Source organism: Opitutus sp. ER46 (genome assembly GCF_003054705.1).
GTDB lineage: Bacteria > Verrucomicrobiota > Verrucomicrobiia > Opitutales > Opitutaceae > ER46.
This window is the reverse complement of sequence record NZ_QAYX01000020.1, coordinates 115,344-230,686: the sequence shown is the minus strand read 5'-3', so window position 1 is coordinate 230,686 and position 115,343 is coordinate 115,344. Positions and strand designations below refer to the sequence as shown.

Below are 115,343 nucleotides of genomic sequence, written 5' to 3'. Positions count from 1 at the left end.
ACGTCGAACAGCAGCGAAAGGGCGCACGCCTCGCCGCCCAAGGTGATGACCTTGACCGACGCGCTCACGTGGCGGGCGGCGCCGGCGCGGGTGCGCACCGTGACTTCGACATCGCGAGCTTCGCCGGTGGCGTCGAGTTGGCGGCGCAGGAGGTCGATGGTGGCGCCGTCGAGCAGGCCAAGCTCGGCGAGCGTGTGGCCGATGATCTCGTCGTGGGTGCAGCCGAAGAGCCGGAGGAAGGAGTCGTTGACCTCCATGAGCGTTCGGTCACTCCGCCGACTGATCGCGATGGCGGCGGGGCTGGCGCGAAACGCGGTGGCGAAGCGCTGCTCGCTTTCCCGCAACGCAAGCTCCATCTGCTTCCGCTCGGTGATGTCCTGGAACGAGCCTCGCACGCAAACGACCTGGCCGTTTTCGGCCAGGGCGTGCCCTATGGTCCGGACCCATTTCTGCCGGTTCGCGGCCGTGGTGATCTGCAGTTCGAGATCGTAGGGCTTTCCTTCCTCGATGGCGGCCCGAATGGCGGCTTCGATACGCAGGCGGTCTTCGCCTGAGTAGTAGCTGAGCCCCTGAGCCATCGATATCGGTGCCCCGGGTGGCAGGTCATGGATGCGGGCAACTTCCTCGGTCCAATAACCCTCGCCAGTGCGGGCGTCGAAATGCCAACCGCCCACCTTGGCGATGTGGCCGGTCTCGCGCAGGATCGATTCCTGAAACCGCAACTGTTCCTCGGCGCGGATCTGGTCGGTGATGTCGTGGGTGATGTTGGCGGCGCCGACGAGCTGGCCCTGTCGGTTGCGGATCGGAGAGAGTGTGACCGAAACGTTGATGGTGCGCCCATCCTTGCAGCGGCGCTTGGTGCGCACGCGGCTGGCGGATTCGCCGCGCCGGATATGCGTGAACATGCTGGCCTCGTCGGCGAGTGACTCGAGGGGAATGATGAGCTGGATCGATTGGCCCACGGCCTCGGCCTCGGTGTAGCCGAACAGCCGCTCGGCCCCGCGATTCCAGCTTGTGATCACGCCATCGAGATCCTTGCCGATGATGGCGTCATTCGAACAGCCAACGATGGCGGCCAGTCGCTCGCGGTGCTCAGTGGCGCGTTCGAGGGCGGCGAGGCTTTCAGCCGTGCGGCGGCGTTCGAGGCGGAGGTTGGCGATGAGGAACGTGATCATCGCGCCGGCGCCGGCCAGGGTGGCGAGTTGCGCGATATCCGCCAGATGGCGGACGGCAAAGCTGCCGGTTGGCTCGAGCAGGTAGAAGCTGGCGGCCGTCGCGGCCATCACTGTGGCGAGGAGCCCGGGCCCACTTCCGCCGACCCAGGCGGCCAGGGTGATTGGGATGACAAAGAGAATCAGAATCGCCCGGTTTCCTACCCAAGGGATGATCGATAACCGAGCCGCGACGGTCGTGGCCGTGACCGCGAAGGCGAACACGTAACGTAGCGCGACGGATTGGACGAGCGGTCCGTGAGAAGAGAAGGCGCGGCTCATGCGGGGGGGCCGTTCGGGGGAATCGCACGCTGGCAACGCGCGCAGGCGACGCAACATTACTGGCGACAAAAGCTGGAGCGAAAACACGTACGCAATCCGACGGCCCGGGGGCGGTCTGCCGCAGGCGTGGGGAAGCGGAAGGCTCGGAAGAACGAGAGTGGAGCGTCCCGGAGTCTCGGATGCACACCAGGACGAGTCCGTGGTTGGTGTCCGGACAATTCCGGGGTCGATTCGCGCTAGTGCTTGGAGTCTGGAGCGATATGGATTCGTATGCTCAATCCCCGTCTCACTTTCCCTTTCACACGGTTCCCAAGTGGGTGTTGAGTGGGCAGAACTCTTTCTGACCATGATTGGAACTGACTTCCGATTTGGCACCGCAGGTTGGACGCAGCGGCTGACGCGCGTCCTATTGGGCGAGGCGCTGCTGGGCTTCCTCGCGCTGATGTCGGCCGCGCTGACGCTCTTTCCGATGCTGTTTGACGTGTCGCCGCCGGCTGAGCGCGGGATCGAACTGGCGCAGTGGGCGATCGTGGCGTGGTTTGCGGTGGAATACGTCGTGGCGCTGGCGAGTGCGCCGTCGAAGCGGGCCTTCTTGTGCGATGCCTGGCGCTGGATCGATCTTGCGACGATCGTAATCCCGCTCGCCTCGGCGCTGCCCTCGGTCTCGGACCTGGTGCGGTCGTCGCCGGTGTTGCGCCTGGCGCGGCTGGTGAGGCTCTTCACGCTGGGGGTGCGGGCGAGCGGAATCGTGGTTCGCCAACAGCGCGGCGGGGCGGAGGCGGTGGAGGCGGCGGGACCGGCCCGGATCACGCGCCGCACCGGTGGCGAACTGGGCGAGGCCGTGCCCGCGACGCGGCAGGGACTGCTGGACTGGTTGCGCGCGGGCGGCGCAGGGTGGTTTCACGTCAGCAACCCCGGTGGGGACGACGCGCGTGAGATCGGTGCGGTCGCCGGTTTGCCGGCGGGTTTCCTGGATACGCATTTGGCCGGGGCCACGCACCCGCACGTGGCGGGCGCGCGCGACTGCACTGCGATCTTCCTGTGGGTGCCGGAGGCGGAGAAGCGTGAAGGCACGATCGAGCGGCGACCGCTGTTGATCCTGCTCTGGGCGAACCGGGTGCTTTCCTTCTCGCGGGCACCCGTGGCCGCGGTGGAGACGATGAGCGCGCCGGCGGGCGAGGCGGGGATGGAAGGTGAGCCGCTCCCGCTGCGCGTGGCGGCGGCGCTGCTGCAACGCGTGGTGCAGGAGAACGAGGTCCTCGTGGGCGGCTTCGAGCAGCAATTGCGGGCGTTGGAGGACATTCCGTTGCGCGAGAGCCGGCCGGCATTCTTCGAGCAGACCTTCCGGCTGAAGAAGCAGCTGTCGGCGGCGCAATGGGACCTCTGGCGGCTGAAGGCCGTGCTGCAGCAGCTGGCCGACGAGCGTACGCCGCTGGTGGGCGCGGGTGAGGCGGTCCGGGCGGCCCTGGCGCGGCTGGCAGCGTCGGCGGACTACCTGTACGAAACGGTCGTGAACACGCGGGAGGACCTGCTCGCGGTCATCGATCTGCATCTGAACGTGGTGTCGTTCGACATGAACCGCGTGATGCGCGTGCTGGCGGTGGTGAGCGTGCTGGGGCTGATCCCGGCGGTGATCGGCGGTCTGCTGGGCATGAACCTGATGGATAACCCGTGGCACTTCACGCTCCCGCAGGTCTCCTTCGTCGTGGTGTTCGGGATGCTCGCCGGGCTATACTTCTTCATCGTGAAAGGCTGGCTGCGGTGAACTGTGGCGTGATGGGGTGGGCAGGTTGAGACCCCGCGCTTCCGGAGTGCGGAACGTGATTCGAACCCCGACGCGCTTTGCCGCGGAAGGACGCTCCGATGGGCGGCGAAAGTGCCCGAGTGTGCGTGAGGACGGCGCACGAAACGGGCGGTATGCTCGTCGCGCAGCCGGTCAGCGCGGCGGGGCGGACGCGGTGGAACTGGGGCCCGGATCCTGCACGCAGACCGGTTCGTTGACTTCGCCGAGTTCGCGATGATTCAGCAGTCGGGCGAGCATCATCTCGGTCAGGTGATTGCCGGCGCTGATCAGGGCGATGCCGTCATGTGTGGTAATGTCGGAAACGACGACCTGGCCGGCGATGAGTTGGTCGATGTTCAGCATCTTGACCGGTCGGTCTGCCGCGATCGGCTGCATGAGGTAGGCGTCGAAGCAGACGAAGCAGGCGTCGAGCAGGGCGGGATCGTAACGGCCGGGACGGGCGGCCATCGCCTCGTAGGCGGGCGCTTTCACCACGCCGTCGTTCTCGAGCACGAGGCGATCGGCGAGGATGCGGAGCATCCGGGAGGCGAGGGGAATCTCGTCCCCGTGGCAGTCGTCGAGGGGAAACCCGGTGCCGTCGTAATTCTTGTGCTGGTAAAGGACGGCGCGGGCGACGCCTTCGAGGCGCGGGATGCGATTGAGCAGGTCGTGGCCGATTTTCGGGGCGGAACGGAGGAGTTTCTCCTCGGGCAACGTGAGTTCCTGCCCGGCGCTGAGGTCGAGGAGCAGGCGGCTGGGAAACGCGGCGTAGCCGATCGACGACAGGAGTGCGGCCACCTCGAACTCCCAGAGCGGCGAGGCGTCGACGGCGGCGGCGAACCGGCGCATCGAGTCGCGCAGGCGCTGGCCGCGGCCGAGGGCTTCGGGCGCGGCCATGCCCAGCACTTCGGACAGCACGTTGATGACCCCGGTCAGCGTGCCTTCGAGGAGTTCGCGCTCGATGCGGAGCAGTTCGAATTGCTTGAGCCCGTGCTCGAGCGTCGGGACGAGCACCTCGGGCGGGCACGGCTTGTTGAGAAACCGGAACACCTGGCCGCGGTTCACGGCGTGGACGACGGTCTGCTGGTCGGCGTTGCCGGTGAGCATGATGCGCACGGCGTCGGGGGCGAGGACGCGGGCCCGCTCGAAGAACTCGACGCCATTCATCTCCGGCATGCGCATGTCGACGACGAGCAGGGCGTAGGGCCCCTGGGTCTTGAGCATCTGCAGCGCCTCCAGGGCACCGGTGGCGGTATCGAACGTGAACTGCTTCCTCAGGTTGCGCTGAAACGCGGCGAGAAGATTCGGGTCGTCGTCGACGAAGAGGATTTTGCCGGGTGCGGCCATGGCGGAATCAGGCGTGGAGGGTGACGGGCGTGACGGGCGCGGTGGCGCTGCCGGGCGCGGGGTTGGCGAGTGGGGCGTCGGCCCTGGGCGGGGCGACGAGCGGGATGCGCAGGGTGAACTTCGTGCCGACGCCGAGCTCGGTCTTTACGTCGATGGTGCCCTGATGGTGCTTCACGATAAACGTGTGCACAATTGCGAGGCCCTGACCGGTGCCCTTGCCGGCGGGCTTCGTGGTGACGAAAGGCTCGAAAATGTGGTCGCGGATCGATTCCGGGATGCCAGTGCCGGTGTCCTCGACCTCGATCACGGCAACGCCGTCCTCCCTGCGGCTGCGCACCGTGATCCGGCCCTTGGACTGCGGCCGCGTCTTGGCCATCTCCTCGACGGCGTGGGCCGCGTTGACGAGGAGATTGAGCATGGTCTGGTTGATCTCATCGACGACACACGGCACGGGGGGCAGATCCGGATCGAGTTCGGTCACCACTTCGGCGACGTATTTCCATTCGTGCCGACTGACGGCGATGGCGGTGTCGATCGTGCGGTTGAGATTGGCGGGCTCCAGGTGGGGCGAGTACGGGTGGGCGAACTCCTTGAGCGAGCGGACGATCTGGGCAACGCGGGCGAGGCCATCGAGGGACTGCTGCAGGCAATGCGGGATTTCGCCGAGAAGGTAATCGAGTTCGACGCGCGCCTCGGTGGCAGCGACTGCCGTGACGGACTCAGCGTACCTCGCGTCCGGAGCTGGCGCCGCGGTTGCGGCGGCGAGGGATTGCCGGAGGGCGCGATACGCGTCGATCACCTCGTGCAGCTTGGCGAATGCATCGATGGCGAAGCGGGTGTTGTCGGCGACGTATTGGGTGGGCGTGTTGATCTCGTGGGCGATGCCGGCGGCCAGTCGCCCGAGCGATTCCAGCTTATAGGCCTGCTGGAGCTGCGCCTCCATCTTCCAGCGCGCCTCCTCGGCGGCCTTGCGGGCGGTGATGTCGCGGGAGATGCCGAAGGTGCCGATGATCCTGTCGTCCTGGTCGCGCAACGGCAGCTTGGTGGTCGCGACCCAGGCGACGCGGCCGTCGTCCCAGGTTTCCTTCTCCTCCTTGTCGATAATGGGCTCGCCGGTCTGGAGGATGCGGTGTTCGTCGGCGAACGCGGCGCTGGCGTGCGGGGCTGCGAAGAAATCGAAGTCGGTTTTGCCGATGGCGGCGTTGGGATCGCGGAGGCCCAGCTTGGCGGCTTGGGCGCGGCTGATGCGGAGGAAGCGGCTGGAGGAGTCCTTGAAGTAGATCGAATCGGGCAGGTTGTTGAGCAGCGCGCGGAGGAGTTCGCGGTCGGTGAAGCTCGTCGTGACCTCGGCGTTGGGCGCAGGGTGGGCCAGGAGCGAGACGTAGCTTTTGCCTTCGACGCGGTATTTGGCGAAGAGGGCGGTCGCGCTGAACTCGCTGCCCCAGGCATCGCGAAACTCGCACTTGCCCGACCAGTGGCCGAGGACTTTGGCCTGGGGGAGAATCTCGGACTCGAGGCGCTGCAGCGTGGCCAGCCCGATCAGGTCGGACAGGTGCACCCGCTCGAGGTCGATGACGTCGGAATTGAGAAAGCGGGCGCGGGCCGAGCTGTTTGCGTACGTCAGCTCCAGGCCGGGGCTGGCAAAAACGGCGGCGAGGCAGGGCAAGGTCTCCATCATGCCGGCCAGGACCGACGGGGGTGGGGGCGCCGTCAGACTCTCGAAGGCGCTTCCGGGAGGGAACGGGGGTTGGGTGGAACGATCCGGCACGATGCTCTGAAAGGCTGATCGGCGCGTTTGGCGCGGGGGTGGCGACCGGATTTTACCTCTGGGCGTGGGGAAAGGTACGCCTGCGAGGCGAAGCCCGGGTACGTGTTCGCCGCAGGTCGAGGCGGGCTCCGGCCCGCTCCAGGGGCGGAGCGCCGGCCGAGTATCTGGACATTTTCCCCCGGAGTATCTGGACATTATGCGGCGAGTATCTGGACATTATCCCGTAAGTGACCTGTTAATGGTGAGATATAATTGTAGTCCTCGTTCGCTCGGTGTCCTGGTTTTGGCGGCGTCGGGATGCTGCCCTCCGGGGCGGACCAGGGGTTGGATGTTCGTTGTATCGTTTGGTGGCTGGTAGGTTGGGAGGAGGGGGGAAGCGCCGGCTTGCGCTCGGCGGAGATTCAGCGAGCGTTGCGGCTCTTCTGTGCCGCCCTGTGACGTACTCTGATAGTCATCATAAGAAACAAGCTGCAAAGCATCTCCGGATCCGCCGGTTGAAGCAGCTGTTGCGCTACGCGCCCCGGCGGGCGGTCTTTCATCGGTATCCGTTTGTGGGTCGTTTTGCAGGTCACGCGCGGCAGCGGGGTTACCTCTGGTCGATGAAGTCGCGACACGTGCGGCCGGCGATCTACCTGGGCTCAGTGATCACGCTGTGGCCGATCCTGGGCATGCAGCTGCTCGCGGCGCTGGTGGCCTCAATCGTCTTCCGGGCGAACTTCATGGTGGCGGGCCTGCTGCAGTTCGTTTCGAACCCGCTCACGGCGCCGCTGTACTACTTCACGTACCTGGTCGGAAAGCAGATCCTCGGCTGGATGGGGCGGGTGCCGGCGGAAATGGCCTTGCCCAACGAAACGCGGGATTCGGCGCTCGTGGACGCGGTGCTTTCGGCCGAGCCTGGCACCGGTTTCACGGGTGTGCTGCTGGCCCTGTTCATCGGCGGCACGGTGTGCGGCTTGGCCATGGGGCTGGTGATCGACGCGATCTATCTCTGGGGCCGCCATCGCTGGCGGCTGGTGCCGGCGACGGCCTGACGGCGCTCAGGGCCGGCTAATCTGTCCGGACTCGATCACGTGGCGCCCGGGGCGGGCCGCAAGCGCGGCTTCGAGCAGGGTGTGGGCGACCGCCTCCACCGCGATTGGCCGGGCGTTGGCCGGCAGCAGAAACGCGAAGGGAGTGCTGAGTGCGACCATCACGCGCTCGAGCGGGCGCGGCTCGGGACGGTGGGCCAGGAGCGAAGGGCGGACGTGGGTGGTGGAGGCAAACCCGAGGTCGTCGAGGTCCTGCTCGAGGCGGCCCTTGACGCGCAGGTAGAGCGTGGGGGCGGAGGCTTTGGCGCCGAAGGACGAGTTGTTGACGAAGCACGGCGTGCCGGCGGCCCGGGTACGGCGCGCGGCATCAACGACGAACGTGCGATCGATGCGTTCGAACGCCTCGGCGGAGCCGGCGAGCTCCCGGGTGGTACCGAGACAGTTGATACCGGCGTCTACCAGCCACCATTCGGCGGTGGGCAGGTCGGCGAAGTCGACGATCGGATTGAACAGCTTCGGCGCGGACGTCAGGGGGCGGCGGGTGGGTGCGACGATGCGGGCAACGCGAGCGTCGGTGAGGGCGAGCGTGAGGACCTTGGCTCCGACGGCGCCGGTGGCGCCGAAGAGCAGGAGGGTACGAGCAGGCATGGGCAGGGGTGGGAAGGCGGCACGTTAGCTGCGCGCCTTCCGTCCGTCCAGCCGCGGTCCGCACTGCCGCTAGCGGTCGACGAGAATGGCGGCGAGGACGCCGAACACCCCCGTGACCGCCACGCCGCCGGCAGCGAGCCAGTCGCGACGTGCGCCGGGTGAGCGTTCTCGGCGGAGGAAGCGCCACGCGAGCCACCCGACGAGGAGGACGCCGTTGAGCGCGAACGCCCAGGGGGAACCGAGGTGCAGGTGGAACCCGAGATAACCGGATGAGGCGTCGGTGAGCGTCCAGGAAAACGGGAACACGAGCCGGGCGAGCCGGCCGGCGGACGTGGCATCGCGCGGGGTGAGCCGTTCCTCGTGGCGATCGACCAGCGCGTAGTTGCGATCGAGCACGATGGCCTCCAGCCAATCGTCGGAGCGGACCACGACGAGCCGGTGGAGGAGGTTGCCGCGGATCGTGACCTCGGCAGCGGCCGGCACGTAGTGCTGGAGGGGGAGGGTGACGAGTCGGTGCGCGGGGCCGACGTCGAGCGTCACCGCGCCGTTTCTCTCGACGATCAGGGAATGAATTTCGCGCGAGTCGATCTCCTGGACGAGCAGGTGGCGGATGCGCAGGTCGGTCCAGCGGGCGCGCTGCTCGGGCGCGGCGAGGTCGACGACACGGTGCAGCTCGGGTTTGCCGCGGACCTGGCGGAGATGGAACACCGTTTGCGCTGCGTCGACGAGGTACGCGCCCTCGTCGTAGGGCTTGCGGTTGGTCGGATTGTTTGCGGCGAAATGCACGGGGAACTGAAAGCCCACGGTGGCGAAGGCGGCGGCGAACCGGGCGCTCTTGTCCGTGAGGACGGTGTTGGTCTTCGGGTCGAGGAACTCGACGGTCGCGCCGAGCCGGAGAAAGTCGGACGGCAGCTCGAGCCGCGCGCGGCCACTCTCGGCCTCGAGCAGGGGGAAGAGCCGGACCTGCGGCGTGTCGAGCGCGTCCGGCGTGAGTCGGAGGCTGAACTGTGCGCGGCGGACGGCCTCGAGCGTGACGGGGGTGCCCTGGATCACCTTGGGCATGCGACCGTCCTTGGTGAGCTGGGCCCAGTTGGTCAGCGGAAGCAGCCGCTCAAACTCGTCGCGATCATAGCTGCGGCCGGCGGCGTCGGCGTAGCGGACGCCGTCGAGCGTGGCGCGGGAGAACAGGAAGCGGTTCTCCACGCAGCTGTAGAAGACGACGGGCGCTCGGTCGCGACGGGCGGCGACAAGCCAGAATCCGGCGGGCAGGTAGTAGCCCAGGAGCAGGATGCTCGTGAGCAGGAGGAGGGCGCGGGCGGCGAGTTTCATCAGACGAGGCCTTTCCGAAAACGGTCGCTGGCGTGCAGCGGGAGCAGGACGACAGCGACGGCCCAGGCAGCGAACGCCGGGAGCACGCGCAGGTAGCTCTGGTAGAACGTCTCTTCAAAGAACAGCCGCAGCGCGGCGGCGCCGAGCAGGAGCAGAATGACGCGCCCGCGCCACGAGGCCTCGAGCAGCGCGGCGGTGCCGACGAGGTAACCGGCGTAGCCGGCGAGCACCCAGGGCAGGGCGGTGAGCCAGAGCGTGGTGAGCATTTCGGTCGGAAAATAGCGCGTGCTCACGGCGGCGAGCACCGCGACGGCCGGCAGCACCAGGATCGAGAGCAGGAGCAGGCCGGCGGCGAGGTGCAGCGCCACGGCGCGGATTTCGCCGAGCGGCAGGTGCAGCACGAGCCGGATTCGGTGTTGCTGGACCTCCGGCAGGAACTGCAGGACGGCGAGCGTCACGCCGAGGCCGAGCGGAACGTACTTGAACGGCCCGAAGAACAGGTAGGCCTTGTAGATCCAGCTGCTCCATACCATCGGCGCGTCGTACACGGCGAAGACGTGGCGCAAGCGCAGCGCGAGAAACCCGGCGTAGACGAGGCTCGCCACCGCGAGGAGCGTCCACCAGAGGCGGAGCTTGATCCATTCCTTGAAGAAAAGGGCGCGAAACATGGTCAGTATTTGCCGGTGAGGGCGACAAAGGTGTCTTCGAGCGATAGCGGCTCGGGCCGGAGGTCGGCGGGGAGTGGAATGCCCAGGCGAGTGAGTTGCGCGCGCGCGGCGGCCTCATCGAGGAAGCCGAAGAGCGTGGAGCGCTTCTCGCCGCGCTCGAGGCGCAGGTGAGCGCGTTCGTCGTAGAACTCCGTGACGGCGGGGGTGGTCGGGAAGGAGAAGCCGCGGAACTCGGTGGCGATGCAGCGGGCCGGGGCGTCGAGGAGAACGCGACCGCGCTGGTAGATTACGATATCGTCCACCAGCCCTTCGAGGTCCTGGATGATGTGCGACGTCAGCAGGATGCTGCGTTGTCCGTCGGCGGCGTAGTCGCGGATGACGTCGATGAAGAGCCGCCGGTAGCCGGGATCGAGCCCCATGCTGTAGTCGTCGAAGATGATAAGGTCGGGCTGCTGGGCGAGGATGAGCCCGAGCGCGACTTGGGAGCGCTGGCCGCAGGACATCGTGGCGATCCGCTGGCGCGGTGTGATGTCGAGCTTGGCCATCAGGTGGTAGTAGATCGCAGGTTTCCAGCGCGGGTAGAAACGCGCGTAGAACGCCTCGATCTGCCGGGTGTTGAAGAATCCGTACTGCACGTGGCCCTCGATGAGGTAGCCGATGCGCGCCTTGGTGGCCGGCGAGAGCTGCTGGGCGTCCTCGCCGAGCAGCAGGCAGTCACCGGCGCGCGGCGTGAGGAACGAGTTGAGGATGTTGATCGTGGTCGTCTTGCCAGCGCCATTGCGGCCGAGCAGCCCGCAGATGCGGCCGGGCGCGACCTGCCACGAGACGTGCTGCAGTGCAGGCTTGTCGCCGTAGTAGTGGACGAGATCACGGCATTCGACAGCGGGAGTCATAGGAAGGAGAGGATGAGGACACCGGGAAGGAGGACGCCGAGGGCGGTGACGACACCGCCGCGCCGCCCGATGCCCTGGCGGCCGCGGAGGAGGACGAGGCCGGTAAGCGCGACGACGAGCAGCGCGCCGCAGAAGGCGTCGGAGTACCACGTCCACCAGCGGCCTGGATTGTAGTGCAGCTTGTTGAACAGGTGGAGCACGGGCCGGCGCTGCAGCGTCTCGGTGACGAGCTTGCCCGAGGTCCGGTCAAGCGTGGCGGTGCCGCCTTGGTAGAAGATCCGTACCTGGTCGGCGGTCGGTGTGTAGTGCTTGAGGTAGGTCTGGGGGAGGCCGGCGGTGCGCAGGAGCGCGGTGGCCGACTCCCGCGTGAACGTCGCCGGCAGATCGGCGGCGTTCACGGTGCGCTCCACGCGCACGATGCTGTAGCTGGGATCCCAGTCGTGGCGGTGGTTGATCGCCACGCCGGAGACGCCGTACACGACGGTCGCGCCGAAGAAGAAGTAGCCCAGGTCGCGGTGCAGCACGCGGGCGACGTGACGCCAGTGCGGCAGCCTCATCGGGCGTCGGGCTTCACTTCCCAACTGAGGCCGTCGACCCAGATGGAGGAAAGATAGCCGCGGTCGGCTTTGGCCAGCTGGGCGCGAAGAGCGGTGATGCGCTTGCGGGCGGTCGCGAGCGGCAGGCTGTCGTTGCACTCGCCGCTGCAGTTTTCGGTCTTGGTCTTCTCCTTGGCGGCGTGGGCGGCGACGGCGCGCGTCTCCCACGCGTCGAGGTACGCCTGGTCAATGCGCAGCTCGCGCACGATGCCGGTGACGCGCAGAGTGCGGCCCTTGAGGTCCTGGTCGAAGGCCTTCATCTCGCCTGTACGCTCGACGCGGAGCGTGATGGCGTAATCGGGATTGAGGTCGTGCAGGAAGGCCTTGCGGCCGCCGCTGTGGCAGACGCCGGTGACGAAGCCCTCGAGGACGATCTCCTGGCCGACGCGGGCGCCGCCTTGCGTGAGGACTTCGCGGACGCCGGCGGCGGGCGCCGTCGAGGGATCGGCCGCGCGGACGGAGCCAGCGAGGAAGAGGAGCGCGCTGAGGCGGAGGAGGGAGGTGAGTTTGGTTTTCATGCGGAAGCGGGAGTGAAATGCGGCCGGGGTTTAAAACGCGTAGCTGGTGCGCAGCCAAAAGGAGCGGCCCTCCTGGTACGGGGTGGTGGTCGAGGCGCCTTCGGAGTACGGCAGCCGGTTGAGGAGGTTGCCGACCTTGAGTTCGACGGTGAGCGTGCCGCGGTGAGTTTCGACGGCGCGCCAGCGCAGGCTCAGGTCGTTGATGATGCCGGCGGGCACGTGGACATTGTCGTACCGGTCGTAGCGCTGCCCGCCGACGACAATGGTGGAGCCGCTGTCATCGACGCGCTCGTACGCGGTGTTCCAACGGCCGAGAACGTCGACGGCGAGGCGGTCTTGGAACCAGGACGAACTCCAGGCGAGGTTGACGTAGGTCGGGCGCGCGAAATTGGCCCGGTCGAGGGTGGCTTGGCGGCGGGTTACGAGGGCACCGCGGTAATAGACGAGCTCGTTGAGCGCCTCGGAGTCGTAGTTTTCCGAGAAGTAGTTGGCCTCCGGCGTGGAGGTCTCGGTGTCGGAGAACGTGGCGCCCGCGCGAAACTCGTGGTGGCGCCAGTGCTTTTTCCACTCGAGCGAGGTGCTGCGGTAGTCGGTGAAGCCGGCGTTGGAAACGGTGTACTTCGTGTAGGTGCTGGTGGCGCCGGTCTTCTCGTTCACGTAGGTCAGCCGAGTGCCCTCGTCGCGGACAAACTCGTCGCGGTTTTGCCGACGGAGGAACGCCACGCGCAGGGTACCGAGCCGGGCAAGATCGAACGTGAGGCCGTACGAGAACTCATCGCTGTAGGGCGTGTTGAGACCGGCCTGCGCGTAGTTCGCGGGGCGCGAGTGCAGGGAGAGCGTCCACGCGTCGCCGTAAACCTTGCGACCGTTCACGAGCGTGTAGGTGCGCGTGTGGGCGTAGGTGTCGGGGTATTTCTCCTGCAGCTGGTACGCCAGCATGGCGTGCGTGTAATAGCGGTTGAAGCCGGCGTGGAGCTTCAGCCAGCGGAACGGCTCGATCTGGGCGGTGAAGCGCGGCGCGACGTCGTGATTGCGGAGGAAATCGTTGGTGTCGTAGCGCAGCCCGGCACGGTAGCTCCACGGCAGGCCGAAGACCCGGCCCTGGTCGGTCCACTGGGCCCAGGCGTCGGCGGCCTGAAGCTGAACGTTGGCGTCGAAAGCGAGGTAGGTGAGGCGATAATTGAGCGCCTGCTCGCCCTCGAGGACCGTCGGGTCGTCGCGGCCGAGGGCGGAGGTGACGGTGGCGTCCTTGACGACGCTGGAGGTGGATTGGTGGCGGTAGGCGTGGTTGGTGAGGGGGCGCTGTTTGCGGGCGCGGGTGAACGTATAGTCGGCGCCGACGCTGAGCCGGCCGGTGGCGGTGAGCGGGAGGGAGTACTCTGCGCCGATCGGGAGGTCGCGCTGCGTCGAGGTCATGTCGCCATTGCCGCCGCGTGCGCCGGTTGCCGCGGTGTCGGCGACCCAGTCGACCTGATCACCGGCGCCGAAATTCTTGTACGTGTAGAGATTGGGCGCCTGCTCGCGGCTGTTGTCGGCGAGTTGCAGGGCGGCATAGGCGAGAAACTCGGTGCCGCCCACCTGACGCGAGAGCTCGAGCTTGTTGAGCCAGCTGTCGTTGTGCTGAAGCTTGAGATCCTGCTCGGTGTTCTCCTGCCGGTACGGCGACCAGAGCGACGTGAACCTAAGCTTCGTCTCCGGGGCAAAGGTATAGACGAACTTGGCGGTGATGTTGTCGGTGGTGGTCTCGGCGCGCGTGGATCGACCGTAGGCGGCGAGCCGCTGGGTGTTCTCGAGGACGGCCCACTGGCGCGTCCAGCCGAGCAGCCCCGAGAGTCGAGTGGAGATCGGGACATCGAGGTAGAGGTCCAAAACCTCGCGCTCGAAGCGGGGCTTCTCGGGCATCGTGGCGCCCGTGTGTTCCGGGGCGGTGAGATACTGTATCCAGGAACTGCTGGCGCGGGCGTAGCCGGCGCCGCCGCCCCAGGCGCCGGTCGGATCGCGCAGGTCCGCCTTGACGACGCCGCCGGTAAATCCGCTGTAGCGCGCGGGAACGTCACTCTCGAAAACCGTGAGCGCGCCGAGGAGGGCGGGAGACACAAACGTGGTCTGCGGATGGCCCACGACGCTGTCGTAGGCGTGCACGTTGGTGTTGGTGGTGTCGGTGATGCTGGTCGTGCTGAGACCCTCGACCACGAAGTTGTTTTCGTAGGTGCGGCCGCCGGCGATGCTGAGGAGCGCGGGTCGGAGATTGAGGACGGTGTCCTCGGAGAGCGCGCCGCGCGTGGCGTCGAACTGGACGTTGTTCAACGTGCGGGCGAGCTCGTTGACATCGAGGCGGGCGGTGGTCTGGCGGGAAACGTCGGGCGCCGCGAAGACGGTCTTGCCCACGGCTTCGACGGGATCCGGGGCGTTGGCGGAGACGGTAACGTCGATGGCCGAGGGCGTGCTGGCGGCGGGAGGCGGGAGCGTGACCGGCGCGGAGGGTTGGGCGGCGCGGGCGGCCGCGGCGAACAACAGCAGCAGGAGCGCGGTGGGTGGGACGGAATGGGAGCGGAATCGCGGGAGCATGGAAGGAGTGAAGTCGGTCAACGGGCGGCGAGGACCACGAGGGCGTGGCGGTCTTGGAGGCTGAAGTGGACGGTGACGCGAAGCGGTGGCCGGGAGCTGGCGACCGCGGCGCGTGGGAAACGCCAGCGTTGCTGGACGACCTCGCGCGCGGCTGCGTCCAGATCGGCATAGCCGGAGGAGACGGCGACCTGCACCCGAGTCGGACGACCGTGAGGAGAGAGGTGGACCTGGAGCTGGACGGTGCCGCCGCGGCGCTCGAGTCGGGCGCGCTCAGGATAGGGCGGCAGTGGGGAGAACGTGGGCTCGGGGAATGCGATCGAGGCCCGGCCACCTGCACCCCGGAGTTCGTGGGCGGCGTAGGCGGTCAGGGCGGAGCCGGAGATGAAGGCCTCTGAGGATAGGAAATCTGCCGCGTTGCCCGGACGGTCGCCGGCGGACTGCGTTACGGCATCGCCGGCGAGGCCGAGGCAGGGTGGCAGCGTCGGCGTGATTGCAGGGGTGTCATTAGGCGCGTGGCCGGAGGGGCCAGCAGCGTGGAGCGAATTCTCAGGCTGAGATGCGTCTGTGGGGGGGCTGCTGTCACGGAGTGAGAGTGAGACAATGCGGAGGGCCGGGGCGGCACCGCGAACGGTTGCGTTCGGGGACGTGGCAGCCGGACGCGTCGGAACGATGGCCAACGCGACGTGGACCAGCACGGCGAGGATGGCTGGAATGACAAAGCGGCGCGATAGCGAGGGATGTGGGCGGGCGTACAACGGCATTTCACACCCAACGGAGGCTCCGGTGGCGGCGTGGCCCGGAGCGCGGCGCGATCGTGGGGCAGCCGCGAAGAAGTCCGGCGGCGGGCCGGCGCGGTGGACGATGCGCGTTGTACGATTTCACGCGGCCATCATCGCACGGCGAGGGTGGAAAATTCCACCCGCGCCCGGCCCATTTCCACCTGAGGAAGGCGCGACGATCAGCGGCGGACGGCCAGCTGGAAGGTCTTGGGGTTCACTCCAAATTGGCGGCGAAAGGCGGCGGCGAAGTTGGACGGATTGCTGTAGCCGACGAGGGCAGCGGCCTCGAGAACCGTGGCGGTGCCGCTCTGCAGTGCGGCGTGCGCCTTTTCCATGCGCTGGGTGCGCAGATACCCGAAGACGGTGGTGCGGTACACCTGATGGAACCCTCGTTTTAGGGTTGTTTCGCTCACGCCGACCCGCTGGGCGAGCTCGGCGAGGGAAGGAGGCGATTCAAGGTGTTGGACGAGCAGTTGGGCGGCAGAGCGCACCTGGTCTTCGAGCAACTGCGTCGCGGCGACCGGATGGGTCGGATGGTCGTCGGCCAGTCGGGTCAAGAACTCGATGAGCAGATCGTGCGCGCGAGCGGAGAGTGCCATGGAGCGGCAGGTGCCGCCAAACGGGCACCGGCGGATGGATTCGAGCGCGAGTCGCGCCGTCGGCGAGAGCGCCACCGTGACCAGATCGGAGTTGGCCTCACCGCCGAAGGCGCGCATGCGTGCGACACCCGGGGTTAGGTCGTCGCCGACGAGTTCGAGCCAGGCGCTGTCGTCGAGCGCCAGGGCGACAGCGAATAATCCCGCGGCGAGCGGACCGGCGGCTTGGGTTCGGAGCAGACGCGGAGAAGTCAACTGCATGACCTCCTGTGCGCGGTCGCCTGACTCCGGCAACGTGAACAGCAGGATGGCGGTTGCGCTGTCGACGGCCGCCGAGGCGACCAGATCGGGATGAGTTTGGATCGTTCCCCAGCAGATTGTCAGGCCGGGCCGAACGGGATATTCGTTGAGTTGTCCGGGCATGTCAGACCCCGAAGAACCTCCCGGCCGCCGCAACCGCCGCGGGCGGCGAAGCCGAGAAAAGTTGGGCATCGTTGGACATGGGCGGACTGCACGTGAGACTAGTTCGCAACGCAAGCTCTTATTATTCAACCGCGCGCGTGCGGGCCGCCTCACTTCATTAACCGGCATGCTCCCGCCTCAGGCACGCGACCGTGGGGGGCGCCGGGGTCTGGAACCGCCCCGCCGCAGCTAGAACGAGTACCGCACGGCGAGCCGGACGAACGGGGTGGCGCCGTCGCTGGAGAGTTCGTAGTTGCGGTCGAAATAATCGAATTTCTGGCCAACGACCACGCCGGTGGACGCCGTGAGCGTGACGGCGGGGTGCGGCTGGTACTCGACCGTGCCGCCGACCCGGACTTCCGAGTAGTCGAGGAGGGTGTCGCGAAGCGGAAAGCGCGGGCCGGCCAGACGGACGCCGACGGGCTCCTTCACGTAGAAGGTGCCGCCCTGGAAGGTCGCCTCGAGGGAGGTGCGGACACGGTCGTTCAAGGTGTAGGTCACGCCCGTGCGCGGGAAGCCGACGGAGACGGCCCACGTCTGGTTGGGACGCCAGTCGAAGCCGACCGCGGGGAGCCAGCGGTAGTCGTCCTCCGCCAGCGACCGGTACATGAGGCCGGCGGCCCAGGAGAACGTGTCGGTCTGCCGATACAGCCCGAGCAGGACGACGTTCACGCCGAGGCCATCGCTCTCGATGCCGGTGCCCGAGTTGGCGACCGAGGTCTTGAGATTGGCCAGAAGGCTCCAGCGCGGACCCAGCGGGTGGCGGAGCATGCCTTGCACGCTCACGGTCTGAAGCTGGTCGGGCAGCGGGACGACGGCGGGATCGGAGTCGAGGTCGAATCGCTCATAGCCGCCCTCGAGCGTCAGCGAACTGCGATCGGTGAGCGAAAATCGATGGGAGAGGCTGGCCGCCACGTGGGTGACCTGGGTGTCGCCGAAGCGGCCGCCGAAATCGTCGTTGAGGTCATCGGCGGAAGCGCCGCCCGCGGTGACGGTGACGCTGGAAGGTAGTCCGGCACCGGAGCGCCCAGGTTGGGCGATGATCGTAACCGGAAGGAGCACGAGCGCCAGGATGGCTGGAAAGCGCAGGGTGGTGAACATGGGTCGGAACGCTAAGTGGAGTCGCCGGATAAACAACAGCCGGAAACGCACGAGTGCGTTTCCGGCTGTATCGAACCGAAAGGCGCTGGGAAATCGCCTGCTCAGTTGACGAACTCGGCCGGGCGGGCGGCGCGGGCGCTGCGCCGGTTGCGGGAGAACGTCAAAGGGGCGGACTTGGGCGCAGGCGCGGACTCCCCGTCGGTTGCCGAAAGGGCGGCGGCTCCGTCCTTCTTTTTGGCGCCGACGAGGCGTAGCAGCGCGTCCACGTTTTCGAGCATGGTGGCGGACTGGGCTTTCATTTCGGCGGCGGCACTCGCGGTTTCCTCCGCACTGCCGGCGTTGGCCTGGGTCACTTTGTCCATCTGCGTCACCGCCTTTCCCACTTGAGCGAGGCCCTGGGCCTGCTCGTTGGAGGACGTGGCAATCTCGGTCACGAGCTGGTTCATCTTGGAGGCCTTGTCGGCGATTTCCGTGAGCCGTTCGGCGACCCGGGTGGAGAGTTCGGAGCCACGCGCACTCTTGGCGATGGAATCGTCGATTTTCTCGGCCGTCTCGCGGGCGGCGACGGCGGCGCGCTGGGCCAGGCCACGTACCTCGTCGGCGACAACCGCGAATCCGGCGCCGGCGTCGCCCGCGCGGGCGGCTTCCACGGCCGCATTGAGGGCGAGGATGTTGGTTTGGAAGGCGATCTCGTCGATGGTCTTGATGATCTTGGCGATGTTGTCGGACGAGGTCTTGATGTCGGCCATGGCGGCGACCATCTCGTGCATCTGCTGGGTGCCCTGCTCGGTGGACTGGCGGGTGTCGTCGGAGAGTGTGCGGGCGTTCCCGGCGTTCTCGGCGTTACGACGGGTCTGGCCGTCGATCTCCTCGAGCGACGCCGACGTCTCCTCCAGCGAAGCGGCCTGCGCGCTGGCGCCCTCGGCGAGGGACTGGCTGGCGCTGGCAACCTGGTCCGAAGCGCCGCCGACCTGATTGGCCGCTTCGTTCAGGGCGCTGGCAACGTTGCCCAACGCCTTGTTGGTCGTGCGGATCGTGAACACGGCCATCGCGGCTCCGAGGAGGATGCCAAGGACGCCGACGACGATGATCGTGACGGACGTGCGGCGCACGGCCGTGACCAGCGCGTTGCCGTTGGCTTCACCTTCCCGGGCGTTGCGGGCGACGATCGCGAGCGTCTGGTTCGAAAACTCGGTCAGGGCGCCGACCATGTCGATGGTGAGCACGCGCCTGGCTTGCTCGCGATCGGTCTCGACCAGCGACAAGTATTTCTGACGCAACTCGAGGTAATGCTCGTGGATGCGACCGAGCTTGTCGTATTCGGCTTTCTCTTCGGGCGTGGAGAGCGTCGCGGCGTAAACCTTGTCGGCTGCGCGGAATTTCTTCGTGTCCTCCAAGGTCGCTTCCTCGATGGCCGCGCGATCCGCGGCATTGGTCGAGTCCAGCAGCCGATAGAGCCGCACCATGTTGATCATGGGCAGGTAGTTCATCGTGCTGGTCTCGATGACGCCCGGCAGGCTCTTCTGGCTGACCGCCCGGCCCCGGTTCTCGATCAGGCGCATGCCGACGACGCTACCGAGGGTCACCAGCATGCTCACGACGCACAAAAAAGTTGCCATCACCACCACCCGCTTACCGATCGTCCATTGTTTCATTCGCGGTGCTATCGGCCGGCGCATCGCGGGATGTAGTGCGGTTTATGCGCCGCCCCTCCGCTCCTGCCGTGCGCGTGGCTCCGTCGTGCTGGACCCGAGGCGGAGCAAAGTTGCCCGGGCGCTTGGACTTAAGGGACTTGGAGAACCGCAGACGCAAAAACGGCGGGAAGGCGCTTTGCAGGCTGCGCTGACGACCGACGAACGATGTATTAGCTTTGGGAATGCGCGGCCGGTCTCGCGCGGCCTGTTAGCGTTTCTTTGCCCAGGCGAGCGTCGTGAGATCGAGGGCGTACCAGTAGCGGCGCTTGGGGGCGCCGAAGCGCTCGCTCGGGCCGGCGACCACCAGCATCGCCGGATCGGTGTAGAGCACGGCGTCCTGCCGCCACCATTCTCCGCGCGCCGTGGAGATGACGACGGCGCGGTCCTCCGGCTGCAGAATGTCATCGAGCTTCCAGCTCTTCACCTTGCGGCCCGTCCGGTCGTACACGACGACCACATCGCCCCGGCCCATGCCGAGGGTCGTGTCGAGGGTCACGATGAACTTCCCGTCGTCCGTCACCATCGCGCGCAGCGGAGCGTCGGACGCCGGCCAGAAGGACGCGGTCTGGCGGTAGGATTTCTCGCCGGCTTCGAGTTCATACACCTGAACCTTTTCGCCGAGCCGGACGATGAGATGGCCGTCGCTGGAATGGCCGATGGGCTCCGGAGTGGGGATGCGGTCCTCCGCCGCGCGCAGCACCGGCAGCGCGAGAAGGAGAAGGCCGAGAAAGACGGGGCGGGGAGACATCTTGAAAGTGAGAGTGAAAGTGAAAGTGAGAGTGGACGGAGGGAGAGCGGAAAGGACGGAAGTGGCGTGTAGGCGGGCGGGAGGGGAGAAGGGACGGAGCGGGCGGTGACGGCCCCTGGGGCGGGGAGCGTGGCGGGGGAAGGGGGCGAGGTGAATCCTGCTGTTGGGGGTGGGCAGCCGGGACAAGACAAATGGCGTCCGACCGAGATAACTAGCCAGATTTGGCGGGTTACGTGAGATAACACGCCAAATCTGGCGTGTTATCTCCTGAGGTGAGGCGCGACGCGAGGGGGCGAAACGCGCGGCGGCGGCAGGCTAACGCGTGATGTCGCGGAAGCCGTCGGCAGGCGGGACGGTGCTTCCGTTGCGACGCGACGTCGGCGGCGCCATCATAATGGCCGGCGCGTGTGGCTTGGCGCCGTTCGCACCGGCCGGTGACCTGGGTGCGGCCTTCTTGGCGACGGGAACGGGGGCGTCCGCCGCAGTCGTCTTGGTCGTGACGCGGCCGGCGAGGGCGAGGAGTTGGCGGACATTGTCCTCCATGGCCTTGGCCTGGGCGCTGAGTTCTTCGGCGGCGCTGGCGCTTTCCTCGGCGCTGGCGGCGTTGGACTGGGTGACGTGGTCCATCTGGGCGACGGCGCCGGTGACTTGGGTGATGCCTTGGTCCTGCTCGAGGGACGCGGTGGCGATTTCGACGACGAGTTCGTCGACTTGGCGGGAGCGGGTGGCGATCTCTTCGAGGCTGACGGCGACCTTGTTGCTGATCTCGACGCCCTGGGTGGTGCGGTGAATGGCGCCCTCGATCTTCTGGGCGGTTTCGCGGGCGGCGTGGGCGGAGCGCTGGGCGAGGTTGCGGACCTCTTCGGCGACGACGGCGAAGCCGGCGCCGGCCTCACCGGCGCGGGCGGCTTCGACGGCGGCGTTGAGCGCGAGGATGTTCGTCTGGAAGGCAATTTCGTCGATGGTCTTGATGATCTTCGCGATCTCGTCGCTGGAGGACTTGATGCCGTCCATCGCGGTCTTCATCGCGGACATGTCGGCAACGCCGGTGTCGGCGGCCTGGCGGGCGGTGCCGGCGAGGTCCTTGGCCTTCTGGGCGTTCTCGGCGTTCCGCTTGGTCATGCTGGAGATCTCTTCGAGCGAGGCGCTGGTCTCCTCGAGCGAGGCGGCCTGCTGGGTGGATCCGGTGGCCAGCGACTGGCTGGCGGTCGCAACCTCGCCGGCGGCGGAGGTGGTCTGCGCGGCGCCGGCGTGGAGTGAGTCGGACACTTCGCCGAGCACCTTGAGGATGGCCCGCATGGTGATCACCGACAGGGCAATGCCGGCTGCGAGCGAAATGACGGTGACGATCAGGATGAACGTGATCGTTTTGTCGACGTCCCGGGTAATCTGGACGCCGAATTGATTGGCGCGCGTTGTGTTGTAGTCGAGCAGTGCGTCCACGGCCTTCGCATAAGTGGTGTAGGAGGCGGTGAGGCTCGTGTTGAACACCTCCTCGGCGGCGGCGGGATCCGTCTCGATCAAGGCGAAGTACTTATCGCGCGACTGCCGGTTGGTTGTGCGCGCCGCCATGAAATTGGCGAAGAGCCGCTTGTCCTCCTCTGTCGACATGTTCTTCGCGTACGCTTCGGAGTCCTTGTTGTTGTCTGCGACCGATTGTTTGATGGCGGCGATCAGCTGCTGTCGGCTTGGTGCGTCCTTGAGGCTCAGCAGGCGACCATTGTGGCCTTGAATCTCATTGGCGCGGGCTTCAATCCGGCCCAGGAGCACAACTCCGGGAAGCGCTTCGTCCACGATCGTTTCGGCAATGCTCCTGAGTTGCAGAACCCGGGAGATGCCAAAGCCGCCAACGATGAGCAATGCGAGGCTCAGGGAGGCGAGGATGATGCCGATTCGTTTACCGATAGTGATGGTCTTCATTGAGCAGACGCGAAGTTGCCGCCAAGTGGCGGCGGCTCCGGATTATAGTGTGGCGAGGGCGCGTGCTTCGCAGATGCAAATGCAATTGCGCAACGCATTGTGGAGCAATGCCTCCTGCCACCGGTTGCATCGGCAGGAAGTCGGCATGCCTAAGCCGGCGGGCGATGAATCAGGGGACGCGAATGCCGACCATTAAAGGGTGTAACAAAACGTCGTGAGGGTTTTAGCGGCTCGCTTTTCCCATACCGTAGCGTTGGAGCGCCGTGAGGTGTTTCGCGGCGGGCACGCCGACGAAAAAGGCCGTGCGGTGAGGCACGGCCCAACGGGCAAAAGGAGGTGAGAACTCGGCCGGCCTAGTGCGTGATGTCGCTGAAGCTGTCGGCGGGCGGGACGGTGGTTCCGTTGCGGCGCGCGGCGGGTGGCGTCATCACGATGGCCGGGCCATGCGGTTTCGGGGCGGCGGCGCGCGCGGGAACCTTGGGCGCGGACTTCCGGGCGGGCGGCGGCGTGGACTCCGAGGTGATTTCAGCGGCAGTGGCGCGGCCGGCGAGGGCGAGGAGCTGGCGGACGTTGTCCTCCATGGCCTTGGCCTGGGCGCTGAGTTCCTCGGCGGCGCTGGCGCTTTCCTCGGCGCTGGCGGCGTTGGACTGGGTGACGTGGTCCATCTGGGCGACGGCGCTGGTCACTTGGGTGATGCCCTGGTTCTGTTCGAGGGAGGCGGTGGCGATCTCGACGACGAGTTCGTCGACCTGGCGGGAACGAGTGGCGATCTCTTCGAGGCTGACGGCGACCTTGTTGCTGATCTCGACGCCCTGGGTGGTGCGGTGGATGGCGCCCTCGATCTTCTGGGCGGTTTCGCGGGCGGCTTGAGCGGAGCGCTGGGCGAGGTTGCGGACCTCTTCAGCGACGACGGCGAAGCCGGCGCCGGCCTCACCAGCGCGGGCGGCTTCGACGGCGGCGTTGAGGGCGAGGATGTTGGTCTGGAAGGCGATTTCGTCGATGGTCTTGATGATCTTCGCGATCTCGTCGCTGGAGGACTTGATGCCGTCCATCGCGGTCTTCATCGCGGACATGTCGGCGACGCCGGTGTCGGCGGCCTGGCGGGCCGTGCCGGCGAGGTCCTTGGCCTTCTGGGCGTTCTCGGCGTTCCGCTTGGTCATGCTGGAGATCTCCTCGAGCGAGGCGCTGGTCTCCTCGAGCGAGGCGGCCTGCTGGGTGGAGCCGGTGGCCAGCGACTGGCTGGCGGTCGCAACCTCGCCGGCGGCGGACGTCGTCTGCGCGGCGCCGGCATTGAGGGAGTCGGACACCTCGCCGAGGACCTTGAGGATGGCCCGCATGCTGAAGAACGCGAGGGTACCACCGGCGGCGAGCGACAGAACGGTGACGATGAGGATGAAGGTGATCGTGTTGTCGACATCGGTGGTGATCTCGGCCCCAAACGTATTCGCGCGGTCCACGTTGTACTTCAGCGAGGCGTCGGTGGCGTCGGAGTACGCGTTGTAAGTCGTGGTGAGGCCTGTGTTGAAGACCTGCTCGGCGGCGGCGGCGTCCGTCTCAACCAGTTTGAAGAACTTGTCCCGTTGCTCGCGATTGGCGGCACGGGTGGCCAGCAGTTTCTCGTAGAGCCGCTGTTCTTCCGGCGTGGTAATCGATTTTGCGTAGGCGTCGTAGTCTTTCGTGTTCTGGGCCGCGGACTCGCGCAGCGTGGCGAGCAGTTTTTCGCGGTCTGCTGGATCCTTCAGGCTCAGCATGCGTGCCGCGTACCCCTGGTTTTCGGTCGCTCGCGTGTTGATGCGGCCGAGAACGACCACGCCCGGCATGGCGTCCTCGACGATCTCGCGCGTGAGCGTCCGCAGCTTCACGACGCGGTAGATGCCGTAGCTGCCCACGACGAGCAGGGCGAGGCTGAGCGCGGCGAGGATGAGCGCGATGCGTTTACCGATGGTGAGCGTGTTCATGTGAGCGACGAAGCTGGCCCCTGATTGGCGTCTTGGCCTCGCCGGGGTAGAGCGAAGCAGGTCAGGTCCGGCAGAGCGGCGCGTGCACGGCGCTGGAAGACACTGTCCCCAATGATCCTAGAAAATCGGTCACGGCGGCACGGCCCTTAATACAAATCCATGGTATGGGTACCTATGCCCAACCACCGGCGATCGCGATCGGAGTACGTAGCGACCGGCGTGATGACGGTAACATCCGCCGTCGATTCAAGCGGGAGGTTCGCTGAGACGTAAGGGTGTTCTCGCCGCGTGAATTGGCCTGCCCTGATTCTCCCTCTCCGTCTTCGCCGACCGCAGGTGGCGGTCACGCTGCGCGCGAATCGAGGCCGCCGCGCGGCGTCGACGGCGACGGAAATGCGACCATGATCCGGGCGGCGCATAGGTTTTCCAGCCGAACCGGTGTCGCTTTGGTCGTGACGCTGCTGGGAGGCTTCGCGCTGACCGCAATCGGGGTGGTGCACGAAATTCGTACCGAGCGTGCGGAGGCGTCATTCCGTTTCGTTCGCACGGCCGAGCGGTTGAGCGACGAAGTGGAGCGCCGGATGAACCAGGCGCTGTACGGGCTCAAAGGGACGCGGGGACTCTTTGCCTCGGCGCCGGTCGTCACGCGCGAGGCGTTTCGCGCGTATGTGGCGTCGCGCGAGGTGGAGCGGGACTTCCCCGGCATGATCGGTTTCGGCTTTGTCGAACGCGTGCGGCACGCCGACCTCGACGCGTTTGTCGCGCGTGAACGGGCGGACGGGGCGCCGACGTTCGCGGTGCATCCGGTGACGGACTCGCCCGTGCACTACGTGATCAAGTTCATCGAACCGCTGGAGCCGAATCTCCGGGCGTTCGGCTATGATCTGGGTTCCGAGCCGTTGCGGCGGCGCACGATCGAGCATGCCATCGGCACGGGCGAGGCGGCGCTGACGCCCCGCATCACGCTGGTGCAGGCCGACCGCGGGGGGCCGGGCTTTCTGTATCTGCTTCCGGTGTACGCTCACGGCGCGAATCCGCGCACGCCGCAGGAGCGCGCGGCGGCACTGGTGGGTCTGGTTTACGCTCCGATTGTGATCCGGGAAGTATTCGCCGGCATCACGACCGGCACGGAGGACTTGATCGACGTCGAGGTTTATGAAGGGGCCGAGCGCACGGGCGAGCATCTGCTGCTCGATGCCGATGGCGTGATCGTGACCGCCAAGGACGTCGGGGTGGCCGAGCCCTTTGGCGGGCGCGCATTTCACCGCGAGCGCACCGTGCAAATCGGCGGACAGGACTGGACGGTCGCAATGACTTCGACGGCCAAATTTGAAGCCAGTCTCGATCACAAGGTGCCCATCGCAACGGGCGTGGGCGGGCTGCTCGTGACCGCCTTGTTGATGAGCATCATGTGGTCGCTCGGCCAGGGGCGGTCGCGGGCCGTGGCGCTGGCCGAGCAGATGACGGCTGCGCTCCGGGAGCGCGCAGCCGAAGCGCGGCGGCTCGCGATGATTGCGGCGCACACCAGCAACGGGGCGGTGATCACGGATCCGGATGGGCGCATCGAGTGGATCAACGAGGGGTTCACCCGCCTGACCGGATATGCGCTGCCGGAGGTCAAGGGGCGCAAGCCGGGCGCCTTCCTGCACGGTCCACGCACGGATCCAGGCACCTGTACGCTCATGCGTGAGGCGATCGCTGCCCAAACCGGGTTTCGGACGGAAGTGCTCAATTACCACAAGTCCGGTCGCCCCTACTGGGTGGCGGTCGAGGTGCAGCCACTCCACGACGAGGCTGGCAAGCTGGTCGGATTCATGGGTCTGGAGGCCGACATCGACGAGCGGAAGCGCGCGGAGCAGAAGATCAAGGCCAACGAACAGCGATTGGCTGCCCTTACGGCGCAGGCGCCTGGGGTGATCTTCCAGTATGATGTGCATGGGGAAGGCGCGGGCGAGTTTTCCTTCGTCAGCGAAGGCACGCGGGAGTTGTTGGGTCATGGGCTCGCGGGCGGGGCGCGGCGCCGGCCCCCCAATGCGCTGCGCTGCGTCGTGCGAGAGGATCGCCGCCGCGTGCTTCGCCGGTTCGAAAAGGCGGTCCGGGAGGGGGCCGATTGGGATGACACTTTCCGGCTGCGGGCCCCGAGTGGAGGCACGCGCTGGGTGCATGCGCGCGCCACCATCCACCGTCAGGACGACGGCACGCGGAGCTGGTTTGGCATTGTGGCGGACGTGACCGAGCAGCAGCAGGCGCGGTTTGAGGCCGAGCGGCTGAACACGAAGCTCGCGGCGGCGGTCGACGAAGCCCACGACGCCGTCGCGCGGGCGGAACAGGCGAATCGCGCCAAGGGACAATTCCTCGCGTCCATGAGCCACGAGATCCGCACGCCCATGAATGGCGTGATCGGGATGACCTCGCTGCTGCTGGACACCCAGCTTGACGAGCAGCAGCGCGAGTACACCCAGATCATCCGGTCGAGCGGCGAGACGCTCTTGTCGCTCATCAACGACATTCTCGATTTCTCCAAGATCGAGTCCGGCCGCATGGACCTCGAGGCGGAGCCCTTCAGCCTCGCCGAGTGCATCGAGAGCACGCTCGACCTGTTTGCCACGCGGGCGGCGGAGAAGCGGATCGAGCTGCTCTATCAGCTCGCGCCGGGCGTGCCCCCGGCGATCCGCGGCGACGTCACCCGCGTCCGGCAGATCCTGGTCAACCTGGTGGGGAACGCGCTGAAATTTACCGAGCGCGGCGAGATCGAGGTGTCGGTGCGCCCGCAAAAGGGCGTCGGCCAGCGCTCGCAGCTCATCTTTGCCGTGCGCGACACCGGGATCGGTATCGCCCCGGAGGCGCAGGGGAAGCTCTTCCATGCGTTCTTGCAGGTCGACGCCTCGACCAGCCGCAAGTACGGCGGCACCGGGCTCGGCCTCGCGATCAGCCGCCGGTTGGCGGAGATCATGGGCGGACGCATGTGGGTCGAGAGCCAGGCGGGCCAGGGGGCGACGTTCCGGTTTACGCTGCTGGCGGATTGGCTGCCGGAGGCGCCGCCGACTGCGAACCCCGTGCCGCCGGAGGCGCTGCGCGGGCGCCGCATCCTGGTCGCGGACGCCAACCCGACCGGACGCCGTATTCTCGTCGCGCTTGCGGAAAAGTGGGGCCTGACGGCGACCGTGGCCGAGACGAGCGCCGCGGCGCTGGAGCGCCTCCGGGCGGGAGAGGTGTTCGATGTCGCCGTGGTCGATCTGCTCATGCCGGACATGGACGGCCTGGTGCTCGCCCGGGTGATCCGTTCGCTGCCCTTGTCACGCCCGCTGCCGCTCGTGCTCCTGTCCTCGATCGGGCGCCGGCTGGAGCCGGCCGAGGCCGAGCTTTTCGACGCGGTGACCAGCAAGCCGGTGAAGCCGGCCACGCTGTTCCTGATGCTGGCGCGGGCGGTCGGGATCGCGGCGCCGGCGGCGGTGCCCAGCCCGCGGCTGCCAACGGCCCCGGCGGCGGGCAACGTGCCGGCGCTCCGTATCCTGCTGGCGGAGGACAATCCGGTGAACCTGAAGGTCGCGCTGCATCTGCTCCGGCGCTTCGGCCACCGTGCCGACACCGTGGGCAACGGGATGGAGGCGGTCGAGGCGTGCCGGCGGCAGGACTACGACGTCGTCCTGATGGACATGCAGATGCCGGAGATCGACGGACTTGAGGCCACGCGGCAGATCCGCCGGGAGCAGCACGGCACGCGGCCGGTGCCGCGGATCATCGCGCTCACCGCGAATGCCATGGAGGAAGATCGCGAGCGGTGCGTCGACGCGGGCATGGACGATTTTCTCAGCAAACCGCTGACGGCGGAGCAGCTCGCGGAGGCGCTGGCCCGGGCCCGGGCTCAACCGGCAGCCCAGCGGTGACGGCCGACCGAGTGCGGTGCGGCGCCTACGCGACGAGGCCGCAGAGTTCGCGGGCGACCTGCACGAAACCGAGCCCGGAGGTCGGTTTCTGGATGTAGCGCCGGACGCCGAGGGCGGTGGCGCGATCGCGATCGTCGGTGCGCCCCGACGAGGAAAACACGACCACGGGCAATTGTTGCAGATGCGGCTGCCGGCGAATCCATTCAAGCACCTCGAAGCCGCTGCGACGGGGCAGGTTTAGGTCGAGAAGCAGCACCCGCGGAAGCGGATGCTCGGCGCGGTCGGAGTACGGCGGGCGGCCTTCAAGATAGCCCACGGCGAGCTCGCCATCGACCAGGACGCGCAACGGCGGCGCCCCCGCGACCTGCTTGAAGGCGCGGGCCATGAAGAAGGCATCATCCGGCTCGTCTTCGACGTAGAGGATCACGGGAGCAGGTTCAGGAGGCGGGAGCGGCCGGCAGTTCCAACCAGAACCGGCTGCCTTGTCCAGCGGACGATTCCACGCCGACGGTGCCGCCCATGCGGGCGACTACGGTCTTCACCAGGGCGAGTCCGATGCCGGTGCCCTCGTACTCGCGGTGGAGCCGTTGGAACATGGCGAAGAGGCGTGGCTGCGACTCTGCCGGAATCCCGATGCCGTTGTCCTCGACCCAGAGGCGCACGTTGCCGCCGCGGCGCTCGGCCCGGATGCGCACCTCGGGGCGGCGGCCGGGCGGGACGAACTTCACCGCGTTGCCGAGCAGGTTGGAGAAACATTGGGTCAACCCGGCCTCGTTGGCCATGACGGCGGGAAGGTCGCCGACGATCTCGATGGTCGCCGCGGCGGGGCCAAGATTGGGATAGGAGGCGATCATCTCCCAGAGCAGCGGCGCCGGCGGTGTGGGCGTGAGCGGGAGGTCCTGTTTCGCCGCGTGGGTGAAGCTGAGCGCGTCGGTGATCAGCCGGTCCATGCGGCTGGCCGCGGCGTTGATGCGGTCGAGATAGGCGCGGCACTCGGCGTCGAGCCGGTCGCCATTCTGCTCAAGCACGAGCGTGCTGTAACCCTGCAGGGCGCGCAGCGGCGCGCGCATGTCATGCGTGATGGTGTAGGAAAAGTGCTCGAGCTCGGCGACGACACGGCGGAGTTCGGCCGTGCGGGCGACGACCAGGCCGTCGAGCTGGGAGTTGATGGCGCGCAGCTCGGCGTTGAGCCGCCGCACCTGCACGAACAGCGAGCACTGCGAGCTCGCCCATTCGACGACGTGGAAGTCTTCGTCGGTCCATGGTCGCGGTGTTGACGCATACACCTCGATCGCGCCGGCGACGCCGTCGCCGAGGCGCAGCGGCGTGCCGAGGACCGAGCGGAATGGGACCCGGGGGCCGGCCTGCACGGAGAGTTCGGGGCGAGCCACGAGGTCGGCCACGAAGGCGGTGCGGCGCTGTGCGATGACCGCGGCGGCAAAGGATCCGGCGAGCGGGCCGCCGCGGGGGACAAAGTCGGTGGGGCCGGCGAACGCGATGACCCGGAGCTGTTCCCCGACGGCCTCGACGATCGCCACCGCGTCGGCGTTGCCCTGGAACAGCGCGAGCAACGGGCCGGCGATGGTGTCGGGTACGCCGCCACCGGGCGCCTGCGAGGCCTGGAGGAGCGTGGTGACCATCGCCTCGCGCTGCACCAGCCGGGCATTGAGCGTCTGCAGCGCAGCCGCCTGGGCGTGCAGCTTGTCGGTCTGGGCCTGCTCCTCGGTCGCGCGGCGGATCAGCTCCTCGTTCTGCGTCGTGAGCTCCTCTCCCTGCGCCTGCAGTTCCTCGCTTTGGGCCTGGAGCTCTTCGTTCTGCCGGGCGATCTCGGCCTCGCGCTCGAGCAGCTGGTGGTTGGTCGATTCAAGTTGCCGGTGGCGTTCGGCGAGTTGCTCGCGATGTCGCAGGACCACGTGCACGGCGGCGGCCACGGCGATGATGTTCACGAGCTGCATGACCCACTGCGCTGTGGTCGCCGCGATGGTGTAGCCTGCTTCGAAGGTTAGGATCGCGAACGCCTTGTAGGCCGACAACGCGACGAAGGCGCTGGTCATGGTCCACAGCAGCCGCCGGCTCGGGTGCCACAGGCAGAGCAGGAGCGGCAGGCCGTACGTGAGCGTGACGTGCGTGTGGCGAAAGACGACGAGCCGCAGCCAACCCATGACCCCGACACTGCCCGCGAAAATCAGCAGCGAAAGCAGGGCGCCGCGCGACGCTGAGGGGGACGACGGTGAGGGGGGCATGGCAGGACTCCGCAGCGTATCCGCGCGCGCCCCGAAGTGTCACGCAATACGTGACACTCGGGCGGTCCGGCGACCCGGGAAAGTGTCACGTATTGCGTGACACTCGGTCCGGGCGTTCCGACGCCGTTCCGGCGCGCGGACCGGGTCATTTCTCCTCGTAAAACGTGGGGCGGCGCGGGGCGCGGATGCGCCGGACAGTCGGCGCAAAGTGTCACGTATTACGTGACAGTTTCCGGCCCGCTGCCGGCCCGAAGGTGTCACGTATTGCGTGACAGTGGCGGGGATCAGCGCGGGACGGAGACGACGCGATCGGCGCTCTGGAGGAGCAGGGCGTGGAAGGGCGGGAGGGTGTCGGCGGCGCGGGCCGCGGCCCAGGCGGGGTCAAGGCACACGACGAACTCGCGCGGCCAATGGAGCGCGGCGGTGAGCTCGGCGAGGAGACCGGTCGCGGCGACGACGGGCAGTTCCACGACGAGCCAGTCGGCGCGCGCCGACTCGATCAGCTTAACTGCCTCGCCGGGGAGGTTCGCGGCGCCGGGGCAGCACAGGCACGGCAGGAAAAGGCGGTGCAGCGCGACCTCCGGCAGCGCCTGCGCGATCTGCTTCAGGTCGGCGGGGCTGAGTTCGGCGCTCAGGACGGCGCAACGCGTGCCGGGGCGCTCGGCCTGCACGCGCCGGATCTCGTCCACCAGCCAGCGCGCTTTCCCCGATCGGGCGGTGCCGGTGAGGACCAGGCAGCGCGGACCGGCCGCGAGGGCGGCGGGTGGCGAGGATTCGGGGGCGGACGGGGTGGAGGACACGGCCCGAATACCGGAGACGCCGGGACCGTACGGCAAGTCGATCCCGGGTGGTGCCGGGGCGGCGGAATTTCGGTTTTTCAGCGCCGGAGCGCCGGATCACGTTCGCGTCGGCGCATCCTTGCCCCGGTCGGCTGCGTCACTCTCCGGGTCCCCGGATCGCTGCCTTCGTCACCCTCATATCCGCCCCTGCATGACTGCGACCCTCGCGTTTCAGCTCAATGACCAGCCTGTGACCGTGAACGTCGACCCGGAGCGCACGCTGCTCTGGGTCCTGCGCACCGATCTTGCCCTCACCGGCACCAAGTACTCCTGCGGCATCGCCCAGTGCGGGGCGTGCACGGTCCTCGTGAACGACGAGGCCGTGCGCAGTTGCGCGGTGGCGGTCAAGTCGGTCGCCGGCAAACGCGTCACCACCATCGAAGGCCTGGCCCGCGAAGGCCGGCTGCATCCGTTGCAGGAGGCGTTTGTGGCGCACGACGCGCTGCAGTGCGGCTTCTGCACGCCGGGTATGATCCTGACGGCGTACAGTTTCCTGCGGCAGCATCCGGCGCCGACGCGCGAGGACATCGTGAAAGGCATGGATCAGAACCTCTGCCGCTGCGGGGCGCACCCGCGCATCGTGGATGCGATCGCGGCCGCCGCTGCAGCCATGAAAGGAGCCCGCGCATGAACACTCCCGCTTCGCAGCCGGTGACTGATTTCAGCAGCCGTCCTTCCCGCCGCGACTTCCTGAAGCAGCTCGGCGGCGGGCTCATGATCTGGATCGTCGCGAACGAACTGGCGTTCGCGGCGGAGTCCGAAGCGGCGCGGCCGATGCGCGCGCGGCCGAAGATCCCGACGGACTTCAATGCCTTCCTGCGCATCGGCGAGGACGGCCGCGTGACCTGTTTCACCGGCAAGATCGAGATGGGCCAGGGGCCGGTCACCTCGCTGCCGCAGATGCTAGCAGAGGACCTGGACGTGCCGGTTGACGCCGTCGACATCGTCATGGGCGACACGGACCTGTGTCCGTTCGATGCCGGCACGTGGGGTTCATTGACGACACGCAGTTTTGGGCCGCTCTGGCGGGCGGCGGCGACGGAGGCGCGGGGCGTGCTACTGGAGCTGGCGGCGGTCGCGCTGGCGGTGCCGGTGGCGGAGCTCGTCGTGGAGCAAGGCGTGGTCTACGTGCGGGCCGACCGCGCGCGGCACGTCAGCTACGGGCAACTGACCAAGGGCCAGCGAATCGAGCGGCGTCTGGACGTGAAGCCGGTGCTGAAGACGCCGGCGGAGTTCAAGATTATGGGCCGGCCGCTGCTCCGGCGCGATGCCCGCGACAAGGTGACGGGCAAGACGCAGTACACGGGCGACCTGCGCCTGCCCGGCATGCTTTACGCGCGGCCGCTCCGGGCGCCGGCGCATGGCGCGACGCTGAAGAGCGTCGATTTCGCCGATGCCCGCGCCATCGCGGGCGTGCAGGTGGTGCAGGAGCGCGACCTGGTGGCGGTGTTGCACGCGTTGCCGGACGTGGCGGAGGATGCGCTGGGGAAGGTGAAGGCGGAGTGGACGCCGTCACCCTCGACGCTGAACGACCGCACGATCTTCGAGCATCTGGAGAAGGCGGCTGTGCCGGCGCGGGTCGCGGCCTCGGGCGGCAGCCTCGATGCGGGGCGGAAGCGGGCGGCGCGCACGCTTTCCGGACGGTATCTCAACGCCTATGTGGCGCACGCGGCGATGGAGACGCACACGGCGCTGGCACGGATCGAAGGCGACAAGGCGACGGTGTGGGCCTCGACGCAGAATCCGTTCGGCGCGCGCGAGGAGATTGCCGATGCAGTCGGTTTCCCGGTGGAGAGAGTCCGCGTGATCACCCCCTTCGTCGGCGGCGGGTTTGGTGGCAAGTCGGCGAACCAGCAGGCGGTGGAGGCGGCGCGGCTGGCGAAGGCGACGGGCCGGCCCGTGCAGGTGATGTGGACGCGCGAGGAGGAGTTTTTCCTGGATACGTTCCGTCCGGCGGCGGTGGTGCGGATCGACTCGGGACTGGATGCCGCGGGCAACGTGGCGTTCTGGGACTACGAAGTGCGGTTCGCGGGCGACCGCGGGGCGGCGCATTTCTACTCGTTCGCGAACCATCGCACGACCTCGGTGGGCAACTTCAGCGGGCCGGCGGGGGTGCATCCGTTCCGCGTCGGCGCGTGGCGCGCACCCGGCTGCAACACGAACTCGTTTGCGCGGGAGCTGCACCTGAACCGCCTCGCCGCGCTGGCGGGGGTGGACCAAGTCGAGTTCCGGTTCCGGCATCTCACCGATCCGCGGATGATCCGCGTGCTCAAGGCGGCGGCGGAGAAGGCCAACTGGCAGCCGGCGAAAGGACCGAGTGGACGCGGCTTCGGCGTGGCGCTGGGGATCGATTCGGGCTCCTACGTGGCGACGATCGCCGAAGTGGCGGTGGATCGTGCGACGGGGGCGGTGCAGGTGAAGCGTGTGGTGTGCGCGCAGGAAATGGGCGTCGTGGTGAACCCGCAGGGCGCGACGATCCAGATGGAAGGCTGCATCATGATGGGACTGGGGTACGCGCTGACCGAGGAGGTGCGGTTCGACGCGGGGGCGGTGCAGGACACGAACTTCGACGGTTACACGATCCCGCGCTTCAGTTGGATGCCGAAGATCGAGACCCTGATCGTGCCCGCGGACGACATCCCGGCCCAAGGCGGCGGCGAACCTGCGATCATCGTGATGGGCGGAGCGCTGGCGAACGCCGTGCACGATGCGACCGGGGTGGAGATCGACCGGCTCCCGATGACGCGGGAGCGGATTTCCGCGGCGATCCGAGGCGCTGAAGCGCGGAGTTTAAGGGGTAAGGTTTAACGGGTAAGCGGATCCGAGCCGCGATCCGCGGAGCTGAAGCGCCGCGGAGTTTAGGCGGCGCAGCGGCGCCGCGTTGGCAGGTTGCAGGTTTGAAGGTTGCAGGTTCCGGATTCTTCGGCCGGAGGACTGCGGTCTTTCTCTTGCTCTTCCTCTTTCTCTTACTCTCCGACCCTCCCCGGGGCGACGCGGGGGCGGGCCGCGTCACAGTGCCCTGAAGAGCAAGAGAAAGAGGAAGAGTAAGAGAAAGAGAGGGGGGCGCGCCCTACCTTGGCAGGCGGCAGGTGAAGATCGCTCCGTCTTTGCTCTCGGCGGTGAGGGTTCCGCGGTGGTTGGTGACGACGGCGTGGGCGATCGCAAGGCCGAGCCCGGCGTGGCCGAAGGTGCCGGTGCGGGCTTTGTCGGCGCGGTAGAAACGTTCGAAGACGTGGGGGAGATCCTCGGGCGCGATGCCCGGCCCGTCGTCGCGGACGCGCAGGACGACGTGGTCGTCCTCCTGCGCAGTACTGACCTGAACCTCGCCGCCGCGGCGGTTGTGCTGGATTGCGTTCACGATGAGGTTGCTGGCGAGGATCGCGAGGGCGGCGGCGTTGCCGGAGAGCGGGGCGGCGCGGAGGTCGCGCACGATGCGGATCTCGCGCTCGGCGGCGAGCGGGCTGAGCTGGTCGAGCGTTTCGCCGACGATGGCGGCAAGGTCACACGGGGCGGGTGGCGCTTCGCCATTATCCTGGCGGGCGAGCAGGAGAAGCGACTCGACCAGGTGGCGCATGCGGGCCGCCACGTCGTGGCAAGTCTGGAGCGACTGCCGGTACTCCTCGCCGGTGCGCTCGCGCTTCAGAATCCGCTGTGTTTCGGAGAGCAGGATCGTCAGCGGCGTGCGCAACTCGTGCGAGGCGTCGGCGGTGAATCGGCGCTGACGTTCGAACGTGGCGTGCAGCTTGGCGAACGTTTCGTCGAGCAGGCGGGCGAGCTGGTCGAGCTCGCTGGCGGTGCCGGACGACCGGATCCGTTCGTCGAGCTTGCCCTCGGCGACGCGGGAGGCGGCGCGACTGATCGCGGCGATCGGCTTGATGGCGCGACCGGCGAGCCACCAGCCGCCGAGCAGGCCGACCACCCAGACGCCGAGGCCGAGGCCGACGAGGGAAAGGGTGAGCCGGTGCATGTCCTCGTCCTCCGGCGTGGCATCGCGGCCGATCAGGACGCGGATGCCCTCGGGCGTGCCCTTCACCTGTTCGCGGCGGGTGCCGACGCGGCGCATTTCGTCCATGCCCTCGCTGGGTGGTCGCGGCGGGAAGGCAAGGTCGGCCGGGGCGTTGGGGGAGCGGAGAATCACGCGGCCATCGGTCTCGGCGATGGCGAAGTAGACGAAGCCGGCGTCGGTGCTTTGGAACTGCGCGCCGAAGGGGATGGCGGGCGGCTGGGCGCCGGAGCTCAGGAATTGCATGACCTCGCGGGGCGAGGACGGGCGCGTGCCGCCGCTTTGCGCCTCGAAGGCCGCCATCAGCGTGTGAAAGACGGCGCGCTCGGCGCGGAAGATGTCGCGGTCGACGCGGCGCTCGAGGTTGTCGCGGGCGAGCTGGTGCGCGGTGGCGCAGAAGGCGAGGATGACCGCGAGGAGGATGAGACTGTACCACGCCTGGATGCGCCAGCGGATGGAGTGGAAGGGCGTGTTCAAGGGAGGCAGTAGCCGAGGCCGCGGCGCGTCTCGATGAGGTCGCGGCCGAGCTTCTTGCGCAGGTTGGAGACGTGCACGTCGAGGAGGTTGGAAAGGCTGTCGTCGTCCTCGTCGAAGAGGTGTTCGTAGAGCTCGGTGCGGCTGACGACCTGGCCGCGGTGGAGCGCGAGGTACTCGAGCAGCGAGTACTCGCGGGCGGTGAGCGGGACCTCGGTGCCGGCGAGTTCCACGCGCCGCGCGGCGGTGTCGAGGGTGAGTTCGCCGAGCCGCAGCACCGGGCTTGGCTGGCCGGCGGAACGGCGGATGAGCGCGCGGATGCGGGCGAGCAGCTCCTCGAGATCAAACGGCTTGGGCAGGTAATCGTCGGCCCCGCGGTCGAGTCCCTTCACCCGGTTGCGGGTGTCATCGAGCGCGGTGAGCATGAGCACGGGGACCCTGGAGGTCTGGCGCAACTGCTGGAGGACGCCCCAGCCGTCGAGCTTGGGCATCAGGACATCGAGGATAATGGCGTCGTACGCGGTGGCCTGCGCCTTGAAGAGCCCCTCCTCGCCGTCGCTGGCGACGTCGACGGCGTAGTCCTCCTCGCGCAGAATGCTCGCGACGGTGGCCTGCAGGGCGGGGTCGTCTTCGATGACGAGGAGGCGCATCGGGGAGGGAGTGGGGGAGTGAGGGGCCGGCGTGGCCGTCGGAGTGAAAGTGAGAGTGAAAGTGAAAGTGGCCGGAGGCGAAATCGTTCTCGTTCTCTTTCTCGTTCTCGTTCTCTTGGGGGATTGGGGGGCGATTGGGGGACGGACGACGGGCGGGAGGACGGAAGATTGAGAGAGGCTGACGCAGGACGACGGATGGGGGAGAACGAAAAAGAGAATGAGAACGAGAACGGTTTTTTGGGATCTTACTCTTACTCTTTCTCTTCCTCTTACTCTCCTCGTTTTTTTCCCCTGCTGCTCGGACGGCTGGCCCTCCGGCCGCCCGAGCAGGGGAGTAAGAGAAAGAGGAAGAGCAAGAGAAAGACCTTACTCGTGACGGAGGGCGTCGATCGGGTCGAGGCGGGCGGCGCGGCGGGCGGGGGTGAAGCCGAAGAGGACGCCGATGCCGCCGGAGAAGAGGAAGGCGATGAGGTTGATCTGCGAGTTGAAGGCGAACGGCACGTGGATCACCTGGGCGAGACCGAAGCAGAGCAGGAAACCGAGGAGGATGCCAATGAGGCCGCCGATGCAGGAGAGCGTGACCGCCTCGATGAGAAACTGAAGCAGAACCTCGTGGGCGGTGGCGCCGATCGAGAGCCGGATGCCGATCTCGCGGGTGCGCTCGGTGACGGACACCAGCATGATGTTCATGATGCCGATGCCGCCGACCATGAGGCTGACGCCGGCGACGGCGGCGAGGAGCGTGGTCATCATCTTGGTGGAGGAGCTGAGGGTGTCGGCGATCTGGCGCGTGTCGAAGACGTTGAAGTTGTCGTCCTGATTGGGCTGCAGGTTGCGCCGCTGCCGCATGAGCGAGGTGATGTCGGCGATCAGCGCGGTGCTGTTTACACCATCCGCGGCGGAGATGCTGATCATGCTGATGTCGTGCGACGAAGTGCGGCCGATGAGCCGACGCTGGATGGTGGCGAGTGGCACGATGATGGTGTCATCCTGGTCGCCCATGCCCATCTGGCCCTTGGCGGCGAGGACACCGATGATCTCGATGCTCGAGTTGCCGACGCGGATCTTGGCGCCGATCGGGTTCTCGGTGCCGAAGAGTTCGCGGCGGACGGTGTTGCCGATGACGCCGACGGCGGCGCCGGTGCGGGCCTCGGTGTCGTTGAAGCAGCGGCCGTCCGCGAGGGTCCACTTGTTGATGGTGAAGTAGTCGACGGTGGAGCCGGTGACGGAGGTGCTGCGGGCCTCCTGGCGGTAGACCGTGCTCAGCGAGGTGCTGCGGATGGGGGCAAGGGCGGCGATGCCGTGGATCTGCTCGCGGAGGGCGGTGACGTCGGCCTCGGTGAAATTGGGGACGCCGGCGGAGGCGGAGCGCGGGCCGAAGCCCATGCCCGGGCGGAGCATGACCAGGTTGCTGCCGAGGTTGGAGATCTGCTGCTTGACCGACTCGGTGGCGCCCTGGCCGAGCGTGACCATCGTGATCACGGCGGCGACGCCGATGATGATGCCGAGGACGGTAAGGAAAGCGCGGGTGAGGTTCCGGCGGATCTCGCGGAGGGCGATGTTGAAGGCGTTGAGGATCATGACCGGCGCAGGTGGGAGTTGGCGGCGTCCGACGCGATGAGCCCGTCGCGGACGTGAATGTGGCGTTTGGCGTAGGCGGCGACGTCCTCCTCATGGGTGACCATGATGACGGTGATGCCGCGCTGCTCGTTGAGCTGGACGAGGAGCTCCATGATTTCGCGCGTGGTGGTCGTATCCAGATTTCCGGTTGGCTCGTCGGCGAAGAGCGTGAGCGGGTTGGTGACGATGGCGCGGGCGATGGCGACGCGCTGCTGTTGGCCGCCGGAGAGCTCGGCGGGCGTATTGCGGAGCTTGGTCGGGAGGCCGACCGAGGTGAGGGCGGCGAGGGCGAGGTCGTGGCGCTCCTTGCGCTTGAGGCCGCGGTAGAGGAGCGGGAGCTCGACGTTTTCGAGGGCGCTGGTGCGGGCGAGCAGGTTGAACCCCTGGAAGATGAAACCGAGGGCGTGGCGGCGCAGGAGGGAGCGCTGGTCGGCGGTGAGCGTCTCGACGCCGATGCCCTCGTAGAGATACTGCCCGCGGGTGGGAGTATCCAGGCAGCCCAGGATGTTCATGAGCGTCGATTTGCCGGCGCCGCTGGGGCCCATGACCGCGACGAACTCGCCCGGATGGATGCTCAGGTCGACGCCGCGGAGGGCTTCGAAGGCGGCGTCGCCCTGACCGTAGGTCTTGGTCAGCGCGCGCAGCTCGATGAGAGGTTTGACGGCCATGGCTTATTGGGCGCGGACGATGATGGGCAGGCCGGGTTCGAGCTGGGCGCCGGAGATCTCGGTCTTGCGGCCGTCGGTGAGGCCGAGCCGGACGGGAACGGGCTGGGCCTGGCCGTCGCGGAGAACCCAGACCCGGGCATTGCCGGCGCCGCTCTTGGCGGTTTCACCCTTGCGGTCGACCTTGGCGGCGGGCCGCGGGGGAGTCGGGATGAGGCTCTGGACAAAGGACTTCTTGGGCGCGGTGGCCTGCAGGGTGGCCGTGGCGGTGGCGGGGTCGAAACGCAGGGCGGCGGGCGGAACCACGAAGACATTGGTGGACTCGGCGACGCGGATGTCGGCGGTGGCGGTCATGCCGGGGCGGAGGCTGAGGTCGGCGTTGTCGACCTCGAGCTCGGTTTCGTAGGTGACGACGTTGTTGGTGACGGAGGAGCCGTAGGCGACCTTGAGGACGGTGGCGGTGTAGGAACGGTCGGGCCAGGCATCCACGGTGAATGTGGCCTTCTGGCCGGCCTTGAGGCGGCCGATGTCGGCCTCGGCGACGGAGACCTTGAGCTTCATGTGCTCGAGTTGTTCGGCGATGACGAAGAGCTCGGGGGCGGTGAAGGAGGCGGCGACGGTCTGGCCGGGTTCGATGGCGCGGGTGAGGACGATGCCGTCGATGGGGGACTTGATGATGGCCTTGCCGAGATCGGTCTCGTTGGCGCGAACCTGGGCCTGTGCCTGGGCGACGGCGGCCTCGGCGGTGAGGAGGGCGGCCTGGGCGCGGTCGGCGGCGGCAATGGCGGCGTCGTAGTCGGCCTGCGAGGGAAGTTTGCCGTTGCTGAGGCGGCGCAGCTCCTTGGCGCGGGCGAGGGTGGCCTGGGTTTCCTGGAGCGTGGCCTTGGCCTGGGCGACGCTGGCCTCGGCGGAGCGGAGGGTGGCGCGGCTGACCTCGGTCTGCTGCGTGAGCTTGCTGGTATCGAGGCGGGCGAGCGGCTGGCCCTTGGTGACGTGGTCGTTGGTGTCGACGTACACCTCGAGGGTGGTGCCGGAGAGTTCGGAGCCGACGGTGACCTCGTTGGTGGGCTCGAGGTTGCCGGTGGCGGTGATGGTCAGGGCGATGCTATCACGGGCGAGTGGTTCCGTGGCGAACGGGGCGGGCTGGTTTTGGGCCCGGGCCTTCTGGGCGAGGGCGGACCAGACGACGAGGCCGATGAGGACGAGGCCGGCGGCGAGCGCGTAGCGGAGCCTGCGGCCCTTGTTGGGTGCGGCGGACTGGAGGATGGCGGCCAGATCGGGTTTGGACGGATTAGGCATGGCGGAAAAGGGATCAGCGGGTGGAAGTGGAGACGGCGAAGGAGGCGGAGGCGGACCAGCCGCCGCCGAGGGCCTTGTAGAGCGTGATGTGGGCGGTGGCCTGGTCGGCGGCGGTGCTGACCTGCTCGCGCTGGAGCGACAGGAGCGTGCGCTGCGTGTCGAGGACGGTGAGGATGTCGACGGTGCCGGCTTCGAACTGCAGGCGGGCGAGGTCGGCGGCCTGCTGGGCAGCGGTGGTGGCACGGTTGAGGTTCTCGAGCCGCTCGCTCGTATGCTGGACGGCGACGAGGGCGTTCTCGACCTCGCTCAGCGCGGAGAGGACGGCGGACTCGTAGGCGATGAGCGCTTGGCGGGCGAGTTGGTCCTGGACGACGACGGTGTCGCGGCGGCGGCCGGCGTCGAAGATCGGGGCGGTCAGGTTGCCGACGAGATTGGCGAGGGACGCCTGCGGGGAGAACAGGTCGCCGGCGCGGAGGGCCTCGACGCCGATGGAGCCGGAGAGGCTGAGGGAAGGCAGGCGGTTGCGTTCGGCGCTCTTCCGGCGAGCGACGGCGGCTTCGACGGCATGCTGGGCGGCGCGGATGTCGGGCCGCTGGCGGAGGGTTTCGGCGGGGATGCCGACGGCGAGGTTAGTGGGGACGGTGGGAAGAGGGCGGGCGGAGGCGAGGAGGGCGTCGTAGGCGCCGGGGGTGCGGCCGGCGAGGACGGCAAGCTGGTTGCGCGCAGCGGTGACGGACGTGCGGAGCGTGGGGATGGAGGCACGGGTTTCCTCGAGGGTGGCGAGGGCCTGTTGGGTGGCGAGGGCGTCGCCGGTGCCTGCCTGTTCGCGCCACTGGGTGAGCTGGGTGGTTTCGGCGCGGGTGGTGAGACTCTGCTCGACGATGGCGAGCTGGAGCTCCGCGGAGCGGAGGCTGACGTAGGTGGTGGCGACCTCGGCGGCGAGGGAGACCTGGGCGGCGTGGAGATTTTCGGCGGCTTGCGCGAGGTCAGCGTTGGCGGCCACGAGCGTCTGGTAGTTGCGGCCGAAGAGGTCGATCTCCCAGGCGGCGTCGAGGGAGCCGCTGTAGGACTCAGAGCGCGCAGTGGTGTTGGCGTCGCGATTGCGGGTGCGGGAGCCCTGGCCGGAGACGCCGGCGGAGACGGATGGCAGGAGGGCGGCGCGGTCGATGCCGCGGGCGGCGCGGGCCTGCTCGATGCGGGAGACGGCGGTGCGGATGTCGGGGCTCCCGGCGAGGGCGTCGCTGATCAGCTGGTTGAGAACGGGATCGTTGAGGCGGGTCCACCACGTGGTGAGGCTCGCGGTGTCGAGCGCGCCGGGGGTGGCGTTGGCCGAGGATGCCTGCTGCCACTGGGTGGGCGCGGCGGTGGTGGCGTCGCTGACGCCGCGGATGGTGGCCGTGGCGCAGCCGGCGACGGCGAGCGGCACGAGGAGCGAGGCGAAGCGGAAGGGACGATATGGGAGGGCGGAGAGCATCACGTTGCGGGTTAGCGCGACGTGACGGTAGCAGGTCGAACCTTTAGGGAAGATGAAGCCGGGATGGCGGCGCCGTCGCGCCGCGGGTAACGTCCCGGAGTTGCGCATCTTGCGGCCAGGTCGCGACTCGCGGAAACCGCACAGTAAACAGGAGCCCGGGACTGGGGGGGCTTGCGCGCAGGTTTTCGGAATTTTCGGTGGAAAGATGATCGGGGGCGAGGCAATGGGTTGGCAGCGGGGAACTTCGCGGGCAGAAAGGCGTCGTGCTTCCGGCTGCCACGTGAACATCCTCCGCTTCCTCGTTCGCTCCCTGATCACGCTCACCCTGCTGGCCGCGGCGCTTGGCGCGGTGGCGTCGGCCGTGCTGCTGGCCCCGCCGGTGCAAGGATGGCTGCTGCGGCGGGAGCTGGCGAAGCTCCCGGCCGTGCGGGTGTCGTTTGATTCCTGCTGGGCGCGGTTTGGGCGCATGGAGATCGAGCGCGTGCGCGTGGAACGTGGCGGGCACGTGCTGACGGCGCCGAAAGTGAGCGCGGAGCTGCCGGTGTTACAGAGCGTGTGGCGGCGGGAGCTGCGGCTGCAGCGCCTGACGGCGAAGGGCTGGACGCTGGAGTTGGCGGCCTCCGGAGGCGCGAACGGAGGGACGCCGGCGGGCGGTGGGCCAGCGGTGGCCGCGCCGTTGGCGACGGTGCCGGCGACGAGTGGGACCGCGGCGGGGCCGGAGCACGCGGTGCCCGGGAGCCTGCGCTGGGTGGCGGAGGCGTTGCATCGTGGCTTTGTGGATACGCGGCTGCCGGTGGACTTCGCGACCGAGCGCGTGGAACTCGCCGGGACCGTGGTGCGGCGGGATGCGACGGGCACGACCACACGGCGGATGGAGGTGTCACTTCAGGGTGGTCCGCTGGCGGCCGGGCGCGACAGCGCGCTGGCGGTGGCGGCGGAGACGATGCGGGTCGATGCGGAGAACCGGCCGGTGGAGGTGACCCTGCGTGGCACGCTGGCGGTGCGGATGGATACGCCGCGGACGGTGAGCCGGCTCGCGTGGACGGGCACGGTGGTGCCGAAAGGCGGTCCGCTGCAGACGGCGCCGGAGCTGGCGGTGGAGGCGGCGGCGGCGCGGGGCGAAGGCGGGCGTGAGACGTACGCGGTGACGCTGGCGCGGGACGGGCGGACGCTGGCGACGGTGCACGGCGGCTATACGGTGGCGACGCGCGGGTTCGCGGCCGAGGCAACGCTCGCGTTGACGGCGGAGGATTTTGCGCTGCTGGCGCAGGCGGAAACCTGGCCCGTAACGGCGTTGAATGGGCAAGGGCGGCTCGAGATCGATGCGGGCAACGGCGACCTTAGCGTGGAGGGACGGCTGGTGGGCCGGACCGGCCGGCTGGCTGGGTTGAGTCCGTTGCTGGCGCGGATGGCGCCGGAAGGACCGCTGGTGGCACAGGTGGCTGCGCGGCGGCGGGGCACGCGGTGGGACGTGGAGCGGCTGGAACTGACGGTCGCGGGCGCCCGGCCGATCGCGACGGTGGAGCTGCGACAGCGTTTCACATACGAGGCGGGCGACAGGAAGCTGACGGTGGCCGAGCCGGCGAAGGAGTGGCTGAAGGTGAAACTGGAGGCGCTGCCGCTCGCCTGGCTGCCGGATCCGACGGCAGGATGGCAGTTCACGGCGGGGGAGCTGGCGGGCGAGGTGGGGGTGGCGCCAACGCCGGACGGTGGGTTTGCGTTGCGGCCGGTGGGCCGGTTGACGGCGCGTGGCGTGGCGGTGGCGCAGGGCGGCCGGGTGGTGGCGGACGGGCTGGATGTGAGCCTCGGGCTGGAGGCGAGTCACTCGCCGGCGGGTTGGACGTGTCGGTACGCGCCACTGGTGGTCGCGAGCGGCGGGCGGGAGTTGCTGGTTTTGGAGGGAACGGGAAGCGGCGGCGCCGGACCGGGGCGGCCGGCGGTCTGGACGGGCACGCTGAAGGCGCAGCTCGACGCTTGGGCGGGACGGCTCGAGCGCTGGGGCGGGGCCGCGGCGAAGACGACGGCGCGCAAGCTCGAAGGGACGTTTACGCTGAGCGTGGGGCCGACGCTGACGACCGAGGCGACGCTGACGCTGGGCGGGGCGCGGGAGCAGGACCGCGTGAAGGCGACGGTCAAGGTGAGCGGAGCGACTGACCAGCGCCTGAGCTTCGAAGTGCCAGTGGTGGCGAACTGGAGCGGACGCACCTCGGATTTCACGGCGGAAGGCACGTGGGCGCCGTCGAGCTATGGCGCGACCACGGTGCTGAAGCTGCACGGCAAGGAGCTCGACCTGGCGCTGCTGCGTCCCATGGCAGCGCTGGTGCAGCCGCGGGGTGGGGCGGCGGTTGCGGCGGCGAATGCCAACGCAGGCCGAGCCAACGGCGGAGATGGCGGCAGGGCGGCGCTGGTGCGACCCTTCTGGGGCGATGCGTATGGCAGCGTGGCGCTGGCGCTGGAGCGGTTGCGGGTGGGAGCGGACGAATTTCGCGGCGTGGAGGCCACGGCGTACGTCGAGGAGCGCACGATCAAGGTGACGTATGGCCGGCATGTCCTGGGCAAGGACGTGGAAGGGCGCGTGACCGGCGAAGTGACCTTCGACCCGGCGGCGACGCCGACGTACCGGATGGCGTTCACGCTCGGGCCGGACGAGGTGGACGCGGCGACGGTATTCGGGACGGAGGACGAGCGCCGGCGGCCGGCATTTGAAGGCAAGTTCAAGCTGGAGCGGACGCTGGTCTCGACGGGGGCGAGCCTGGCGGAGCTTGTCGCGCAGGCGCGGCAGGACATCCGGCTGACGAGCAAGAGCGGCATCGTGCGGTTTCTGCGGGCGGGGACGCTGGAGATGGAGCCGGAGAAAGCGACGCCGGTGGCCGACGCGATGGGCTCGGTGGGGTCGGCGGTGGGCTGGCTCTTTGGCGTTGATCGCCGGACGCGGACGAACCTGGCGCTGACGAAACCCGACGCGCAGACGCAGGCGGTGCTGGATTTCACGTACCCGCTCGCGGAGCTCGGCTACAGCGACCTCTCGCTGGCGGCGACGTGGGGGCGGGACGGTGTGGTGCGGGTGACGGACCTGGCGTTGAACGCCGGCAAAGTGCGGCTGACGGGAGTGGGGCGACTGGAGGAGCGGCGCGGGGAGTCGATGCGGCGCTGGCCGCTGAGCCTCGATTTGAAGCTGGGGACGAATGGGAAGCTGGCGGAGCTGATGACGAAGACGGGACTGCCGGTGAACGCGGCGGACGGAATGGGTTACACGTGGCTCGCGGTCCCGGTGCATTTTGGCGGCACGTTGGAGCAGATGGATGTGGGACACTGGCAGCGGATGCTGGCGCAGGCGGCGACGCCGAAGCCGATGCCGGCGGAGAACGCGGCGGACGCGGCGAAGCCTGGCGCGAAAAAGCAACCCTGAGCTGGTGAGGTGCGGGGCAGGAGACGGTTGCGCCCGCGCGGCGCGGCGGGCCGGCGGGAAGGAGGTGGGCGGCGCCGCCGCGGCGGCCGGTTGAGGCGGGCGGCGCGAAGCCATGTCGGCTTTGCGCGACCTTTGGCGCATTAGGGAACGAAGCTACAACCCCCTGTCGTGTTCCGTCGGCCCCTCGTCCCCGGAGGGTGGCGGCCACGATGCCATGCAAACCGTTGGCCCAGCATCTATGAATTCGAACCCGAACTCTTCGTCCCCGGGTCCCAGGACCCCGACGCGAAAGACTGCCGCCCTGTTGTTGGCGCTCACGTTGGGCGCGATGCTGGGCCGGGCCCAGACGGCGCCGGCGCCCACGGCGGCGACGGTGAATCCGCCGCCCTCGACCGCGCCGACCGAGCCGATCGTGAAACTGGATGAAGTGGTTGTATCGGGCATGCGCACGAGCTTGTCGGCGGCGTTGGACATCAAGCGCGAGTCGGTGCAGCTGGTGGACTCGATCGTGTCGGAGGACATCGGCAAGTTTCCCGACAACAACCTGGTCGAGGCACTGCAGCGCATGACGGGCGTGCAGGTGACGAACCGCGGGGCGGGTGAGATCGCGACGGTGTCGATCCGCGGTCTGAACGATATCAACACGACGCTGAACGGGCAGAACATCTTCACGGCCTCGGGCACGGCGCTCGCGTTGCAGGACGTGCCGGCGAGCCTGCTCTCGCGGGTGGACGTCTACAAGACCCGCTCGGCCGACCTGATCGAGGCGGGCATCGCGGGCTCGATGGACATCCGCACGCACCGGCCCTTCGACTTCAAGGGCCGCAAGTTCGTGGTGGCGGCGCGCGGGATCTATCAGGAGCAGGCGGACCGCACCGGCTCGAACCTGAGCGCGATGTACAGCGACCGCTGGGATACCAGCGCGGGGAAGGTGGGCGCGCTGGTGGCGCTCGCCTTCGTGAAGACGCCCTATCGCGACCAGAACGTGACGGCGGGGGCGATGGTGCCGTTCGTGACGGACCAGGCGGTGACGACGGGCTCGGTCACGTGGGTGCCGTACGAACGCATTTTCACGACGCGGGACGGGATTGCGGAGAATCCGATCTGGCAGGCGGGCCTGGAGGACGGGCTGCCCACGGCGCCGGGGTCGACGATCACGATGAACGGCGTGAAGGTGCCCTACGTGCTGTCGCGCGACGCGGTGTTCCAGAACGACTACACCGGCACGCGCGAGCGGCCGGCGGCGAACGTGGTGCTGCAGTGGGCGCCGAACAAGGATTCCGAATACACGTTCGAGGGGTTCTACAACGGGTACCGCAACGACATCTTCAACAACCTGTTCTTCTCCTTTGTCGACTGGTGGGGCGGCCCGCACGGCAAGGTGACGCTGTATCCCGGCACGAACATCGTGAAGGCGCGCGAGCGCACGCCCTGGGTGTACGGATTCACCAGCGGCGACCTGACGAAGGGCAAGACGGACAGCTATTTCTACTCCGTCAGCGGCAAGTGGAACGTGACGCCGGATCTGAAGCTGAAGTCGGCGCTGACGTACCAGGACAGCCAGTACACGACGGACTTCTTCGCGATGCGCGCGGATCACGTGCACAACGCGATCGCGGTCGACTTCAATCCCGGCAATGGCATCCCGGCGTACCAGTTCGAGGACGACCCGGCGACTGCGGGGATCAACGAGTCGAACATGGCGGACCCGCGGCTCTGGAACATCGCGCAGCTCTACGACAACGCGAACAAGTTCAAGGGCGACGCCTACACCTGGACGGCGGACGGCGACTACAAGCCGCAGTGGTCGATGCTCTCGGCGATCAAGTTTGGCGTGCGCTACGACGTGCGCGAGGCCTCGGAGTATCAGCGCACGCAGAGCGCCGATGCGCTGGGCGTGCCGTTGAACAGCTATCCCGAGCTGTGGCACTTCAATCATGACTTTTTCGACGGTCACTCGGATGTGCCGCGCTCGTGGGTGGTGCCGAACGGCTACGCAATCTTCGACAACGCGGAGAAATGGCGGCAGCTCTACAAGGCGAAGTTCCCCGCCTTCAAGCTGGGCAACGAGCTTTCGCTCTTCGAGAACTTCAACGTCGAAGAGACGACGACGGCGGCGTACCTGCGCGGTGACTTCAAAACCTTCATCGCCGACCGGAAGCTGGATGGCCAGGTGGGCGCGCGGTACGTGAACGTGAAGACCGACATGGACTTCACGGACCAGGGCACGCTGACACGCGGCTCGGCCTCGGTGACGAAGGGCAAGCTGCTGCCGAGCGGCTCGCTGCGGTACGCGATCACGCCGAACCTGATGTTGCGGGCGAGCTATGCGGAGACGTTGCGGCGTCCGAGCTTCGCGGACCTGAACCCGATGATCAACTACGTGAAGGACGTGACGAACGTCGGCTACGGCACCGCGACAGGCGGCAACCCGAACCTGAAGCCGACTGAGTCGAAGAACTACGACGTCGCGCTGGAATGGTACTTTGGGAAGGCGAGCTCGATCTATGCGACGCTGTTCAAGCGCAAGATCGACGGCTTCGTGGTCAGTTTCCGCAAGCGGGTGACCTACCAGAACTACGACTACATCCTGACGCAGCCGGACAATACGTCGAACGGCGAACTGAAGGGTTACGAAGTCGGCTTGGTCTATTTCCCGGACAATCTACCGGGCCTGCTCAACGGGTTGGGGGTGCAGGCGAGTTACACGGGTCTGGATTCGCAGCAGGACATCCCGATCACGGATTCGGCGGGCAAGGTGACGGGGACGCTCACCCGCGACCTGTTCGGGGTGTCGAAGTCCTCGTACAGCGCGGTGCTGGCGTATGAGCGCAAGCGGTTTAGCACCCGGCTTTCATACGTCTGGCGCGAGGCGTTCCTAAATAACTATGAGGCGGCGCTGTTTGCGAATCCGCTGGGGGTTTACCGCGCCCCCGAGTCGAGTCTCGACTTCCAGCTGACCTATCGGGTGATGGACAATCTGGTGCTTACCTTCGACGCCACGAATCTGACGGAGGAGATCTATCAGAGTTACTATAAGAACGCATATACCAATAACTTTGGTTCGTCGCTTTACAGCCGGACCTTTGCCTTGGGTGCCCGGTACTCGTTCTGATCGTTGCTTGGATGCAAAGAAGGGCGGCCCGGTGCGGGCCGCCCTTTTTCTTCCAAGTGCCAAGCAGACGGCGCCGCGCAGACGGAGGAGGGATGCGACGGCGGCGGTTTTCGGGCGGGCGCCAAAGTTTTGGTTGCTTTCGAGGTTTGCCCTCCTATGACCTCAACCTCTTTTCCACTACGCCTGCCCCCAATTCCGGGGTGACAGGGGGAACGAAACCATGAGCCAACAGTTCGACCTCAACGTATTCGCGCGCAACCAGACTGGTCGCAGCGCTTCCCGCCGCCTCCGCAAGACCGATCGCATTCCTGCGATTCTCTACGGAAAGCACACCAATCCCGAGACGCTGGCCATCGAAGCGCCCGAGTTCGTCCGCCTCCTGAAGGTGATCGGCGACCGTGCGGTGCTGGTGAAGCTCCAGAGCGACAAGAAGCAGAAGGCCCTGTCGTTCCTCCAGGAGGTTCAGCGCGACCCGATCACGGACAAGTTCCTCCATGTCGACCTCCAGGAGGTTAAGGAGAACGAGAAGTTCGAGATCCGCGTGCCGGTGCATATCACGGGCGAATCGTTCGGCGTGAAGAACCAGAGCGGCGTGTTGGAAACCGCGACCCAGGCACTGCGCATCCGCGTGCTGCCGAAAGATCTTCCCGAGGCCATCGTGGTCGACGTCACCGAGCTCAAGGTCGGTGAGACGATCAAGGTTGGTCAGCTGAAGCCGGTGGCCGGCGTCGAGTTCCTCGATGCGAAGGGCCAGCCGGTCATCGCCTGCGTCGAGCCGGTCGCCGAAATCGTCACCGAGACGGTGGCTGCCACGCCGGCCGCTGGTGCTGGTGCGGCCGCTCCGGCCGAGGGTGCCGCCGCTGGTGCCGCTGCTCCGGCCGCTGGTGCGGCTCCCGCCGCTGGCGCCGCTGGTGCGGCTCCGGCTGCTGGCGCGGCTCCCGCCGCGGGTGGCAAGCCGGCCGCGGCCGGCGCCGCGAAGCCCGCTGCTCCCGCCAAGAAGTAAGTCCTTCATCCCGGCCCCGCCGCTTGACCGCGGCGGGGCTCGAGGATTGTTCTTTGATTCATGTCCATTTCGCTCGTTGCCGGTCTCGGCAATCCGGGCCGCGGCTACGAGCTCACCCGCCACAACCTGGGCTGGATCGTGGTCGACGCCCTGGCCCGCAAACACGGGCTGGTGTGGAAGGCCGCGCCTCAATTTGAGGCCGAGATCGCGCGCTGGGATACGCCCGCTGGCACCTGCTGGCTGGTCAAGCCGCAGACGTTCATGAACGCCAGCGGCCGATCGGTTGGCGCCATGGCTCGGTTCTACAAGATCGAGCCGGCGGACATCGCCGTGGCGTACGACGACCTCACGATCGACCTCGGTCTGATCAAGGTGACCGCCTCCGGCAGCGCCGGCGGCCACAACGGCGTCGCCAGCCTGCTGGAACACGTGGGCAACGGCTTCGCGCGGTACCGGCTGGGCATTGGGCCCAAGGATCCGCCGCAAATGGACATGGCAGACTTCGTCCTCGGAAAATTCACTCCCGACCAACACATTCTCGTTACGCAAAAACTTGATCAGTACGTGTCCGGCCTCGATTTGCTGCTCGCCCGCGGCGTTGAGGTGGCCATGAACCAGCTTAATCGCAGAGACCAAAAATGAATCAGAAAGAACGCACCTACCGCGCGACCTTCATCCTCGACAACCGGGGCCGCGAAGAGTCGATCGACCAAATTGTGGATGGCGTGAAGCAGGATATCGCCGCGGTGAAAGGCGCAGTCACGGCCGTGGAATCCCTCGGCAAGAAGGACTTCGTTCGCGTCACCGACAAGAAGCTCACTGGCGCCGCCTACGTGCAGATCAGCTTCACCGGTCCTTCCGAGACCCCGGCGCTGCTCCGCGAGCGTCTGCGCCTGAACAACAGCGTCTATCGGATGTTCGTGCAGTCGGCCTGAGCGCCGACGCCGGACGCCGCCGCTTCGCGCGGGCCCAGGAAACCGCCTCGCCATCCGCGGGCGTTTCCTTTGGCCTAGGGCGCGACGCGGCGCTCCGCGTTGTTGCTGTCCGCGCCCAGCGTCCCCCGAAACCCTCCAACCTCCTCTGCCATGCCGTCACTGAACAAAGTCATGCTCATGGGTAACCTGACCCGCGACCCTGAGCTGCGCGTCACGCCCAAGGGCACCCCGATCTGCCAGTTTTCCCTGGCGATCAACCGCCAGTTCAAGATGGAGTCGGGCGAGAGCCGCGAAGAGGTGATCTATGTCGACGTCGAGGCCTGGGGCAAACAGGGCGAAACGATCGCCAAGTACGTCACCAAGGGCCGCCCGCTGTACGTCGAAGGACGCCTGCGGCTGGACCAGTGGGAGGACAAGAACACGAAGGAAAAGCGCAGCCGCATGAAGGTTGTGCTCGAGCAGTTTCAGTTCCTGGGCGACAGCCGGGGTGGGGCGGGCGGCGGCAGCGCCGGCAACGCCGAACCTGGAGTCGACCAGACAGCTTCCCCGGAGCGGTATTCGCCGCCGCCGCGGAGCCCGGCCGCCAAACCGGCCGCACAGGAGAATCTCGACGAAGACGTCCCGTTCTGAGGCTTCGTCAGCATCGTAGCGGCGCCGGTCCCCGGCGTCGTCGGCGGCGAGGGCCGTCGTGAAACCCAGAGCAACTCGGCCGCTTCCCTCCGGCGGTCGAAAACACCGCGCTCCGGCGCACCAGAGAAAGCAGAAAACCATGGCCACTACAGAAGTCCTCCTCGTCAAACCCGTCGAAGGTCTCGGCGGCGAAGGCGACCAAGTCAAAGTCCGCGCCGGCTACGCCCGCAATTACCTGCTCCCGCGCAAGATCGCGGTGACGCTGAATGCTTCGAACAAGAAGCACGTCGAGTCGCTGAAGAAGCGGCGCGCCGAGCGTGAGCAGAACGAACTCTCCGCCGCCCAGGAGCTGGCGAAGAAGCTCGAGAAGACGAGCCTGGCCTTCGCCGTGAAGACGGGCGAGGGTGGCAAGATGTTCGGCGCGATCACCGCGAACGACATCCACGACAAGCTCGTCGCCTCCGGCATTGAGCTGGACAAGCGCAAGATCCACCTCTTCAACCCGGTCAAGACGCTCGGCAAGCACGACGTGAAGATCAAGCTGCACGCCGACATCACCGTCGAGCTGCCGTTCGACGTCGTGTCCGAGAACCCGATCGAGCCCGTGGCCGAGGAAGCCGCGCCGGCGGGGGAGAAGACCGAGAAGCGCAGCGAGCGTCGTCCGCGCAAGGAATAAGTCTTTCGACGCCAGTCGTCACCAGGCGCGGGCCAAAGCCCGCGCCTTTTTTATGGGCGCACGCGGCAGGCGGATGGGGCGCGGGCGCGCCGGGGTGATCAACGCGGCGAGGCTTCTGACCGGCCGGAATCGGCTGTGAATTATTTCGGGGCAAGTACCGGTTGCTTTTCCCTCCTCGCTCCGCTCCCATCACCGCCCGTTCGCGCATGGTCCAAGATACCTCCAGCTCACCCTCGCGCGGGGTCGCCGGTCCGCCGGCTGCTCCGCTTGGTCGCTCGCTCCCGCACAGCCTCGAGGCGGAGGAGTACCTGCTTTCCTGCTGTCTCCTGGACGGTGCGGACGTGGTGTCGCGCTGTCTGGAGGCGCGCATCCGGCCGGAGTCGTTCTACGATCCAAAGCATGGCGTCATCTTCGAGAAGCTGCTCGATCTCTACAACCGGCAGCAGCCGATCGATGTGTCGGTGCTGGCGGAGGAACTGCGCACCAGCCGGCAGCTCGACGAGATTGGCGGGTTCGCATTCCTGACGCAGGTCAGCAGCCGGATTCCGACGACGGCGCAGGCGACGTACTTCATCGAGAAGGTGCGCGAACTCTCGCTGCTGCGGGAGATCATCCGGTCGGCGACGAACGCGGTGGAGGACTGCTATGCGTTCTCAGGCGGGATCGACGAGTTCGTCGACCAGGTTGAGACCAAGATCTTCAGCGTCACCCAGAATCGCGTCAGCGAGAGCGCGAAGCAGATGCGGGAGCCCACCCGCGAGGCGATGAACGTCATCACCAAGATGATGATGAAGAAGGGCGAACTCACGGGGGTGTCGTCCGGCTTCAAGGACCTGGACGCGCTGATGTGGGGTTTCCAGCGGCAGGAAATGGTGATCCTCGCGGCCCGTCCTTCGATGGGCAAGACGTCACTGGCATTGAACTTCGCGGAAGCGGCGGCCATGCCCCCCAAGGGCACGCCGGTCGGGGTGCTGGTCTTCTCGCTGGAAATGAGCGCGTCGCAGCTGGCGCTGCGCATGTTGTGCTCGCGGGCGCGGGTGAACATGAAGCTGCTGCGCGACGGCCTGCTGTCGAAGAACGGCGAGGAGCAGAACCGCCTGCTGCAGGCGGCGGACGAGTTTTCCAAGGCGCCGATCTTCATCGATGACTCGAGCGCGCTTTCGATCATGCAGCTGCGGGCCAAGGCGCGTCGGGTGCACGCGCGAAATCCGCTCGGCTTCATTATGGTCGATTACTTGCAGCTGCTGAGCCCGACCGACTCGAAGATGCCGCGCGAACAGCAGGTGGCGGAGGCGTCCCGCGGGTTGAAGTCACTTGCGAAGGAACTCGACGTGCCGGTGCTTGTATTATCCCAGCTCAACCGCTCATCGGAAAAAGAGAACCGCACGCCGAAGCTAGCCGACTTGCGCGAATCCGGATCCATTGAGCAGGACGCTGACGTCGTCCTGATGTTGGCTCGCCCCAAAGACGCAGACGAAAAATTCCAGGTAGCCGCGGACTCCGCCGAGTTAATCGTTGCCAAGCAACGAAACGGCCCGGTAGGAGAACTAAAGCTAACTTTCCTCCGAGATATCACCCGCTTTGAAAACTTTCATCCGTAACCCTGGGCTCAGGGTCACATCTGTTGTCGTTGCCGTTTGTTTGCTGATCGCGGGGGGAAGCAAGGTCTCAGCGCAGACCACCAACGCCCAAGCCCCCCGGGCGGAGTCCCAGACCCCCACGTTTCGCGTCGGCAAGATCAACATCCGTTTCGTCGGCACGGCCAACGTCAACGAGCAGGTTATCCGCGCGAACATGCAGGTGCGGGAGGGGGGGGAGTTCGACGATCTGATGCTGGACCGGGACATCCGGTCGTTGTACCGCACCGGTCTTTTCGAGTTCATCAACGTGCAGCGTGAGGAGGCGGGCCCGCGGCTCGTAAACCTCGTCATCGACGTCACCCCGAAGTTTCGCGTGCTCGCGGTGCGTTTCGAGGGCAACCAGAAGGTCAAGGCGCCGCGGCTCGAGAAGGAGATCAAGACCCGGGCCAACCAGGCGCTCGATGAACGCCAGGCAAAGGAGGACTCCGAGAAGCTGCGCGAGTACTACCAGAAATCCGGCTACAACCAGGTGTCGGTGACGTACACGATCGAGCGTGACCGGCAGGGCGGCTTCGGCACGGTGGTCTTCAAGATTCGCGAAGGCGCCCGCGTGAAGATCGCGGATGTGCGTTTCACCGGCAACCGGCACGTGAAGGCCCGCGCCCTCAAGGGCGAGATGGAGACCAAGCGCTGGTGGATGTTCTCGTGGCTTACCGGGTCCGGCCGTTTCAAGGACGACCAGTTTGAGGACGATCTGGACAAGCTGCGCGATTTCTACCGCGAGAAGGGATTCCTGGACGTCGAGATTCCGCCGGAGAAGGTGCAGTTCAACTACCCGAAATCCGGCAAGCTGGTGCTGGTGATTCCGATCGAGGAAGGCCGCCAGTACCGGGTTGGCGACATCACGTTTTCGGGCAACCGGCTGTTCGATTCCCGTTTGCTGGGCCGCGTCGTCCGCCAGAAGAAGGGCGCTGTTTTCGCCCCCTCGCTCCTCGACAAGGACACCGAGCGCCTGACGGACTTCTACGGCAAGGACGGCTATCTGGACACCAACGTCCAGCTGCGCCGCAAGCCGAACATCGAGACCGGTGCCATCGACATCGAATACGCGATCCGCGAGAGCGAGAAGTTCAACGTCGAGTCGATCATCATCGAGGGTAACGACAAAACCAAGAGCATCGTCATCCTGCGCGAGCTCGTGATGGGTCCCGGTGACGTGTTCAGCACGGTGCTGATGAAGATCAGCCAGCTGCGCCTCGAGAACACCCGCTTCTTCGACGACGCCAACATCACGCCGCAGGAGACGAACATTCCGGGCCGGCGCAACATGCGCGTGGCGGTGAAGGAGGGGCGCACGGGCAACCTGACCTTCGGCGCGGGCTTCAGCACGCTGGAGCGCGCCACGCTGTTCGCGGAAGTTTCCCAGTCCAACTTCGACCTGTTCAACCGGCATTCCTTCTTCCAGGGCGCCGGCCAGAAATTCCGTTTGCGCATGCAGCTCGGCTCGCTGTCGAGCGAAGTGGTGCTGTCGTTTGACGAGCCGTGGTTCCTGCAGAAGCAGTTGGGCGTCGGCTTCAGCGTCTTCCGCACGACGTCGGAGTACAACAGCTCCTACTACACCCAGATCGAAACGGGCTTCGAGGTCCACGCTCGCAAGCACTTGTTTGAACTCTGGAACGGCCAGATCGGCTACACTTACGAGATCGTCGGCATCAACGACGTGTCCTCCAGCGCCTCCTCGGTGATTCAGTCGCTGGCCGGTGACAATGCCCTGTCGAAGGTCAGCCTGACCCTCGAGCGCGATACCCGCGACAAGATCATCAACACGACGAGCGGCAATCGCGTGGAGCTCGCGTTCAACTACGCGGGCGGCCCCCTCGGTGGCAGCGCGATGAACAACTTCTACAGCATTGAATTCCGTGGGTCGCAGTTCTTCCCGGTCTTCGAGACGCAGACCCAGGTCCTCGCGCTCCTGGCCCGCGGCGGCGTGATCAAGGACTTCGGCAAGAGCGACGATGTCGCCTACTACAACAAGTTCTATCTCGGCGGACCCGAGACGCTGCGTGGTTTCGAGTTCCGCGAGGTCAGCCCGCGGGACGAGTACCAGGAGCCCGTCGGCGGCAAGACGTATGGCTTCTTCAGCGCAGAATACTCGCTCGATATCGTGAGCCCCATCCGGTTCGCCGTCTTTTACGACGTCGGCTTCGTGAACAAGAACGCGTACGATTTCCGGCCGTCGAACTACAACGACAACTTCGGTATTGGATTGCGGCTCTTTGTGGCGGGTGCCCCGTTGCGCCTCGACTTCGGCATTCCGCTGACGGGGGACAAATACAATAAGGACGGGAACCAGTTCAATTTTTCCTTTGGCACCCGGTTCTAGTTCTGATTCGTTTCAGCCTCTTTTTTACCGTCCATCAACCCATGAAGAAATCTATCCATTCTCTCGTTGCTCTCCTGGCGATTGGCGCGTTTGCGCTCGCCGCGCGGGCCGAGCCTGCCGTCAAGATCTTGTCCGTCGACATGGCCAAGCTCTATGACAACCACTACAAGACCAAGGAGCAGAACGACAAGCTCCAGGCCGATCGCCAGAAGGCTGATGAAGTGGTCGAGCAGATGAACAAGGAGGGCAACACCCTCGTTGAGGAGTACAAGAATCTCCAGGACCAGTCGCAGAACGCGGCCCTTTCCGCGGAAGCGAAGTCGAAGGCCCAGAACGACGCGCAGAAGAAGCTCGAGGAGATCCAGGCGAAGCAGAACGAGATCCGTTCCTTCATCCAGAGCACCGGCCAGTCGCTGCAGCAGCGCCTGCAGGCCTTCCGTAGCGTGATGCTCGAGGAGATCACCAAGACCGCGACCGACGTCGCGAAGCGCAAGGGCGCCACCGTCCTCGTGGACAAGGCGGGTCCGTCGCTGATCGGCATTTCCAACCTGCTCTATCTTGATCCGGGTTTCGACATCACGGACGAGGTGGCCAAGGAGATTGAAAAGGGACGCCCGGCGGCGGCCCCGGCTCCGGCGGCGGCCCCTGCGGCAGCTCCCGCCGCGACTCCGGCTCCGGCGGCGGCCCCGGCCGCGGCTCCGGCTTCCGGTCCGTCGATCAATCTTCCGATCGCGCCCAAGAAGTAAGGACGCGTTTCCGGTCTCGATTTTGAGCCCCGCCTGCTTGGCGGGGCTTTTTTATGCCCGCGTCCAGCGCCGGGGCGGACAAGTTCACCACCGGGCTTTTGCTGCATTGCCCCGACCGGTCAAACCACCCACGTTCGCGGGATGCAGGTATCGTTCACCGCCGCGGAAATCGCGGCGCTCATCCAGCCCAAGACCGTGCGCGGGTCCACTGCGGCGGTGATCCATGGAATCGCCGGCCTGAGTGATGCCGGTGCCGGTGATCTCTCTTTCCTCGGCAACGCGAAATACAAGGTGGAGGTCGCGGCCAGCAAAGCCTCGATCGTGCTGTTGCCGCTCGACTTCGCCGGGGAGCCGCAACCGGACCAGCAGTACCTGCTGGTCGAGAATCCGTCCGCCGCGCTTTCGAAACTCTGCAGTCGCATTGAGCAATCGCTCTGGCCGCGCCCGACGGCGGGAGTTCATCCCTCCGCCAGCGTGGATCCGACCGCCCGGGTGGCGGCGTCGGCGACGGTCGGACCTCAGTGTGTGATCGAGGCCGGTGCCGTGATTGGCGAGCGCGTGCACCTCCAGGCCCAGGTGTTCGTCGGCCGGGCCACGACCATTGGTGACGACTCCTGGCTGATGCCGGGCACGGTGGTCGCCGCCGAGTCGGTACTGGGCCGGCGCGTGCGCCTGCAGCCGGGCGTCATCATCGGATCGGATGGATTCGGCTACGAGTTTGCCGAGGGCCGCCACGTCAAGGTGCCGCAGGTTGGCCAGGTGGTCGTGGAGGACGATGTCGAGATGGGCGCCAACACGACGGTCGATCGCGCGCGTTTCAGCCGCACGGTGATTGGGGCGGGCACGAAAATCGATAACTTGGTGCAGATTGCCCACAACGTGATCGTTGGCCGGCATTGCCTGATTTGCGCGCAGGTCGGCGTTTCGGGCAGCGTAACCATCGAGGATTACGTGGTCTTGGGCGGGCAGGTCGGCGTAGCCGGCCATATCACAATCGCGAAAGGCACGAAGGTCGGGGCGCAAAGCGGGGTCGCCGCCGACACCGAGGCGGGATCGTTCCTGAACGGCACTCCTGCCATCAACTACCAGTTGGAACGGCGGCTGGTGGTGCTCCAGCGGCGTTTGCCGGACTTGTTCAAACGTGTAGATGCGCTAACGGCGCAACTCCGTGACGCAGAAAAGTCTTCCTCCGGCTAAGCGCGGGCTCAACATCCGCCCACCTTCTCCATGAACGACTCGCGGCTTAAGATTTTCGCAGGAAACTCCAACCGGCCCCTGGCCGAGGAAATCTGCCGGTCCATCGGCGTGCCCCTCGGTGAGGCCACGGTGACCGCCTTCCCGGACGGCGAGTCCTTCGTGAAGATCAACGAGAACATCCGCGGGGCGGATGTCTTCATCATCCAGTCGACCTGCCCGCCCACGAATCACAACCTGGTCGAACTCCTGATCATGATCGACGCGGCGCGGCGCGCCTCGGCCCAGCGCATCACGGCCGTGTTGCCGTTCTACGGATACGCGCGACAGGACCGCAAGGATCAGCCCCGCGTGCCGATCACGGCCAAGCTGGTCGCCAACCTGCTGGTGGCCGCGGGTGCGAACCGCATCCTCACGATGGACCTGCACTCGCAGCAGATCCAGGGCTTCTTCGACATCCCGGTCGATCATCTGTACGCGTCGCCGGTGTTCTTCGAGTACCTCTCCGCGCTGCCGAAGAACAAGCTGGTCGTATGTTCGCCGGACGTCGGTGGCATGAAGATGGCGGCCGCGTATGCCGACGTTCTCGGCGCCGGCCTCGGTCTCGTCGCCAAGAAGCGCAAGAGCGCCACCAACGTGGAGGCGATCAACATCGTCGGTGAGGTGCAGGACTGCGACGTGCTGCTCGTCGATGACATCACCGAGACGGCCGGCACGCTGACGGCCGCGGCGAAGCTGCTGCGCGACAGTGGCGCCCGCAGCGTGCGGGCGGCGGTGAGCCATTGCATTCTCAACGAGGTCGCGATCGAGCGGCTCAAGAGCGGGCTGATCGATGAAGTGATCACGACGAACTCGACTCCGATCCACACCAACGGCCTGCCCGTGCGGGTGCTCAGCATCGCCCAGCTCCTGGGCAACGCGATCCTCCGCATCAACAGCAACGAGAGCGTGACCGGCCTGTTTCGCGTCAAAGGCTTCTAGCCGGTGCCGGCGGCGCGCCGCGCGGGCGCGCCGTCCTTCCCTCCGACACCAGGGCGGTTGCGTTGCCGTCGGTTCGCAGTTACCGCTTCGCCGCTGCAATCCCATGAACCTCCCGACCCGCATCCTGCTGGCCACTGTCGTGGCTTGGAGCTCAACCGGTGCCGCGAACCCGAAGACGGTCGCGAAGCCGGCCCAGGCCAGGCCGACCATCAACCTCCGCGTCGATGACTCCGCGCTCGGGGAGAACAAGCCCGGCGCCCCGCTGCTCAGCTACGCCGACGTGCTGGAGCCGGTGCAGAAGGCGGTGGTGTCGATCTACTCGACCAAGATCGTGCGCAACGCGAACCCACTCCTGCAGCAGTTGTTTCCAAACCTGCCGCCGCGCGAGAGCAAACAGGACGGCCTGGGCTCCGGCGTGATCGTCACCCCGGACGGCTACATTCTGACCAACAACCACGTGGTCGAGGGGGCCGACGAGCTGAAGGTGTCACTCGCCGACGACCGCGAGTTCACGGCCAAGGTCATCGGCACCGACCCGAAGACCGACGTCGCCGTGATCAAGATCGAGGCCGAGAAACTGCCGGTGGTGACGCTCGCCGATAGTGACAAGCTGCGCGTCGGGGATGTCGTGTTCGCGGTGGGCAACCCCCTGGACGTGGGGCAAACCGTCACCATGGGCATTGTTTCGGCCAAGAACCGAAACGTGAAGATTCTCGAGGACGTCGGCGGCTATGAGGACTTCATCCAGACCGACGCGGCCATCAACCTCGGCAACTCCGGCGGCGCGTTGATCGACGCCCGGGGCCGGCTGGTTGGGGTGAACAGCGCCATTCTTTCGCCCTCCCGCGGCAACATCGGCATCGGCTTTGCGATCCCGGTGAATCTCGCCGCGTCCATCATGAAGAGCCTCGTTGAGACCGGCACGGTTGCGCGCGGCTACCTGGGCGTCAGCACCGAGACCATCACCCCCGACGTGGCGGAGCAGCTGGGAGTCGCGCGCGATACGCGCGGGGTGGTGATCACCGATATCGTGCCGGAGAGCGCGGCCGAGAAGGCGGGCTTGAAGCGCAATGACGTGATTCTCGGCGTGAACGGCCATGCGGTGGGCACGCTCGAGGAGATGCGGCTCATGATCGCGCAGATGGCCCCGGGCTCCGTCGCCCAGCTCCGGGTCGTGCGGGACGGCAAGGAGAGCAAGATGGACGTCACCCTCGACAAGTTTGCCGACAAGCCGGACGAGCTGCTTTCCGGCGTCACGGTCCAGCCCCTTGGCGCGGAGGAGCGCCGGCGCCTGCGCATCGACGTCCGCGTCACCGGGCTGCTGGTCACCGAGGTGGAGGAGAAGTCACCGTTCCGCGAAAGCCTGGCCCCGGGAGCGGTGATCATGGAGATCAACCGCACGCCGGTTCGGGAAGTCGAGGAAGCGCGCAATATGCTGCACCCGGGACGCAACCTGCTGGCCGTGTATTACCGCGGCGCGGCGCGTTTCGTCGTGGTCGTGATTGAGTGACCCGGTGCCGGGCCCCGTCGCGGCGTGCGGCGGGGTGGCGCGGGAGAATCTCAACTGCCGGGCTTCTGTACCGGGAGCTTAGCGAGCTCTGCCGGCAGGGCGTCCGCCGCGTAGGTCGGGAAGCTCAGCTCCAGGAGCGAGACGGCCGGGACGGCGAAGCGGGTGGTGCCGGCGCTGCGGTCGACGAGCATCGCGACGCCGACCGGCGTGCCCCCGGCCTGGCGGATGATGTCGAGACACTCGATCACGCGGCCGCCCCGCGTCACGACGTCCTCCACGACGAGCACGGGCTCACCGGGAGAGAGGGTGAAGCCGCGCCGGAGCACGAGAACGTTGTTCTCTTTTTCGGCAAAGATGTAGCGGGCCTTGGCCCGCCGGGCAACCTCCTGGCCGATGACCAGCCCGCCCATCGCGGGCGCGAGCACGGTCTGGAACGTCAGCCCCTGGCCGCGCACTTTCTGGACCAGCAGCTCGCCGAGGCGTTCGACGGCCGCCATGTCCTGGCACACCTGCGCGCACTGGAAGTAGTGACCGCTGTGCAGCCCCGAACGGAGCACGAAATGTCCCTGGAGGAGGGCTCGGGTACGCGTGAAGATATCGAGGATTTCCTTTTGGCTGGCGTCCATGCCGGGAAGCTGGGGAATGGCCCGGAAAAAACAAAAGGAAAGTGGGAGCGCGCCAAACCCGCCTTGTGCGCCCCCTTTGCCTGCGTGATACTCGCCGCCGTGATCCGGACCTCTCCATTGCCGCTCGAAGACGAGCTGGGTGACGTGCTCGAAAAGGGCATGCGTCGCGCCGGACTCACCGAGGAGGCATTGGCGGAGGCGACGGGGGTGGCGGTGGCGCGAATCCTGGATGCGGTCGATTACCGGTCCGAGCTGACCTGCGATGAGCTTCGTCGCATCGCCGGCGTGCTGAAGCTGAACGAGGTGGGGCTGTGCGCCCTCGGGCTGGGCAAGTATCCGCAACCCGAAATCGGCGGCTTGCCGTTCTGCGTGTGGCCGCTGCGCATGCCGCACGGCATCGGCGTGGCGAACGCGTACTTGGTGAGCGAATGCGGTTCGAATCGCGCCCTGCTCTTCGACACGGGCGCGGGGATGGACGCGCTCGATGCGGTCTGGCCGGGAACGATTCGCCAGGTTGACGCCGTGTTCCTGACGCATGTGGAGGCGGAGCATGCCGGCGGACTCTGTGAGGTGGTGGCGCGGTTTGGCGTCGCTCCGGAACACGCGCTCGTGCCGGGCGGAGCGGTGGCGCCCTGCGGCCGGCCAATGGGGGAGGGAGAGCGCCGAGCTTTCGGTGCGCTCGAAGTGACGGCGTATTCGACGCCGGGACACACCGCGGCGCACAACTGCTATGTGGTCCGCGCACCAGCGGCGCGGTCCGGCGGCTCTCTCCTGATTTCCGGCGACCTGATCTTTGCCGGCTCGGTGGGACGTGCGTTTTATTCCGGCGACCAGTTGCAGGCGAATCTGCAGCGCATGCTCACGGTGTGCCTTGGCAACACCGTTGTCGCCCCCGGGCACGGGCCGCTCACGACGGTCGAGAACGAGCGTCGGTTCAATCCCTTCTTCGTCTAGTGGGTCGGAGGTCGCCCGGGCCTACGCCCCGGGGCGCGGCCGCCGCCGCTTCGAGATCCTTGGAAGGGGATCTGCCCGCACGTATTGGCGTCCAGACCACGGGCGCTGTCGGGGATGTCCCCGCATCGGGGCGACCGTTGGCGGAGCGTTGGTCGAGATCTTCGGACACAAAAAAACATCGGACTTCAGATCCGATGCGGCGGTAAAGATGGTCGGGGCGGTGAGATTCGAACTCACGACCTCTACGTCCCGAACGTAGCGCTCTACCAGGCTAAGCTACGCCCCGACATTATCTTGCAGGCTCTCCGTCGTGGACCACGGCGACGTGAACGTCGTTGTGGAAGACACGAGCCAAAGAACTTTCCCACCGGAGGCCGGCGGGAAGGTTCATGGATGGTTCGATTGCCGGCCGCGAGCAAGGAGAATTTTCGGGGGAATTTGGCCGCTCCTCGAGCGGAGCTCCCGATGAACTCATCCCACATGGCAAACCCCGGGCTCGTCCCTCGAAAGAGGGATGTTGGCGAAACGACGTTCCCGTAGGGTTTCCAGCGTTAGCACCCCTCCTCGGCATTGGGGCCTCCGAGCGCCAAAGGCGTCGGCTGGTCTCCACGCTGCACCGCAAACCTCCAGTAATCCCGGCTGACTTGCCATGACCCCATCCGTCTCCCTGTACGCGTGTCTGCACACGCTCCGCTTATCCTGTTCGTTGTTGGTCACGCGGCTGACCTGTGCGCCTTGTTGTCGTGGCGTGCTTGCCGCCATGACTCTGCTCGGTGCTGCCAGCGCGGCGCAGGCCCAGCAGACCACCGGCACGATCGTCGGCCGCGTGTACAACCCCGTCACCAAGGAGTATGTCCGCGACGCAGAAGTGCGCGTCCAGGGCACCGCGCTCACGGCCATCACCGAGGCGGGCGGCTATTACCAGCTTTCGCAGGTGCCAGCCGGCGCCGTCACCGTTTCCGTGAGCTATGTCGGCTACCCGCAGAGTCAGGCGGTGGTGACCCTCGCCCCGGGCGGCACGGCCACGCGGGATCTTGAGCTCGTGCCGGCGGCCGACCCCGCGGCAGCCGCGAGCAAGGAGTCCGTGCTGAAGCTCGAGGCGTTCGTCGTGAACAGCGAGCGCGAGGGCAACGCCAAGGCGCTGCAGCGGCAGAAGGAGTCGATGACGATGAGCCAGTCGATCTCCTCGGACGCCTTTGGCGACGTCACGGAAGGTAATGTGGGCGAGTTTCTGAAGTACCTGCCGGGCGTCGAGCTGGAGTACGTCGAGGCCGACACGCGCGGTCCGCGCCTCGGCGGCATGGGCTCGGAGTATGCGAGCGTCACGATGGACGGGATGGGCGTGGCAAGCGCCGATGCCTTTACGCAGTACACCGCGTTCGAAAACTCCGCTGCGGGCACGTCGAACCGCTCCTTCGGTTTTGAGCAGGTTTCGATCAACAGCATCGACTCGATCGACGTGAACCGGGTCACGAGCCCGGCGATGGATGCCAACGCCCCGGCGGGCAACATCGACCTCAAGACCCGCCGGGCATTCGACCTCAAGGGACGCCGTATCGGCTGGAACCTGAGCACCGTGCTGAACACGGAGGAATTCACGCTCAAGCGCACCGTCGGCCCGAGCGACAGCTACGGCCGAAAGTTCCGGCCCAACTACAGCCTGAACTACTCCGACGTGTTCCTGAACAACCGGCTCGGCATCCTCGTTGGGATCAGCGAGTCGAATCTCTACAACGAGCAGTACCGGGTGGACCACACCTACAACCGGACGCCGACGGCGGCGGACCCCCGGCCGCAGGTCCTGACCCAGATCCTCCTGAAGGACGGACCAAAGTGGACGAAGCGGTTCACCAGTTCGCTGACCGCGGACTTCCGCGCGACCGAGTTCCTGACGCTCTCGCTGAGCGTGATCTACAACGGCTACGATGCGCGCTTCTACAACCGGCAGGTGACGATGCAGGCTTCGGCCAACAACACCGGCGCGGCCACCGGCCGCCAGAACGTCGGCGGCGACGGGGTGCTCGCGTTCGGCACCATGACCACGAGCGGCGCGACGTCCCGGCAGGTCGTGATGGGAGGCGGCAACGGCATCAAGCTCAGCCACACCACGACGATCAGCCCGCGGTTCGAGTACCGGCGTGGGAACATCCAGCTGGACGGCGCCTTCTCGTACTCCAGCGCGCACAACGATTACGACAACCTCGTGCGGGGCACTGCGGGCAACACGCTGGTGAACAACCTCCAGAATATCCAGTTTTCGGCGGCACGGTCTGGCGGGGGAGACGCCGACTGGCATTTCACCCAGACGGGTGGGGCGGACTGGGCCGACCTGGCGAGCTACGTGAATCCGCGCATCTCCGACGATAACCGCAAGGACGACAATGACCTCACGCAGGGCCAGTTGAACGCGCGCTACAATCTGCCAACGCGGTTTCCAACCTTCCTGCGGGTGGGCGGCAAGATGACCGCGAGTCACCGCATCACGAGCAGCTCCAATGCCTATGATGTCTGGCGCTACGCCGGGCCCGGTGGCGGCGCGACGGGCACTTTCGCGCAGTTCCCGAGCGATTTCCGGCTCTATGGCGCGGGCAACCAGGTGGGCGCGACGTTCACCTCGATCGGCGGCGGCGGCGCGCCGGCGTTCCCGAATCGCGACATGCTCGGCGAACTCTTCCGCTCGCATCCCGAGTATTTCGTCCGGGGAGAGAGCGAGGGCATCATCACCACCGCGCAGTACGAGCAGGGCCGCTACACGAACAGCCCGACCTTCGACGTGCGGGAGACGATTCCGGCGGCGTACCTCATGGCCAACAGCCGCATCAACAAGCTCCGCCTGCAGGGCGGCGTCCGCTTCGAGGAAACCCGGATCGAGTCGAAGGACCTGATGCCGCGCTCGCGCAGCGAGATCGTGGCGGCCGGATACCCCGTTGACGCTTCGGGGAATCCAACCACGTGGGCCGGCATGGACTACAAGTATGCGAACGCGCCGCGCGTGGCGCGCGAGGGCAGGTATCACAACTACTTCCCGAGCATGACCGCCAAATACGCGTTCGCCTCCAATCTGCTCGCCGACATCGGCTGGGGCAAAGCGATCAAGCGCCCGCCGCTGCAGTGGATCGCCGGCACCCGCCAGGTGGATGACACCAACGAGGTCGTCACGACGCCCAACCCGAACCTGCTGCCCGAGCGATCGGAGAAGGTCGTTGCCTCGATGAGCTACTTCTTCGGGCGGAGCGGCAGCAGCAATCTCCAGGTGATCGGCTCGTACAACAAGCTGGTGAACCAGCAGGTCGGGCGCCGCCTGACCGCCGAGGAGTACGGCAACACCGATCCGGCTTACGAGGGCTTCGAGTTTCAGAGTTTCACGAACGCCGACACGCCCACGATCTTCCGCTCGCTGGAGGTCTCGTACCTCCAGCAGTTCACCTTCCTGCCCCGCGCCTTCCAGGGCACGGCGCTCAACCTGTCCTTCACGCGCACCAAGGCCAGCCGTCGCACCTATGGCACGGTGCCGAACTCCGTGAAGGGCGGGCTGAGTTATCGCTACGGCCGGTTCAACATCGCGCTCAACGGCGTCTGGCGCGACAACTCCCCCTGGTTCCAGGGCACGAGCAACCGCTATCTCGTTTCGAACGTGAAGTACGACCTCAGCGGCGGCTTCCGCATCCGCGAGGGGCTCAGCTTCTATTTCCAGGGCCGCAACATCCTCGAGGAACCGCACCGCATCTTCGAACGCAGCGCCGGCAATCCGGATGTGCTGTATCGACTCGAAAATTACGGCACGAACTGGACGTTCGGCCTGCGCGGCACGTTCTGACGCCCCGACCCGGTGTTCGCGATGCCTGCCGTCCTCAGTCGAGCTCCCACCCCGGCCCCGTTTCCCCCCGGCTTTGTCTGGGGGGTGGCGACGGCGGCGCCGCAGGTCGAGGGCGCGGCGGACGCGGACGGCAAGTCGGCGTCGGTCTGGGACGGGTTCGCCCGCCGGCCGGGGGCGGTCGCGCGGGGCGACACCCCGGCGGTGGCGTGCGACCACTATCACCGCTACCGGGCCGACTTCGACCTCATGGCGCAACTGGGGGTGCGGCATCATCGGCTGTCGCTGGCGTGGCCGCGCTTGATGCCGGACGGCGACGGGCGGGTGAACCGGGCCGGGGTGGATCACTACCACCGGGTGATCGATGCCCTGCTCGAGCGGGGCATCACGCCCTGGGTAACGATGTTTCACTGGGACCTGCCGCAGGCCCTCGAGGCGCGCGGCGGCTGGCCGGAGCGGCTCGTGGCGGACGCGTTCGCCGACTATGCCGACCTGATCGTGCGCAGCTATGGCGATCGCGTGAAGCACTGGATCACGCTGAACGAGATCCGCGTGTTCGTGGACAACGGATACGCGATCGGCCGCCATGCGCCGGGGCGCAAGGAAAAGGCCGAGTTGGTCAACCAGGCGGTGCACCACGCGCTCGTGGGCCACGGCCATGGGGTGCGCGCGGTCCGGGAGCACGGCGGGGCGGGCGCGGTCGTCGGGCTTTGTGATAACAGCAGCGTGCCGATTCCGCTGGTCGAGGAGGCCGCCGACATTGCGGCGGCGGAAGCGCTGTTCGCCGCCCAGAGCTGCCGGGTGCTCGAGCCGATCTATCGCGGCACCTATGGCCGGACGTATCTCGATTTCACCAGCGGATGGCTGCCGCAGATGGCGCCCACCGACCTCGAGTTGATCACCCAGCCCACGGATTTTCTTGGGCTCAACCTCTACTCCGGGCAATGCGTGCGCCGCGGCCCCGATGGCCGGCCGGAGGCGCTGGCGTATCCCGTGCACTATCCCGTCGCCGACAGCCCGTGGCTGAAGCTGAATGCGCGCGCGCTGTACTGGGGACCGCGGCTGGCCGCGCGCGTCTTCGGCGTGGAGCATCTGTACATCCTCGAAAACGGCGCGGGGTACGACGAGACGCCGCCGGTGAACGGTGAACTCTTCGACCTGCACCGGCTCGAGTACCTGCGCGCATGCCTGCGGGAACTGAAGCGGGCCAGTGACGACGGGGTGCCGGTGGACGGCTACTTTGTCTGGTCGTTCCTCGACAATTTTGAGTGGGCCGACGGCAATGGCCGGCGGTTCGGCATCGTGCACAACGACTTCGCCACGCAGGTGCGGACACCCAAGGCGAGCGCCGCCTGGTTCAGCCGGGTGTGCCGCCAGAATGCCCTGGTCTAGCCGATGACGCCCCTGACTCATCCACTGACGCGCCGGAGCTTTATCCACGGCCTCGGGGCCACACTGGCCATCAGTGCGCTGCCGGGCGGATCGCCCTGGGCGCGAGCCGCGGACGGCCGCGCGCCCAATGGCCGCTGTTCCCTCGTGCTGATCCAGCTCGCCGGCGGCCTCGATGCCTTTGACGTGCTGGTGCCGTATGGCTCCTCCGAGTACGCGCGATTGCGCCCCACGCTCGCCCTGGGGCGGGGTGAAGTGACGCGCTTGGACGATGCGGTGGCCTTGAACCGGACCTGTGCCCCGTTGGGGCGGTTGTGGGATGACGGCCTGCTGTTGTTTTGTCCCGCGGTGGGGTGGGGGGCGACCTGCCCGACGCATTTTCGGGCGACGGAGATCTGGCAGACCGCGCCCGCCTCGCCGGAACAGCGCCTGGCGTCGGGCTGGCTCGGCCGAACCGCCCAGCAACTCGAGCACGCCGGGGTGCCGGTGAGCTGCTGGCGGGGAACGCGTGCCGAGCCGCGGGTGTTTGTACGCTCGCCTGACGCCGGCGCGCCGGGCCGCGGCCGCGAGGTGAGTGTGCCGCTGGACACCGCGGGAGGCCCCTTGCCCCGTTTGCTGGCGGAGGCGGCAGAATGCGTCGGAACCACCGACGGCGTGGAACTAGTGTTCCTGGCCGGAGGTGGGTTCGACACCCACTTCGCGCAAAGGGAGACGGGGGCCCGTCCGCTGGCCGAGTTCGCCGGCGCACTGGCGGACTTTCAGCGGCGGATCCAGCGGCGCGTGGTCGCGGATCGGGTGTTGACGGTCGTCTTCAGTGAGTTTGGGCGCACGGCCGCGGAGAACGCGCAGGGCGGCACGGAGCACGGCCGCGGTGCGCTGGTCATGCTGGCCGGGACGCGACTCACTGGCCGCCGGGTGCCTCCGACCATGACCTTGGCCGCGCCGCCGGATGGCCGCGCCGACCGCGACTATCGTGCCGTTTACGCGTCCGTCCTGCGTGACTGGCTGAGCGTGCCAATTCCAGCCGTGCTCTCGGGCGCGGATTCCATCAGGCTCATGTCCGACCCCCTCCTTACCCCATGAGATTCCGTTCGTCCCTTACCGTCTGCGCTGTCCTGGCTAGTAGCGTCCTGCCGCTCCACGCGGTCGATCGCGTGGAGATTTTCGTCACGGCGCGCGATACGGGGCAGCGCTTGAGAGCCGCGCCCGCGCAGTCGCTCGTCCCCGTGACTCCGATCACCGAGAAGGAGGCACTGATCTACGTCGATGCGGCGAAGTCGTTCCAAACGATCATCGGAATCGGTGGCGCCTTGACCGATGCGGCGGCCGACACCTGGGCGAAGCTGCCCGAAACGAAGCGCGCGGAGTTGATTCGTGCATATTACGACCCTGAGGCTGGTATCGGCTACACGCTGGGGCGGACGAGTATCCACAGCTGCGACTTCTCCAGTTCGAGTTACACCTATGTCACGGAGGGAGACGCTTCGCTGAAGAGCTTCTCGATCGCCCCGGATGAACGGGCGCGGTTGCCGCTGATCAGGGCCGCGCTGGCGGCGGCGAAAGGAAAGCTGACGTTGTTCGCGAGCCCCTGGAGCCCGCCGGGCTGGATGAAGGACAACGGCAACATGCTCCGCGGCGGCCACCTCAAGGCCGAGCACCGCGACGTGTGGGCCCGCTACATGGCCGAGTTTGTGAAGGCCTATGCGAAGGCGGGTGTCCCGATCTGGGGGCTTACCGTGCAGAACGAGCCGATGGCGGTGCAGAAGTGGGAATCCTGCCTGTTTTCCCCGGAGGAGGAGCGCGACTTCGTGCGCGATCACCTTGGTCCGACGCTTGCGCGCAGCGGACTCGGAGACACGAAGATCATCGTTTGGGATCACAATCGCACCTGGATGTATCAACGCGCGCAGGTGATCCTGGATGACCCCGCGGCGGCGAAGTACGTCTGGGGCGTGGGCTTCCACTGGTACACCGACGACGGCCATGCCAACACCCGCCTGGTCCGCGAGGCGTATCCGAAAACACATCTCCTCTTCACGGAGGCCTGCAATTATCCGTACGACCGGGCGAAGCTTGGCGACTGGACCCTCGGGGAAAAGTACGGCCGTGCGATGATCGAGGACTTCAACAACGGCGCGGAAGGATGGACGGATTGGAACATCCTGCTCGATGAGCGCGGCGGACCAAATCACGTCGGCAACTTCTGCTACGCGCCCGTGCATGCCGACACCGCGACGGGCGAGCTGATCTATACCAACTCGTTCCACTATCTCGGGCATTTCTCGAAGTTCGTCCGGCCCGGCGCCGCGCGGATCGTCAGCTCGTCGACGGCCGACAGCCTCGCGACGACGGCGTTTCGGAACCAGGACGGTACGCTTGCCGTGGTGGTGATGAATGGGAGCGACCGTGCCCAGGCTTTCCGCGTCTGGGTGAGCGGACGCGAGGCGGCCACGACGAGTCCGGCGCACTCGATCATGACGCTGAAGCTGCGGTAGTCCGCCCGCGAATGGCGGTGGCTGCCTGGCGAAAGACTTGGAATCAAACGTCCGGGCCGTAACGTCACCGCCCTTCCCCCCCTTGTTCCAGCGCGCTCCATTGCTTCGCTTAGTCGGGATCGTCATCCTGCTGCTGGCCGTCCTGCCTGCCCGCGCGGACGAAGGGCCGTTGACGGCCGCGGCGGAAATCCTGGCCCTGCCCAGTGACATCGCGGCGACGCACCTCCCGGTGACACTCTCCGGGGTGGTGACGGCGGCGGAGCCCGACTGGGAAGGAAAGTTTTTCGTGCAGGACAAGAGTGGCGGCGTATTCGTGGTGGGACCGGACCGGCAACCGCAGATTGGGGAAAAGGTTTCGCTGCGGGGCACGACGAGCCGCGGCGCCTTTGCCCCGATCGTGCTGGCGACGGGTTGGACCACGCACGGGCAGGACGAGCTGCCGCCGCCGCGGGCCACGACGATCGAACGCCTGATGGCCGGCGTGGAAGACGGGCAACGCGTGGAGTTCACCGGCACGGTGCGCTCGGTGTATTACGTGCCCTCGCGCAAGCTGGCGGTGGATGTGGCGGTGAGCGGACGGCGCGTGCACGTCTTTCCCAAACTGCCGCCGCAGCTCAATCCGGAGTCGCTCGTCGGTGGCACGGTGAAGGTGCGGGGCACGGCGGCGGCATCCTACAACGCGCGGCTTCGACAGCTCACCTCGGTCAATGTGTATGTCCCGCGGGCGGAGGATTTCGTCATGCTCGACCGCGAGGCTCGCTCGCCCTTTGGCGAACCGGTGCTGCCGCTGGGCGAAATCGCGCGCTATCGCCCGGATCTGAACCGCGGCGGCCGCATCCATGTGCGCGGCGTCGTCACGTTGTTCCGGCCCGGACTCGAACTCTACATCCAGGACAGCACGGGCGGCCTGCACGTGCAGACCGTGCAGAGCATCCGGCTGCGGCCGGGCGATACGATCGAAGCGACCGGCTTCCTCAACATTGCCGGCTTCCGTCCCGTGCTCGAGGACGCGCGGTGCCGCCGCACGGACGTGACGCCGGCGGCGGTGACCCCGCGGGAGGTGACGTTTGCGGAACTGCGCGACGGTTTTCATGCGAACGAACTCGTGGCGCTGCGAGGTCGACTGGTGGGGCGGACGGTGCGGCCGGTGCGGCGCGACCTGGGCGGGTTTTCGGGCATGCGCACCCTCTGCACCGTGCAGAACGCCGACCTCACCTTCACCGTCGAATGCGAGCACGAGCCCGACAACAACCGGCTGGCGGAGATCCCGCTGGGCAGCATGGTCGCGGCCACGGGCGTGGCGGCGACGGAGACTGGCGACGATGGGCAGCTGCGCACGCTTTCCCTAATCCAGCGGACGCCCGAAGACATGCAGGTGCTGCAGACGCCGAGTTGGTTCACGACCACGCGGCTGGCAGTGCTGGTGGGGGCGTTGCTGGTCGTGGCGCTGGCGGGAATCGGCTGGTCCGTGACCGTCTCGAAGAAGAACACGATGCTGAGTTTTCTGGTGGCGGAGCGGGAACGCGCGCAGCGCGAGCTGCAGCAGGCCCACGACCAGTTGGAGGAGCGGGTCAAGGAGCGGACCCGCGAGTTGCAGGTGGAGATGAGTGCGCGCCGAGCGGCGGAGGTGGAATTCAAGGCAACGTTGGCGGAGCGCACGCGCCTCGCGCGGGACCTGCACGACACGCTCGAGCAGGCGCTCACGGGCATCTCCCTGCAGCTCGAAACGGCGGCCAAGCTGCTGTCCCGAGCACCGCCAGAGGCCGAAAAGCACCTCGATCTGGCGCGCGGTTTCATGAAGCAGAGTCAGCTCGAGCTGCGTCGTTCGATCTGGGACCTGCGGTCGCGCGAGCTGGAGGAGTTCGATATCGCGAAGGCGCTGCTCCACGCGGCCCGGCAAGTGGCCGAAGGCACGCCGTTGCGGGTGGAGCTGGAAACGGACGGCCCGGTGCGACCGCTGCCGGAGATCGTCGAGGAGAATCTCCTGCGCATTGGCCAGGAGGCGCTCACCAACGTGGTGAAGCACTCGGGCGCCACGCTGGCCACGATCCGCCTCGGGTTCACCGACGAGACCGTGACCTTGGCGGTCCGTGACAACGGCACCGGGCTGGTGCCGGAGAAGCTGGCGGCCAAGTCCGGTTCGCGCTTCGGGATGCTGGGCATGGCGGAGCGCAGCAAGCGCCTGGGCGGTCGCTTCGCGGTCGTGGGCGCGCCGGGCGAGGGCACGACGGTGAGTGTGTCGATTCCGCTCGGCCAGGAGGCGGACAAGCCGGAGGGCACGGTATGAGCGCGCTGCCCGGTACGGCGGAGGAGCCGCTGCGCGTGCTCGTGGTGGACGATCACTTTGTCGTGCGGATCGGGCTCGTCGCGCTCGTGAACACCGAGCCGGACCTGCGCGTCGTGGGCGAGGCGGACGACGGTGACCGGGCGATCGCGCTCTTCCGTGAACTGCAGCCGGATCTCGTGCTGATGGACCTGCGCATGCCGGGAAAGTCTGGCCCGGAGGCGACGGCGGAGATCAGACGCGTGTCGGAACGGGCCCGCATCCTGATGTTGAGCGCCTTTGATGGCGACGAGGAGATCCACAACGCCCTCGCGGCGGGCGCCAACGGCTATGTGCTGAAGAGCGCGACCGGGGAGGAACTCATTCCCGCGATTCGGGCGGTCGCGGCGGGACGGCGCTGGATTCCGCAGAACGTCGCGACCCGCTTGAAGTCACGGCAGCTCTTCGAGGAGCTGACGACGCGTGAACTCGATGTGCTGCGGGAAGTGGCCAAGGGGCTTTCCAATAAGGAACTCGCGGACGCGCTCCACATCAGTGAGCACACGGCGAAGGATCACCTGAAAAGCATCCTGGCCAAGCTCCGCGTGGCGGACCGCACCCAGGCGGTCACGCTCGCACTGCAGCGGGGGATCCTGCGGCTCTGAGGGGCCTCAGCGGCTAGCGGCGCGGACGGCTGGCTCGACCTCGAACGAGGCGGTGAGTGGTGCCATCGCATTGGCGCCGACGAATACGCTGAAGGTTCCCGGCTCGACGCCGAAGGTCATGTCGGCGCGCCAGAAGGCGAGCTCGGCGGGCGTAAGCGTGAAACTCACGTCCTGCGCTTCGCCGGCGGCGAGGGAGATCTTCCGAAACCCCTTCAGCTCCCGCACGGGACGCGTGACCGAGCCGACGTGGTCACGGAGGTAGAGTTGCACGACGTCCTCGCCGGCACGCGCGCCGGCGTTACGCACGCGCACGGTCACGCTGAGGGCGGCATCAGGCTGAATGCGGGGCGCGCTGAGCCGCAGCTGATCGTACTCGAAGTGCGTGTAGCTCAGCCCGAAACCAAACGGGTAAAGGGGCGTGTTCGGCGAATCGATGTAGTGGGAGTAGTACCGGTCGCTGGCCGACTTCGGCTGCGGACGTCCCGAGTTCTTCTGCGCGTGGAAAATCGGAATCTGGCCAACGGAGCGGGGCCACGTGACCGGCAGCCGACCGGAAGGATTGTAGGCCCCGGTCAGGACATCAGTGATGGCAGGGCCGCCCATCGTGCCGGGGTGCCAGGCGACGAGGATGGCGTCGACGAGCGGTTCGACGGCTTCGATCATGAGTGGGCGTCCGGTCAGGAGGACGAGGACGATCGGTTTGCCGGCGGCGTGAACTTCGCGGAGGAGCTCGAGTTGAGGACCGGAGAGATCGAGCGAGGCGCGGCTGGTGGCTTCGCCGCTCTGGTCGGCGCCTTCGCCGACGGCGACGATCACGACGTCAGACTCCTCGGCGACGCGGCGGGCGGCCACGATCCCGGCGGTCTCAAGATCGTTGGCGGCGCACCCGGCGGCGAATTTCAGGCGTTCCGGCGGCAGGAGTTGTTCGAGCGCGCGCAGGAGCGTGATGCTGTCCTCCTTGCGGCCTCGCCCGTGCCAGGCGCCCATCTGGTCGTACGGTGCATCGGCCAGGGGACCAACCAGCCCGACGGTGATGTTACCTGTCGCCAGCGGCAGGATGCCGTGCTCGTTCTTGAGCAAGACGCAGGAGCGACAGGCCGCTTCGCGGGCGGCGGCGAGAAACTCGGGCTTGAGGAGAGTGGCCTTTTCGCGGGACTCATCGCTATAGCGGAAAGGATCGTCGAGCAGGCCAAGGCGCGCCTTGGCGGTGAGGATGGCGGTGACGGCGGCGTCGAGGCGGGCCGGGGCGATCACGCCGGATTTGACGTCGGCGGCAAGGGTGTCGCGGTAGGCATTGCTCTCCATGTCCATGTCGAGCCCGGCGGCGAAGGCCTTGAGTCCGGCCTCATGGAGATTGGCGACGTTGCCGTGCTCGAGCATCTCACGGATGCTGGCCCAGTCGGAGACCACGAAGCCGCGGAAGCCCCATTCTCGGCGGAGGACGCGGTCGAGCAGGAAGGCATTGGCCGAGGCGGGAGTGCCGTCGAGGTCGTTGAAGGCCGCCATGACGGTGCCGACGCCGGCGTCGACGGCCGCGCGGAAGGGCGGCAGGTACACGTCGCGCAGCACGCGCTCCGTGACATCGGTGGTGAAGTAGTCACGTCCGGCCTGGGCGGCGCCGTAAGCGGCGAAGTGCTTTACGCACGCGAGCACGGTGTCGACGGCGGCGAGGTCATCGCCCTGAAAACCGTGCACGCGGGCGCGGGCGATGGCGGCGGCAAGGTACGGGTCCTCGCCCGGGCCCTCGGACATGCGGCCCCAGCGCGGATCGCGGGAGATGTCGACCATGGGAGCAAACGTCCAATGCACGCCGGCGGCCGCGGTTTCGGTGGCGGCGATGCGCTCGGCGCGCTCGATCAAGGCCAGGTCCCAGGACGCGGCGGTGGCGAGCGGGATGGGAAAGACGGTCCGGTAGCCGTGGATAACGTCGAGGCCGAAGAGCAGCGGGATGTGGTGCCGAGAGGACTCGACCGCGAGCTTCTGCCACTTGCGCGTTTCTTCCGCCCCGATGACGTTGAGGAGGCTGCCGATCTGGCCGCGCGTGACCATGGCGACGAGATCCTCATCGGAGCCGGGGCCGGTCTTAAGTTCACGGGAGGAGTATTGATTGAGCTGACCGATCTTCTCCTCGAGCGACATCCGGGCGAGGAGTTCACGGACGCGGGCATCCTGAGCGGTTGGCGAAGTCGCAGCTGAAGCAGCGGCGGCCAAAACGAGGGCGAGAAAGGCGGTGGTGAGGCGTGACGCGGCAAACATGACGGCGGAGGGGGGAGGAGTGATCGAAAGCAGGAGGAGAGTGATTGGACGCGCCTCCGACAGGAGGCAAGGGCCGGGGACTCCGATAATCGGATTTGGCCGGACGGCGATCGGGCGTTGGGCGGCGGCGGGTCAGCCCGGAACGATAAGCACGGGGTCCCAGCCGTAAGCGGGGATCCACGCGCGACGAAATGCGTCGAGGATGGGCCGGGGCTCAGGCAGGGCGGTATCGTCGTAGGCCGAGACCGGGCGGATGCCGACCAGTGCGTTGGTCAGCCATATCTCGTCGGCGGCGTGGGCGTCGGCGGGGCGGCAGTCTGCCTCCGTGATCGACCAGCCGAGTTGGCTGGCGAACGCGAGCACCTGGGCGCGCATGATGCCCGGGAGCGCGCCGGACGAGAGCGGCGGGGTGCGGAGGGTTCGTCCGGCGACAAGCAAGACGTTGGAGACGGCACCCTCGACCAGGCGGCCCTGGTCATCGAGCAGAAGGGTCTCGTCGCACCCGGCGGCGCGGGCGGCCTGGAGGGCACCGAGCCAGGGAGAGCGATTCAGGTGTTTCATCGCCTGGTCGGCGGTGGGCCGCGGCAGCGTCGGGCCGGTGCGGACGCGGAAGGCAGCCTTGCCCTGGTGCGGGCGAGGCGGGCCGACCTCAATCTGCCAGGCAACGCTACCGGAGGACTCCCTCCAGGCGGCGTAACGAAGCACGCCGGTGGGGCAGTTGTTATGGGTGGCGAGGGCGAGCATGTAGTCCCGGGCTGCTTCTGCGGTGAAGGGAGCCGCGAATCCAAACCAGCGGCAACCAGCGCTGAAACGGGCCCAGTGTTCGTCCCAAAGCAGCGGCGTGCGGTGAACGAGGGCGAGGGTTTCGAAGACGCCGGGTGCGCCGGTCGGCAGTGCGGTCAGGCCGTCGGCGGCGGGACGAAGCTGGCCATTGGTGATCAGGTTCATGGGATGATCGCGGTGACTCCCAGGGCGGCGAACTGGGCCCGGGCCTTGGCAAGGGTTTCCTCGTACTCTGACGACGGATCCGAGTCCCAGACAATGCCGGCGCCGACCGGGATATCGGCGACGCCCGAGTGGGAGATAATGGTGCGGATGGCGATCGAGAGATCGATCCGGCCGTGGGCGCTGAAGTAACCGATCGAGCCCATGCCGATGCCGCGCCGGGTTGGCTCCAGTTGGTCGATGGCGCGCATCGCGCTGACTTTGGGTGCGCCGGTGATCGAACCTCCGGGAAATACAGCCCGCAACAGGGAGCCCGGGGTGACCTCGGGCCGAAGCTGGCCGCGGACCTCGCCGACGAGGTGGTGGACGGTGGCGAAGCTTTCGAGTGAATGCAGTCGGGGCACTTCAATGCTGCCGGCGGTGCAGACGCGTCCGAGGTCGTTGCGCAGGAGGTCGACGATCATGAGCAGTTCCGCGCGCTCCTTTGGACTCGCGAGGAGTTCAGCACGGAGCGAGGCGTCGTCGGCGGGCGATGCGCCGCGCCGGCGGGTGCCCTTGATCGGGCAGGTGCGGACGCGGCCATCGGGCTCCACCTCGAGGAAGCGCTCGGGTGAACTGCTCAGAATGCAGATGTCTTCCGCACTGAGGTACGCGGCAAAGGGGGCGGGGTTGGCAGCGCGGAGACGAAGGTACGTGGTCGCGGGGAGCTCCTGGGGGGAACAACGGAACCGCTGGACGAGGTTGAGCTGGTAGAATTCTCCCTGAGCGATCCGTTGGCGCACGGTGCGGACGCCAGTCTCGTAGGTGTCGCGGGTGAAGTTCGCCTGCGCGATGCACGGTGGCGGGGCGGTGGCGGGTAGGGTGGAGGACGGGGCCGGCTCATTAAGCCAGCGTGCGAGTTCCGCCACGGCGGCTTCGGCAGGACGTTCACCCTCAATGCTCACGAGAGTGAGTTGTTGGGCGGCGTGATCCCAGACTGCAGCGGCATCGTACCAGGCGAGGTGGAGATCGGGCAGGTGGACGTCCTCGATCGGGCCGGAACCGAGCCGCTCAAACTGGCGTCCTAAGTCGTAGCTGAGCCAGCCGATGGCGCCGCCGTAGAAAGGCAGGGCCGGCCCATCGGCAGAGATTGGGATTCTTCGTTGGGCTAGCCGTCGATCGAGTTCGGCGATCGCGTCGCGGTCGCCGCGCTCGAGATGCCCGTCTGCATAGCTGATCTCCCAGCGGGGGCCGTAGGAACGAAAGGTCCACCGCGGCTCTGCGCACAAGATCGAGTGACGTCCGTCACCGGCGCGGGGAAGGCTGCTGTCCAGCCACGCCACGCCGCGGCGGCGCGCCAGGCGCAAAAACGCATCCGTGGGAGCAAGGGGGGGACCTGGGCGGGTGTGGGGGTGGGACGCCACGCGCCGGTGCTGATCGAACCGGGAGAAGGGTCAAGTGTTCGCTGGTGCGCTGACGAAGCCGAGTCGTCGAGCCGGAGCGGGGCGCGAGGGTGGGGGCGTCCAGACCGCGGTGATAGATCGCGCGCAAACGGCCGAGGTCCAGCGCTGTCTGCCGTGGTGAGATGAGCGATGTCGTCGCTGGAATAAGGTTTTCCAGAATTTCAATGCGCTGGGTGCGAAATCGCAGTTGACATCAGGCAGGCGTTCCCGAGTTTTTTCACCCTTTCTTGTCCTTGGCTTCCTAGCTCAATGGTAGAGCAGCTGACTCTTAATCAGTAGGTTCGGGGTTCGAGTCCCCGGGGAGCCACCATCTAGCGCCGCTTCGCCGGTTCGAGGTGGTGGACAGACCTTCAGAGGCGAAGTTGTTTTTTGATCCAGCTTGGTTTGCGTGTAGGTGACCGCACTCGATAGCCCCGGCGAAGAGCGTCCTTCTCCCCGCGCGCAACGTGTTATTTCCCAGTCCAGCTTGGTGATGTCACTCCGACTTTGCCGGCGTAGCTCAACGGTAGAGCACCTGTTTTGTAAACAGGCGGTTGCGGGTTCGAATCCAGTCGCCGGCTCCAGCCTTGCTCCCGTAAAGGAACCCAGCCCTTTCCGCGGGCGTCGTACACCTCCATGTGCGGCGTCCCAGTGGTTCAATTTCTGCCCGATGGTGTAATGGTAGCACAAACGACTCTGACTCGTTTTGTCTAGGTTCGAGTCCTAGTCGGGCAGCCATCTTTTGACCGAAAGTACGGTCGCGATTTTCCCGAGAATGCATCGGGCGATGGACGGTACGCGCGTCGCAAGGTGCGCAACCGAAGTTGTGCAACGCAGCTACGCAGTTTCCCAGAGGACAAAGTAGGTTGACACTCAACTTCGCATGGACCGTAGTTCGCGTTTTGCTCAGTTTCCCGTCCCCAAAATCACCGCAGCACTATGCTGAATAATTCTGTCCTCAGCCGCCCGGCCGAACTCCAATGTTCGCCAAGGTTTGCGCAGAAGACGGCACAAGGTGCGGAGAGGTTACCACCCGTTTTCCGGTACCGTGATCGTTCCCATCGCTCAATGGGGGCAATTCGCTGTCAGTGACGGTGAACGCGGACACCAGACTTTCTTAACTCGCAGACAAGACCAACAACTCAAGTTCCTCCTATGATTAACAACGTAGTCATCGCGTTTTTGCTGAGAAATCCCGACGGCAGCGATATGTCGTTCATGGATCTGTTCCTCGCCGGTAAGCAGATCATGTGGCCGATTCTGTTGCTCTCCTTTGTGATGATCACCGTCGTGATCGAGCGTCTGATCTTCATCATGCGCGAGAATGCGACCCGTGAACCCGAGGTCGTCGAAAAGATGCTCGAGAACGTCGAGCGCGGTGATGTCGAAGCCGCTCTGGCCATCGGCAAGAAGAGCAAGGACTTCCTCGCCAAGATCGTGGTGTACAGCCTCATGAACCGCGACAGCTCCATGTCGACCGCGTTCGTGCGCGCGTCTGGTCACGAGCTCGCCCGCTTCCAGCAGGGCATGGCTACGCTTGATACCTGCATCACGGCGGCTCCGTACCTCGGCCTCCTCGGCACGGTCACGGGCATGATGCGCACCTTCGGCTCCCTCACGGGTGATATCGGCGCTGCGGCCGGTCAGATCACCGGTGGTGTCGCCGAGGCGCTGATCGCCACCATGTGCGGTCTGGCCATCGCCATCGCGGGCCTGTTCCCCTTCAATTACGTGAACGCTCGCGCTGAGGTTGCGAAGCAGGAAGTGGCCGACGTTTCGCACGCCCTTGAGCTGCTGATGAAGAAGTCGGAGAGCGCTGCTCGCTGACCTTCGCGGTGAGCGGCCTAAGAAAACCGCTCACCGACCGTATACCCTCAGGCTCTCAACTCCTCCGAGCTCTCTAATATCATGGCTGGATCAACCGCTCAAGTTAGCGGCAGGCCGAAGAAGGCGCGCATCGAGATCATTCCTCTGATCGACGTCATCTTCTTCCTCCTCGCTACGTTCGTTTTGTTCACGTTGTCACTGAACAAGACGCAAGGCATCCGGGTTACCCTGCCGCAGGTTTTCACGGGGGAACCCCGGGCCACCGAAGGAACGCACACGATTTCTGTCACCGAGCAGGGCACCCTCGCTTGGGACACGGAGTTCGTAAATCTGGACGAATTCCTGCGTCGGCTGCAGGTCTTTCACACCTCGAATCCGGACGGCCGCATTCTCATCAACGGTGACGAGAACGCCTCGTTCAACGCGGCAGTCTACGTCTTCGACGAGGCCCGCAAAGCCGGTTTCGAAAAGGTCCTGATCGAGACGAAAGTCCGTCAGGCCAAATAGGCCGCCCGCCCAAGGCGCAGTCCAAACTCAACCTCCTCTCTCACCATGGCTGGAAGTCCCAAGGCGCAAGAAGGCAGAAAAAAGGCGCGTATCGAGATCATCCCTCTGATCGACGTCATCTTCTTCCTCCTCGCCACATTCGTTCTCTTTACGCTGTCACTCGACAAGATCGCGTCCGTTCCCGTGACGCTCCCGAAGGCCAGCGCCGAAGTCAGCGGCAAGATCGACGAGACGACGATCAACATCCAGGTGTCGGATTCCGGCACTTACTACTGGAAGGTTGGCGCCCGGGGTGCACCGGAACTGGTTTCTGCCAGTGAGCTCGCGCCTCGTCTCGAGAATGTCCGAAACCGTGAGAGCGCGCCCCGCGTGCTCGTCCGCGGTGACAATCGGGCAAAGTTCGGTCCGGTCGTCCAGGTGTTGGACGAGGTCCGGAAGGCCAGGATCGACCAAGTGTCGGTCGAAACCGTCACCAGCCCCACGGGCAAATAACCACCGCTCGCAATGCGTCGCGATCTAATCATTGGTTTTATCGTTTCTGCGCTAATTCACGGCGGAGCGTTCTTTGGTGAACGTCTGATTCCGGAGAAGAAGGTGGAACAAAAGAAAGTGGAGGAGCGCCCGGTCATTCAGGTGGTGGAAATGCCTCCGATCGAGCCTGAGGAACCCGAAGTCGTCGAAACCAGCGACGAGCCGGTCAAGCCGATGGACTTTGCTCCGCCGATGCAGACGGATGTTCCGCAGGTCGTGACTGACACTTCGTTCGTGCAGCGCATCCAGCCGCCGCCCCCGGAGAATGTTAAGCCGGCCACGGGCATTGTCGCCATTCCCGAGAACCGCGACATGTCGCAGTTCCGTGGCATGAAGGTGTTCGATCTCGCCAGCCTCGACCAGCAACCCGTGGCGCGCGTCCGCACGCCGCCGCAGTACCCGTTTGAAATGCGCCGCGCCGGCGTCACCGGCGAGGTGACGGTCGACTTCATCGTCGACGCCAACGGCGAGGTGCAGAACGCGTATGCGGTCAAGTCGACGCAGCGCGAATTTGAGGCTCCGGCCGTTCAGGCGGTCAGCAAGTGGAAGTTCAAGCCCGGCCGCAAGGGTGGCCGTAACGTGAACACCCACATGCAGGTGCCGATTGTCTTCACTCTTAACGACGAGTAACCGCTTCCCGTGATCACCAATCGAAATCCAATCTTCCGCCGGCTAGCGTGGGTTGGCTTCGCCACCGCTCTCTTCCTGGCTGCTCCATTCTCCTCCGCTGAGGAGCAGAAGCAGTTCCAGCTGAATGAGAAGGTCGGCGAGGCACTCCAGAAGCTGAAGCCGCTGCAGGACGCCAAGAATTTCAATGGCATGTTGGACGTGGTTGACGGCCAACTGAAGAACGTCCCCGCGACGGGCTACGACGCCTGCTACCTCCTGGATCTTAAGGCCAAGATCTATCTCCAGCTCGATCAGTACGGCAAAGCGATCGACCCTTGGGAGAAAGCCCTCCGTCTCGCGGAAGAACACGGCTATCTCGCCGAGAAGGAGCGTATCGATATCACCAAGTTTCTCGCCCAGCTGATCTTCAGCGAGGCGAGCAATCTGAAGGATCGTGCGGCCCAGCAGGTGCAGATTACCCGGGCGGCCGGCTACCTGAAGCGCTACCTGGAGAAGTCGCCGAAACCTGAGGCTGAGGTTCAGATGCTCTACGCCCAAATCCTGTTCTACCAGGCCACGGGCGACCAGAAGAACGTCAACCAGGCGCTCCTCGCCGAGGCTCGCGAGATCGTCGAAAATGGCATGCTTGGTTCGGTTCGTCCGAAGGAAGGCTTCTACCTCCTGCTCCTCGCAATTATCCAGCAGCAGAACGATCTGGTCCGCGCGTCCGAGCTCATGGAGCTCCTCGTCAAGCAGTACCCGAACAAGAAGGACGTCTGGCCGATGCTGTTCGGCACTTACGTCAACATGGCGGGTTCGGCCAAGAGTGAGAGCCGCGAACAGCGCGAGTACTTTGTCCGGGCCATCAATACGCTCGAGCGCGCTCAGCAGCTCGGGTTCATGAACACGCCCCGCGACAACTACAATCTCTTCACCCTGTACCTGAATGCTGGTGAAATCGGTCTCGCAACCGACCTCCTGTATAGCGGGATGAAGAAGGGCACGATCGAGTCCACCGCCGCCAACTGGCGCATCCTCGGCGCCTACTACCAGCAGGCGAACAAGGAGCTTCAGGCCGTCTCGGCGCTGCAGGAAGCGACCAAGCTGTTCCCGACCGATGGCACCTTGGACTTCCTCATCGGCCAGATTTACCAGCAGATGGACCGGATCAAGGAGGCCAACCAGGCGTACGCCCGGGCGGTGACCAAGCCCGACCTCGGCGAAAAGCCTCACCAGATTTACCTCTTCCTGGCTTACACGTCCTTGGAACTGGAAGACTTCGACGGTGCGCTGAAGGCCATCACCAAGGCTGCCAGCTTCCCGGAGGGCGCCAAAGACTCGCAGGTCAAGGGTGTCCGCGACGGCATCGAAGCGACCATGGCCGAGCGTGAAGCTGCCAAAGCCTCCGCCAAACCCGCCGCCAAAAAGCTCTAATTCTCTACTCTAATGAAGAAAAGCTACCTCTATTTCGTCGTGCCGCTTGTGGCGACGGCCATCTTCGCCGTGTTCTACATCCGATATGCCTCCGGCTACGAGGAGCGCCTCGCGATGGCTGAGAAGAAGATCAAGGATGATCGCGACGCGAAGCTTCGTGAAGAGGCTCGCCAGCGCGAGAAGGCAATCGCTGACGCGGTGGCCGCCACGGAAAAGCGCAAGAAGGAGAAGGCTGAGCGCGATGCCCGTGACGCCGCCGAGCGCGACGCTCGTGAGCGCATGGGGCAGGAACGCCGCAAGGCGCAGGAAGACGCTCGCAAGTACGCCGACCAAGTGAAGCGCCTGCAGAAGGATATCACCGAGACCAAGGAGGCCATCGCCAAGATCGAGCAGGACAAGAAGTCACTGCAGGACGAGGCGACCTTCCTTCGCGAGTTCGTCAAGCAGGCCGAAGCCAATACCCAGTCCCTCACTGGCGTGATCGAGAAGATCGATGCGGCTGAAAAAGCCCGCATCGAGGCCGAGCGCGCTGCCAAGAAGTCATCCTAACTCTTACCCAACTTACAGATGAAAAAGTGGATGTACGTCATTTTCCCGGCGCTGATGCTCGGGGGTTTCCTTTTGGTCTACACTTCGCACGTGGAGGAGGCCGAGGCTCGCGAGAAGGCTCGCATTGAGAAGGTGGAAGCCGATCGCAAGGAAGCGGCCCGCCTCAAGAAGGAAGCCGAACTTCGCGCCCAGGTCGACGCCCAGAAGCGCCAGCAGGAGCGTGAGGAAGAGGAGCGGAAGAAGGAAGAGGAGCGCGTGCGCAAGCAGCAGGCCGCTGACAAGGAGCTGCGTGACGCCATCGCCCAGTTCCGTGGCGAGGCCGACAAGTCCGCCAAGCAGGCTTCCGAACTCGAGATCGAACTCGATCGTCTGCACAAGGTGAAGGACCAGACCAGCCGCGAGGACTTCGAACTCGCCAAGCAGGTTGAGCTCGCCCGCGTCGCCAAGCGCAACGCCGAGCTGCAGCAGCAGCACCTGACCGCCATGCTGTCCCAGCGTGCTGGCGCCAGCGGCCTGGCCAAGATGCCGCCGCCGCCGGTCAAGAAGTAAGGCCTTCCGCCAGTACATGTCTTTCGAGCCCCGGACCCGCGTCCGGGGCTTTTTTGTGGCGCCCCCGCCGCATCGAAGGCGGTCGCCGCGGCGCCCTTTCCAGAAACATGGGTTTGCAGGAGTGGGGAAGGGGCCGCGCTCTCGGTAGGCCCCACCGGCCGGAGTGCCTGCCGTGGGAATCCGTCTCTGCAATCAGCGGCCGCAGTGTCCCGTAGGCCATCACCGGCGTCCCAAAACCTGAGCAGCCAGATGGGGGCCTGGCCGCTTCGGAATCGTTCGAATTGGGCCCACCTGTGCGGCGGCGGCGAGTGGCATCAACACGCCCTGAATGGACCGCGGTGGGGGCCTTGTTTGCAGCGAGTCCAACTTTGCCCTTGCCATGCTCCAGAGGCGTCTCTGTTTTTGACCGCTCTCTCCATGCAAAAGACCAAGAAGTCCGTTGCCAAGCGCTTCAAGCTGTCCGCCAAGGGCAAGCTGATGCGTCGCACCCCTGGCTTCCGTCACCTGCTGGGCTCGAAGAGCACGAAATCCAAGCGTCGTGCGAGTCGGGACAAGCAAGTGGCTGAGGGCCATGCGGAGCCGCTCAAGCGCTGTCTGCCGTACGGCCTGTAATCCAGGCCGTCGCGCTCATCCATAACCTCGCACCACGGGTGAAATTCCAAAGCCGACCCTCGGGCGATTAACCAAAGGAAAAATCCAACATGGCTCGTGCAACCAACTCCCCCGCGTCGCGCAAGCGCCGCAAGAAAGTGCTGAAGTACGCCAAGGGCTACTTCGGCAGCAAATCGAAGCTCTTTCGCTATGCGAAGGAAGCCGTCCAGCACGCCTGGCAGTACGCCTACGCCGCGCGCAAGAAGAAGAAGGCCGATTTCCGCGGCCTCTGGATCGTCCGTCTGAACGCCGCCTGCCGCAACGCCGGCATCAGCTACAGCCGGTTCATCGAGGGCCTCAAGGCCGCCAATATCCAGCTCGACCGTCGGGTCCTGAGCGACCTCGCCATTCGTGACGAGGTGGCGTTTAACGCCCTGGTGAAAGAAGCCCAGGACGCGTTGAAAGCCAAGGCCGCCGCCGCCAAGAAGGCCTAACCCAACGCGAGCCCGGGCGGGCTCGCCTTCCGGTATCGTTCATTTCTGGAGGACGGGCCTCGCAACACGAGGTGCCGTCCTCCTTTTTTGTGCCCGCAAATGACGCAGTTTGACGCGAACCCACCCGCGAAACGGTTCGCGTTCCGCCCCCGGTTTCGCGGATGTTTCCTCCTCCCTTTTCCATGCAAGACAAACTCTCCGCTGTCGTGGCCAAGGCGGCCGCCGAACTGCCGGCTCTGAAGTCCCGCCCCGAGTTCGAATCCGCCAAGGCCCGCTTCGTCGGCCCGAACGGCGAACTCACCGCCTTGATGAAGCTCATGGGCACGGTGCCCAAGGAGCAGCGCCCCGCGATGGGCAAGCTCATCAACGAGGCCAAGGGCCGAATCCAGGTCGAACTCGACGGCGCCCTCGCGCGCATCGAGGCGCTCGAGCTTCAGGCCCAGCTCGGGCCCGCAATCGACCCGACCCTGCCCGCGCCCGACGCCGGCCCCGGCACCTACCACCCGCTTACCCTCGTCCGCGAGGAGATGTGCCGCATCCTCCGCAAGGTCGGGTTCGTCGTCGCCGACGGTCCCGAGGTCGAGACCGAATATTACTGCTTCGACGCCCTTAACACGCCGGCCGATCACCCGGCACGCGATGCCCAGGACACGTTCTATTTCCCCGAGCCCACCCGCTTCGGCAACGTCTCGCGCAAGAATCCCGAGGAAAAATACCTCCTCCGCACGCACACGTCGTCCGTCCAGATCCGCACCATGCTCAAGGGCCAGCCGCCCCTGCGCATCGTCTCGCCCGGCCGCGTGTATCGCCGGGACACGACGGATGCCACGCACAGCGCGAACTTCCACCAGCTCGAGTGCCTGTACGTCGACAAGAATGTCACCGTGCGCGACCTCAAGGCGCTGCTCGACTACATCTTCGCCTCCCTCCTCGGCAAGGAGACCAAGACCCGCTTCCGGCCGCACTACTTCGGCTACACCGAGCCCAGCTTCGAGGTCGACCTCAGCGCCAAGCACCTGCCCAAGGTGAAGAAGGAATGGATCGAGATCGGCGGCTGCGGCATGGTCGATCCGACAGTCTTCGAGGCCGTCGGCTACGACTCCGACGTCTGGAGCGGCTACGCCTTCGGCATGGGCCTCGAACGCCTCGCGATGCTCCTCTACGGCATCGATGACATCCGGTACTTCTACCAGAACGATCTCCGGTTCCTGAAACAGTTTGCCTGATACGACATGAAGATTTCCCTCAACTGGCTTCGCGACTACGTCCAGCTCGACGCCTCCATCGACGAAATCACGCGGGCGATCACCTTCCTCGGCTTCGAGGTCGAGGGGGTCGCCTCCACCGGCGCGCCCAAGCTCGAGCACGTGGTCGTCGGCCAGATTCTCACCCGCGACCGGCATCCCAATGCCGACAAGCTCTCCGTCTGCACCGTCGACGTCGGCCCCGCCGGCGGCGTGAAGACCATCGTTTGCGGCGCGCCCAACTGCGACGCCGGCCGCCGCGTGCCGGTCGCCCTCCCGGGCGCCGTCCTTCCCGGCAATTTCCAAATCAAGCAGTCCAAGATCCGCGGCCAGGCTTCCGACGGTATGATGTGCGCGCCGGATGAGATCGGCCTCGGCGCCGAACATGCCGGCCTGCTCATCCTCGAGGGCGAGCCCGCCCTCGGCACGCCGATCAACGCCGTGCTGCCCCCGGGCGACACCGTCTTCGACATCGAGGTCACGCCCAACCGCCCCGACTGCCTGTCCCACCTCGGCATCGCCCGCGAGCTCTCCGCCTGGTTCAAGGTGCCGCTCACGTATCCGGCCGAACGTTTCACCGGCACCTTCGCCGCCGACGCCAAGCCGCGTCCCGACCTGCTCAAGGGCGTACGCGTGGACGCTCCCGAGGACTGCCCACTCTACACCGCGCACATCATCACCGGCATCAAGATCGGCCCGAGCCCTGCCTGGATGCAGGAGCGCCTCAAGGCCGTCGGCCTGCGCCCGATCAACAACGTCGTCGACGTGGGCAACTACGTCATGCTCGAGACCGGCCAGCCGCTGCACGCGTTCGACGCCCGCCGCCTCGGTGGCAACGAGATCATCGTCCGCCGCGCCACCGAAGGGGAGAAGCTCGTCACCCTCGACGGCAAGGAGCGCGTGCTCACCAACCGGATGCTTGTGATCGCGGACGCGCAGAAGCCGGTCGTCATCGCCGGCATCATGGGCGGCGAGAACTCCGGCGTGCTCGACGACACCACCGACCTCGTCCTCGAGTGCGCGTACTTCAAGCGGCAGTCCATCCGCCGCACCTCCCGCAAGCTCGCGCTGGCGTCCGACTCCTCCTACCGCTACGAGCGCGGCGTTGACCCGCACACGGCCCTGGAAGCCGCTTATCGGGCGATCGACCTGATCATCGAGACCGCCGGCGGCAAGGTCGTCGGTCCCGCCTACCGCGTCGGCACCGACGTCCCGTGGGAGCGCGAGATCGTCGTCACCCACGACTTTGTGCAGGAACGGCTGGGCTTCGACGTCCCCGCCGCCGCCATGCGCGCCGCGCTCGAGGCGCTTGAGCTCGCCATCGTGCGCGAGCAACCCACCGAGGCCCCGGCCCGCGGTCCCGCCTGGACCGTCGCCATCCCGAGCTGGCGCGACGACCTCGACCGCCCAATCGACCTCGTCGAGGAGATCCTGCGCGTCTACGGCACTGACAAGATTCCGCCCGCCGTGGTCTCGTCGCCCGGGCTCCTCGCGGACGACGACCCGATCGTGCTCTTCAACCGCCGCGTGACCGATTACCTCGTCGGCCACGATTTCCACGAGTGCGTCAACTACACGCTGCGTCCGGCCAAGGAGATCGCCACTTGGGTCTCCCAGGCCGCCGCCGCTGAGCTCGCCCTCGCCAATCCGTTCGTCGAGGACCAGTCGCACCTGCGGCCGACCCTCATCACCGGCCTGCTCGAGTCGCTTAAGCTCAACCAGTCCCGCGGCGTCCGGGCCACGCGTTTCTGCGAGACCGGCCGCATCTTCATCGAGCGCAACGGCCAGAACTTCGAGTGCGCCGCCGTCGCGTTCATCATTGCCGAAGGCGCGGACGACCGTTCCTGGCTCCGCCGTGAGAAACCCGATTTCTACGCGGCGAAGCATCACGTGGCGGCCCTCGCGGCCGCCGCCGGCATCGACTTTGCCCGCCAGCCGCTCGTCGCGGCCACCGGCGCGCACCTCGGCTGGCAGGAAGGGCAGGCGGCCGTCGCCGGGGAAATGCTCGGCGGGTGGACGGCTGCATTCGGCCTCGTGAACCTCGCCCAGGTCAAGGCCCTCGGCATCGAGGGCAAGGTCTACGGCGGCATCTTCGCCATTCTGCCGGAGAAGCTCACGTCCGATCTCACCCGCCGCCGGTACGGTGACTTCAGCCTCTTCCCGGCCGCGCTGCGCGATCTCGCGCTCGTCGTCGACGCCAACGTCACCGCCGGCGAGGTTCAGAAAGCCCTCACCAAGGCGGCCCGCGCCGCCGTCGGCAATGCCTTCGCCGTCGAAAGCGTCACCGTCTTCGACGTCTACCAGGGCAAGGGACTCCCCGAGGGCAAGAAGAGCCTGGCGTTCAGCCTGGTCTTCCGTGCCGCCGAGCGGACCCTCACCGACGACGAGGTCACAGCCGCGTTCCAGAAGATCCAGGACGAGATTGTGAAGTCCGGCGCTTACCAGATCCGGAAGTAAACCCAACCGTCGCCCCGCATGGACTCCTGCCCGCCCCGGATCGCCGCGCCCGCGCTTGCGGGCGGGTGTCCGGGTGGGCTGGCGGCGGGCGCATGTCCTGCCTGACCCCAACTTGGTCCCATCGCTCATGTCCGCCCCGCAACTGAACATCGACCACGTCGCCAAGCTCGCCCGCTTGGCGCTCACGCCCACCGAGAAGGCCCAGTTTGCCCAGCAACTCGGCGACGTCCTTCACCACATCGAGCAGCTCGGCAGGGTTGACGTCACCGGCATCGAACCCACCGCGCACGCATTCGCCGTCACCAACGTGTGGCAGGACGACGAGCCGCGGCCCGGTCTGCCCGTCGAAGCCGCGCTGCGCAACGCCCCCGCGCAGCGCGAGAACATGATCGTCGTGCCCAAGGTCGTGGAGTGACCCGCCCCGCGCCCACCGCTGCCACCAAGCCGCCCGGCTGCCCCGCCATGTCCTCGCTTCACTACCAGTCCCTCACCGATGCCGCCGCCGCGCTGGACGCGAAGCGCATTTCCGCGACCGAGCTCACGCAGGCCGTCATCGCGCGCACCAAGGCCGTCGAGCCGCGCGTGCACGCGTTCAACTCCTTCGACGAGGCCGACGCGCTGGCCCAGGCCGCCGCGTCCGACGCCCGGCGCGCGGCGGGGCAGGTGAGGGGCCCGCTCGATGGCATCCCGATCGCGTTCAAGGACGTGATCGCCGTGGAAGGCCAGCCACTCACGGCTTCGAGCAAGATGCTCAGAAACTTCGTCTCGCCGTACGACGCCACGGTCACGACGAAGCTGAAGCGGGCCGGTGCCGTGCTTTGGGGCCGGCTCAACTGCGATGAGTTCGCGATGGGCTCGTCGACTGAGAACTCCGCGTTCGGCCCAACGGGCAACCCATGGGACGTCACACGCGTGCCGGGCGGTTCGTCCGGCGGCAGCGCCGCCGCGCTCGCCGCGGGCGAGGCGATCGCGACGCTTGGCTCCGACACCGGCGGCTCCATCCGCCAACCCGCCGCGCTCTGCGGCGTGGTGGGCCTCAAGCCGACTTATGGCCTGGTCTCGCGCTATGGGCTGATCGCCTTTGCCTCCTCGCTCGACCAGATCGGGCCGTTCACCCACACCGTCGAGGATGCGGCCGTGCTGCTGCAGGCGATCGCCGGGCACGACGAGCGCGACTCGACGTCGTACCGCGCCGAGATTCCGGACTACCGCGCGGAACTCGCGCGGCGCCGCGGCCCGTGGAAGCTCGGCATCCCGCGTGAATACTTTGGCGAGGGCCTCGATCCCGAGATCGGCGCCGCCGTCGAAAAGGCGATCGCCTTCTACCGCGAGCAGGGCTGTGAGATCCGCGAGGTGTCGCTCCCGCATACCAAGTACTGCCTCGACACCTATTACATCATCGCGACCGCCGAGGCGTCCTCCAACCTCGCCCGCTACGATGGCGTCCGGTACGGCCACCGCTCCGCGCAGGCGAAGGACGCCGTCGACCTGTACTTCCAGTCCCGCGCGGAGGGCTTCGGGCCCGAGGTCAAGCGACGCATCATTCTCGGCACATACGTGCTCTCGAGCGGCTACTACGACGCGTATTACCTGCGCGCCCAGAAGGTGCGTACCCTCATCCGGCAGGACTTCCTGAACGCGTACCAGGAGGTCGATGCGCTGATCACGCCCACCTCGCCCGTGCCCGCCTTCAAGCTCGGTGAGAAGAGCGACCCGCTGGCGATGTATCTGTGCGACATCTACACGATCGGCGTGAACCTGGCCGGACTGCCCGGCATCAGTGTGCCGTGCGGCTTCACCTCGGCCGGGCTGCCCATCGGTCTGCAACTCGTCGGCCAGCCGTTCCAGGAAGCCAATCTGCTTGCCGTCGCCCACGCCTACACCCAGGCCCACGCCTGGCACTCCCAGCAGCCCAAGCTGTAGTGGGAGGGAACAGTCACGGAGTTCACTGAGCACGCACGGAGGTCACGGAGATGAACCCACAGATCAACGCGGTCACGGAGCGTATCATCGGTGCCGCGATTGAGGTCCACCGAGAACTCGGCTCCGGCTTGCTGGAATCGGCCTACGAGCGCGCACTTGGGCACGAGTTTCAGCTCCGCGGTCTCGCCTATCAGCAACAGACGCGTTGTCCGGTGACCTATAAGAACCTGGTGATCGACGACGCCTACCGGCTGGATTTTCTCGTCGAAGGATCCGTTGTCGTGGAACTGAAGGCCGTCGATGAGCTGCTTGAGGTCCACCAGGCACAGGTGCTGACGTACCTGAAGTTCACGCGCTGCCGGATTGGTCTCCTGTTCAATTTCCGTTCGACTGTGCTCACCCGTGCAATGAAACGCCTCGCTCTGTGACCTCCGTGCCTTCCTCCGTGTCCTCTGTGTCGAAATCTGCCGCCGCCTTCGAAGCCGTCATTGGATTGGAGGTCCACGTGCAGATCAAGACGCGGTCCAAGATGTTCACCCGCGTCGCCGCCGGCTATGGCCATGAGCCAAATACGCTGACGGATCCGGTCGTCCTCGCCCTGCCGGGCGTGCTGCCGGTGATGAACAAGGCCGCGCTCGATGCCATCATCAAGGCCGGGCTCCTCCTCGGGTGCCGCATCGCCCCGGTCTGCAAGTGGGACCGCAAGAATTACTTCTACCCCGACTCACCGAAGAACTATCAGATTTCCCAATACGACCAGCCGATCTGCCTCGGCGGCAGCGTCGAGATCGAGCTGCCCGGCGCCGCCCGCAACGTCATGGGCGAACACCAAGCGGTCCCCCTCACGCGCATCCACCTCGAGGAGGACGTGGGCAAGCTGAACCACGGGGCCAGCGACTCGCTCGTCGACTACAACCGCGCCGGCACGCCGCTGATGGAGATCGTATCCGACCCGGCCATGCACTCGGCCGACGAGGCCTACGCCTACCTGCAGTCGCTGCGCGCCACGATGATCTACGGCGGCATCTCCGATTGCGATATGGAGAAGGGCCAGCTGCGCTGCGACGCCAACATCTCGATCCGCCCGGTGGGCGAGACGAAGCTCGGCACCAAGGTCGAGCTCAAGAATCTCAACTCGATCTCTTTCGTGCGCGATGGCATCGCCCACGAGATCAAGCGCCAGATCGCGGTCCTCGAGCGCGGGGGTACGATCGTGCAGGAAACCCGCGACTACGACGGCATGACCGGCACCTCGCAGTCCCTCCGTACCAAGGAGGAGGCGCACGACTACCGCTACTTCCCGGATCCGGACTTGATGCCGGTGAAGGTCGACGAGGCCTGGAAGGCGCGGCTGCAGGCCGAGTGCCCCGAACTGCCGTTTCCCAAGCAGCGGCGGTTCATCGAGCAGTACCAGCTGCCGTATACGCTGACGTCGGTCCTGGTCTGGGACCGCGCGCTCGCCGACTACTTCGAGGAAACGGTCAAGCTTACCGGCGCCGCCAAAGCCCAGGCGGTCGGCAACTGGATCGTGAACGATCTCCTGCGTGAGCTGGGCAACGCGAAGCTCACGCTGGCCGAATCCCGCGTTCGCCCGGCGCACCTCGCCGCGCTCGTCCAGTTGATCGACGCCGGCACCGTCCTGACGAATGCCGCCAAGGAGGTCTTCGTTGAGATGGCGGCCACCGGGGACAGGCCCGAAGCGATCGCGGAACGACGCGGGCTCAAGGCGGCGCCGACCAACACGGGTGAACTCGAACAGTGGTGCCGCGACGCGATCGCCGCCAACGCCAAGGCCCTCGCCGAGTTCAAGGCCGGCAAGGACAGCGCGATCAACGCGTTCAAGGGCCCCGTGATGAAGGCGGCCAAGGGCAAGGCGAACCCCAAGCTCGTCGACGAGACCCTGCGGCGGCTGCTCGCCGCGGCGAACTGAGCCGCGCGCGCCGCCGGGCTGTTGTGTGCCGGCGCGCCGCGTATCCGCTAGCAGCCTGCGGACGAAGTCCGACAGGCTGCTATTGAGCGACCGTGGCGGTCGCGAAGACGAAGCGACCGTCCGCGGTCGGCGGAATCATGTCGTTGGCGGCGAGGCAGGCGAGGGCGCTGTTCAGCGCCTCGTCGATGCGCACCGCGTTCAGCGGCAGCTCGCGCGGAATCCACGGCGCACCGGGCTCGGTGCGCACTTCCACCCGCAGGGCGCGGCGGGCGGCGTCGCGGACGCGGAAGAATGCCAGGTGATGCCGCCCATCGAGCCATTCGCGCACCTGAAAAAGCTGCGCCACGCAGGTGTTCGCGTCATTGCCGGCGCGAAACGCGGCGCGCAGGTCGAGCACGGCATCCACCAGGTGCCGGTCGTGCGGATTGATCGCCGCCAGGAGGCCGTCAATCGCCCGCGTGGTCTCGTCGCAGGGTGACACCACCAGCCGTGAGTCTGGCACCGGAGTCGGCTTGGATTTCTTGAAGAAGAGCATCGGAGGGAGGAACGCCGAGAATCTACCGCGGTGGCGTCTCCGGACATCGGCACGGTTTGCGAGCCATTGTTCATTTCTTGCGAAAGCTGCCGGACCCGCTTCGGCCGCATCCGACGCCACCGGTGGCCCGCGCCGTGGCCGAGGCCAAGGTGCCATGACAATTCCCTGACAATCGGCTGACCGCCCGCTGACAACCCAGGCCGCGTTTCGTGGTTCACTCCGGGCATCCCATCACGGGTTCACCATGAAACTTCGCTCCTTCCTCTCCTGTCTCGCGTGGCTCGGCTGCGCTTTCGTTGTCCTCAATGCCCAACTTGCGGCCGCCCCGGCGGACGTGGGTGCAACCGTGCGGCTCCGGGTGGACGTCGACCGCGAGGTCATGCCCGCCGGTCGTACGGACAAGGCCATCATCAAGGTCGCCCTCGACGGGCTGCGGCTGCCGCGGCGCGACGCGCGTCCGCCAATCAACCTCGCGCTCGTGATCGACCGCTCGGGCTCGATGAGCGGCGAGAAGATCGAAAACGCCCGCCAGGCCGCTTTGGAGGCCGTGCGCCGCCTAGGCGCCGACGACATCGTCGCGCTCATTGCCTACGACACCCAGGTGGAAACGATCGTGCCCGCCCGGCGCGTGGGCGACGGTCGGCTCCTCGAGCGCGCGATCCGCAGTCTCGAGGCCAGTGGCAACACCGCGCTGTACGGCGGCGTCACCTGCGGCGCCACGGAGGTGCGGCGTCACCTCGAGGACGAGGGCCGCGTCAGCCGGATCATCCTGCTTTCGGACGGGCTGGCGAACGTTGGCCCCAGTTCGCCTCAACAGTTGGGCCGCCTCGGCGCCTCGCTGATGTCCGAGGGAATCTCGGTGACGACGGTTGGGCTGGGGCTCGGGTTCAATGAGGACCTGATGACGCGCCTCGCGCAGCGCAGTGATGGCAACACCTACTTCGTCGAAAACAGCGAAGACCTGCCGCGAATCTTTGCCGCCGAACTGGGCGATGTGCTGAGTGTGGTGGCGCGGCGCGTCGTGATCGAGATCGAGTTTCCGAAGCACGTCCGCCCGGTCGGTTTCATCGGCCGGGAGGGGACGATCCGCGGCCAGCGCGCCGAGCTGACGCTCAACCAGATCTACGGCGGGCAGGAGAAGTTTGCGCTCGTCGAGGTGGAGGTGGCGCCCACCGCAGCCGGCGAGGAGCAGGAGCTGGCCCGTGCCTCGGTCCGCTACGATGATCCGGTGAACCGGCGCCAGGAGTCGCTGTCGGCCCACCGGTCCGTCCGATTCAGCGCTCGCGACACCGACGTGATCGGGTCGGCTAACCACAAGGTGCAGGCCGACTACGCCGCCAACGTGCTCGCCGTGGCCAAGGACGAGGTCGTTGCGCTCGTGGATGCGAATCAGCGCAAGGAGGCCGGAAGCCTGCTCGCCCGGCGCGCCGCGGAACTCGACCAGCTGGCCAAAACCTACCGCAACACCGCCGTCTCGAGCCTGGCCGCGCCCGCGGCCGCCGAGGCCAGGCGGGTCGACAGCGACGGGCTCGACGCCGCCGCCCGCAAAACCTACCGCGCCGACAATGCACAGATTCGCGCGCAGCAGAACGCGGGGCGCCAGTAAGCTTCAGCTCCTCGATCTGAGTATTGCTCTTCGCCCGCCGTCCGGCTCCCTAGGGTCCGTCGCCCGCTCACCTCTGCGCCGTCTGCTCCACTTCGTTCCCCGTGTCCCCGACTTCCCGCCGCATCTTCCTGTATTGGCTCCTGCTCCTGGTGCCGACGCTGGTCGTGGCGGCGGCGGCCGTGTTCTGGCTGCGACGGGAGCAGGCGCGGATCGGCGCCCAGGGTACGTACGCCCTCGAGTCACGCCGGGCGGCGGTGGCGGCGCGGGTGGCGCTGGTCGTCGAGAATGCCGAGCTTTTGGTCGGCGACGTGCAGGCCGGGCTGCTCGATGCGCTGGCGGCCGAACCGGCTGACCGCGTCGACGCCACGCTCGATGCCTGGGAAAAGGACAATCCCCTCGTGCGGGTCGGATTTCGCGCGACCGAGAACGGGCGGCTGCTTCGACCGGGCGCCAACGCGAGTGAAGAAGCGCGCGGGTTCTTGCGGCGGTTTGGACCGTGGCTGCGCGAGGCGCCACCGTGGCGCGAGGCGGATGCGGCTGCGGTCCCGCCGTCGGCGACAGCCGAGGCGCTGGCAGCCGCCGTGGCACGCGACAAGGCGGAGCGCGAGGCCGTGACGCAGAATACGTCCCAGATCCAGTCGGCGCGACGGGATGTGCAGAACCTCTTCAAATCGCGCGAGACGGTGGCGCGTTCGAAACCCGCGGCCGTCGCGCCGTCCTCGTCGCCGCGGAAATTCGACGCTCCTGCCACCGCGATTGCCGGCCAAAGCAGGATGGAATCCGACGCCATTGCTGCGCCCGTGGACCGAACCCCTGCCGCCGATGATCAGGCGGAGTCCGAGCGGCGTGGCTGGACGCCGCGCGTGGTTGACGGCCGGATGCACCTGCTCGGCTGGGTCAAACCCTCGGCGGCCGCCGAAGTGCGCGGCGTGGAGCTGCAACTTGCCGCGCTGGTGAACCGCCTCGGGGCCGCGTTGCCGGCGGAATATGCCGACGCCGAGGGCTACCTCTTGCGCGATGAACAGGGCCGCGTGCTGCACCAGGTCGGGCTCGTGCCGCGGGGCGGGGAGCCGACGGTGCGGTTGCCGCTCGCGCGCTCGCTGCTGCCCGGCTGGACCGTCGAGGGATATCTGGGCGAGGCGGCCACGAGTGCCGTTGGCGATGGCCGGGCGTTTTTTTGGATTGGGCTCGTGCTGGTGGCGATCTTCGTGGCGGCGGTGCTCGGCGGCGGTTCGCTGTTGGTCTGGCAGGCGCGACGCAGCGAGGCGGAGGCGGCGCAGAAGACCTCGTTCGTCGCGAACGTGTCCCACGAATTCAAAACCCCGCTCACGACGATCCGGCTCTACGCGGAGCTCCTGGAGCAGGGCCGCGTGACCGATGCCGCGAAGACCCGCGAGTACCTCGGCACGATCGGTCGCGAGACCCAGCGGCTGGCGCGGCTGGTCAACAACGCGCTCGATTTCAGCCGGCTGGAACAGGGGCGGAAACGCTATGCGCTCGAGTCGCTGGAACTCGGCGCCGTGCTGAATCGGTTGCTGGATACCCACGAACCCCGGCTCGCCGAGGCGGGGTTACGGCTCCAGCGTGAGTTCGCCTCTGGACCAGTGCCGGTGGTGACGGATCGCGACGCGGTCGAGCAGATCGTGCTCAACCTCCTCGACAATGCGGCGAAGTATGCCGCGGCTGGCGGGGAAGTCACGGTGGCGCTCGCGCCGGCGCTGGGACGTGCGCACGGCGGCGGTGCGAGCGTGTGCGTGCGGGACCGCGGACCGGGCGTGCCGCCGGAACACCGCGAGCGCATCTTCGCGAAGTTCCACCGGGTGGACGACACGCTCACCGCGGAGAAAGGCGGGACCGGCCTTGGGCTGAGCATCGCCCGGCAGCTCGCGCGCGGGTTGGGCGGCGAACTGCGGTTTGCGCCGCGCGCCGGGGGCGGGGCGGAGTTCATTTTGGAGCTGTCATGAAAGCCAGGATACTCATTGCCGAGGACGACCCGAACATCCGGCTGGGACTGATCGCCACGCTGGAGAGTGACGGCTACGCGGTGGTTGCGGCGGGAGACGGGGCGCAGGCGCTCCGGCTCTTTGCCCAGGAGAAGTTCGACCTGGTGCTGCTCGACGTGATGATGCCGAAGGCGAGCGGCTACGACGTGTGCCGGGAGATTCGGGCGGGCGGGGCGCGGATGCCGGTGCTGTTCCTCACCGCGAAGGGTGAGGAGATCGACAAGGTGGTCGGATTGAAGCTCGGCGCCGACGATTACGTGACGAAGCCCTTTGGCGTGCACGAGTTGCTCGCGCGGGTGGAGGCACTGCTGCGACGGAGCCGGGTCAGTGGGGCGGAGGCGGCGCCCGAACTGCCGCCGGTGTTTCGCTTCGGCGCGGGCGAGATCGACCGCCGCAAGTTCGAGCTGCGGGTGGAGGGACGCACCGTGCCGCTGACCGCACGGGAACTGCACCTGGCAGAGGTCCTGGCGGCGCATCCCGGAGAGGTTCTGACGCGTGATCAGCTGCTCAACGCGGTGTGGGGCGTGAACTATTTCGGCACCACCCGCACGCTCGACCAGCACGTGGCGCAGCTCCGCAAGAAGATGGAGTCCGCCGAGGCCGCTGAGGCGATCGTCACGATGCACGGCGTTGGCTACCGTTATCAGCCGCCGGCATAAGCTGCGGCCGGGGGGCTAAGGCTGAAAGACTGAATGCTGAAAGCTGAAGCCTGAGGCCGGAAGACGGAAGCCAGAGGCCGGAAGCCGGAAGCAGGAAGGCGGAAGGGGCGGATGCCGGGGCCGAAGTCGAGAGTCAGGAGTTCGGTGACCTCCTCCGCTCTCTGTGACCCGCCCAATCAACCGGGCTTCTCCGCTGCTCAGTGTCTCCGCGGTTCATTTTAGGTCGTACGCGGGCCCTGGCCCCAAACGGAGCTAACTAGCCAGATTTGGCTAGTTAGCTCACGTAACTAGCCAGAATTGGCTAGTTATCTCGGACTCCGGCTTCTCCGGCTTCCGGCCCCTGGCCTCTGGCTTCAGCTTTCAGCAATCAGTCCTTCAGCCCTCTCCACCTCCGGCCTCCCGCCAGCGCGGGCGGGCGGTGCTCAAGACGGCATTGGAGACCGCCATGTAAGGAAGTTCGGTTCCGGATACGGCGGCACGAAGGAGGAGGGCGCCGCGGCTCATGTCACCACGACCGACGAAATCGCCCGGGAAGAGCAGCCGGTTTCCCAGACCCTCGAGCAGGACATCGCGGTACTTTGGTGTCGCGATGCTGCCGAGCAGCACCGCCGTCCCGTCCGTGCCGAGCTGGCGCGCGAGCCGGCGGAGATCGCGGAGGAGTGGTTTGCGGTAGCGTGGGTCCCCGGCTGAGATATCCACCTCGCCAAAGGCGCGCAGGTCGTGAGGGCTGACGCGCAGCTCCGGATCCGCCAGACCCTGGTTGGTGGTGATGACGCGGATGACGTCGCCCAGGTCGCCGCGGGCGAACCGCCGGGCGTAGGTGATCTTCCCACGAAAGTAGAGGCCACTCGCGAAGGTGAACGCCTCGGCGAGCGTGATCCCTTCGCGGTGCAGGGTTCGCGCCAGCGGAAACGGCGCGCGGGGGTTGAGGAGGAGCCCGGCGCGGACGCCGTCAACCTTGGCGGGGGAGAGAAGAAACACCTTCACGCCCGCGATCGACCCGCCTACCGCGCCGCGGTTCGGGTCGGGCGGACAGACGCCGCCCTGGATTGCCGGAGCCGGCCATCGCCGCCCGGGGGGCGTCAGTGCGCGCGGTGCGCGGCCGAGACAATGACGATCGCGACGAGAATGATGGGCAGAATGATGCCGAAGAGGCCCCGCCAGAGCAGACCACGGGTGCCGTACCGAGGAATGCCGCAGAGCGCGAAGATACCCGCGGGGATGGCGGAGAGCATCACGAGCAGCGGAATCGTCGTGAGGATGAAGTGCACGGCACCGGCAGGGGTACGCGTGACGATCACGCTCAGCGCGAGGTTCAGCGCGATCGAGCCGGGTACGGCGAGCGCCGCATAGGCGGCCACCCGGTGGTGCAGGGTGAAGGGCGTGGCCGGTTTCGGGGGCGTGGCGGGCGAAAGATCGGTGGCGGATGGCATGCGACAGGTTTTCGGCGCGGTCGGAACGGAGGCAGCCTTGGTGGACTGCGGGCGGCGATCACGGGGACCTACAGCTTTGCGGCGGACGCGTGCCGACCCCAGCCGAAAATCCGCCCACTCGCTCCTCGCGTCGCGGCGCGGGGCCTTGCAGCCTCACCGCGTTTTCATCCTGGTTCCCCGGCGTCACGTGAGCACCAAGCGCATAATCCTGATTCTCGCGGCCTTCACGGCGGCGGCGCTGGGCTTCACCGTGCTGCTGTTTGGACTGGGCGCGGCGGCGCGGCCGGACCGCACGGCTGGACCGCGCGAACACAGAGCCAAGGAACTCGCGGCGGTCGAGTCTTCCCGGCGGGCGGCGGATCAGCTCGACCTGACGCACCCGCCTGTGGTTGCCCGCGCGGTGGACTATGCGGAGCGCGAGCGCGGCCGCTGGTGGCCCAAAGGCGAGGCGCCGATCCTTGCCGAGTTGGTGGCGGAAGGTGCATTGCCGCCCGTCGCGGTGCGGGTGGGCCCGGAGCCGGTGGTGATGGAGGGTGTGGATGGCATCGGGCGATACGGCGGAACGTGGCACCGGCTGGTGAATTCCATTACCGACCTGAACACGATCTACTGGCGGCTTTCGGCGTCGAATCTCGTGCGCTGGTCGCCGCATGGGTATCCGATTGTTCCGCACCTGGCGAAGTCCTGGCAGGTGTCACCCGACTTTCGGGTTTACCGGTTCACGTTGCGCGCGGGAGTGCGTTGGTCCGATGGGCATCCGGTGACGACCGAGGACATCCTGTATTGGTACCGGGATGAGCTCGGGTACTTTGAGGCGCAGCCGCGGAACCTGCTGCGGGCCGGCGCGACGCTCGGGCGGGTGGAGAAGATCGACGACCTGAACGTGCGGTTCGTGTTCGACGAGCCGAACCCGCTGTTCCTGGAGCGGCTGGCGTCGACCAGCATGAACTACGAGGACTTTTCGGAGCACGTGGTGCCGGAGCATTACCTGCGGCGCTACCATCCCGCGCTCGGCGACCAGGCCCTGATCAGGCGCACGATGCAGGCGCTCAAGCTCACGAGCCCGATCGCGCTGTACAAGCACGTGAAGCACCACATGAACCCGGAGCATCCGCGGCTCTGGCCATGGGTGCCACACACGTTCCGGGCGACGCCGCCGCAAATTTTCGTGCGCAATCCGTATTACTGGGCCGTGGACACGCAGGGCAACCAGCTGCCCTATCTCGACCGCCTGGTGATGGACGTGCGCAGCAACAACCTCATTGCGATGGCGGCGGCGAACGGCGAGCCCTCGATGCAGGACCGCCACATTCGTTACGAGGACTACACGCTGCTGATGGATAACGCGGAGCGGAACGGCTACGCGGTGTATCACTGGAAACCCAGCACGCAGTCCCTCTTCACGCTGTTCCCGAACCTGAATCGCCGCGTGGATCCGGCGCGACCGGAGACGCGGTGGAAGCACGCGCTGCTGAACGAGGCGCGGTTCCGGCAGGCGCTGTCGCTGGCGATCAACCGGCCGGAGATCATCCGGGCGGAGTTCAACAACGCGGTGACGCCGGCCCAGCTCGCGCCGCCGCCGGACTCACCGTACGCCTACGAGCCGCTGCGGAATTCGTTCATCGAGTACGATCCGGCACGGGCCAACCGCCTGCTTGACGAACTCGGGCTGACCCAGCGCGACGCGGAAGGCTACCGCACTTTTCCGGACGGCACGCGCATGGGGTTCATGATCACGCTGAGTGATTACACGATTGAGGGCCCGGCGCAGTTTGTGATCGATGACTGGGCGGCGGTGGGGGTGCGGGCGGCGTATCGGATGCGCGCGCGCCGGCTGTTTGAACAGGAGAAGCTCACGCTGGAGCACGACATCACGGTCTGGACCGGGGAGAGTGAATTCTACCCGCTGGTGGAGCCGCGGAATTTCGTGCCTACGTATTTCGAGGCCTTCTACGCGCCCGGGTTTGGTGCCTGGTATCAATATGGCGGACGCTATGGTGACCCGGCGGCGCGGCGGCCGAGCGCGATCGAGCCCCCCGTGGGACACCCACTCCGGCGGGCGATGGAACTCCTGGACGAGACCCTCGCGCTGACGTCGGAGCCGGCGCGGATCGCGCATTTCCAGCAGGTGTTGGCGATCGCGGCGGAGCAGGTGTGGAGCATCAGCATTGCGACGCCTCCGCCGCAGCTCGTGGTGGTCAAGAATGGCTTCCGCAACGTGCCCCGGACCGCGCTGTTCGGCGGCAACTTCCAGTCGCCAGCGAACGCCGGGATCGAAACCTATTTCTGGGACAAGCCGGCGGAGGACCCCCTGACCTTCGCGGCCACGAAACGGGCAGTGGCGCACATCGTGCCGGAGCCGGGGCTCGGCGCCGGCATGCTGGCGGCAGACGCGGAGCGCCCCACGTGGTTCGGGCGGATGCTGGGCGGCCTGATTCTGGCCGCGGCGGGGCTGGTGGTGGTGCTGCTGGCCGGGCGCCACCCGCTGATTGGGCGCCGGCTCCTGCTGATGGTCCCGACGCTGCTGGTCGTGTCACTGATCGTTTTTGCCCTGGTGCAGTTGCCACCGGGCGATTTCGCGACGGTGCGGGTGATGCGGCTGGAGATGCAGGGAGGCGGGGAGGCGGAGGCTCTTGCGGCCGAGTTGCGGAAGAGCTTTCACCTGGATGAACCGTTGCTTGAACGGTACGCGCGCTGGATGGGCTTCAAGTGGTTCGTTAGCTTCGAGTCGCAGGACGCCGGCCTGTTGCAGGGCAATCTGGGCTTGTCGATGGAGCACGAGAAGCCGGTGAGCGAGGTGATCGGGGATCGGGTGATGCTGACGCTCGTGGTGTCGGTCGCCACGGTCATCTTTACGTGGGCGGTGGCATTGCCGGCGGGAATATTCTCCGCCGTGCGCCAGTACTCGGTCGGGGACTACGTCCTCACATTCGGGGCGTTCCTGGCGATGTCGGTACCCTCGTTCCTGCTGGCTTTGATCACGATGTACGCGGCGAAGCGTTGGCTTGGATTAAACATCGACGGTCTGTTTTCACCGGAGTTTGCGACGATGCGCGGCTGGAACTGGCCCAAGATCGTCGATCTGTTGAAGCACCTCTGGCTCCCGGTGATGGTTCTGGGGTTCGGCTCGGCCGCCGGGATGATCCGCGTGATGCGGGCAAATCTGTTGGACGAACTGAAGAAGCCATACGTAACAACCGCACGTGCCAAAGGCCTCAGGCCGATCCGCCTGTTGCTGAAATATCCGGTGCGGCTGGCGTTGAATCCGCTGGTTTCGAGTCTCGGCGGACTTTTCCCGCAGCTCGTCTCGGGCGGTGCGATCGTGGCGATGGTCCTGAGCCTGCCGATGGTAGGTCCCACGTTGCTCGATGCCCTCGTCGCGGAGGATGTCTATCTCGCTGGCTCGATGCTAATGGTGCTTAGCGTGTTAGGTATGGTCGGCACCCTTGTGAGCGACCTCCTGCTCCTGTGGCTCGATCCGCGCATTCGGCTTACGGCGGAACCACCGGCGTAGTCCCGGGCGGGTGCGCGGGAGCGAGTGCGGACACGCGCTGGGGAGCATCGCACAAAAAAGCGCGAGCCAATGGGCTCGCGCTAAGTATTGGGCTAGAAAAGAATAAGCTCAGACCTGAGCGGCGACGGCAGCGGCAGGGGCCGGTGTGGCGGCGGCTTGGGGAGCAACGCCAAAGAACTCGACGATGTGCTCGACGTCGGTGAAGCCGCGATCGCGGAGCTTCTGCTGGACGGCCTCGACGGCTTTTCTAAGTTCTTCGGTGGTCGCGTCATCCAGCTCTTCGATACGATTCGTCTGCTTGCAGACGACGTGGTAACGGGCCGGCCCGCCGAGATTCATCTCGTACATCGCGGTGCCGTTGTGGAAGAACGCCCGGCGAACGACGCCGATTTCCTCGAAAGCGGCGACGCAGCGGTAGACGGTGACGAGATCGCAGTTGTCCGCGCCCACATCCTCGTGAATCTGTTCGATGCTCGTCGGCTGGGTGCGCTTGCTCATGGCACCCAGAATGGCGAGGCGAGGCTGCGTGATGCGCAAGCCAGCGGCTTTAAGCTTTGCCGTGGCAAGCTCCACCGGAGTGGAAGGCTTGGCTACCGGCTTGGCGGCCGGAGGAAGGGAGGGGTTCGGTTGAGTCGAAGCGATCATGTTTCACGGCGATTTTGACGCCGCATAGGGGAATTTCCAGATAATACTCGTTAGCAATAACACGCATATGCAATTGCCCGGCCCAAGCGACGGCTCGAGGGTTGCGCGGGCGGGGCGGGTGTGCCAATCTCGCGTCAATCGGCTCATGCAAAACCCGGATTTTTCCGAGATCGTCGCCCAAATCTGCAAGGAGGACTCGCGGTATGACCGCAAGGCCTACGATTTCGTCCGATTGGGCTTGGAGCACACGGTCAAGGAGTTGCGCAAGCGTGATGCCGTGCGGGCAGAGCGTTCGCGACACGTGAGTGGCCCCGAATTGCTGGATGGGCTGCGTGCCTATGCGCTCGAGCAGTTTGGTCCGCTGGCGAAGACGGTGTTGAATACTTGGGGTATTCAGAACTGCCGTGATATAGGCGATATAGTATTCAATTTGATCGAGTATAATGTGTTCTCGAAAACTGAGAATGACCGCCGGGAGGATTTCGCGGATGTCTTTGATTTTGATGACGCCTTCGTAAAGCCGTTCCAGCCGGTCCGGCCGCGTTCTCGGGGGACCACCTCTGCGGAGGCCTTCGGAGCGGCCTGATCGCCGTGCGCAGGAACGGGGACGAGCGCCGGATATCCCCGGGGAAGGAGGGCGGCAGGACCCCTTGTCGGCCGCCTGTGTTTTCGGTCGACCCAAGGGGGGGCCGCGGGGCTAGATTGCGGGGATATGGCAACCAAGACCTCTGCGGGGCGTGACATCGGGATGTTGGAGCGATTTTGGGCTGAGCCGGTTGCCCGGACCGTTCTGCCCAATGGCGTGACGTTGCTGGTCAAGCGGGACACCTCGGCTGCGCTGGCCTCGGTTCAGGTCTGGGTGAAGACCGGGAGCATCCACGAAGGTATGCATCTCGGGGCGGGGCTCTCGCATTACCTGGAGCACATGCTTTTCAAGGGCACCGAACGTCGGGCCGGACGCGAGATCAGCGCGACAGTCCAGGCGCATGGCGGCTATATCAATGCGTACACGACGTTCGACCGGACCGTGTACTACATCGATCTTCCGAGCGAACATACCGGTGTGGCGATCGACATCCTGGCGGATGCGGTCCTGCACTCGACCTTGCCGGCCGACGAGGTGGCCAAGGAGAAGGACGTCATCCTGCGGGAGATCGCGATGACCAAGGATGATCCGGACGACCGGCTGTGGGAGGCGATGTTTGCGACGGCGTTCCGTGAACACCCGTATCGCCATCCGGTGATCGGCCACCGGGACGTGTTCGCCGGCATCACCCGTGACCAGTTGGTCGCGTACTACCGGGAGCGGTACGTGCCGAACAATCTCGTGGTGGTGGTGGTGGGCGACGTGGAGCCGGCGGACGTGCTGCGTCAGGTGCAGGAGCACTTCGGCGCTGCGACGCGCACGGCGCTGGCGTCGGTGCTGGTGCCGGAGGAACCGCGGCAGCTCGGCCCGCGTGCCGAGCACCGATTTGAGGACGTGGAGGTGACGCGGGCGGTTCTGGCGTGGCCGATTCCCGGACTGGCGCATGAAGATGCGCCCGTGCTCGACCTGCTCGCCACGGTTCTGGGGCAGGGCGACAGCTCCGTCCTTTGGCAGGAGGTGCGTGAGCGGGCGAAACTTGTGCACAGCATCGATGCCTCCAGTTGGAATCCGGGCACGAACGGCCTGTTCTGCGTCTCGTTCACCTGCGCGGCCGAAAAGCGGGCGCGGGCCACCGTGGCGGTGGAGCGCCTGCTGGCGCGCATTGCGGTCCGCGGGTGCACGGCCGCGCAGTTGAAGAAGGCGCTGCGACAACTGGTGGTGGGCGAGATCAATACCCGAAAGACCATGAGCGGCCAGGCGGGACAGTTGGGCGCGGCGGAAGTGGTGATCGGCGACCTCGACTACAGCCGGGCCTATTTCACGCAACTGCGGGCGGTGACACCGGCGGCGGTGCGGGCTGTGGCCGCCCGTTATCTCGTGCCGGAGCGGCGGACGGCGATCTCGCTGAATCCGACCGCGGCGGCCCCGAAGGTCGGAACGTCCGTCGAGGGCCGGGCGGCCACGACGGACTTCACGGAGGTGCGCCTGCCCAATGGGGTCAGGTTGCTTCTGCAACCCGACCAGCGGCTGCCCAACCTGCATTTCCGTTTTCTCCTGCAGGGCGGGCCGCTTTTCGAGTCGGCCGGCAAACGCGGGGCGACCTCGCTGTTGGCGACGATGCTGGCGAAGGATACCCGGCGCCGCAGCGCGGCCGAGGTGGCGCAGTACATCGAGGAGGTGGGCGGCGCGTTTTTCCCGTTTTCCGGCAACAACAGCCTGGGCCTCGGCGTGGAAGTGCTGCCGACGGACGTCGACCGGGCGCTGGAGGTCCTGACTGATGCGGTGCTCGCCCCCGCCTTCAAGCCCGCCACCTTCGCCACGGAGCGGGAGGCGCTGATCGCGGCGCTGCAACAGGACGACGACGACGTGGTGACACATGCCCGGAAGCGGCTGCGCGAGCAGTTTTTCGGATCCCACCCCCTGGCTTACGACCCGCAGGGTAACCAGGCCGGGGTGAAGGCGCTGACCCCGGCGGACTTGACGGCGCTGTACCGGCGCCTGTGCGTCGGGGGCAACGTGGTGTTGGCGGTCGCGGGTGATTTCGAGGCGAAGGTGCTCGTCCCGCGATTGAAGGCGTTTCTGGGCCGGATCCCGAAGGGTACGGTCGCGGTGCCGGCGCCGGAGCTGGCGCTGCCGGCGAAGGCCGGCGATTTCGCCGAGCATGCAGCGCGCGAGCAAGCGGTCGTATTGCAGGGCTTCCCCGGACCGCGGGTGAACGCGCCCGACTTCTATGTTGCCGAGGTTGCGGATGAGCTCTTCAGCGGCATGGCCGCGCGGCTGTTCGAGCGCGTGCGGGAGGAAAAGGGCCTCGCGTACTTCGTGCGGTCCGGCCGGGTGATCGGGCTCGAAGCGGCGATGTTCTACTTCTTTGCGGGCACCCAGCCTGGCCGCGAAGCGGAGGTCCTGGCGGAAATCGATGCCGAGATCGCGCGCGTGCAGGCCGGCGAGGTCACGACGGTCGAGCTGACGCGCTGCCAGGCGCGGCTGAAGGCGGGGCGGCGGCAGGCGCTGCAGACCAACTCCGCGCGCGCCATGCACGTGGGCATCAACGCGCTGCAGGGCCAACCGATCAATGACTGGAAGAACTACGATGGCCGCGTCGAGGCGGTGACGATTGCCGATCTGGCGACGTTTGCCCGGCGCTACTTCCAGCGGGCCCAGCGCGTGCAGCTTAGTGTCACGCCGAGCTCGAAGTAAAAATAAGGATACGGAGACAAATAAAGTTTACACAAATGGCTCGACATCCCGGGCGCGGCGACCCAGGGTGCCGGCGCTATGCAAACTGCTGCCTCAAAAACTGTGATGTTCGTCTGCGCGCTCGCAGTCTCCTGCCTGCTCGCAACTCCCGCGGTTCGCGCCGCCGGTACTGATACCCCCGACACTCCGTCCGCCAAACAGGCCGCCGCCCAGGCGAAGAAGGACGCGGAGATCCTCAAAAAGTACGACAAGAACGCCAACGGGGTGCTCGACCCCGACGAGTTGGCCAAGCGGCAGGCCAACGTTGAGAAGATGAAGGCCCTCCGTGAGGCCAAGAAGCGCAAGGCGGAGGAGCGCGCCAAGGCGAAGGCGGCCGAGAAGGCCCCGGCGACATCGTAGGCGCGAGCGGCGGCATCCGACCCCGGCCGAACTCCGGCCGGGGTTTTTGTTTTCCCCGGGCCCGCAGGGAGCAACGCCCGGCCGGGCGGTGCAGATCAGATCTTCTCGGCGAAGGCTCCGCTCCAGTTCAGCTTCGTCCGCACCACCGTGAAGTGGGAGTAGTCAGGCCGCTGCACGAGCGGCAGCCGCTGTTTGGCCATCGAGATCTCCACCGCGTTGGCGCTGACCTTCAGGTTGCGCTGGCCGTCCATCGCCACGAGCAGCCGGGAGCTGTCGGAGCGGTTGAAGACGCGGATGCGGACGGTGTCGCGAAAGATGATCGACCGGTTGCTAAGCGTATGTGGGCAGATGGGCGTCATCGCGATGACGCTGGCGGCGGGGTGCAGGATCGGCCCTCCGGCCGAAAGATTATAGGCGGTTGAGCCCGTGGCCGTGGAGAAGATCAGGCCGTCGCAGGTGTAGTCCGTCACGAGTTCGCCGTCGGCAAACACCTCAAGCCGTACCAGGCGCGAGTTTACCTCGTCCTTGATCACCACGTCGTTCAGCGCGAGGTCGTGCGACCCGGTGCCGGTGGAGCAATCGAGCATGGTGCGGTTCTCGACCCGGAACTTGCCCTTGAGCAGGTCGGAAAAGTGCGCGCGGGCCTCGTCGGAGGAAAACGTGGTGAGGAAGCCGAGGCTGCCGCGGTTGACCCCGATGATCGGAACCCGGCATTGGGCCGATTCGCGCGCGACGCCGAGCAGGGTGCCGTCGCCGCCGATCACGCAGCAGGCGTCCCAACCTTTCAGATACCCGCGCGGCAGGGGGAAGCGGGTGGTGGACTTGAACTGCACGCCCATCTGGCGGGCGATCGCCGCGAGCTCGCGGCCGAGCGCGGGGGCGCCGGCCTTGTCCTCGTTCACCACGAACGCGAGCTTGCGCAACGGTTTCATTCGAGGCGTGGACACTACGCAGGGTGCCGGGGAAGTCTAGGGACTTGTTGCGCGGCAGGCCGCGCGGCGCCACTCAGATCGCTTTGCGCAGCCCGAGCAGAAACTCACGGTTGCCGTCGGCGCCGGTGATGGGCGAGTCCATCGTGCCGACGAGTTCGGCGCCCGGCAGTTCGGCCAGCGCGAATTCGCGGACGCGAGTCAGGACGCCTTCCTGTACCGCCGGGTCCCGGATGACGCCGCGGCCCTTGTCGACCTCCTCCTTGCCGGCTTCGAACTGCGGCTTCACGAGGGCGACGAGCGTGCCGCCGGGGCGGAGGAGCGGCCAGACCGCCGGCCAGACGGTCGTGAGCGAGATGAAGGAGAGATCCATCACGATCGCATCGTAGGCGGGGCGCGGCAGGTCGGCGGGCGAGATGAAGCGCGCGTTGAGCTTCTCGATGTTGGTGACGCGGGGATCGCCGCGCAGCTTGGCGTGGAGCTGGGCGCGGCCCACATCGACGCAGACCACGTCCGCGGCGCCAGCCTGCAGGGCACAGTCGGTGAACCCGCCGGTGGACGCGCCCACGTCCAGGACATGGGCGCCGCGAAAATCGAGATGGAACTGATCGATCGCGCCCTGGAGCTTTTCGCCGCCGCGGCTGACGAAGCGCGGCGGCTGGTCGACGGTAATCTCGGTCTCGACCGGGAAATCCTTGCCGGGCTTGTCGAGTCGTTCGGTGCCATGGCGCACGCGGCCGCTCATGATGAGCGCCTTCGCCTGGGCGCGCGACTCGGCGAGCCCGCGGGCGACCAGCAGTTCATCCAGACGTTGTTTCTTCGGCGCGGCCATCGTGGGCAGTATCGCGCCGACCCGGGGCGGGGCAAGTGGGCAGAACGGCCGGTGCGGGTCGCCCTGAGCTCAGCGGGTGCGACGGCGGCGAAGCGCGGGCAGAATCTGTCGGGCGGGAGACCAGCAGGTGGTGCGCCCGCCGATGGTGGCGTGCGCGAGGGGCGTGCCGGAGCGGGGGTCGAGACCGCCGGGGCGCCAGCGATGAAGGAACAGCCACGTGCGCGGGATGTTCACGTTGAGATCCGGCGGCAGCGTGTCGCCACGGCCGGCGATGGCCGCAAGCGCCAACCGGCAGACGTGGCGGCATTCGCGCCACAGCGCTCGGACTTCGGCCGGAGTGAGCGTGCCGGCGGCACGGCGGGGGTGGATGCCGGCGCGCCAGAGAATCTCGTCGGCCATCCAGTTCCCGATACCTGGGAAACGCTCCTGCATCAGCAGGACCGCCTTGATCGGGGCGCGGCGGCGGCGTTGCAGGAATGTGCTGACGGCCTCGACGGTGAACGCGTTCGAGAGCAGTGCGGGCGCGATGCGCGTCCACCACGCCGGGGCCTCGCGGCCGAGGTGAAACTGCACCCGGCCAAACATGCGCGGATCGTTCAATACCAGGGCGTGATGGCCGGATGCCGATTTTCGGGCGGAGTGGGGCGGGCGGGCGGTGATCAATACCAGATGATCGTGTTGCCCAGGTTGGTAGTCCGCAGGCTGCACGCTGAGCTCACCGGTCATCCCGAGGTGAATGCCGAGCCAGACGTCCGCCTGCCCCGAGGCGCGTCGGAAGCGAAAGAGCATCTGTTTGGCGCGGGCTTCGGACCCCACGAAGGTCGCGCCGCTGAGGGCGCGCTGGAGCGCCGGCACGTCGACACCGCGCAGGAGCTTCTTGCCCTCGTGCAGGCGAATCTTGACCACGTGGTCGCCGCGCGCGGCGAGATCCCAGCGCTTGCGATAGAATTCAACCTCGGCGAGTTCGGGCATCTCGGTGGCCGCGGGCTAGGAGGCCGCGAGCGATCGGGCAAACTCTACGAGCGTCGGGAAGACGTGCAGGTTCGGAATGCCCCGCGCGGCCCACTGGTCGGCGGTGAGCTTGCCGGTGCAGACGACCGCGAGGTTGATCCCGGCATTCTGGCCTGCCTGCACGTCGGCGAGATTGTCGCCGACCATCCAGCAGCGGTCGGGATCGAGTCCGTGCCGCGCGATGCTCTCGAGGATGAACCGCGGCGACGGCTTGCGGTACTGCTGCGGCTGGTCGGGCGCCTCCGGAGCGATGCAGACGTCGGTGAACAACGGGGCGGGCAGGCCAATCAGCTCCTCCATGCGCGCGTTGCAGCGCAGGGTGTCGTCGAGCGTGTACATGCCGCGGCCGATGCCGGACTGGTTCGTGAAGAGGAAAAGATCGTAGCCCTGCGCCTTGGCGCATTGCAGCGCGGCGGGCACACCGGGAATCAATTCCACCCCGGCCGGGTCGGCCAGGTAGTGCTTGTCGAGGATCAGCGTGCCGTCGCGATCGAGGAACAGCGCGGCGCGGCCGGGTGAGGCGGAGGACGGGTGCAAGCGGAGGAAAGGCAGCGCGGGTCAGCGCCGGTTGACGTATGCGATCAGCTCCGCGGGCGTGACGGTGGCCGTGCCGAGCTTTCCGACCACGACGCCGGCGGCGGCGTTGGCAAAATGAGCGGCGGTCTCGAGCTTCGCACCGGCGGCGAGCGCGAGGACGAGGCCGGCGAGCGCGGTGTCGCCGGCGCCGGAGACATCGAACACCTCGCGCGCGGCGGTCGGGATGGTCTGCACGATGCGCCCTTCCGAGCTGAGCAGCATGCCGTCCTCGCCGAGCGTGATGACGAGATGCCGTGTGCCGTAGAGTTCGTGCAGCCGGGCGCAGACTTCGGCGGCGGGGAAGGGGACGTGCGGGGATGGCTCAATGCCGGCGAGCTGCAGCGACTCGCGTTTGTTTGGCGTGATGAGATCGAGCCCGTGGAACGCAAGGCGCCGCTTGGGCTTCGGATCCAGGGCGACGATCTTCCCCTTGGCCCGCGCCAGCTTGGTCACGCGCGCCACGAGCTCGTCCGTGAGTATGCCTTTTGCGTAATCGGAGAGGATGACGGCGTCGCACGCGGCGATGGCCGGCTTGAGCAGCTTTTCGGCGGCGTCCGCGCCCAGTTGATACGCAGTCGGCGCGGCCTCGCGATCGAGGCGGCAGAGCTGCTGGTGCTGCACGAGTACGCGCGTCTTGACGATGGTTGCCGCTGTGCCCGGCGTCGGGAGGGTGGTGATGGCGCGCTCGTGCAGGATCGCGGTGAGCTTGGCGCCTGCTTCGTCGTTGCCGAAGAAGCCGGCCACGGTGCAGGTCGCGCCCAGCGAGGCGATGTTCAGTGCCACGTTGGCCGCGCCGCCGGCGGTCCAGCTGTCCCGTGCGATGTCCACCACCGGGACCGGAGCCTCGGGCGAGATGCGGGTGGCGTCGCCCCAGACGTAGTGATCGAGCATGACATCGCCGACGACGAGGATGCGCAGGCCGGTGATCTTCTTGAGCAAGGAGGGCAGCGCTTTCATCGGATCTCCCAATCGTAGGGGTGGCTCGAGAGCAGGCGCGGCGCGCGGTCGGTAACCTGGACGACATCCTCGATCCGGCATCCGCCGAGGCCGGGGTAATAGAGCCCGGGTTCGACGGTCACGACCGCGCCGCGAAGGAGCGGCGAGTCGACCACGCTGCTCAGGCGCGGGGGTTCGTGGACGGCGAGACCGAGCCCATGGCCGGTCCCGTGGAAGAAGCCGATGGAGCGCTGCGGCGTGCGGCGGGTTTCATAGCCGCGGGCGGCAAAGAGCTCGACGACCTTGGCGTGGACGCTGCGGCCATTGACGCCGGTCTTGATCAGGCCAAGCGCGGCCAGTTGGGCGTCGCGCACCGCGGCGACGAGCGCGCGCTGCGCGTCGCTGGCGCGGCCCTTCAGGTAGGTGCGGGTCATGTCGCCGTGGTATCCGGTGGCCACGAGGCGGGGAAAGATGTCGACGATCACCAGCTCGTGCGGGCGGATGGGGCCGGAACCGGTTTCGTGCGGGTCGCAGGCCTGATCGCCGCCGGCGACGATGGTGCCGGTGGAAATGGCGCCGGCCTCGAGGCAGGCGGCTTCCACCGCGAACTTGAGGCTTTCGCTGGTGACCGGCCGGCCGCGATAAACGAGCTGGCGACCCTTGATACGGCTGCCGCGGAGAATGCGCTCCACGGCCGCGAAGCCGAGGGCGCTGCAGCGGTTGCCTTCGCGGATCTGCGCCGCCTCGGCGGCCGACTTGATTTCGCGCTCGGGGAAGAGCATGCCCCGGGCGAAGGTGAGCTTGAGGCCCAGCGCGGTCAGCCGGGCGTAGAGCGCGGCCGGAAAATCCTCGGCGATGGTGAAGCTCGTTTGCTTCAGCTTGCGGGCGGTCACGGCGATCACCTCGGCGGGGCCGACTGCGCGTTGCGGCCACTTTTCGCGCGCGGACTGCATGCCTTCCTCGAGCGGAAGGACGACGTCGAAAGCGGAGGTTCGCTTCACCCGCCCGAATTCCAGCGCGCTGACCACGGCGTATTTCCGACCGCGGCAGCCAAAGGCGATGAATGCATCCGGCACCTTGATCCGGCCAAAGTAGAGCGCGTCCGCATTATGTTCCGAGTCGGCGTACAGCAGCGGAGGAGGGAGAGGGCGGGCCATGGGTGCAGAGGAGTTGAAAGGCCGAAGCTGAGTCGCGGCCGGCTGGCTGACAAACGCAAATCTGGCCGCGGCCGGTGCCGCGCGGCGGCGGCGTCCACAGTGCCTCGGGTGGCGTCTTGCCACCGTCAGGCGTGAGGCGTATGAGCGCGTTCATGCATCCCTGGCTCCGGGTCGTTCTCGCGCTGTCTGCAGTGGTCGTCGCGGCGGGCCTGCCCGCCTGTGCCCAGAAGAAGTCCGGCGTCGAGAGCCGCAAGACGGTGGCCGACTTCTTCTCGATCAAGGTGGGGGAAAAGGTGGTGCGGCTGCAGCTGGCGGTGCTCGATGTCGAGCAGGAGCGGGGGCTGATGTTCCGACGCGATCTCGGACCAGACGATGGCATGCTCTTCGTGTACCCCCGCACCCAACGGATGAGCTTCTGGATGCGGAACACGCCGACGCCGCTCGACATTGGGTACTTCGATGCGCAGGGCGTGTTGCGGGAAATCTACCCACTCCAGCCTTTCGACGAGGCGGCGGTGGCCTCGCGCAGCACGGAGATCAAGTTTCCGCTCGAGATGCCTCAGGGCTGGTTTGCCGCGAAAGGCGTGCGACCGGGGGCCCAGCTGGATCTGAAGGCGGTGGCGGCCGCACTGAAGGAGCGCGGTTTCGAGCCGCGGCAGTTCGGGCTGGGCGAGTTTCTCTGAGGACCGCATCGGTCCTCGGGCCGCCGGGGCGCGCACGATCCCCCGATGGCGAGCGCACGGGGCCGAATGGTACCGGCAACGCGCTGACGATGCACCGGCGGCAGAGGTCCGACCAGGCTGACGGCGCTATGCCTGCCGGGCATAGCGGCTAGGGAGAGGAGGCATTTCCAGGCATGACGGGCGATCCCTATACTCGCCGGCCATGCCAACCCGATCAGTCCAGCCGATTGCGAAGGAGGAGATCCGCCATGATGCGTGACACGCTCGCGTTCCGTACGCTCCTCGCCATTGCGCACCAGCGCCACGGGCTCGATGAGCGCCGTTGCCGCAGTGTGCTTGAGTTCCTGAGCACGGCCGCCGCCGTGCGCGCGGCGCTGCGGCGGGAGTTGGCTGATTTTGAACTGACCGACCTGAGCATGGCCGTGCTCGTGGTCCTGTTTGCCCTTGATCCTGATCCGTCCACCCCGGCCGACCTTGCCGAACACACCGGCGCGACGCGTTCCGCGATGACCGAGGTGATCGATCGGCTGGAGACCCGGACGCTGGTGCTGCGGCAGCGCGACACGCGCGACCGCCGCATGATCTACATTCATTTGACCGAGACCGGCCGCACCCTCGCGGACAAGGCACTAGTCCGGTTCCTCGAGGCGAGCGCCCGCGTGGCCCAGCACCTCGAGGCGAGCGCCGGCGACGCGTTGCTCGGCGCCTGCGACCGGCTGAACCGGGGTCTCGCCTGACCTGCTTCCTCAACCTCCCGCCATTCTTCCCATGAAAACTCGTTACGTCATCTGGATCGTTGCCGCCCTGGCAGTCTTTGCCGCCATCTTCGCGGTTCGGTTCGCGAAAGATCGCCGTGCACTCGCGGCGCGCGCCGGAATGGTCCAGCCGCCCACCACTGTCAGCACGGCCCTCGTGCAGCAGGTCACCTGGCCGAACACCGCCCGCGCCGTTGGCACGATCACGAGCCACCGGGGCATCACGGTGCAGAACGAACTCGAGGGGGTGGTGCAGCGCATCGCCTTCAAGTCGGGCATGACCGTCCCTGCCGGGGCGCTCCTGGTGGAACTCGATACCTCCGTGGAGACGGCCACTCTCGGTGGTCTCGAGGCCCAGGCAAAACTGGCCGAGATCAACGTGACCCGCGCCCGCGATCTGCGGACCAGCAACACCAACACCCAGTCCGAGCTCGATTCGGCGGAGGCGGTGTTGGCCCAGACCCGGGCGGCCGTCGACCAACTGCGGGCGACCATCGCCAAGAAGCGGATCGTGGCGCCGTTTGCCGGCCGGCTCGGCATCAGCCGGATTTACCCCGGCCAGCTGCTGGCCAAGTCCGAGGCCATCGTGGAACTCGAGTCGCTGGAGTCCGTGTACGTGGACTTCAGCCTGCCCCAGCAGGAGTACGGCCGCGTGGCCGCCGGCGGGGTGGTGCACCTCCGGGTGGATGCGCATGCCGGCCGGATCTTCCAAGGGGTGATCGAGGCGGTCGCGCCGCGCGTGAACAGCGCGACCCGCACGCTGAATGCCCGCGCGCTGGTGCCGAACCCGGATGAGGCCCTGGCGCCCGGCATGTTTGGCAACGTCGAGGTCGTTCTCCCTGGAACCGAGAACGTGACGGTGCTGCCGACGGCTGCGATCGTGTACAACCCGTATGGCAATTTCGTGTACGTCGTGGAGCAGGGCGCTGCGGTGCAGCGGTTCGTCCAGACTGGCGCGCAGCGCGGCAATCTCATTGCGGTCACGTCCGGCGTGAAGACCGGTGAGCAGGTTGTCACCACCGGCCAGATCAAGCTGCGCAACGGCGCGCCGGTCCGGGTCGACAACTCGGTCGTGCCGTCGGCCAATCCGACGCCGGCCCCGAAGGAAGGCTGATCAACCGGATTCCGCTCCCATGAGATTCACCGATCTGTTCATCAAGCGACCGGTCCTGGCGACCGTCGTTAACCTCTTCCTCCTGCTCGCAGGCTGGCTCGCGCTTAAGGAGATGACCGTGCGCCAGTATCCCGAGACCAAGAACTCGATCATCACGGTCCAGACGGCCTATCCCGGCGCGAGCGCCGACCTGGTGCGCGGCTTCATCACCACACCGCTCGAACGCGAGATCGCCTCGGCCGACGGCATCGACTACGTCGAGTCGGTCAGCGCGCCCAACGTCTCCGTCGTGCGGGCCCAGCTCCGGCTCAACTACGATCCCAATGATGCGCTGACGCAGATCACCTCGAAGGTGAACCGGGTGCGCAGCGAATTGCCGGAAGCCGCCGAAGACCCGGTGTTCGAAATCCAGGTCGGCGAGACGACCGCGTCGATGTACCTGAGCTTCGCGAGCAGCTCGCTGAACGCGAACCAGATCACCGACTACCTCGTCCGCGTGGTCCAGCCGAAGCTCTCGACGATCGAGGGCGTGCAGAAGGCCGAGATCATGGGCGCCCGGACCTTCGCGATGCGCGTATGGCTCAAGCCGGATCGCATGGCCGCGTTTGGCCTGAGCTCCGCCGAGGTTTGGAACGCGCTCAAGGCCCAGAACTACCTCTCCGCCGTCGGCAAGACGAAGGGCGAGATGACGATCGTGAACCTGAACGCCAAGACCGACGTGCACAACGCCGAGCAGTTCAGCCAGCTCGTCCTCCGGGAACAGCAGGGGGCGGTCGTGCGCGTCGCCGATATCGCGGACGTCGATCTCGGCGCCGACGACTACGAGACCAAGGCCCTCCTGAAGGGCAAGGACGTGACCATGATCTCGATCTCCGTGCTGCCCACGGCCAATTCGATCGACGTGATCAAGCGGGTGCGCTCGGCGTGGCCGCTGATCGCGAGCCAGCTGCCCCCGGGCATCGAGGGCGGCATCGCGTACGACGCCACCGAGTTCATCAACGAGTCCATCACCGAGGTCCTGAAGACGATCGTCGAGGCCATGGCCATCGTCATCCTGGTGATCTACCTCTTCCTGGGCTCGTTCCGTTCGGTCATTATCCCGATCGTCGCCATCCCGCTGTCGCTGGTGGGCTGCGCGGTCCTGATGCTGGCGATGGGCTTCTCCATCAACCTGCTGACGCTCCTGGCGATGGTGCTCGCGATCGGCCTGGTGGTCGACGACGCGATCGTGGTGGTGGAGAACATCCACCGCCACATCGAGGAGGGACTCACGCCGTTTGACGCGGCCATCAAGGGCGCGCACGAACTGGTGGGGCCGGTGATCGCGATGACCATCACGCTGGCCGCCGTGTATGCCCCGCTCGGTCTCCAGCAGGGCGTGACCGGCGCGCTGTTCCGCGAGTTTGCGTTCACGCTCGCGGGGTCGGTTGTCGTGTCGGGCTTCGTGGCGCTCACGTTGTCGCCGATGCTCTCCTCGCGCCTGCTGCGGCATAATCCGAACCCGCGGGGCATCGAACACTTCCTCGACGTGGCGTTCGAGAAGCTGCGCGGCGCCTATGAACGGCTGCTCGACCGCGTGCTCGAAACCCGGCCGGCGGTGTATGCGATCGCCCTGTTGCTGGTGCTTTCACTCGTGCCGTTCTTCCTCATGACGAAGAAGGAGCTGGCGCCGGCGGAGGACCGCGGGTTCGTCGTGGCGATGACCAAGGGAGCGCCGAATGCCTCGCTCGAGCAGGCGATGCAGTCGCTCAACCAACTCAGCACGGTGGTGACCGCGTTCCCCGAGACCAACACGTTCTTCACCGTGGCCGGCGTGGACATGGGCTCGCATCTGCCGGCGCCCAGCTCGGGCCTGATCGGCCTGCAGCTGAAGCCCTGGAGCGAGCGCCAGCGGGGTTCGGGCGAAGTGAGCCAGCTCCTGACCTACCAGGCGTCGGGGATCGCCGGTCTTTCGACCGCGGCCTTCCTGCCGCCGGCATTGCCCGGCTCGGGCATGGGCATGCCGGTGCAGTTCGTGGTCTGCTCAACCGACGATCACGAACGCGTGGTCAATGTGGCCAACGAACTGCTCAAGCGCGCTCTGGCCAGCGGCAAGTTCATCTACGGCGACAACGACCTCAAATTCGACATGCCGCAGGTCGACCTCGAGGTCGACCGCGACAAGGCCGCGACCCTCGGGCTGAGCATGCAGCAACTCGGGGCGGACATCGGCACCATGCTGGGCGGCGGCTATGTGAACCGCTTCTCGATCCAGGGGCGGGCCTACAAGGTCATTCCCCAGGTTGAACGCAGCTTCCGCCTCACGCCGGACCAACTGGGCGACTATTACGTGTCGTCCACGAAAGGCGGCCTCGTGCCGCTGTCGTCCGTCGCGACCCTCGTCTCGTCGGTGCAACCGCGCGACCTGCGCCGCATGCAGCAGCTTAATGCGGCGACGCTGTCCCTGCTCCCCGCGCCGGGAGTGTCGATGGGCGATGCCTTTGACTGGCTCACGGCCGAGTCGAAGCAGGTGTTTCCCGCGGGCTACAGCGTCGAATACAAGGGTGAACTGCGGCAGTACGTGCAGGAGGGCAGCTCGCTGCTCGTC

91 protein-coding genes, 4 tRNA genes and 1 pseudogene (2 of these 96 cut by a window edge) are annotated in these 115,343 nt (G+C 66.7%); 55 read left to right on the top strand and 41 right to left on the bottom strand.

Annotated features, from left to right (window positions below):
• A protein-coding gene (locus DB354_RS07690) for a PAS domain S-box protein (protein ID WP_158277425.1) crosses the window boundary here: on the bottom strand, window positions 1-1,493 show its beginning. 1,570 nt of this gene lie to the left of the window's left edge; only the first 1,493 of its 3,063 coding nucleotides appear in the window; its start codon is at window positions 1,491-1,493; its stop codon lies beyond the left edge, outside the window.
• A gap of 346 nt (window positions 1,494-1,839) precedes the next feature.
• On the opposite strand from DB354_RS07690, the gene DB354_RS07685 reads away from it, so the two are divergent.
• Entirely contained in the window at window positions 1,840-3,258 is a 1,419-nt protein-coding gene (locus DB354_RS07685; RefSeq protein ID WP_158277424.1) for a CorA family divalent cation transporter, read from the top strand.
• Between the two features lie 171 nt (window positions 3,259-3,429).
• On the opposite strand, the gene DB354_RS07680 is transcribed toward DB354_RS07685, so the two are convergent.
• Complete coding sequence (locus DB354_RS07680; RefSeq protein ID WP_107834862.1) at window positions 3,430-4,623, bottom strand: HD domain-containing phosphohydrolase; 1,194 nt, start codon at window positions 4,621-4,623, stop codon at window positions 3,430-3,432.
• A 7-nt stretch (window positions 4,624-4,630) separates the two neighbouring features.
• Window positions 4,631-6,301 carry an ATP-binding protein gene (locus tag DB354_RS07675; RefSeq protein WP_158277423.1) on the bottom strand — a complete coding sequence of 557 codons (1,671 nt, stop codon included), beginning with the start codon at window positions 6,299-6,301 and terminating at the stop codon, window positions 4,631-4,633.
• A 362-nt stretch (window positions 6,302-6,663) separates the two neighbouring features.
• Between DB354_RS07675 and DB354_RS22990 the strand changes: the two genes are divergently transcribed.
• The gene (locus DB354_RS22990; RefSeq protein ID WP_343205562.1) at window positions 6,664-7,422 is read left to right on the top strand and encodes a DUF2062 domain-containing protein; all 759 of its coding nucleotides are present in this window, start codon (window positions 6,664-6,666) and stop codon (window positions 7,420-7,422) included.
• Window positions 7,423-7,428: 6 nt separating this feature from the next.
• Here the strand turns inward: DB354_RS22990 and DB354_RS07665 are convergent, their stop codons facing one another.
• The 14 genes from DB354_RS07665 to DB354_RS07600 all read right to left on the bottom strand — a co-directional run bounded on the left by DB354_RS07665 (window position 7,429) and on the right by DB354_RS07600 (window position 23,897).
• Window positions 7,429-8,067 carry an NAD-dependent dehydratase gene (locus DB354_RS07665; RefSeq protein WP_107834859.1) on the bottom strand — a complete coding sequence of 213 codons (639 nt, stop codon included), beginning with the start codon at window positions 8,065-8,067 and terminating at the stop codon, window positions 7,429-7,431.
• 69 nt (window positions 8,068-8,136) lie between these two features.
• Window positions 8,137-9,396 (bottom strand): DUF4857 domain-containing protein, encoded by a 1,260-nt coding sequence (locus DB354_RS07660; RefSeq protein ID WP_107834858.1) that lies wholly within the window; start codon window positions 9,394-9,396, stop codon window positions 8,137-8,139.
• Window positions 9,396-10,064: a hypothetical protein gene (locus DB354_RS07655; protein ID WP_107834857.1), complete on the bottom strand. Its 669-nt coding sequence runs from the start codon at window positions 10,062-10,064 to the stop codon at window positions 9,396-9,398. The genes DB354_RS07660 and DB354_RS07655 overlap by 1 nt, the downstream gene beginning before the upstream one ends.
• Before the next feature lie 2 nt (window positions 10,065-10,066).
• Window positions 10,067-10,957, bottom strand: coding sequence for an ABC transporter ATP-binding protein (locus DB354_RS07650; RefSeq protein WP_107834856.1), 891 nt, complete (start codon window positions 10,955-10,957; stop codon window positions 10,067-10,069).
• Window positions 10,954-11,514: a PepSY-associated TM helix domain-containing protein gene (locus tag DB354_RS07645; RefSeq protein ID WP_107834855.1), complete on the bottom strand. Its 561-nt coding sequence runs from the start codon at window positions 11,512-11,514 to the stop codon at window positions 10,954-10,956. Before DB354_RS07645 ends, DB354_RS07650 begins: the two co-directional genes overlap by 4 nt.
• Complete coding sequence (locus DB354_RS07640) at window positions 11,511-12,071, bottom strand: hypothetical protein (RefSeq protein ID WP_107834854.1); 561 nt, start codon at window positions 12,069-12,071, stop codon at window positions 11,511-11,513. Before DB354_RS07640 ends, DB354_RS07645 begins: the two co-directional genes overlap by 4 nt.
• Window positions 12,072-12,101: 30 nt before the next feature.
• A complete protein-coding gene (locus DB354_RS07635) occupies window positions 12,102-14,639 on the bottom strand; it encodes a hypothetical protein (protein WP_107834853.1) in 2,538 nt (845 codons plus the stop codon).
• Window positions 14,640-14,656: 17 nt separating this feature from the next.
• Window positions 14,657-15,334: an energy transducer TonB gene (locus tag DB354_RS07630; protein WP_158277421.1), complete on the bottom strand. Its 678-nt coding sequence runs from the start codon at window positions 15,332-15,334 to the stop codon at window positions 14,657-14,659.
• Between the two features lie 263 nt (window positions 15,335-15,597).
• Entirely contained in the window at window positions 15,598-16,437 is an 840-nt protein-coding gene (locus tag DB354_RS07625) for an AraC family transcriptional regulator (protein WP_158277420.1), read from the bottom strand.
• Window positions 16,438-16,665: 228 nt separating this feature from the next.
• The gene (locus DB354_RS07620; RefSeq protein WP_107834850.1) at window positions 16,666-17,577 is read right to left on the bottom strand and encodes a DUF6268 family outer membrane beta-barrel protein; all 912 of its coding nucleotides are present in this window, start codon (window positions 17,575-17,577) and stop codon (window positions 16,666-16,668) included.
• 101 nt (window positions 17,578-17,678) lie between these two features.
• On the bottom strand, window positions 17,679-19,232 hold the full coding sequence (locus DB354_RS07615) for a methyl-accepting chemotaxis protein (protein WP_158277419.1): 1,554 nt from the start codon (window positions 19,230-19,232) through the stop codon (window positions 17,679-17,681).
• Window positions 19,233-19,479: 247 nt separating this feature from the next.
• Entirely contained in the window at window positions 19,480-20,019 is a 540-nt protein-coding gene (locus tag DB354_RS07610) for a hypothetical protein (protein ID WP_107834848.1), read from the bottom strand.
• A gap of 315 nt (window positions 20,020-20,334) precedes the next feature.
• A complete protein-coding gene (locus DB354_RS07605; protein WP_107834847.1) occupies window positions 20,335-21,939 on the bottom strand; it encodes a methyl-accepting chemotaxis protein in 1,605 nt (534 codons plus the stop codon).
• A gap of 353 nt (window positions 21,940-22,292) precedes the next feature.
• Complete coding sequence (locus DB354_RS07600) at window positions 22,293-23,897, bottom strand: methyl-accepting chemotaxis protein (RefSeq protein WP_107834846.1); 1,605 nt, start codon at window positions 23,895-23,897, stop codon at window positions 22,293-22,295.
• Between the two features lie 452 nt (window positions 23,898-24,349).
• On the opposite strand from DB354_RS07600, the gene DB354_RS07595 reads away from it, so the two are divergent.
• On the top strand, window positions 24,350-27,784 hold the full coding sequence (locus DB354_RS07595; RefSeq protein WP_158277418.1) for a CHASE domain-containing protein: 3,435 nt from the start codon (window positions 24,350-24,352) through the stop codon (window positions 27,782-27,784).
• Between the two features lie 25 nt (window positions 27,785-27,809).
• On the opposite strand, the gene DB354_RS07590 is transcribed toward DB354_RS07595, so the two are convergent.
• From DB354_RS07590 to DB354_RS07580, 3 genes are all read right to left on the bottom strand, one after another.
• On the bottom strand, window positions 27,810-28,211 hold the full coding sequence (locus DB354_RS07590; protein WP_107834844.1) for a response regulator: 402 nt from the start codon (window positions 28,209-28,211) through the stop codon (window positions 27,810-27,812).
• A gap of 10 nt (window positions 28,212-28,221) precedes the next feature.
• Entirely contained in the window at window positions 28,222-30,027 is a 1,806-nt protein-coding gene (locus tag DB354_RS07585; RefSeq protein ID WP_107834843.1) for a GAF domain-containing sensor histidine kinase, read from the bottom strand.
• A gap of 284 nt (window positions 30,028-30,311) precedes the next feature.
• Window positions 30,312-30,827: a hypothetical protein gene (locus tag DB354_RS07580; protein WP_146180147.1), complete on the bottom strand. Its 516-nt coding sequence runs from the start codon at window positions 30,825-30,827 to the stop codon at window positions 30,312-30,314.
• Between the two features lie 190 nt (window positions 30,828-31,017).
• Between DB354_RS07580 and DB354_RS07575 the strand changes: the two genes are divergently transcribed.
• Together DB354_RS07575 and DB354_RS07570 are read left to right on the top strand one after the other, a co-directional pair.
• Window positions 31,018-31,497, top strand: a complete 480-nt coding sequence (locus tag DB354_RS07575; RefSeq protein WP_107834841.1) for a (2Fe-2S)-binding protein — start codon at window positions 31,018-31,020, stop codon at window positions 31,495-31,497.
• Window positions 31,494-33,674 (top strand): molybdopterin cofactor-binding domain-containing protein, encoded by a 2,181-nt coding sequence (locus DB354_RS07570; RefSeq protein ID WP_107834840.1) that lies wholly within the window; start codon window positions 31,494-31,496, stop codon window positions 33,672-33,674. Before DB354_RS07575 ends, DB354_RS07570 begins: the two co-directional genes overlap by 4 nt.
• Window positions 33,675-33,936: 262 nt before the next feature.
• On the opposite strand, the gene DB354_RS07565 is transcribed toward DB354_RS07570, so the two are convergent.
• The 6 genes from DB354_RS07565 to DB354_RS07540 form a co-directional block, all read right to left on the bottom strand.
• A complete protein-coding gene (locus DB354_RS07565) occupies window positions 33,937-35,346 on the bottom strand; it encodes an ATP-binding protein (protein ID WP_233256582.1) in 1,410 nt (469 codons plus the stop codon).
• Window positions 35,343-35,993, bottom strand: a complete 651-nt coding sequence (locus tag DB354_RS07560) for a response regulator transcription factor (RefSeq protein WP_107834838.1) — start codon at window positions 35,991-35,993, stop codon at window positions 35,343-35,345. The genes DB354_RS07565 and DB354_RS07560 overlap by 4 nt, the downstream gene beginning before the upstream one ends.
• Before the next feature lie 366 nt (window positions 35,994-36,359).
• Window positions 36,360-37,574, bottom strand: a complete 1,215-nt coding sequence (locus DB354_RS07555; protein WP_107834837.1) for an ABC transporter permease — start codon at window positions 37,572-37,574, stop codon at window positions 36,360-36,362.
• Entirely contained in the window at window positions 37,571-38,281 is a 711-nt protein-coding gene (locus tag DB354_RS07550; RefSeq protein WP_107834836.1) for an ABC transporter ATP-binding protein, read from the bottom strand. Before DB354_RS07550 ends, DB354_RS07555 begins: the two co-directional genes overlap by 4 nt.
• Before the next feature lie 3 nt (window positions 38,282-38,284).
• Window positions 38,285-39,577: an efflux RND transporter periplasmic adaptor subunit gene (locus DB354_RS07545; protein ID WP_107834835.1), complete on the bottom strand. Its 1,293-nt coding sequence runs from the start codon at window positions 39,575-39,577 to the stop codon at window positions 38,285-38,287.
• A 13-nt stretch (window positions 39,578-39,590) separates the two neighbouring features.
• Entirely contained in the window at window positions 39,591-41,051 is a 1,461-nt protein-coding gene (locus tag DB354_RS07540; protein WP_107835027.1) for an efflux transporter outer membrane subunit, read from the bottom strand.
• A 280-nt stretch (window positions 41,052-41,331) separates the two neighbouring features.
• Here DB354_RS07540 and DB354_RS07535 point away from each other — a divergent pair, with 280 nt between their 5' ends.
• The 13 genes from DB354_RS07535 (at window position 41,332) to DB354_RS07475 (ending at window position 59,213) form a co-directional block, all read left to right on the top strand.
• Window positions 41,332-44,460 carry a hypothetical protein gene (locus tag DB354_RS07535; protein WP_107834834.1) on the top strand — a complete coding sequence of 1,043 codons (3,129 nt, stop codon included), beginning with the start codon at window positions 41,332-41,334 and terminating at the stop codon, window positions 44,458-44,460.
• Between the two features lie 307 nt (window positions 44,461-44,767).
• Window positions 44,768-47,575, top strand: a complete 2,808-nt coding sequence (locus DB354_RS07530; protein ID WP_233256581.1) for a TonB-dependent receptor — start codon at window positions 44,768-44,770, stop codon at window positions 47,573-47,575.
• A 220-nt stretch (window positions 47,576-47,795) separates the two neighbouring features.
• Window positions 47,796-48,578 carry a 50S ribosomal protein L25 gene (locus tag DB354_RS07525; RefSeq protein ID WP_107834832.1) on the top strand — a complete coding sequence of 261 codons (783 nt, stop codon included), beginning with the start codon at window positions 47,796-47,798 and terminating at the stop codon, window positions 48,576-48,578.
• A 60-nt stretch (window positions 48,579-48,638) separates the two neighbouring features.
• Entirely contained in the window at window positions 48,639-49,220 is a 582-nt protein-coding gene (gene pth, locus DB354_RS07520; protein ID WP_107834831.1) for an aminoacyl-tRNA hydrolase, read from the top strand.
• A complete protein-coding gene (locus DB354_RS07515; RefSeq protein ID WP_107834830.1) occupies window positions 49,217-49,513 on the top strand; it encodes a 30S ribosomal protein S6 in 297 nt (98 codons plus the stop codon). The genes pth and DB354_RS07515 overlap by 4 nt, the downstream gene beginning before the upstream one ends.
• Window positions 49,514-49,663: 150 nt before the next feature.
• The gene (gene ssb / locus DB354_RS07510; RefSeq protein WP_107834829.1) at window positions 49,664-50,143 is read left to right on the top strand and encodes a single-stranded DNA-binding protein; all 480 of its coding nucleotides are present in this window, start codon (window positions 49,664-49,666) and stop codon (window positions 50,141-50,143) included.
• Window positions 50,144-50,282: 139 nt separating this feature from the next.
• Entirely contained in the window at window positions 50,283-50,819 is a 537-nt protein-coding gene (rplI, locus tag DB354_RS07505; protein ID WP_107834828.1) for a 50S ribosomal protein L9, read from the top strand.
• A 206-nt stretch (window positions 50,820-51,025) separates the two neighbouring features.
• The gene (gene dnaB, locus DB354_RS07500; RefSeq protein WP_107834827.1) at window positions 51,026-52,420 is read left to right on the top strand and encodes a replicative DNA helicase; all 1,395 of its coding nucleotides are present in this window, start codon (window positions 51,026-51,028) and stop codon (window positions 52,418-52,420) included.
• 40 nt (window positions 52,421-52,460) lie between these two features.
• A complete protein-coding gene (bamA, locus tag DB354_RS07495) occupies window positions 52,461-54,782 on the top strand; it encodes an outer membrane protein assembly factor BamA (protein ID WP_233256580.1) in 2,322 nt (773 codons plus the stop codon).
• A 41-nt stretch (window positions 54,783-54,823) separates the two neighbouring features.
• Entirely contained in the window at window positions 54,824-55,528 is a 705-nt protein-coding gene (locus DB354_RS07490) for an OmpH family outer membrane protein (protein WP_107834826.1), read from the top strand.
• Between the two features lie 141 nt (window positions 55,529-55,669).
• Entirely contained in the window at window positions 55,670-56,725 is a 1,056-nt protein-coding gene (gene lpxD, locus DB354_RS07485; protein ID WP_107834825.1) for a UDP-3-O-(3-hydroxymyristoyl)glucosamine N-acyltransferase, read from the top strand.
• A 30-nt stretch (window positions 56,726-56,755) separates the two neighbouring features.
• On the top strand, window positions 56,756-57,703 hold the full coding sequence (locus tag DB354_RS07480; RefSeq protein ID WP_107834824.1) for a ribose-phosphate pyrophosphokinase: 948 nt from the start codon (window positions 56,756-56,758) through the stop codon (window positions 57,701-57,703).
• A gap of 103 nt (window positions 57,704-57,806) precedes the next feature.
• Window positions 57,807-59,213, top strand: coding sequence for a Do family serine endopeptidase (locus DB354_RS07475; protein ID WP_107834823.1), 1,407 nt, complete (start codon window positions 57,807-57,809; stop codon window positions 59,211-59,213).
• Between the two features lie 50 nt (window positions 59,214-59,263).
• Here the strand turns inward: DB354_RS07475 and pyrE are convergent, their stop codons facing one another.
• Entirely contained in the window at window positions 59,264-59,839 is a 576-nt protein-coding gene (pyrE, locus tag DB354_RS07470) for an orotate phosphoribosyltransferase (protein ID WP_107834822.1), read from the bottom strand.
• A 99-nt stretch (window positions 59,840-59,938) separates the two neighbouring features.
• Here pyrE and DB354_RS07465 point away from each other — a divergent pair, with 99 nt between their 5' ends.
• Window positions 59,939-60,793 carry an MBL fold metallo-hydrolase gene (locus DB354_RS07465; protein ID WP_233256579.1) on the top strand — a complete coding sequence of 285 codons (855 nt, stop codon included), beginning with the start codon at window positions 59,939-59,941 and terminating at the stop codon, window positions 60,791-60,793.
• A 209-nt stretch (window positions 60,794-61,002) separates the two neighbouring features.
• Here the strand turns inward: DB354_RS07465 and DB354_RS07460 are convergent.
• A tRNA-Pro gene (locus DB354_RS07460) sits at window positions 61,003-61,079 on the bottom strand.
• 474 nt (window positions 61,080-61,553) lie between these two features.
• On the opposite strand from DB354_RS07460, the gene DB354_RS07455 reads away from it, so the two are divergent.
• The 6 genes from DB354_RS07455 to DB354_RS07430 all read left to right on the top strand — a co-directional run bounded on the left by DB354_RS07455 (window position 61,554) and on the right by DB354_RS07430 (window position 71,419).
• A complete protein-coding gene (locus tag DB354_RS07455) occupies window positions 61,554-64,610 on the top strand; it encodes a TonB-dependent receptor (protein WP_158277417.1) in 3,057 nt (1,018 codons plus the stop codon).
• Between the two features lie 21 nt (window positions 64,611-64,631).
• A complete protein-coding gene (locus DB354_RS07450; RefSeq protein ID WP_107835024.1) occupies window positions 64,632-65,999 on the top strand; it encodes a GH1 family beta-glucosidase in 1,368 nt (455 codons plus the stop codon).
• A 3-nt stretch (window positions 66,000-66,002) separates the two neighbouring features.
• Window positions 66,003-67,079, top strand: a complete 1,077-nt coding sequence (locus DB354_RS07445; RefSeq protein WP_107834820.1) for a DUF1501 domain-containing protein — start codon at window positions 66,003-66,005, stop codon at window positions 67,077-67,079.
• On the top strand, window positions 67,076-68,491 hold the full coding sequence (locus tag DB354_RS07440; RefSeq protein ID WP_107834819.1) for a glycoside hydrolase family 30 protein: 1,416 nt from the start codon (window positions 67,076-67,078) through the stop codon (window positions 68,489-68,491). Before DB354_RS07445 ends, DB354_RS07440 begins: the two co-directional genes overlap by 4 nt.
• A 100-nt stretch (window positions 68,492-68,591) precedes the next feature.
• Entirely contained in the window at window positions 68,592-70,778 is a 2,187-nt protein-coding gene (locus DB354_RS07435) for a histidine kinase (protein ID WP_107834818.1), read from the top strand.
• On the top strand, window positions 70,775-71,419 hold the full coding sequence (locus DB354_RS07430) for a response regulator transcription factor (protein WP_107834817.1): 645 nt from the start codon (window positions 70,775-70,777) through the stop codon (window positions 71,417-71,419). The genes DB354_RS07435 and DB354_RS07430 overlap by 4 nt, the downstream gene beginning before the upstream one ends.
• A gap of 6 nt (window positions 71,420-71,425) precedes the next feature.
• Here the strand turns inward: DB354_RS07430 and DB354_RS07425 are convergent, their stop codons facing one another.
• The 3 genes from DB354_RS07425 to pabB all read right to left on the bottom strand — a co-directional run bounded on the left by DB354_RS07425 (window position 71,426) and on the right by pabB (window position 76,023).
• Window positions 71,426-73,675 (bottom strand): glycoside hydrolase family 3 N-terminal domain-containing protein, encoded by a 2,250-nt coding sequence (locus DB354_RS07425; RefSeq protein ID WP_107834816.1) that lies wholly within the window; start codon window positions 73,673-73,675, stop codon window positions 71,426-71,428.
• Between the two features lie 132 nt (window positions 73,676-73,807).
• Window positions 73,808-74,623, bottom strand: coding sequence for an aminotransferase class IV (locus DB354_RS07420; RefSeq protein WP_107834815.1), 816 nt, complete (start codon window positions 74,621-74,623; stop codon window positions 73,808-73,810).
• The gene (gene pabB, locus DB354_RS07415; protein WP_107834814.1) at window positions 74,620-76,023 is read right to left on the bottom strand and encodes an aminodeoxychorismate synthase component I; all 1,404 of its coding nucleotides are present in this window, start codon (window positions 76,021-76,023) and stop codon (window positions 74,620-74,622) included. The genes DB354_RS07420 and pabB overlap by 4 nt, the downstream gene beginning before the upstream one ends.
• 274 nt (window positions 76,024-76,297) lie before the next feature.
• On the opposite strand from pabB, the gene DB354_RS07410 reads away from it, so the two are divergent.
• The 18 genes from DB354_RS07410 to gatB all read left to right on the top strand — a co-directional run bounded on the left by DB354_RS07410 (window position 76,298) and on the right by gatB (window position 90,686).
• A tRNA-Lys gene (locus DB354_RS07410) sits at window positions 76,298-76,372 on the top strand.
• Between the two features lie 178 nt (window positions 76,373-76,550).
• Window positions 76,551-76,625: transfer RNA gene (locus DB354_RS07405), tRNA-Thr, on the top strand.
• 80 nt (window positions 76,626-76,705) lie between these two features.
• Window positions 76,706-76,779, top strand: a tRNA-Gln gene (locus DB354_RS07400).
• Window positions 76,780-77,196: 417 nt separating this feature from the next.
• Entirely contained in the window at window positions 77,197-77,868 is a 672-nt protein-coding gene (locus DB354_RS07395) for a MotA/TolQ/ExbB proton channel family protein (RefSeq protein ID WP_107834813.1), read from the top strand.
• Window positions 77,869-77,949: 81 nt separating this feature from the next.
• Window positions 77,950-78,375, top strand: a complete 426-nt coding sequence (locus tag DB354_RS07390) for a biopolymer transporter ExbD (RefSeq protein WP_107834812.1) — start codon at window positions 77,950-77,952, stop codon at window positions 78,373-78,375.
• Window positions 78,376-78,420: 45 nt separating this feature from the next.
• The gene (locus DB354_RS07385) at window positions 78,421-78,867 is read left to right on the top strand and encodes a biopolymer transporter ExbD (protein WP_107834811.1); all 447 of its coding nucleotides are present in this window, start codon (window positions 78,421-78,423) and stop codon (window positions 78,865-78,867) included.
• Window positions 78,868-78,879: 12 nt separating this feature from the next.
• Window positions 78,880-79,536: an energy transducer TonB gene (locus DB354_RS07380; protein WP_107834810.1), complete on the top strand. Its 657-nt coding sequence runs from the start codon at window positions 78,880-78,882 to the stop codon at window positions 79,534-79,536.
• A 9-nt stretch (window positions 79,537-79,545) separates the two neighbouring features.
• The gene (locus DB354_RS07375; protein ID WP_107834809.1) at window positions 79,546-80,949 is read left to right on the top strand and encodes a hypothetical protein; all 1,404 of its coding nucleotides are present in this window, start codon (window positions 79,546-79,548) and stop codon (window positions 80,947-80,949) included.
• Window positions 80,950-80,961: 12 nt separating this feature from the next.
• Complete coding sequence (locus tag DB354_RS07370) at window positions 80,962-81,498, top strand: hypothetical protein (RefSeq protein WP_107834808.1); 537 nt, start codon at window positions 80,962-80,964, stop codon at window positions 81,496-81,498.
• A gap of 18 nt (window positions 81,499-81,516) precedes the next feature.
• Window positions 81,517-82,047 carry a hypothetical protein gene (locus DB354_RS07365; RefSeq protein WP_107834807.1) on the top strand — a complete coding sequence of 177 codons (531 nt, stop codon included), beginning with the start codon at window positions 81,517-81,519 and terminating at the stop codon, window positions 82,045-82,047.
• Between the two features lie 417 nt (window positions 82,048-82,464).
• Window positions 82,465-82,659: a 50S ribosomal protein L35 gene (gene rpmI, locus DB354_RS07360; protein WP_107834806.1), complete on the top strand. Its 195-nt coding sequence runs from the start codon at window positions 82,465-82,467 to the stop codon at window positions 82,657-82,659.
• Window positions 82,660-82,748: 89 nt separating this feature from the next.
• On the top strand, window positions 82,749-83,132 hold the full coding sequence (gene rplT, locus DB354_RS07355; protein ID WP_107834805.1) for a 50S ribosomal protein L20: 384 nt from the start codon (window positions 82,749-82,751) through the stop codon (window positions 83,130-83,132).
• A 182-nt stretch (window positions 83,133-83,314) separates the two neighbouring features.
• Window positions 83,315-84,358 carry a phenylalanine--tRNA ligase subunit alpha gene (gene pheS / locus DB354_RS07350; RefSeq protein WP_107834804.1) on the top strand — a complete coding sequence of 348 codons (1,044 nt, stop codon included), beginning with the start codon at window positions 83,315-83,317 and terminating at the stop codon, window positions 84,356-84,358.
• Window positions 84,359-84,364: 6 nt separating this feature from the next.
• Window positions 84,365-86,833, top strand: coding sequence for a phenylalanine--tRNA ligase subunit beta (gene pheT / locus DB354_RS07345; RefSeq protein WP_107834803.1), 2,469 nt, complete (start codon window positions 84,365-84,367; stop codon window positions 86,831-86,833).
• Window positions 86,834-86,960: 127 nt separating this feature from the next.
• Window positions 86,961-87,248: an Asp-tRNA(Asn)/Glu-tRNA(Gln) amidotransferase subunit GatC gene (gatC, locus tag DB354_RS07340; RefSeq protein ID WP_107834802.1), complete on the top strand. Its 288-nt coding sequence runs from the start codon at window positions 86,961-86,963 to the stop codon at window positions 87,246-87,248.
• 47 nt (window positions 87,249-87,295) lie between these two features.
• Entirely contained in the window at window positions 87,296-88,756 is a 1,461-nt protein-coding gene (gene gatA, locus DB354_RS07335; RefSeq protein WP_107834801.1) for an Asp-tRNA(Asn)/Glu-tRNA(Gln) amidotransferase subunit GatA, read from the top strand.
• Window positions 88,757-88,806: 50 nt separating this feature from the next.
• Complete coding sequence (locus tag DB354_RS07330; protein ID WP_107834800.1) at window positions 88,807-89,184, top strand: GxxExxY protein; 378 nt, start codon at window positions 88,807-88,809, stop codon at window positions 89,182-89,184.
• Between the two features lie 26 nt (window positions 89,185-89,210).
• Window positions 89,211-90,686, top strand: coding sequence for an Asp-tRNA(Asn)/Glu-tRNA(Gln) amidotransferase subunit GatB (gene gatB, locus DB354_RS07325; RefSeq protein ID WP_107834799.1), 1,476 nt, complete (start codon window positions 89,211-89,213; stop codon window positions 90,684-90,686).
• A 79-nt stretch (window positions 90,687-90,765) separates the two neighbouring features.
• Here the strand turns inward: gatB and DB354_RS07320 are convergent, their stop codons facing one another.
• Window positions 90,766-91,221, bottom strand: a complete 456-nt coding sequence (locus tag DB354_RS07320; protein ID WP_107834798.1) for a hypothetical protein — start codon at window positions 91,219-91,221, stop codon at window positions 90,766-90,768.
• A gap of 244 nt (window positions 91,222-91,465) precedes the next feature.
• Here DB354_RS07320 and DB354_RS07315 point away from each other — a divergent pair, with 244 nt between their 5' ends.
• From DB354_RS07315 to DB354_RS07305, 3 genes are all read left to right on the top strand, one after another.
• Window positions 91,466-92,827, top strand: coding sequence for a VWA domain-containing protein (locus DB354_RS07315; RefSeq protein WP_107834797.1), 1,362 nt, complete (start codon window positions 91,466-91,468; stop codon window positions 92,825-92,827).
• Between the two features lie 101 nt (window positions 92,828-92,928).
• Complete coding sequence (locus DB354_RS07310; protein WP_107834796.1) at window positions 92,929-94,791, top strand: HAMP domain-containing sensor histidine kinase; 1,863 nt, start codon at window positions 92,929-92,931, stop codon at window positions 94,789-94,791.
• Window positions 94,788-95,489 carry a response regulator transcription factor gene (locus DB354_RS07305; protein ID WP_107834795.1) on the top strand — a complete coding sequence of 234 codons (702 nt, stop codon included), beginning with the start codon at window positions 94,788-94,790 and terminating at the stop codon, window positions 95,487-95,489. Before DB354_RS07310 ends, DB354_RS07305 begins: the two co-directional genes overlap by 4 nt.
• A gap of 375 nt (window positions 95,490-95,864) precedes the next feature.
• Here DB354_RS07305 and DB354_RS07300 read toward each other — a convergent pair whose 3' ends face one another.
• A complete protein-coding gene (locus DB354_RS07300; RefSeq protein WP_107834794.1) occupies window positions 95,865-96,476 on the bottom strand; it encodes a hypothetical protein in 612 nt (203 codons plus the stop codon).
• Window positions 96,477-96,571: 95 nt separating this feature from the next.
• The gene (locus tag DB354_RS07295) at window positions 96,572-96,922 is read right to left on the bottom strand and encodes a hypothetical protein (RefSeq protein WP_107834793.1); all 351 of its coding nucleotides are present in this window, start codon (window positions 96,920-96,922) and stop codon (window positions 96,572-96,574) included.
• On the opposite strand from DB354_RS07295, the pseudogene DB354_RS22985 reads away from it, so the two are divergent.
• Window positions 96,921-98,789: pseudogene (locus tag DB354_RS22985) on the top strand (ABC transporter substrate-binding protein); the annotation flags it as partial. The gene DB354_RS07295 and the pseudogene DB354_RS22985 sit on opposite strands and share 2 nt — an antisense overlap.
• Before the next feature lie 618 nt (window positions 98,790-99,407).
• Entirely contained in the window at window positions 99,408-100,436 is a 1,029-nt protein-coding gene (locus DB354_RS22980) for an ABC transporter permease (protein WP_343205568.1), read from the top strand.
• Window positions 100,437-100,544: 108 nt separating this feature from the next.
• Here DB354_RS22980 and DB354_RS07285 read toward each other — a convergent pair whose 3' ends face one another.
• The gene (locus DB354_RS07285) at window positions 100,545-101,081 is read right to left on the bottom strand and encodes a transcriptional repressor (RefSeq protein WP_107834791.1); all 537 of its coding nucleotides are present in this window, start codon (window positions 101,079-101,081) and stop codon (window positions 100,545-100,547) included.
• Between the two features lie 145 nt (window positions 101,082-101,226).
• Here DB354_RS07285 and DB354_RS07280 point away from each other — a divergent pair, with 145 nt between their 5' ends.
• The 3 genes from DB354_RS07280 (at window position 101,227) to DB354_RS07270 (ending at window position 104,763) form a co-directional block, all read left to right on the top strand.
• Window positions 101,227-101,667, top strand: a complete 441-nt coding sequence (locus DB354_RS07280) for a Minf_1886 family protein (protein ID WP_107835023.1) — start codon at window positions 101,227-101,229, stop codon at window positions 101,665-101,667.
• 216 nt (window positions 101,668-101,883) lie between these two features.
• Window positions 101,884-104,364: a pitrilysin family protein gene (locus DB354_RS07275; protein WP_233256578.1), complete on the top strand. Its 2,481-nt coding sequence runs from the start codon at window positions 101,884-101,886 to the stop codon at window positions 104,362-104,364.
• A 102-nt stretch (window positions 104,365-104,466) separates the two neighbouring features.
• Window positions 104,467-104,763 (top strand): hypothetical protein, encoded by a 297-nt coding sequence (locus DB354_RS07270; protein ID WP_146180146.1) that lies wholly within the window; start codon window positions 104,467-104,469, stop codon window positions 104,761-104,763.
• 95 nt (window positions 104,764-104,858) lie between these two features.
• Here the strand turns inward: DB354_RS07270 and DB354_RS07265 are convergent, their stop codons facing one another.
• From DB354_RS07265 to DB354_RS07240, 6 genes are all read right to left on the bottom strand, one after another.
• Window positions 104,859-105,695, bottom strand: a complete 837-nt coding sequence (locus tag DB354_RS07265; protein ID WP_107834788.1) for an NAD(+)/NADH kinase — start codon at window positions 105,693-105,695, stop codon at window positions 104,859-104,861.
• Window positions 105,696-105,768: 73 nt separating this feature from the next.
• Window positions 105,769-106,524 carry a TlyA family RNA methyltransferase gene (locus tag DB354_RS07260; RefSeq protein WP_107834787.1) on the bottom strand — a complete coding sequence of 252 codons (756 nt, stop codon included), beginning with the start codon at window positions 106,522-106,524 and terminating at the stop codon, window positions 105,769-105,771.
• Between the two features lie 69 nt (window positions 106,525-106,593).
• Complete coding sequence (locus tag DB354_RS07255; RefSeq protein WP_107834786.1) at window positions 106,594-107,496, bottom strand: DNA-formamidopyrimidine glycosylase family protein; 903 nt, start codon at window positions 107,494-107,496, stop codon at window positions 106,594-106,596.
• Between the two features lie 15 nt (window positions 107,497-107,511).
• Window positions 107,512-108,072, bottom strand: coding sequence for an HAD-IIIA family hydrolase (locus DB354_RS07250; protein ID WP_158277414.1), 561 nt, complete (start codon window positions 108,070-108,072; stop codon window positions 107,512-107,514).
• Between the two features lie 21 nt (window positions 108,073-108,093).
• Window positions 108,094-109,068: a PfkB family carbohydrate kinase gene (locus DB354_RS07245; protein ID WP_158277413.1), complete on the bottom strand. Its 975-nt coding sequence runs from the start codon at window positions 109,066-109,068 to the stop codon at window positions 108,094-108,096.
• Window positions 109,065-110,204 carry a Xaa-Pro peptidase family protein gene (locus DB354_RS07240; protein ID WP_107834783.1) on the bottom strand — a complete coding sequence of 380 codons (1,140 nt, stop codon included), beginning with the start codon at window positions 110,202-110,204 and terminating at the stop codon, window positions 109,065-109,067. Before DB354_RS07240 ends, DB354_RS07245 begins: the two co-directional genes overlap by 4 nt.
• 152 nt (window positions 110,205-110,356) lie before the next feature.
• On the opposite strand from DB354_RS07240, the gene DB354_RS07235 reads away from it, so the two are divergent.
• From DB354_RS07235 to DB354_RS07220, 4 genes are all read left to right on the top strand, one after another.
• Complete coding sequence (locus DB354_RS07235; RefSeq protein WP_107835022.1) at window positions 110,357-110,887, top strand: DUF192 domain-containing protein; 531 nt, start codon at window positions 110,357-110,359, stop codon at window positions 110,885-110,887.
• Window positions 110,888-111,135: 248 nt separating this feature from the next.
• Window positions 111,136-111,624, top strand: coding sequence for a MarR family transcriptional regulator (locus DB354_RS07230; protein ID WP_158277412.1), 489 nt, complete (start codon window positions 111,136-111,138; stop codon window positions 111,622-111,624).
• 31 nt (window positions 111,625-111,655) lie between these two features.
• Window positions 111,656-112,756, top strand: a complete 1,101-nt coding sequence (locus DB354_RS07225) for an efflux RND transporter periplasmic adaptor subunit (protein ID WP_107834781.1) — start codon at window positions 111,656-111,658, stop codon at window positions 112,754-112,756.
• Between the two features lie 19 nt (window positions 112,757-112,775).
• On the top strand, window positions 112,776-115,343 hold the 5' portion of the coding sequence (locus DB354_RS07220) for an efflux RND transporter permease subunit (protein WP_107834780.1). It continues 513 nt past the right edge of the window; 2,568 of the gene's 3,081 nt are visible here — the first part of the coding sequence; the start codon lies at window positions 112,776-112,778; its stop codon lies beyond the right edge, outside the window.

Coding starts and splice junctions, on each gene's coding strand:
- DB354_RS07685 (WP_158277424.1), top strand. CDS start 1,840: ATGATTGGAACTGACTTCCGATTTGGCACCGCAGGTTGGACGCAGCGG.
- DB354_RS07680 (WP_107834862.1), bottom strand. CDS start 4,623: ATGGCCGCACCCGGCAAAATCCTCTTCGTCGACGACGACCCGAATCTT.
- DB354_RS07675 (WP_158277423.1), bottom strand. CDS start 6,301: ATGATGGAGACCTTGCCCTGCCTCGCCGCCGTTTTTGCCAGCCCCGGC.
- DB354_RS07665 (WP_107834859.1), bottom strand. CDS start 8,067: ATGCCTGCTCGTACCCTCCTGCTCTTCGGCGCCACCGGCGCCGTCGGA.
- DB354_RS07660 (WP_107834858.1), bottom strand. CDS start 9,396: ATGAAACTCGCCGCCCGCGCCCTCCTCCTGCTCACGAGCATCCTGCTC.
- DB354_RS07655 (WP_107834857.1), bottom strand. CDS start 10,064: ATGTTTCGCGCCCTTTTCTTCAAGGAATGGATCAAGCTCCGCCTCTGG.
- DB354_RS07650 (WP_107834856.1), bottom strand. CDS start 10,957: ATGACTCCCGCTGTCGAATGCCGTGATCTCGTCCACTACTACGGCGAC.
- DB354_RS07645 (WP_107834855.1), bottom strand. CDS start 11,514: ATGAGGCTGCCGCACTGGCGTCACGTCGCCCGCGTGCTGCACCGCGAC.
- DB354_RS07640 (WP_107834854.1), bottom strand. CDS start 12,071: ATGAAAACCAAACTCACCTCCCTCCTCCGCCTCAGCGCGCTCCTCTTC.
- DB354_RS07635 (WP_107834853.1), bottom strand. CDS start 14,639: ATGCTCCCGCGATTCCGCTCCCATTCCGTCCCACCCACCGCGCTCCTG.
- DB354_RS07625 (WP_158277420.1), bottom strand. CDS start 16,437: ATGCCCGGACAACTCAACGAATATCCCGTTCGGCCCGGCCTGACAATC.
- DB354_RS07620 (WP_107834850.1), bottom strand. CDS start 17,577: ATGTTCACCACCCTGCGCTTTCCAGCCATCCTGGCGCTCGTGCTCCTT.
- DB354_RS07615 (WP_158277419.1), bottom strand. CDS start 19,232: ATGAAACAATGGACGATCGGTAAGCGGGTGGTGGTGATGGCAACTTTT.
- DB354_RS07610 (WP_107834848.1), bottom strand. CDS start 20,019: ATGTCTCCCCGCCCCGTCTTTCTCGGCCTTCTCCTTCTCGCGCTGCCG.
- DB354_RS07605 (WP_107834847.1), bottom strand. CDS start 21,939: ATGAAGACCATCACTATCGGTAAACGAATCGGCATCATCCTCGCCTCC.
- DB354_RS07600 (WP_107834846.1), bottom strand. CDS start 23,897: ATGAACACGCTCACCATCGGTAAACGCATCGCGCTCATCCTCGCCGCG.
- DB354_RS07585 (WP_107834843.1), bottom strand. CDS start 30,027: ATGCCCCCCTCACCGTCGTCCCCCTCAGCGTCGCGCGGCGCCCTGCTT.
- DB354_RS07575 (WP_107834841.1), top strand. CDS start 31,018: ATGACTGCGACCCTCGCGTTTCAGCTCAATGACCAGCCTGTGACCGTG.
- DB354_RS07570 (WP_107834840.1), top strand. CDS start 31,494: ATGAACACTCCCGCTTCGCAGCCGGTGACTGATTTCAGCAGCCGTCCT.
- DB354_RS07560 (WP_107834838.1), bottom strand. CDS start 35,993: ATGCGCCTCCTCGTCATCGAAGACGACCCCGCCCTGCAGGCCACCGTC.
- DB354_RS07555 (WP_107834837.1), bottom strand. CDS start 37,574: ATGATCCTCAACGCCTTCAACATCGCCCTCCGCGAGATCCGCCGGAAC.
- DB354_RS07550 (WP_107834836.1), bottom strand. CDS start 38,281: ATGGCCGTCAAACCTCTCATCGAGCTGCGCGCGCTGACCAAGACCTAC.
- DB354_RS07545 (WP_107834835.1), bottom strand. CDS start 39,577: ATGCCTAATCCGTCCAAACCCGATCTGGCCGCCATCCTCCAGTCCGCC.
- DB354_RS07540 (WP_107835027.1), bottom strand. CDS start 41,051: ATGCTCTCCGCCCTCCCATATCGTCCCTTCCGCTTCGCCTCGCTCCTC.
- DB354_RS07525 (WP_107834832.1), top strand. CDS start 47,796: ATGAGCCAACAGTTCGACCTCAACGTATTCGCGCGCAACCAGACTGGT.
- pth (WP_107834831.1), top strand. CDS start 48,639: ATGTCCATTTCGCTCGTTGCCGGTCTCGGCAATCCGGGCCGCGGCTAC.
- DB354_RS07515 (WP_107834830.1), top strand. CDS start 49,217: ATGAATCAGAAAGAACGCACCTACCGCGCGACCTTCATCCTCGACAAC.
- ssb (WP_107834829.1), top strand. CDS start 49,664: ATGCCGTCACTGAACAAAGTCATGCTCATGGGTAACCTGACCCGCGAC.
- rplI (WP_107834828.1), top strand. CDS start 50,283: ATGGCCACTACAGAAGTCCTCCTCGTCAAACCCGTCGAAGGTCTCGGC.
- dnaB (WP_107834827.1), top strand. CDS start 51,026: ATGGTCCAAGATACCTCCAGCTCACCCTCGCGCGGGGTCGCCGGTCCG.
- DB354_RS07490 (WP_107834826.1), top strand. CDS start 54,824: ATGAAGAAATCTATCCATTCTCTCGTTGCTCTCCTGGCGATTGGCGCG.
- lpxD (WP_107834825.1), top strand. CDS start 55,670: ATGCAGGTATCGTTCACCGCCGCGGAAATCGCGGCGCTCATCCAGCCC.
- DB354_RS07480 (WP_107834824.1), top strand. CDS start 56,756: ATGAACGACTCGCGGCTTAAGATTTTCGCAGGAAACTCCAACCGGCCC.
- DB354_RS07475 (WP_107834823.1), top strand. CDS start 57,807: ATGAACCTCCCGACCCGCATCCTGCTGGCCACTGTCGTGGCTTGGAGC.
- pyrE (WP_107834822.1), bottom strand. CDS start 59,839: ATGGACGCCAGCCAAAAGGAAATCCTCGATATCTTCACGCGTACCCGA.
- DB354_RS07455 (WP_158277417.1), top strand. CDS start 61,554: ATGACTCTGCTCGGTGCTGCCAGCGCGGCGCAGGCCCAGCAGACCACC.
- DB354_RS07450 (WP_107835024.1), top strand. CDS start 64,632: ATGCCTGCCGTCCTCAGTCGAGCTCCCACCCCGGCCCCGTTTCCCCCC.
- DB354_RS07445 (WP_107834820.1), top strand. CDS start 66,003: ATGACGCCCCTGACTCATCCACTGACGCGCCGGAGCTTTATCCACGGC.
- DB354_RS07440 (WP_107834819.1), top strand. CDS start 67,076: ATGAGATTCCGTTCGTCCCTTACCGTCTGCGCTGTCCTGGCTAGTAGC.
- DB354_RS07430 (WP_107834817.1), top strand. CDS start 70,775: ATGAGCGCGCTGCCCGGTACGGCGGAGGAGCCGCTGCGCGTGCTCGTG.
- DB354_RS07425 (WP_107834816.1), bottom strand. CDS start 73,675: ATGTTTGCCGCGTCACGCCTCACCACCGCCTTTCTCGCCCTCGTTTTG.
- DB354_RS07420 (WP_107834815.1), bottom strand. CDS start 74,623: ATGAACCTGATCACCAATGGCCAGCTTCGTCCCGCCGCCGACGGCCTG.
- DB354_RS07395 (WP_107834813.1), top strand. CDS start 77,197: ATGATTAACAACGTAGTCATCGCGTTTTTGCTGAGAAATCCCGACGGC.
- DB354_RS07390 (WP_107834812.1), top strand. CDS start 77,950: ATGGCTGGATCAACCGCTCAAGTTAGCGGCAGGCCGAAGAAGGCGCGC.
- DB354_RS07385 (WP_107834811.1), top strand. CDS start 78,421: ATGGCTGGAAGTCCCAAGGCGCAAGAAGGCAGAAAAAAGGCGCGTATC.
- DB354_RS07380 (WP_107834810.1), top strand. CDS start 78,880: ATGCGTCGCGATCTAATCATTGGTTTTATCGTTTCTGCGCTAATTCAC.
- DB354_RS07370 (WP_107834808.1), top strand. CDS start 80,962: ATGAAGAAAAGCTACCTCTATTTCGTCGTGCCGCTTGTGGCGACGGCC.
- DB354_RS07365 (WP_107834807.1), top strand. CDS start 81,517: ATGAAAAAGTGGATGTACGTCATTTTCCCGGCGCTGATGCTCGGGGGT.
- rpmI (WP_107834806.1), top strand. CDS start 82,465: ATGCAAAAGACCAAGAAGTCCGTTGCCAAGCGCTTCAAGCTGTCCGCC.
- rplT (WP_107834805.1), top strand. CDS start 82,749: ATGGCTCGTGCAACCAACTCCCCCGCGTCGCGCAAGCGCCGCAAGAAA.
- pheS (WP_107834804.1), top strand. CDS start 83,315: ATGCAAGACAAACTCTCCGCTGTCGTGGCCAAGGCGGCCGCCGAACTG.
- pheT (WP_107834803.1), top strand. CDS start 84,365: ATGAAGATTTCCCTCAACTGGCTTCGCGACTACGTCCAGCTCGACGCC.
- gatC (WP_107834802.1), top strand. CDS start 86,961: ATGTCCGCCCCGCAACTGAACATCGACCACGTCGCCAAGCTCGCCCGC.
- gatA (WP_107834801.1), top strand. CDS start 87,296: ATGTCCTCGCTTCACTACCAGTCCCTCACCGATGCCGCCGCCGCGCTG.
- DB354_RS07330 (WP_107834800.1), top strand. CDS start 88,807: ATGAACCCACAGATCAACGCGGTCACGGAGCGTATCATCGGTGCCGCG.
- DB354_RS07320 (WP_107834798.1), bottom strand. CDS start 91,221: ATGCTCTTCTTCAAGAAATCCAAGCCGACTCCGGTGCCAGACTCACGG.
- DB354_RS07315 (WP_107834797.1), top strand. CDS start 91,466: ATGAAACTTCGCTCCTTCCTCTCCTGTCTCGCGTGGCTCGGCTGCGCT.
- DB354_RS07305 (WP_107834795.1), top strand. CDS start 94,788: ATGAAAGCCAGGATACTCATTGCCGAGGACGACCCGAACATCCGGCTG.
- DB354_RS07295 (WP_107834793.1), bottom strand. CDS start 96,922: ATGCCATCCGCCACCGATCTTTCGCCCGCCACGCCCCCGAAACCGGCC.
- DB354_RS07285 (WP_107834791.1), bottom strand. CDS start 101,081: ATGATCGCTTCGACTCAACCGAACCCCTCCCTTCCTCCGGCCGCCAAG.
- DB354_RS07280 (WP_107835023.1), top strand. CDS start 101,227: ATGCAAAACCCGGATTTTTCCGAGATCGTCGCCCAAATCTGCAAGGAG.
- DB354_RS07265 (WP_107834788.1), bottom strand. CDS start 105,695: ATGAAACCGTTGCGCAAGCTCGCGTTCGTGGTGAACGAGGACAAGGCC.
- DB354_RS07260 (WP_107834787.1), bottom strand. CDS start 106,524: ATGGCCGCGCCGAAGAAACAACGTCTGGATGAACTGCTGGTCGCCCGC.
- DB354_RS07255 (WP_107834786.1), bottom strand. CDS start 107,496: ATGCCCGAACTCGCCGAGGTTGAATTCTATCGCAAGCGCTGGGATCTC.
- DB354_RS07245 (WP_158277413.1), bottom strand. CDS start 109,068: ATGAAAGCGCTGCCCTCCTTGCTCAAGAAGATCACCGGCCTGCGCATC.
- DB354_RS07240 (WP_107834783.1), bottom strand. CDS start 110,204: ATGGCCCGCCCTCTCCCTCCTCCGCTGCTGTACGCCGACTCGGAACAT.
- DB354_RS07235 (WP_107835022.1), top strand. CDS start 110,357: ATGCATCCCTGGCTCCGGGTCGTTCTCGCGCTGTCTGCAGTGGTCGTC.
- DB354_RS07230 (WP_158277412.1), top strand. CDS start 111,136: ATGATGCGTGACACGCTCGCGTTCCGTACGCTCCTCGCCATTGCGCAC.
- DB354_RS07225 (WP_107834781.1), top strand. CDS start 111,656: ATGAAAACTCGTTACGTCATCTGGATCGTTGCCGCCCTGGCAGTCTTT.